Genomic DNA, 114,720 nt, shown 5'->3' with positions numbered 1-114,720 from the left:
CTTCCGCGGCGAGGAGGGCGCGTTCGACGCCGCCGTCCGCGGGATCGAACACTGTCTCGAGGTCGGCCTCAAGACCGGCCTGCGGTACACGATCACCGAAGCCAACGCACCCGATCTCGAGGGAGTCGTCGATCTCCTCGTCGAGAAGGGGCTCGACCGGTTCTGTTTCTACCACCTCGATTACGGCGGTCGGGGGGCCGAGATCGTCGATGCCGACCTCTCCCCGCAGGCAAAGCGCGAGGCGATCGAGCAGGTCGCCGACCTCACGCTCGCGTATCACGACCGCGGCGAGGAGATCGAGACCCTGCTGGTGGGCAACTACGCCGACGCCGCCTTCCTCGTGGAGTACGCCCGCGAGACCTTCGGCGAGGCGAAGGCCCGCGCGGTCTACGAACACCTCGAGCGAAACGGCGGCGACCCGACGGGCGAACGGATCGCGGACGTCGACTATCAGGGCAACGTCCATCCGACGCAGTTCTGGCAGGGGTACAGTCTCGGCAACGTCCGCGACCGGCCCTTCGGCGAGATCTGGGACGACGAGTTGAACCCGCTGCTCGAGGCGCTGCGGAACCGCGAGGAACACCTCCGCGGAAAGTGTGCGGACTGTCAGTATCAGTCGGTCTGTCGGGGCGGCTCGCGGCTGCGGGCGCTCGCCGAGACGGGCGATTTGTTCGCCCCCGACCCGCAGTGTTACCTCCACGAGGACGAAGTGCGCGGCGAGGGCGGTCCGGTCGTCGGCGGTGCCGCGGACTGACCCCAGTCTCGAAGCGCTCTCGGCCGAACAGCCAGGTAACGCCCGTTCTCGAGCGGCCGACTCCTCAGCGTCGGGAGTCGGCTCTTGCGGGACGCCGCCCCAGACGGTGACAGCAGTCGGTATCGCCGTGTTGGTGCGACTACCGCGCTCAGTCGCCGCCCACATGGACGCGCGTCACGTGCCCGCCACAGCCGCATCGATCGACGTACTCGAGTCGAACGTCGTCGAACGCCGCCTCGAGTTCGTCCCAGAGGTACGTCTCGGGATGGCCGTGATCGCCGTGGGTGACGAGGTTGACGTGGTAGCCGGCGACCGTCTGGGCGATCGCGTCTTTCGACTGTGCGACGATCAGGTCCCGATCCATCGCGTGTTCGGGTCCCTCGAGATTCGCGGACCACGACGCGTCGTGTTCGCGACGCGTGACGGATTCGACGCCGGAATCGTCGGTCATAGTCGACACTCGGGTCCCGACGAGCCTCAGCAGTAGGGCGAACGTGTTCGCCACGGTGGCCGTCGGCGTCGTCGCCGCAGCCACCGCCGACGGATCGCAAGCCGATCAACAGCAGAACAGAAACGGGTAGAGCAGCGCAACGCGGTCGTCGTCGGCGAGTTCCGTCTCGAACCCATCGAGGTGTTCGTTGAACCGACCGTTGACACAGACCCGCGCGTACGGCCGGGTCTGCTCGCCCTCCGGGTTCTTTCGCCACGTCCCGGGCAGGTCGTCGGGAACGGGTGCCCAGCCGCTGTGGGTCGCGTCCGCTTCGGTTTCGGCGATGAGCATGTCCGCGAGATCGTACTCCGCGAAGAAGGCCTCGAGGAAATCCCGAAGGCGGGTCCCCTCGAAGGTGAACTCGAGTTCGTGGCGGCCGAGTGCGGTTCGGGCGTGGCCGGTACAGCGGACGGTGACGGTCGTCTCGGTTTCCCGACCGGCCGTCGCGGCCGCGTGCTGGTCCGTAACGGTCGCGGTCGATCCCTCGTCGGCGGTGGTCGTCGCCTGGTCTGGTCCCATGGCTCACACGGCGATACGGTACGGACCGGCAAACGCTATCGTCCGAACGTGTTCGGGAGGAAGGGGACGGCCGTACGGGCCGTACCGCGAGACATGAACGGAATACCGGGCGGGTTACGGACCGACCAGCAGCCGCCGATGGTGATCCCGTTGCGGCATTTCCTGCTCGCGCTGGGCTTTCTCGCGGTCGGCATCGGTGGGGGGACCGTCCTGGCCGTCGCGACGCTGCCCGGTCTCGCCGGGCTAGCACGCCTCCACGTCCTGCTCGTGGGCTGGATCGCGGTGACGATCATGGGTGCGATGACCCAGTTCGTCCCCGTCTGGTCCGGCGTGTCGATCCACTCGCGGCGGTTGGCGGTCGGCCAACTGTGGCTCGTGACCGTCGGACTGCTCGGATTCGGCGCGGCGTTGCTCGCGGGCGCGTTCGCCTGGCTCCCGGTCGCCGGCGCGCTCATGCTGGCGGGTATCTGGATATTCGTCTATAACGTCGGGCGCACGATCATCCGTGCACGCCCGTTCGATTTCACGGAGCGCCACTTCGCACTCGCGCTCGCGTGCTTCGCCCTCGTCGCACCGCTCGGGGCGCTTCTCGCGACGGATTTCACCACGCCGGTGTTCGAGTCGGTCCCGGTGAACCGATTCGAAATCCACGGCTCTCACGCGACGCTGGCGCTGTTCGGCGCGCTGCTCGCGACGGTCGTCGGTGCGCTGTTCCAACTGACGAAGATGTTCACGCAGGCGGAGCCCGATCGGTGGGGCGACCGCCTGCTCGCCCTCGAGCAGTTGTGTTTCCCCGCCGGGCTCGCGGCACTCGTGGTCGGCCGCGGACTCACCATCGCCCCCATCGCTCGCGTCGGCGCGGTCGCGCTCCTCGTCGGACTCGCCGCGTTCGCGGTCGTCGTCGCCCAGTTGCTGGCCGGCGCGACGGTCGAGCGGTCCCCGATGCTCGCTCGCTACTGGCTCGTCGTGGCGGCATTGGTCGCGTGGATCGCCCTCGCCGCGCCGGCGTGGTGGACCGACCCCCTCGCGTACGAGTCGCTCTTCGGATATCCCGGGACCCGGACGCTTCTGCTGTTCGGCGTCTTCGGACTCGTCGTCATCGGGTCGCTGTACCATATCGTCCCCTTCATCATCTGGATCGAGCGCTACAGCGATCGCCTGGGCTTCGAACAGGTGCCGATGATCGACGACCTTTACGACGACCGCCTCGGGCGCGCGGATTTCTGGCTGCTGTTCGTCGGCTTTGCCGGCCTGTCGCTGGCACCGCTGGTCGACCTTCCCGCCGTCGTTCCCACCGCGAGCAGTCTCCTCGCGACGATCGGCGTCGGCGTGTTCATCGCGAACATGCTGCTGACAATCCATCGTCACGGGCCCGACGGCATCGCCGGCGTACTCGCAAGCACGTTCGAGTCGGGCGAGGACGACCCTGCAGCGGCCGGCGGAGAGCCCGACGTGGACGCGTCGCCAGATCGGTGACCGGGTGCGGTCGACCCCATCGGCGCGGATCGCGCGAATCTATTCCTCCGGCGACACGTCGACCGCCGGTTCGGACCGCTGTGATTCGATCGTCGAGACGACCAGTTCGCCGTACTCGGCGGCCGTCAGCTCGCCCGCGTTGTATGCCGCCGCGTGTTCCGTCTCGACCGTCGCCGATCCGTACGACGCGGGCGCGTCGTCGAGGATCGTCGCCCCCAGCGCGACGGTATCGTAGCCCGCGTTGACCAGCGCCGCGTAGCCGCCCGCAATCAGGGCGATATCGTGAGCGTTGCCCTCGTCGTACCGATCGGTGTTGACGTACTCGAGGGTCAGCACGTCCCGCTCGCGTGCGACCGACCCGACGGCCATGTCGAACTCCGCGAGCGTGGACGCGAGCCGGTCCGGAGTCGTGATGTCGGCAGCCGCCAGCGCCGGAATGCGCTCCTCGAAGATTGCGCGTCGTTCCGCGACGGGGAGGGGAGGGACGTACGCCGAGACCGGCCACTCCGTATTTGCGGGGAACTCCGTTCCCATCTCCTCGATACAGCCGGTGAGGGCGACGGTCACGGCGACTGCCCCCGCCCGAAGGAACCGCCGCCGTGTTGACCCCTCGCTTCCCTCTCCCGGCGCGTTCCGACCCATACCCTCGATACGCCGTCCCGCTGCAAATGAGTTCGTTCTGCAAACGCCGGCATCGGGATAAAGACGCGATTTCCCGTAGGCCGGACCAGCGGATGGCCCTCGAGCTGTACAACGTTGGACTGGTCGTCATCGGTGTGGCACTGTTCGGCGTCGCCGTCCTCCCGCGGTTCGTTGCGGACCGTGCGATCTCGCTGCCGATCTTCTTCGTCGCGTTCGGCATGCTCGCTTTCGGCCTGCCGATCGGACTGCCCGCGCCGGACCCGCTCGAGCAAGGGACGACGACGGAACACCTCGCAGAATTCGGCGTGATCGTCGCCCTGATGGGAGTCGGGTTGAAGATCGATCGGGTCCCCGGGCTGCGCGCGTGGGCGTCGACCTGGCGGTTGCTCGCGATCACGATGCCGCTGTCGATCGCCGGCGCGGCGCTGCTCGGCTGGTGGCTCGGCCTCGTGATTCCGACCGCGGTCCTGCTCGGTGCGTGCATCGCGCCGACCGATCCGGTGCTGGCATCGGAGGTCCAGGTCGGGGGACCGGGCATGGGCAGCGAAGCGGAAGGTCTCGAGGAGGCGGCCGGTGGTGAAGACGAGGTCAGATTCGCGCTCACCTCCGAGGCCGGACTGAACGACGGGCTCGCGTTCCCGTTTACGAACATGGCGATCGCGATCGCGCTCGTCGGCCTCGTGCCCGGCAACTGGGTCGGCGAGTGGCTCCTCGTCGACGTTGGCTACCGGATCGCCGTCGGCGTACTCGTCGGCGTCGTTCTCGGCTCCCTGACCGCGCGGCTCGTCTTCGCGACGGAGCCCGAGACCCCCGTCGCGGAGTCGGTCCAGGGACTCGAGGCGATCGCCGGCACCCTGTTCGTCTACGGGGCGACCGAACTCGCGGGCGGCTACGGCTTCATCGCAGTCTTCGTCGCCGCGCTGATGATCCGCCACTACGAGCGCTCCCACGACTACAACCGGTCGCTTCACGAGGTCAGCGAGTTCGCCGAACAGGTGATGATGGCGCTCGTCATGCTCTTCTTCGGCGGCGCGATCGCCGGGGGGCTCCTCGAACCGCTCACGTTCGAATGGATCGCGGCGGCAGTAGCGATCGTGTTCCTCGTTCGACCGCTCGCCGGGCTGGTCGGGTTCCTCGGGTTCGACCGCGACCCCGCCGAGCGGGCGACGGTCGCCGTCTTCGGCATCCGGGGGATCGGCTCGTTCTACTACCTCGCACACGGCCTCAACGAGGCAGCGTTCCCCGACGCCGACGTGCTGTGGGCCGTCGTCGGCGCGGTCGTGCTCATCTCGATCGTCGTCCACGGGATCGCCGCCACCCCCACGGTCCGCTGGCTCGAGGCGCGGGTGGAGTAGCGGGCGCTCATCCCGTCCAGTCGGCGCGCTCGAAGAAAACCGTCCAGCAGACGGCAGCGTAGAGGCCCGCACCGACAACCGAGAGCCAGCGGCCAGGCTCGACCAACGTTGGGACCGACCCGAGCAGGCCCGCGACCTCGAGCCCCAGGCCGGTGACGAGCGCCGCGACCGACGCACTCGCGGTTCGGTCGCCGATTCCGGGGGCGGACGCGACGGCTGGCGGATAGAAACGGTAGGTGACGCCGACGATCGTCAGGCCGAGGAAACCGCCGACGGCGAGCCGGTAATGGGCGTCGAACGCGGCTGCCGGTAGACCCGCACTGGGTGCGAACGCGAAGCAGAGACCCAGAACGGCGATCAGCGCGCCACAGCCGGCTGCCGCGAGGATGGCCCGGCCGCCGACGCGTCGGCGGTCGCTCTGCCGAGCCAGGTCGAGAACGGCGACGGCGAACCCGACGAGGGCGGTCGCCTGAAGCGCGGCACCGACGCGAAACAGCGTCCCGCCACGAAAGTCGGCCGCGAGCAGTGCGGGGCCGACGATACCGGCGGCGACGACGACCGAGACCAGCAACGGGTGCACTGAAGCGACCAGCAGCCGGGGTAACAGTCGGAAGCCGATCGCAAAGACGAGCAGCGCCACCGTGCCGGCGGCGAACAAGTGCGTGGTGGCCGGCCCGCTCGCCGGAAACACGGACGGCTCGAGACCGAGTGCGGCCGCTAGCGGCAGCGCCGAGCCGACGATCAGGTATGCGAGCACGAACGGAACGGCGACGTTCGCGACCCGGTCGGCGCGCCGACGGTGGGCATCGGTCTCGCCGGTGCCGGTCTCGCGGCCCGTCGGGTTGTCGCGGACGGTCCAGCACAGCGTCCCGACGAAGACGAGGCCGCCGACGAGCCAGCTCGCCGCGCTCGCGAGCGTCACGGTCGCAGAGCCGATTCCGATCCCGGTTGCGAACGCACCGATCGCGCCGAGCGAGGCGAACGGGAGGTGGATCGCCGGCGCGCGCGGTACCGCGAGTTCGCGCGCGAAGTACGACGGGACGAGCGTGTAGGCCTTGCCGAAGACCACGTGGAAGACGAAGCCGAAGACGCCGAGGGGGACGGTCGCCGCTCTCCCCGCGCCGACAGCGACGGCGACCTGCCACGCGACGAAGAAGCCGATACCGACCGCGACGAACGCGCGCGACCACCGTGTGACGGTTGCGGTCGCGTTCCCGGTCCCCATCGCGCGATCAGAACGGCGACTGAACGCTCGTCTCGTCGCCGTCTTCCCCCTTCGCTCCGGTCCCGGGGCCGCTACCGACCGGTTCGGTCGGGACCTCGCCGGACTCGAGATACTGCGCTTCGAGGGACTCGAGCGTCCCGTTGAGGGACTCGGACTGGTGGTGGGACGGACGGACGCGGACGCGGACGAGATCGTACTCGTGGCGATCACTCAGGCCGTTCCAGGCGCGAAACGAGCCCTTGACGAGCGCATCGGCTTGCGGACAGAACTCCGTCGTGGGGCTGAACTCAGCCCGGAGGACGGTCGGATCGTCGGCATCGACCGCGTACCGGTAGCCCGCTTCGGGATGTCGCCGGTCGAGGTTGAGCCGCGCCAGATTATAGCCGAAGGTGGCGTCGTAGACGCCCCGCTCCTCGAATAGATCTCGAGTCACGTCGTGGAAGGCGACGTGCTCCTCGCCTTCGAGGACGTCGTGGCCCTCGAGGAATGCCCCCGGATCGGGCACGTGGTCGGGCACGAACGATCCGGGCGCATCGAAGCTCCCCTCGCTGTCGCCCCCGTCCGTCGATCGCCCGCTCGAAAACGGATTCATCGTGGTCCGGGCTACGTCCCGAATCGTCCAGTAGCTCTTCCCGAACATGTCACCCCTCGTGCTGCCCTCGAGACAGTTTTCCCGAATTTCACGCCACCCCCGTCGGCAATCGGTGGTTGCGTAGTGACTGTCACTCCCTGAAGAGTTTTAGAATGTGTGAATGAAATAAGATTAGCAACTATTCTGCACCCAATTAGTGGGATATTAGACACATATATACATTCTTAACCAGACATGGCCACCAACCTCAAGTTAGGGCCAGAGGATTTATACCTGATCGAAGAAAGGCTCCGGTCAATGCTACTCTCAGTCGATCGATCGGACACGACAGACCGACAATCTCTCAGTTTCGACGTGGTCGCTGCTGTCGCCGAGCGCGAAGGCGTCGATCCCGTCGATCTCGAGCCCCCGGAATACGAAGCCCTCTACGATGTCGTCAATCCCGAAGCTCTGGACGCGCTCTTTGCGACGCGAGAGAACGGCCACGAGCGGCCGGTCGGCCGCATCGAATTCCCCTTCTGTGGTTATCGGGTCGTCGTCACGAGCGACGGCGATGTCGACGTATCCGATCCCGAAACGTCGCGGTAGCCGGCGAGCAGCTACTCCCGGTGCTCGATCCGTCGCCGCCATTCGGACGGCAGCGGCTGTGAACCGCCGTCGTCCGGCGCAGCGAGGACCTGAACGGTGCGCGCCGTCGCGGCACGCTCGCCGTTCGCGCGGATTTCGTACTCCATCGGCAGGCTCGAGTCGCCGAGTTCCGGCACGCGGAGCGCGACGGTGACGGCGTCGTCGGCCTCGATGGGGCGGGCATACTCGAGTTCGAGGCTCACGAGAACGGTGTTCGTCTCGGTCAACGAGACATCGAGCACGTCCCGAAAGTAGGCCTCGCGGGCCTGCTCGAGGTACGTCGCATAAGTTGCGTTGTTGACGTGGCCCATGAAATCGATGTCGCGGAGCCGGACGTCGATAGCGGTCTCGTAGCTGTAATCGTCCATGTACGAGTGGGTAGTGCGCTGGCTGCCGTATAGCTGCTTGCTCACCGCCGCCGTCACGCACGCGCGACGGTCGATCCTGCCGGCCGATCAGTCGCCGGCCGTCGCGGCCTCGAAGACGGTCTCGTGGAGGCGATCCGCGACGAGTTCCATCAGCGGCTTCATGTTGCGGGTGTCGGCCCGATTGTACTCGACGAGCGTCTCGAGGGCTCCCTCGTCACCGGCTTCGTACTCGTGCCAGAGGCGCACCGCGTCGCGTCCGCTGAGGTCGGGCTTGTCCCGATCGATTCCGACGTCCTTTTCGATCGCTTTCAGCCCGCCGTCCAGTCCCACCTTCTTGCAGGGGTACATGAGGTCGACGTGGGGCACGTCCACGTCGATATCGAAACACGTCTCGAGGAAGGGAACGTCGAAGCGCTGGCCGTTGAACGTGACCAACAGCGGCGCATCGGCGAGCTCCCGCTCGAGGCGGTCGCTCGTGAGATCACGGTCCTTGACGAAGGTCGTCGTCTCGCCGCTCCGATGGAGGCTGACGGTCGTCACCTCGTTCGTGGACGCGTCGAGCCCGGTCGTCTCGATGTCCAGAAAGCACGTCTCGTCGCTGACGTTCTCGTAACAGCGCCAGCGACTCGAGGCCGGCAGCGCCTCCGCGAAGACGGAGATATCACCGCGCTCGAGGTGGGTCCGTCCCTCGTCGATGAACGTCTCGATCCGATCAGCCAGTGTCGAGCCGACGACGCTGCCGTCGAACTCGTCCCAGTGGGTCACACCGTGTTCCCAGAGTCGTCGTTCGGTCGTCTCCCCGACCCCGCGAACGGGGATGAAACTGTTCTCGATTCGCACACCAGTTTGGAGGGCACGGGGTAGGTAAAAACGCTTGGATCGGTCGCCACGCCGTGGTCGACTCTCACCGTCGGCGACGAAAGCGGTGCTGACTACAACTCGAGCCAGTCGGTGGTCGTGTCCGCCTCCCGGAGATACCACTGCTGTTCGTCGATTCCGTTTCGGGATCGGACCGTCACGACCGCATCGAACAGCGGCTCGAGGAGGTTGACGGCGTCGTGGTCCGGACCCAGCGGTAGGTGATAGTGACCCATGCCACACGCTTGATCGACTCGCGAGGTCGTCAACTGCAGCAGGCGGAACACCGCTTCCGCGTCGTACTCCTGGAGCAGCGGGACGAGCGAATCGACGCAGACGCGAAGCGCCGACGGAGCGAGCCCGTCGGCGCTGTCGTCGAACTCGCCGATGGTCTCGACGATCTCGATCCCGAGCGTCCCCAGCGACGGCTGCCCGCTCCCGCCGTCCGATTCCGACATCGACTCGAGTTCCGACCGCGAATAATCGATCGTTCGGACCCGTTCGATCCCGGAATCGGAACCACGTTCGTGTGCGACGTGGTCGTCCGCATCCGTGACGAACAGGCGGTATCGAGCGTCTTCCCGTGCTGCACCGAGTAGTTGTTGGCAGACGGTCTCGTGTGGCTCCCTGGCCGTCCCAACGAGTAAGATGTTGCTCCCCTCCTGTTTGAGGGTTCCGAGCGTTCGTGCGAACGTCGCACAGTCCGGGACGGCGTCCCCTCGCTCGTCTTCCATTCCGTTCGATCAGTCAAACGGTATCGAGATAAAAATTGCGGCTGAGTTCCCCTCGGAAAAGGGTCTCACGTACGGCCATTACTATCGAATACTCCCGATCGGCCGGTTTTTTACACCGGCGGTCGTAGGGAGCGCATGGCCGATTCCGACGACGAACTCGCCGACGCGATTCGCGAACTCGCGCGAACGATCGACGCGCTCCGAGAGGAACTCGAGGGGCCGCGCTCGCGTCGCCGGCCCCCGCTGCGCCCGCCGACGCCGCGGGAACTCCTGCGATTCACCGACGAGGTCGCCCTTCCGGCCGCCCTGACCGTTCTCGAGACCAGCGTCCGCGCGCTCGAGGCGTTCCAGCGGAGCCTGAACGTCGTTCGAACCGGGCAAGAGGCGCGGGACCGAACGGAGGCGGCCACCGAAGCGACGAGCGAGCGCGCGAGCGAACTCCGTCGCACGACGCTCTCACAGCTCGATTCCGTGCTGTCGGAGCTCCAGCGAGCCGCTTCCGAAGGCGGTCTCCCCGCCGACGAGGAGGCCCGCGACCTCCTCGCTGAGGCTCGGGAACTCCGCGACGATGTCGACAGCCGGCTCCGGGACGCCGCCGAACGCGAGTCGCGATCCGGACCGACCGCCGCGGACTCCGATCGACCGGCGGCCGAACGCGGAGTGACGATCGATATCGAGGACGGCCCGCTGGCCGAAGACGGAGCGGACCGCGCCGACGACCCCGACCGCGACTCCGCCGTCGATGTCGACGCCGAACTCGAGACGCTGCGAGATCAGTACGCCGACGACGAGGACGGCGACTCGAATGCGGCTGCCTCGAGCGAGGGGGACGCCGACGGGTCGGATGGGGACGGCTCCGATGCCGACGCTGGGGCCGACGGCGCGGAAGACGGCAGCGGCGAACCCTGAATCCGCTGTGGCGGGCGCGTCGGCCGGCGGCCATCAGAGCGGCTCGAACCGGTAGCCGTCCCACGCCTGACTCTCCGGTTCTCGAATGCCCGCGCCGGGCTCGCGGAGTTCGTCGACGGAGACCGGCCGTACCTCGTCGCCCGTCTCGATGTCACCCGTGGTCAGTTGACCGATCGCGCGGACGGACTCGCCTTCCACATCGAACTCGACGATCGCGAGGTGGTTCGGTTCGCGGACGCCGGGTGGCGTCGCGGTGCTGGTCGTCCACGTCACGACCTCCGCGGTGTACTCGCTGAGATCGATCGTCTCGACCGGCTCCGCGCCATCAGGGCCGCGCGGGTGCCCAGGGTAGGTGACCGTCCCGTCGTCGTAGCGCGTCGCTTCCAGAGTCATTGTGCAGCCTCCATGATGGTCGTAATCACACAGTTGCCGAAGCCGCCGACGTTACAGCACAGGCCCGCGTCCGCGTCGACCTGTCGGGGACCGGCCTCGCCGACGAGTTGCTCGTAGATTTCGACGCCCTGGGCCACGCCGCTGGCTCCGAGCGGGTGGCCCTTCGATTTGAGCCCGCCCGAGGTATTGGTCGGCAACTCACCGGTGTCTCGCTCGGTGTCCCCGTCCGCGACGCGCTTCCAGGCCGCACCCTGCTCGGCGAAGCCCAGCCCCTCCATCTGCAGGAACTCGAGGATCGTGAACATGTCGTGGAGTTCGGCCACGTCGATATCCGCGGGTCCGAGTCCGCTCATCTCGTAGGCTCCCCGCCCGCTCTCGACGACGCCGTTCATTACGGTCGGTTCCTCGCGTTCGTGGACGACCTGCGTGTCCGTCGCCCCGTCGACGCCGGTGACGACGGCGTAGTCGTCAGTGTACTCCCGGGCGACGGATTCGGGACAGAACAGGAGTGCTGCCGAACCGTCCGTGATCGGACAGAAGTCGTACAGTCGGAGCGGATCGGCGACGATCGGCGACTCGAGGACCGTCTCGAGGTCGACTTCCTTCCGGAACTGGGCATGCGGGTTGTCGACGCCGTTCTTGTGATTCTTGACGGCNCGGATCGGCGACGATCGGCGACTCGAGGACCGTCTCGAGGTCGACTTCCTTCCGGAACTGGGCATGCGGGTTGTCGACGCCGTTCTTGTGATTCTTGACGGCAACCTTCCCGAGGCTCTCGCGGGGCGCGTCGAATCGCTCGAGATAGCGGCGTGCGGTGAGTCCGGCGAACGACGGGAGCGTGACGCCGGCGTTGTACTCGACCGGGTGCGTTACCGAGGCGATGATGTCGGTCGTCTCGGACGTCGATCGGTGTGTCATCTTCTCGCCGCCGACGAGCAAGGTCATGTCGCTGGCCCCGCTTTCGATCGACTGCCAGGCGGCGTAGATTCCCGCACCGCCGCTCGCGCTCGTCTGATCGACGCGCTTGGTGTACGCCGGGATGGCACCGATGTCGTGTACCAGCGCGTTCATCACGCCCGTCTGTCCTTCGAACTCGCCGCTGGTCATGTTCGAGACGTACAGATGCTCGACATCGTTCGCATCGACGCCCGCATCCTCGAGGCAGTCGATTCCGGCCTCCGCGAGGAGATCCGTGATCCATTCGCCCTCGCGTTGCCCGAACTGGGTCATGGCGGCTCCGATGATCGCAACACGTTCCATAGCTAGTGTACCTCTGGTGATGGCTGACCACGAACGGTGGTTTAAAATTAAGGGAGAACAGCATTCGACGAATTGAGGACACCGAACGGTGACGATAGTTCGATCCGAAGGTGCGTCTCAGTAATCGGCCTGAACCGCCCTCGACGACGGTCACGGGAAACGGGGCGCTGATCGGTTGGTGTCGGAGACCCGTTTCGCCCCATCCGCGGGCGCGCCTCGAGTGTCCCGTACTCGAGACGCGTAACTGTTTTCGCGCTTACACCGGTTCGAACCGGTAGCCGTCCCACGCCTGACTCCCCGGTTCTCGAATGCCCGCATCGGGCTCGCGGAGTTCATCGACGGAGACCGGCCGAACCTCGTCGCCCGTCTCGACATCGCCAGTGGTCAGTTGGCCGATGGCGCGGACCGACTCGCCTTCCACATCGAACTCGACGATCGCGAGATGGTTCGGCTCGCGGACGCCGGGTGGCGTCGCGGTGCTGGTCGTCCACGTCACGATCTCGGCAGTGTACTCGCTGAGATCGATCGTCTCGACCGGTTCCGTCCCGCCCGGGCCGTGTGGATGTCCGGGGTAGCTAATCGAGCCGTCGTCGTAGCGCGTCGCTTCCAGAGTCATTGTGCAGCCTCCATGATGGTCGTAATCACGCAGTTGCCGAAGCCGCCGACGTTACAGCATAGCCCCACATCCGCGTCGACCTGTCGGGGACCGGCCTCGCCGACGAGTTGCTCGTAGATTTCGACGCCCTGGGCCACGCCGCTGGCCCCGAGCGGGTGGCCCTTCGATTTGAGCCCGCCCGACGTGTTGATCGGGAGTTCGCCGTCACGTTCCGTGTGTCCCTCCTCGACGAGTGTCCAGGCTTCGCCCTGCTCGGCGAAGCCCAGTCCCTCCATCTGCAGGAACTCGAGGATCGTGAACATGTCGTGGAGTTCGGCCACGTCGATGTCCGCGGGTCCGTATCCGCTCATGTCGTAGGCTCCGTTGCCGCTCTCGACGACGCCGCCCATGACGGTCGGGTCCGCGCGCTCGTGGACGACGTGGGTATCGGTCGCCCCGTCGATGCCCGAGATCACGACGTAGTCGTCAGTATACTCCTTCGCAACTGACTCGGGACAGAGCATCAGCGCCGCGGAGCCGTCCGTGATCGGACAGAAGTCGTACAGTCGCAACGGATCGGCGACGATCGGCGACTCGAGGACCGTCTCGAGGTCGACTTCCTTCCGGAACTGGGCATGCGGGTTGTCGACGCCGTTCTTGTGATTCTTGACGGCNCGGATCGGCGACGATCGGCGACTCGAGGACCGTCTCGAGGTCGACTTCCTTCCGGAACTGGGCATGCGGGTTGTCGACGCCGTTCTTGTGATTCTTGACGGCGACCTTCCCGAGGCTCTCGCGGGGCGCGTCGAACCGCTCCAAGTAGTGGCGCGCCGTCAGGCCCGCGAAGGAGGGCAGCGTGACGCCGTGTTTGTACTCCACGGGATGGGTCAGCGACGCGATGACGTCGGTCGCTTCCCCGGTCGTCTTATGCGTCATCTTCTCGCCGCCGACGAGCATCGTCATGTCGCTGGCACCGCTGGCGACCGACTGCCAGGCGGCGTACATTCCCGCGCCGCCGCTCGAACTCGTCTGGTCGACGCGCTGGGTGTACGCCGGCATCGCGTCGAGGTCGTGAGCCAGCGCGTTCATCACGCCCGTTTGCCCTTCGAACTCGCCGCTTGCCATGTTCGAGACGTACAGGTGCTCGACGTCGTCGGCGTCGACGCCCGCATCCTCGAGACAGTCGCTGCCGGCCTCCGCGAGAAGGTCCTGAATCCACTCCCCGTCCCGTTGCCCGAACTGGGTCATGGAGGCTCCGATGATTGCAACACGTTCCATAACGTATCGGACTCGAGACATCGATTTATAAGTGCGGGTCACGGGTGCGGACGCCCTCGTCCTGAGGGCGGGCGTCCCGCCGACCGCGCTCGGAGAAAGAGCGTCGTCGCGGCGTCCGACCCCTACGAGGCCGATTCCGCCGCCGTCGTCCGCAACTCGCTCGCTCGCGAGCGCGCCTGCGAGATCACCGCGGGCCGAGCCTCGAAGGAGACGATCACGTCCTCGTCGCCGTAGGTCACGTCGTCGACGTTCGCGTTGTCGTGAAGCCACGAGACGACGCTCATCGTGTCCTCGGTCATCGGCAGCATGAGCCGCTCTTCCTCCCAGTCGGGCAGTTCGTGGTCGATCCGCTCGAGGAGGCCGTCGACGTTGAGCCCCTCCCTGGCGCTGACGGTGACCGGGTTCGGCGCGAGCGACGACAGGGCTTCGCGCTTGTCCGTGAGGTCCTCGTCGCTTACCTGATCGATCTTGTTCAACACGGTCACGATCGGGGCCTCGTTGCGCTCGTAGAGGGTGTCGTGGGACGTGACCAGCTTCTCGTGAATCTCGTCGACCGGCTCGCTGACGTCGACGACGAGCAAGACCAGGTCCGCCCGGTAGACCGAGTCCAGCGTCGACTTGAACGACTCGACCAGCCAGTGGGGCAGATCGCTGATGAACCCGACCGTGTCGGTCACCAGCACGTCCCGCCGGTCGATGGCCGCCCGTCGCGTCGTCGTCCCCAGCGTCGTGAACAGCTTGTCCTGGGACTCGGCCGTCGGGTCCAGGTCGGGATGGAGCTCCTCGTTTTCCTCGACCTCGAGATCGGTCGCGAGCTGACGCAACAGGGTCGACTTCCCCGCGTTGGTGTATCCCGCAAGCGCGACCAGATCGAACCCGGAGTCCCGACGGCGCTCCCGGCGCTGCTGTTCGGTCTGCTCGATCCGCTCGAGTTCGTCCTTGATCCGGCTGATCTGGGCTTTGATGTCCCGTTCGCGGCTCTCGTCGTACTCGCCAAGCCCCATGAAGCCGGGGTGTTCCTCCCGCTTTGCGAGGCTCGTCTTCGCCTCGGCACGGGGGAGTTCGTAGCGGAGCTCGGCCAGTTCGACCTGGAGCTGTGCCTTCCGCGTCTGGGCGCGCTGGCCGAAAATCTCGAGGATCAGCGTAAATCGATCGATGACCTCGACGCCTTCCGGCAGGAGCCGCCCGAGGTTGTACGTCTGATACGGGCCGAGCCGATTGTCGAAGACGACGGTCGTCGCGTCGGTCTCCGCGGCGAGCGCGGCCAGTTCCTCCGCTTTCCCCTCGCCGATCTGAAGGGCCGGATCGGCCCGTCGGGACTGCGTGACCTCGCCGACGACGGTATACCCCGCCGCCCGGGCTAGGTCGCGGATCTCGCTCGTGTCAGCCGTGCCGGAATCGACGCGTTTCGCGATGATCGTGTTCATGCGGGTGGCTTCGTGTCTGCCGGGCGTGGTCGGTCGTGCTCGCTCGAGCGCCGCAGCTCGTCGCTTGCGCGCCCCGCCGCTCGCCGACACCGGCCGTACAGTCGGTGCGGGCACTGCCGCGTGGACCCGGAGACGCTAACGATGCCGGTCGCACACCTCCGTTGGACGCACGTGAGTCATACTCGTCCGTACGCGGCGAACCGTCTTGAATCCCGCGCCCGTTGTGACCGTCCGCGCGTTCGCGTCGCGGCCGCCATCGATCGGGTCCCGTCCGGTCCGTCGAGCGGACCCGATCACAACAGTCATAGGAACCGACTCGAATTGAGGTGCATAATGCTCGATCTCGATCCGACGGCGCTTGGCCTCGAAATCGGGGGCGGCGCGGTCATCGGCGGCGTCATCGGGTTCGCCGCGAAGAAGATCGCGAAACTCCTCGCGATCATCGTCGGCGTGCAGTTGATGGCCTTTCGCTACCTCGAGTCCCAGGGGATCATCATCGTCGACTGGAATCGGCTCTCGGCCGGCCTCCTGAAAACGCAAGCGCGCGCCGGGGACGCTGCGAACAGCCACTGGGTTCAATCGCTGCTCTCGACGCTCTCGATCGGTGCGGGCTTTACCGGCGGCTTCCTGATCGGCTTCCGACGCGGCTAACGCGGTCCCGACCCGGAACCGGACGCGTCATCGACCAGGCATACACCGAGAGTACCTCGGGGACAAGCCCCGAGGTACGTCACCGCGTTCGGAGATCGTCTTTGTCCTTGACGATTTCCGTCTCCGCCTGTCCGCTGGTGTGTTCGTTGACGGTGTCGTAGAACTCGTTTTGCAGTCCGGCCGGGAACGTCAATACGCCGATCCACGAGCCGTCGTTTTGCCACTCCTCGCGCTCGAGATCGCCGAACTGGCGGATTTTCGCCTGCGCGCTACCCGCGTGATCCGCCGGCACCTGGACGGCGACGGTTACTTCTTCGAACCGGATCGGGATCACGGGCCGTAACGCGTCCAGCGCGTCGTCGACCTGCTCTTGGACCGGCTCCATTGGATCGACCGTGAAGCCGGCCTCTTCCAGGGCGTTCTCGATCCGTTCGGGCGGATGGGGCGCGTTGTCCATCTGGGGGTTGACCGCGTTGCGCGTGATCGTATCGATCAACTGCCTGCGCTTCTGTTCTTGCATCTCGCGGCGCTGATCGGCCGTGATCTGGATCTCCCCCTGCTTTATCACTTCGGGAATGATCTCGAGGGGCTCCGTGGTATCGAAGACCGTCTCGAGGTCCGACTCCGCGGGCCGGTCGCCGCGCGAGGCGTCCTCGAAGACGTCCTCGGCGGCGATCACGTCCTCCAACTCGCCGTCGAACTCGTCGCGTTTGATCGAAAGCGCCGCGTCCGGATCGACTAACACTTCGAAGCGCGCCCCGTGTGACTCGAGTCGCGCTGTCACTGCCTCGTCAAGCGAAATCATACCTGACGGTTCCGCCGCCAATGAAAAGAGTGTTTCCCGAACCGATCCGGCACTCGAGGTCGAAAACGCCTCGAGTCGCCGCGGATCGACGGGGCCGCCGATGCGACGTGACCGGCGCTTCGAGGGGTGTCGCGTTCGAGCGGGCCGCTTTCCAACGGGACGACGGAATACGGCGTCGAAAAACGAACTCGGCGTCTCGATTACTCGGCGGTGTCGTCGGCTTCGTCCTCGCCCTCACCCGTATCGAGGAGGTCGTTCTCCTCGAGATGGTCGGCGATCCGATCCTGGTCGAACTGCTCGAAGGACTCGGTTTCGACGTCGACGGTCGCCAGCCCCACTTCGTTGGGGAGCAAGGACCCGTCGTTGACCGACGCGAGCGCGTCGAGGGCGAGCTGAATGCCGCCGTCGAGGTCGGCCTCGTCGTCGTAGTGCTCCTCGAGGTAGGTCTGGAGTTCGCCGCGGTCGGAGCCGACGGCCAGCGCCTTCCACTCGTAGGGCGTCCCCGAGGGATCGGTCTCGAACAGGCGCGGCTCGCCGTTCTGGATGCCGCCGACGATCAGCGCGACGCCGAACGGTCGGGCACCGCCGACCTGCGTGTACTGCTGGATATGGTCGGTAACCTCTTTGGTCAGCGTCTCGACGCCGATGGGCTCGCCGTACCGAAGCTGGTTGACCTGCGTCTGGCGGCGCGCGAAGTCGATCAGCTGGCGAGCGTCGGCCACGTGACCCGCGCTGGCGATGCCGACGTGGTCGTCGGCCTTGTGGATCTTCTCGACGCTCGAGTCCTCGAGCAGCGGGGAGGGGACTCGTTTGTCGACGGCGAGGACGACGCCGTCGTTCGTTCGGACACCGATGCTCGCCGTGCCTCGTTTGACCGCCTCACGAGCGTATTCGACCTGATAGAGTCGGCCGTCGGGCGAGAAGATCGTGATGCCGCGGTCGTACGCCTGCTGTTGTTGTTGTCCCTGCATAGTATCACACTAAATGGTAATCGAGGTCTGTCGCGCCCACGAACGCCTCATCGAACCGTACGTCCCCGACGTCGTCCCGCAGGACGGCGGCTCGCTCTTCGTTCCCGAACACGACGTTTCTCTCTCCCGAATCTTGCCGGTCGCGTCCTAAATAGTTTTCTTCAGCGGCACGGATCGTGCCACTGATACCGCGGACCCGAACGCCGACGGGAGCGCCGTCGATCCCGTCGATACAGGCCAGTGCCGCTCGAGCGGACTCCGTCTCGCCGCGGCGGGCCTTGACAACTGCGTCCCCCGTTCCGTCGGCGAACTCGAACCTGACAACCGTCAGATCGGCGTCGGCGCTGCCCGGATCGCCGAGTAAGTTCTGACCCGCGTACCACAGCTCACGCTGGAACGACCGCCTGCCGATCCGCTCGTCGGGCCACGTCTCGAGTTCCACGGCGAGGTACCGCCAGCGCGGCCGGAGGTGTTTCGGGAGGTGTTTCATTCACCGACTACCGCGTCGCCCGCCGTCGAACTGCGCTCCGCGACCAGCACGCCGACCTGCTCGTGGACGCGCTCGACGGCCGTCAGCGAGAAGCCCGCATCGGTAAAGGCGTCGGCGAGCATCCCGACGGTCGCCGGATCGTCGACCTCAGGCGAGTAGAACGGCTCCTCGGGGTCGGGCTCGCCGAAGAACATCACGTCCCCCAGCACGAACGTCCGGGGCTCGAGGTCCCCGATGACCGCGATCGCCTCGCGTTTTTCCGCGTCCGAGAGATGGTGCATGGCGAAGTTCGAGGTGACCACGTCGACCGGCCCGTCGTACTCCGGCTCGCGGAAAGTTCCCCGGTCGAACTCGAGGTTCTCGAGCCCGTGGTCGTCGGCCTTCCGTTTCGCTTCCTCGAGCATCCCGTCGCTGATGTCCCGGCCGACGACCCGCTTCGCGTCGGGGGCCAGGGCGAGCGCGATCGCGCCGGTGCCGGTCGCCAGATCGAGGACGACGTCGTCGGCCCCGGGAGCGGCGTGCTCGATGACGAGATTCGCACAGGCGTGGTACTCCTCGGACTTCGAGTCGTCGTACTCGCCGGCCTGTTCGTCGAACCGCGCGGCGTGTTCCTCAAGACTCCTCTTCATACCTCCCCCGTTCGACCCCCGGCTCAATGAACGACTCGGAGTGGACGTGGCGATTGCGCTCGGCCAGCCGCCCCCACTCCGCGAGGCCGTCTTCGACGAACTCGCCGGAGAACCCGATCTCCTCGCCGAGCGCTTTGAGCTCGCGGGGCGTGCGCAACTCGAGGTGCGAGGTCGGATCGGCGCTGACGACGTAGGGCGCGTCGTAGTGGGCGACGATCTCCCGGAGTTTCCGCAGCGACTGCAGGATTCGGACGCGGCGGCCGCCGCTCTCTCGGAGGACTCCGCCGAGGTTGAACTCGATGCGAACGCCGTTCTCGACGGCGGCTTTCGCCAAGACGTGATTGATGTCGCCGTTGCCGGTCATCGGATGGGCGAGCACGTCCACTTTCGCCTGTTCGACGGCGAAGCGGTTCAGCGCCGTCGTCCCGCCGTGAATCCCGACGATCGTGTGTGATGTCCGGAAGTTCCCCACAGACCCGCTGGCCTGCTGTGGGTCGTCGGCCCGGATCTCGACGCCCTCGACGACATCGATCCCGTACTCGTCGCGGATTTCGTCGGGATCGTACTCCGCTCGAGCGTCGGCGTGATTGCGGACGACCACGCCCTCGAACCCGTAGTCGGCCGCCGTTTTCGCGACTCTGGCGACCGTGCTCTCTCCGTCGGGGTGGGCGTGGACGGCCTCGTACATACTCGAGTCCTCTCGCGGCGGCAACTTGGGGTTTGCGTCATGTGCTGTCCAATCGTATAGAGATCGCACACCACAAACTATTTTATATTAAATATGAGGTCAGATATTATTAATAAACCAACAATAAATAATATCGCAGAGCCAAGTATATGTCCCCATGATAGTATAATCACACCAGCTATGATTGCAAGAAGACCACCAATAAGATAGAACGATTTATTGAGGTTCTCTTTCTCGGACATTTCCCTAGATATATTGACCGATAGCAGTATGAATAAAACACCAACCACAGATATTGATATTTTATTGGCATCAATAATAAAGAGGAATGCCAAAAGAATCCCTAAAATTATACTACCTATTAGACCGCTATAATTGATCTCATCTCGAATCCTATCCATGGAATAATGTGGCACCAGCCCATATAAATACCTTTACGTTAAATATGAGGGGTTATTCAAACTGGCGATAGATATTTTCGAACGAATATAGCAAATATTACGATCGCAAGGACGATGACCAGCACTTCTCTGATGGATTCTAAGAGCATCACTTCTTGCGAGACGCTTTCTGAACCAGCCCGAATTTCGCTGCTTGTGAACCGAACTCCCCCTTGTATCAGACCCAATATGGAAAGGATACATTCTATCTCGGCAGTCCGTCGGCTTCTCGGCTTGCGGTTTCCAGTCGCTAGACACCGTCAACGAGCGGCGTGCAAAGTACCGCTGATCGAAGGATTTCCGGGACGCGACGTCGCCGCGCCCGCAGCCCAAAAGTGTTAGTTCAGGATGGACTGTGCGACGGTCGCGAGCTGACCGTTGTCGGCCTCGCTGAGGCGCTCGTCGCCGATCTTCAGGCGGAGCCGCGGTCGGCCGACGTCGATCGGGACCTTCTCGGTGTCGATCAGGCCCATATCCTCGAGCTTGGTCTTCGTCCGGGAGAAGGTCGCTTTGGAGGCGATGCCGACGTCCTCGCCCCACTTGCTGATGTCGTAGAGCAGCGCTTCGTTCTTGGCCGCCACGAGCAGGGAGATGGTGACCTCGTCGAGGCCATCGCCGTCGCCGCGAGCGGTCTCGAGGGAGTCGAGGATGGCGGTGAAGTCGGCCTCGGCCTCGGGGCTGATCTCGTCGGACAGCGTTTCGCGGACGGCCGTGATCGGCGGCGTACGGAGGTTGAAGTCGGTGGCGTCCTCCCAGCGGCCCGCGTAGGTGTCGTAGGTATCTTCGACGAAGCTCTCGTCGTCCGTGGTGAGCCCGCCGACGCGGTCGTCGGCGTGGACGAGGGCAACGACGCGGTCCTCGCTGACCAGCAGCGAGTTTTCGGGCGCTTCCGCGAGCGTTCGCAGCGACAGCGCGTCCTCGCTGATGAGGTCGGCGGCGTTCGAGGCGACGATGAAGTCGTCCATGACGTCTTTCAGGGTGCGTTCGTCGGCGAGCATGCGGACCGAGGGCAGGTCGCCGTCGAACGCAGTCGCGACGGAAATGAACTCTTCAATGGCATCCCGTGACGGGTTGACCATGTAGATAGTACCGCTCACGTCCTCGAGCACGGACCCGAGGATATCGTCAATTTGGTGATTAAGTAAATTCGAGGTCATGCCTATACAGAAGTAATCGAGAGCGTCGTACTTAATTTTGGTGGCCGTTTTCACGCCAGAACTTCTCTCTCGGGGCCTGTACCGGTAATTTTTGACCAATAATTCGTTAGTTCGCCGATGAAAACGCGATATCACTTCCAGGACCGGCGAGATGAAAACCTCCCAGTCGATCTGTGAGCGAGGCGCGGCCATCGACTCGAGACAAAGGCAATATTCTATCAAAGTTTACAATAACTATATAACGGAAACGTGGCATTACCATATCGTATGGGTGTTCGACACAATCGACTGTGGTGGGTCGTACAGACGGTAGTCGAGAGCGCGGCGAACGGGCGAGGGGCAGATCGGATGTCGCCGCGGTTCACGGCGCGGGCCAAGCGAGTCAGCACGTACGGCGGGCCGTAGTCGCTCACCGATCGAACCGCTTGCTCAGTTCTTTTGACCAGTAGATATCGCCGTCGTAGATTACCGACGCCTCCGTCTCCGCGAGCATCGTCGCCAGCTCCGGCTCCGTCAGCGTAAAGTTCGACTCGTTCCCGCAGAGATAGGCGTAGTCGTTGGTTTCGGTGTGTGGGTAGTAGTACGAGCCGGTCACCCGCGTCGAGTAGCAATCGAGCGACAGCGGGTACTGCCCGTCGTTTTCGCCCTCCCCGAGTTCCTCGAGTCGCGCGGTCGTCGGATTGCGGCTTTCCGCCTGGGTAAGCGAGTGGGTGCCGTCACCGACGACGGCGTAGTCTTTCCCCATCATGATCCGCCGCCGAGCGAGCACCATCGCGCGTTCGATGCTGAAGCCGTGAACCAGTAACTTTGCGAACGTCGATCCGACCTTGACGGCGTGGTCGTTCAACACCTTGGTGACGGTGACCGCGCCCGCGACGCTTCCCTTTTCGATCAGGTTCATGCCCTCGTAGAAGGACCCGCAGGCGTTCAGGAAGAACGTCTGTGCATTACAGCGGTCGAGACTCGAGGTCGCGAGGGTTCCGTCGGGGCAGCACAGTCCGCCGGTTTCGCAGTGGCCGATGTAGTGAACGAAGTCGTTGTCGTCCTCCAGGACGCGGGCGAGGGCGGCCGTCTCGAGGGACTCCGCGACGGTGAGATCGATCGTGAGCTCCTCGGAGCGCCGGCGATAGATTTCGGCGACATCGTCGTGCTCGCCGGCCATCTCCGGATCGTTGAGGACGACACAGATCGAGGTCGAATCGCTCGCCTGCTCGAGGAACTCCAATCGGTTGTGGTAGGCCGTGGGCGTCGATTTGAAAACGTCGATCGGAACGCCGTCCGCGAGCCATCCGTGCGTGCGGCCGCTTCGGAGTTCGGGTTTGACGATATCGACCGAGGCGACCTGGCCGGTGGTGGCCCGACCGCGTCCGGAGCCACTCGATCCGACCGTCGGCGTAGCTTCGATACCCGACACGAATTCGGCGGGGCCGCCCTCGCCCCGATAGAAGTCCTCGAGCGACCGCTCGACAAGTTCCTGCCCCTCGAGCTCCGAGGTTTGGGGCGTGTAAATCATGCTCAACCGGTCGAGCAGGAAGGGCAGCGTCTCGACGCTGTCGTAGGTCGGGGAAACGTACGTCGAGAGGTGCCACTCCGGCAGGCGATGCTTGATCGCCGCGTAGGGGACGTCGAGGTAGGTCGCCAACCGATCCTGGGGCGACGCATGATAGAGCACGCTGGCGTCGAGACCAAGGGCCGCGAGCAGACTGCTCTCGGAGAGGGTGGTCCCGTGGGGACCGGCGTTCCGGGCGAGGCAATCGAGGAAGAACGTCTTTCGAAGGAGTCGCTCGACATCGCGCTCGAGATCCGGCATCGGTGACAGTTCCTCCTCGCGGTCGTGATCGCGGAGTCGGAGCCGCGGCCGGTCGGAATCGGCTCCGGCACGAGAGCCCGGTCCATCGTCGGTCGTCCGGACGGTTGCCTGCAGGTAGTACGCCAGCGGCGCGGCCACGAACAGCGACTCGTAGTCCGGCGGGAGGATCAGTTCGATCCCGTGATCCGGCGTATCGGCTCGGATGCAGTCGGGGATTTCGAGGCGTTCGCCGCGTTCGATCAGCGATGGATGACCGCGGAGCGTGGGGTAGGATCGGTCCGGCCGGGTGGTCTTGTGCGAGGCGGCCATGTGCGTGATAGCCTCGGCGATCGCCGACGGGGAGTCCGGCACGGTGATCGTACCGGCGGGGAGTTCGTGGCGACAGCGAACGCCGAGGATGACGCGCGTTCGATCCGGAAAAGAGACGACGATCTCCTCGTAGCCGTCGGTCTTTTCGATCGTCGCTTCCCCGGCGAACTGGAGGTAGGCCTTGATCTCGGTATCGATGTCCACGATGTACTCGCCGGGCGACAGCGCGAGCGGCTCGCCGCCGGGATCGAGTTCGTGCTGTTCCTCGCACCCGAGGGAGAACGCGTAGACGACCGCGTGGGGAAACCGTAGCTCGTCCGTCGTCACGGCGACCGTCTCGTCGACCGGGCGCGAGACGTCGCTGTCGGAACTGCTGACGTCGAGGTCGTCACCAGTGACCGCTAGCTCGGCGTTATCCGCGTCGGTGACGTGGAGAGTGTCGCCATCTACCGCCCACTCGATCATTCGGTTGGCAGAATGTCACTGGGACAAGTTAGTTGTATCGGGGTTCGTGTAAGTGGCATATACAGCCGGTATTCGACCGCTCGGTTACAATATTGATAGGTAATAGCGGTCGGAACAGAACATTGACGAACTGACCCGTCTCGGACGGGGCGTTGTGTCCACCTGCGAGCGGTCGACGGCAGGCAAGCGGTTGGGTCAAGACCTCGTATAGTGGCTCCTCTTGCCGGGGAAAGGTACACTTATGCGGCCGCCAGACTGCATTTCGGATATGGACCACGATCAGGTTCGGGACGTCGATCCCGCCGTTGCCGACGCCCTCGAGGGCGAGGTAGACCGTCAGCGAGAGACGTTGCAGATGATCGCCAGCGAGAACCACGCCAGCGAGGCGGTCATCGACGCGCAGGGCAGTGCGCTGACGAACAAGTACGCCGAAGGCTATCCCGGCGAGCGCTACTACGGCGGTTGTGAGTACGCCGACGCGGTCGAGGAACTCGCGATCGAACGCGCGACGGAACTGTTCGGTGCCGATCACGTCAACGTCCAGCCCCACGCGGGCACGCAGGCAAATCAGGCAGTATACTTCGCGATGCTCGAGCCCGGCGACAAGATCCTGTCGCTGGATCTGAACCACGGCGGCCACCTCAGCCACGGCCATCCAGCGAACTTCACGGGCCAGCTCTACGAGGTCGAGCAGTACGAAGTCGATCCCGAAACGGGCTATATCGACTACGACGCCCTCGCCGACCACGCCGCCGAGTTCGACCCGGACATCATCGTCTCGGGCTACTCCGCGTACCCGCGCGAGATCGACTTCGAACGCATCCAGGCGGCAGCCGACGACGTCGACGCCTACCACCTCGCGGACATCGCCCACATCACGGGACTCGTCGCCGCGGGCGTCCACCCCTCGCCGGTCGGCATCGCCGACTTCGTCACCGGCTCGACCCACAAGACCATCCGCGCCGGTCGCGGCGGGATCGTCATGTGCGACGAGGAGTACGCCGACGACATCGACTCGGCGGTCTTCCCCGGCGGTCAGGGCGGCCCGCTGATGCACAACGTCGCCGGCAAGGCCGTCGGCTTCAAGGAAGCGCTTCAGCCCGCGTTCACCGAATACGCCGAGCAGACGGTCGCGAACGCGCAGGCGCTCGGCGACTCGCTCTCGGAGAACGGCTTCTCGCTGGTCTCGGACGGCACCGACAATCACCTCGTGCTCGTCGACCTGCGTGACAGCCACCCCGACACGTCCGGCAGCGACGCCGAAGAAGCCCTCGAGGAGGCCGGCATCGTCCTCAACGGGAACACGGTGCCCGGCGAGACGCGATCGCCGTTCAATCCGAGCGGGATCCGCGCCGGAACGCCGGCGCTGACCACGCGCGGCTTCGACGAGGACGACTGTCGGAAAGTCGGCGACCTGATCGCCCGCGTCGTCGACGCCCCCGAGGACGAAACCGTCATCGAGGACGTCCGCGCCGAGGTCGCGGCCCTCTGCGACGCCAACCCGCTCTACGAGTAGCCGACGACCGCGTCGCCGCGGCCGGTCCGACTGCGAACGCCACTCGCCGGTTTTTCCGCGCGTTCTTCCTGTAGGCTCGAGGCTGTCGAGATCCGCGACCGCGTTGTGCTAGACCTCGCGTCGCCGGCCGCCGTCCGTTTCGAGCGAGATCGCGTCGGACCGAATACCTTTTGTCACTTACTAATGTGGGTAGGTGGCATGAGTGATGGAACGGCGACGGCGATGTACCGCACCAGAACCGACGCGCTCACGACCGACGTCGGCGAGGGCCAGCCGGTCGTCTTCGCCCACGGGACGTTGATGGACCGGACGATGTTCGCGCCCCAGCTCGAGGCGCTGCGGGACGGGTACCGGGCGGTCGCCTACGACCTCCGGGCCCGGACCGACCGGTACGCTCCGGGCTACGGTCTCCGGGAGCTGGCCGACGACTGTGACGCACTGCTCGACGGGATCGGTGAGGACAGCGCCGTCATCGCCGGCATGTCGATGGGCGGGTTCATGGGGCTGCGTTTCGCCCTCGAGTATCCCGAGCGGGTCGATGGGCTGGTCTTGATCGATTCGATGGCAGCACCGCACACGGCCGAAGAACGGGCGGTCTACGGCGATCTCGTCGAGCCGCTGGACGGGTCTCACGAGGCGACCCCGCGCGAACTGGCCGACGGCGTGACGGGATATCTCTTCGGCGAGACGACCCGCGAGGAGAACCCCGAACTGGTCGAGACCTGGGTCAATCGCTGGGCGACGTATCCCGGCGCGGCGGTTTACCACGAGCTACACTCGTGGCTCGACCGGCCGGACGTGACCGACCGTCTCTCGGAGATCGATGTACCAGTCCTGATCGTCCACGGCGAAGAGGACCCCTCGATCGCCCCGTCCCGAGCGGAGCCGATGCTCGAGGAACTGCCCGACGCCGAGATGGAACTGATTCCGGAGGCGGGCCACACCGCGAACCTCGAGGGGGCCGAGGCGGCAAACGACGCGATCCGGTCGTTCCTCGACGAGCGGTTCTGATGTGAATATCCACGAACGTGTGCATTTGGGCCGCATATACCGACGTTGTGCGCACCGATCCGGGGATTAATGAGCCCCGCGGCCCCCCACTCAGGTAATGACCGAGATCATCGACGGCAACGCTGTCGCGAGCGAGCTTCGAGACGAGTTAACCGACGCGATCGAGACGCTCGCCGACGCGGGTTCGCGGCCGGGGCTGGCGACCGTGCTCATGGGCGACGACCCAGCGAGCCAGACTTACGTAAACATGAAACAGCGAGACTGCGAGGAGGTCGGCATCGAGAGCCACCACGTCGACGTCGACGGCGACGCGCCGCCGGAGGAGCTGTACGACGCCATCGCGGCTCTCAACGACGACGACGATGTTCACGGCTACATCGTCCAGGCTCCGGTTCCCGACCACGTCGACTACCGCGACGTGATCCGTCGCGTCGACCCGATCAAAGACGTCGACGGCTTCCACCCCGAAAACGTCGGCCGGCTGGTCGCCGGCGACGCCCGGTTCCGTCCCTGTACACCCCACGGCGTCCAGAAACTCCTCGAGGCGGCCGAGATCGACACCGAGGGCAAGGACGTGACCATCGTCGGCCGCTCGGACATCGTCGGCAAACCGCTCGCCAATCTCCTGATCCAGAAAGCCGAGGACGGCAACGCGACGGTGACGGTCTGTCACTCCCGCACGGACGACCTCGCCGCAAAGACCCGCAGCGCCGACATCGTCGTCGCGGCTGCCGGCGTCCCGGACCTCGTCGACGGGTCGATGCTCGCGGACGGGACGGTCGTCATCGACGTGGGCGTCAACCGGGTCGACGCCGACACGGACAAGGGGTACGAACTCGTCGGCGACGTCGAGTTCGAGAGCGCGAAGGAGAAAGCCAGCGCGATCACGCCCGTTCCCGGCGGCGTCGGCCCGATGACCCGCGCGATGTTGCTCTACAATACGGTCAAAGCGGCGAGCCTGCAGGAAGCGATCGACGTCGAACTCCCCTGATCCGGGCGGCGGGGTCGTCTCGAGGGACGCGTTTCGATCGCTCGATATCGGTCGAATTCGGTGCGCCTCGAGCGTCGCCGCCGTGAATCGGTGACGGGAGTTACTCGTCGAACCGGATCAAATCACGCTCCGCGAGCTGCATGAGGAAGTGCGAGAGCGTCTCGTCGACGGGCTCGACGCGGTCGCCGTCGTGTGCATCGGCGACGGCCGCGGCGATTTCGGCGACGGTGTGGTCGCCGTCGCAGTGTCGCCAGACGGTCGTGCCGACGGCGTCGAGTGTCAGTTCGCGCTCGCGGCTCGTTCCGAAGAGGTCGAACAGGAACTCGTCGAGCCGGTTCCGCGGGGGGCGGCTCCGAACGATGGTCACCCTCGAGTCGCCGTCGACGGTCGTCTCCCGCCAGTCGTCGGCGACTCGTTTCGGAACCGCGGTCGGCCCGTGAGCGCTCATGTGTCGACCGTCTCGGCGGAGTCGGCGTTCCAGAGCACGCTCGCGGTAAAGAGGCCAACGAGCGCGACGAGCGCCACGACGCCAAGGAGCGTCTGCGTCTCGCCGGCGAGTCCGAGTGGGTAGGGCGCTCCTTCCGCATTACCGCTGCCGGTGATATAGAGCGCGCCGATGACGATCCCCATGATCGCCTCGCCGGTGATCAGGCCGGCCGCGACGATCCGGCCCCTCGAGGTCGCGTGCTCGGCGAGCGTACCGTCCTCGTCGTCGCGCCGGGCGACGTAGCGGTCGATCCCGGCCCGGAGCAGGCCGCCGAGGAAGATCGGCGTCGAGAGCGTGATCGGGAGGTAGATTCCCACGGCGAACGGAAGGACGGGAACATCCATGAGGATCAGGACGAACGCGAAGACCGCGCCGATGAGGATCATCCCCCACTGGGCGGAGCCGGTGAGGACGCCCTCGGAGATCAGCGCCATCATCCCGGCCTGGGGCGCGGGGATGGGATCGGTGCCGATGCCGTAGGCCTGGTGGAAGAAGTATAGGATCCAGCCGGCGAACAGCGCCGAGACGGCGATCCCGATCACTTGGGCGATCTGCTGCTTTCGCGGGGTCGCGCCGAGCAGATAACCGGTCTTCAAGTCCTGGGAGGTGTCGCCGGCGACCGCGGCGGCGATGGCCACGACCGAGGCCGTCATCAGTACCACGACGGGGTCGGCGACGCCGGCCGAGCGCATCGCCAGCGCGGCGATCAGGACAGTCGCGACGGCCATCCCGGAGACGGGGTTCGAGGAACTGCCGACGACCCCGACGAGATACGCCGAGACGGCGACGAAAAGGAAGGCGGCGATGACGGCGATGAACCCGCCGAGCAATCCGACCTGCACCTGCGGGACGGCGACCAGTGCAAGCGCGATCAGAACCGCGCCGACCACGACGAGCTTCATCGGGAGGTCCCGCTGTGTACGCTTCCGGTCGCTCATCGCAGCCGATTCGGACCCGCGGATTTCCGTCGCGGCGGTGCCCAGCGCGTCGGCGATCGTTCCCCGCATCGAGAGAATCGCGTAGAACCCGCCGACGATCATTGCACCCGCGCCGACGTAGCGGATGTACTCGTCCCAGACCTTGTCGGCCTGTACCATCAGCGCCGCGTCGGCGGTCGACTCGGGAACGAAGCCGCCCGTGATGAGCAGCGGGATCAGCATCATCCAGGCGATCAGCCCGCCGCCGAAGACGTAGCCGGCGATCCGGGGTCCGATGATGTAGCCGACGCCGATCAACGCGGGCGTGAAGTCGCCGCCGATGGCGAACCCGTCCGTCTCGCCGGCCGAAAACGCCGTCTGGAGCGTCGTCCGGAATGCGGCCATCCCGTTTGCCAGCCACATGTAGATGAAACTCACGAGGAAGCCAAACGAGATGAGTTTCACGCCCTCGTCGCCGCGAGAGCCGGCCTCGAGAACGTCGGCACACGCGGTTCCCTCGGGATAGGGGAGTTCCTCGTGTTTGTCGACGATGAGATAGCGGCGCATGGGGATCATAAAGAGGACCCCGAGCAGGCCGCCGAGGATCGCTACCGACGCGGTGCCGACGATGTCGATGGACTCGTCGAGGAACGTAACGCCGGCGATGGTGAAGATCACGCCGGCCGCCAGCGCCTCGCCCGCGGAGGTCATCGTCTGGACGATGTTGTTCTCGAGGATCGAGCCGCCGATGCCGGCCCGTCGAAGGCCGTAGAAGAGGCCCATACTGATGACTGCGGCCGGGATGGACGCGCTGATCGTCATTCCCGAGCGCATGCCGAGGTACATGTTCGCGGTCAGCATCACGACGTTGAGTGCGAGGCCCATGCCGACCGCCTTGATCGTGAGTTCGGCGACGCTCTTTCCCGCGGGAACGTACGGGGACGGCCCGTCAGCCGTCGACTGTTCGGATGCTGTGCGACTGTCGCTCGCCTCCGGGTGGTTCTCCGATGGTTCGTGTTCCATAGTGGGTGGCCCGGCCACCCTGCGGACGTTCGGTGGGACGACCGATTCGAGACGGCCGTGCCGGTATCGAACCCGTCGCTAACCGAACCGATTCAGGGCGGTCCGTGCGTCGATTAGTCACTATTCAATCGAGAGTATAAGTGATGCAAGATTTACGACGACCGAGACGGGGGCACCGGTGCCGGCTCGAGGCGTCGGCTCAGCCTCCGAATCGGCCATCGGCGTCCCCGTCGGCGAACTCGAGGGCGTCCAGACGCTCCTGGGCCTGCGTGAACGCGAACTCGTCGCCGCGCAGGCCGTGTGCTAGCTCGCGGGTCGCCTCGACGAGCCGTTCGGCGGTCTCCGGTTCGATGTCGCCGTCGAGCATCCGGACGCGGGTGACGTGTTCGCCGAGCGTCTCGAGGGCGCTCCGTTCGTCGGCGGCGAGATCGCGGTCGGCGGCCCACGTTTTGATGTCGCGGCGGTACTCGCGGACGGCGGTCGCGTACGCGAGCCCGCGGGCCGCCTGCAACGAGCGCGGGACGTCCTCGACCGGCGGCCGCTCGCCCCGATCGGCGTCGCGAAGCAGCGAGAGGAAGTACAGCTCGTCGCGGTCCTCGAGGTGGATCTCGCGGGCGACGATGTCGCCGACGTGGAGGAGTTCGCCCGCGGCGAGGTAGGTATCGTCGAGGTCCCGAAGGGTGCCGGCGTTGACGAACCCGCGTCGGCGAACGTACTCGCGACAGCGGTCGCGCGCCCGCTCGGCGAGTTCGTCGGGGTCAGTCTCGTCGATCGCGTTCCGAACGGGGGTGAGATCGAATGCGACCTGCAGGTCGGTATGTTCGGTCCGTTCGTCGACGCCGACGCTTCGGAGACTCCCGCAGGCCGGACAGCCGACGCTGCCGGTCTCGTAGTACGACCACCGAGTCCCACACGCCTTGCATTCGCGCTCGCCCCGGATTTTCATGGGCGGGGATACGGTCGGAACGGCAAAAGTCCCACCGACCCGCCGCGACCGGGCAGCGAGGGCGCGTGCTCGGTTCGATGGGCCGGTCGAACCCATCGTGTCGTCCCTGTTTCATCACTTCCCGTGACACTTCGGCCCCGTTGATGGTACGCATACGAGGAGGATCATCGATCGGTGGGCATCGTTCAATAGGTCATTAACGGGCAGCACCTGCAGGCCACATCAAAACCAACCGGAACGTCCAACCCGAATATATGTCCCGGAGACTGAACCGGCGAACGTTCGTGACCGCAGCAGGAACAGCAAGCGCGCTCGCACTTGCCGGGTGTGCAGACAGCGGCCCCGGCGGCAACGAGACGGACGACGAGAACAACACGACCGACGATGAAAACGAGAGCGAGGACGGGGGAACCGGCGACGGGACGTATACGCTGACCGTCATGGTCGAGGACGCCGACGGAGCGGTCGAAGGCGCGACCGTCACTCTCGAGGAAGCGGGCATGGGCGGGTCATCGGACGACGAGATGGACAACGAGTCCGATAACGTCTCGGACAACGAGACGATGACCGACGACGGGACGGACAACGTGTCGGACGGCGAGATGGACAACGAGTCCGACAACGAGACCACGACCGACGGCGGCGAGGAGAGTTTCCCGATGGAGGACGAGACCGACGGGGACGGTGGGGTCGAATTCGAGGACCTCGAGGACGGTTCCTACACCGTCAGCGCCGAATACGAGGGCGACGAGACCGAATCGGATGTCGAAATCGACGGCGGCGACGAGGAGGTCACGCTGACGTTCGGCGACGGCGACACCGGCGGTAACGAGAGCAACGAGAGCGACGCCGAGAACAGTTCGTAACCGGTTCCGTCGGGCCCGACCAGGGCCGTGCCCCATCGGTTTCGATCGTCTCGCTCACAACTGACGGCGATTCCGTTTTCGACGCGAGAGTCGAGGTGATCGACGCTGCACGCCGAGCGCTTGCCATCTGAGAGCGGCCGCCCGTTTCGGATCGTTTCGTGATGGAAAGTGCGTCCTTCCGTCCTGAAACGACGCGGCGAACGCAGTGCGGAATCCGGCGACAACGACGGTCCGATGCCCGTTGTGTGGAGTTACCCGCATTATTCGTCCACGCGCGTGTGGCCGGGCAGCAGGTCGCCGTCCGCTCGAGTGCGAGCCCCGAACCGGGAAACGGCACGATGTCGGCTCGGCGTAGCGGCTTTTTTCCCCGTCCGCTCGGAAGTCACGGGTATGCGTGACGAAGACGAAATCCGCGAGCAGTACGAGTTCCTCAAAGACCACCTCGAGAGCGACGAGATGCGCCACGACGGCGTCGAGGAGATGTTTACCTACTACAAGCGCGCGATCGGCTGGGTGCTCGAGGAAGAACACATGTGACCACGGCGACGCGCGACGGGAGCGCCGTCCTGACCAGTGTCGTTACATTTAAGTACACTCGGCAGAACCTTTCTGGTGACGCTTCGCTTGGAGGGCCGAAGCGTCAGCGGGGACCAATTCAGGGCGGCAAGCGATCGCGTGACATTTTTCCGTCACGCGATCTGCTTTCCTGTTTCGATATCGAATCGACATAGCATCGGCGCTGTCCGTTATTCCGGACCGATACGAGCCCGTGGTGGCGCGGTCGTTACGTATAATTATCCCGGAACGTAACTCACGAACTGTAAACATGAACCGCGCATTATGTGTGGTTCCGCAGACGATTCGTCATGGGTGTTATGGATCGCCGATACTGAAAACGCGTCCTCTCGCTGGTAATAGCCCCCTTTCGATCGAAACAACCCGATAGCCTTATTAAAATTCGACAGTAAGTACGATTGGTACTTTCCCAATGTACGACCTGACAGGATTCCAGCGTGACTTGCTCTACGTCATCGCTGGCGAGGACGAGCCACACGGCCTGGCGATCAAGGAGGAACTCGAACAGTACTACGAAAAGGAGATCCACCACGGACGGCTCTATCCCAACCTCGATACGCTCGTCGACAAGGGCCTCATCGAAAAGGGCCGCCGGGATCGTCGAACGAACTTTTATACGCTCACTCGCCGCGGCCGCCGCGAACTCGAGGCGCGCCGTGAGTGGGAGAGCCAGTACGTCGACCTGTAGCGGGTCCCGGACCCCGGTCGCTTCCGCCGCTGGACGCCCAGGAGTCACGACTGTCGGTCCGCCGTTCCCGGCGGGTCGCTTATCCGTGGTCGTGGCGAACGTTCGGCAGTGAACGAGGTTGCGCTACAGGTCGCGGATGCGCCCCTCGAGGAGACGGTCGTTCGGATGGCCCTCGCGGGCGCGCTGGGGATGTTCCTCGGACTCGAGCGCGAGTGGTCACAGAAATCGGCCGGCATCCGGACGTTCTCGCTGATCAGTCTGCTCGGTGCGGTCTTTACCGTGCTCGTACGTGAGGGTGGGGTCGGCGAGAGTCTGCTCCCGTTGGGCGGCGTTTTAGTGATCGTCCAAGGAATCTTGCTCGCGGTCCAGGGACTCATGCAGGACGACCCCGCGGAGACGGGACTGTCGCTGACGACCTCCGTTTCGATGCTCGTCGCCTACGGCGTCGGTGTCCTGGTTGCCGCCGGATTCATCCTCGAAGGCGTCACCGTCGCCGTCCTCTCCTCGCTCCTGTTGGTGTTAAAACGGGAACTCCACGAGTTCGCCTGGGGACTCTCCCGCGAGGAGATGCGCTCGACCACGGAGTTCGCCATCCTCGCGTTCGTCATCTATCCGGTGCTTCCGGCCACCTACGAGCCCGAAATCGCGGGGCTTACCATCCCGCTCGAGCCACAGGTCATCTGGCTGATGGTCGTTGCCGTCGCGGGGATCGGGATCGTCAACTACGCGATCGTCTCCACCTACGGCGGTCGTGGTATCGCGATCACCGGCTTTTTCGGCGGACTCGCCTCTTCGACGGCCGTCGTCGGAACGATGCTCGATCACGTCAACCAGCGGCCCGACGCGTCCTCGTATGCCGTCGCGGCGATCCTGCTCGCGAACGCCGCCATGGCTGCCCGGAATCTGGCGATCGCGGTCGGCTTCACCGCGGGCGGGGAGACGGATATCCTCGTCGAGGCGATCGTCCCGCTCGGGACCGTCATCCTGCTCGCATTCGCCGTCGCTGCACTCACCGCCGACTGGACCGAATCCGGTCCGATGGATCTCGAGAGCCCGTTTTCGCTGAAGAACGCCCTCGCGTTCGGGGCCGTCTTCCTCGTCGTCCTCGTGTTCGGGTCGCTGGCCGAGACGTGGTTCGGGACGCTCGGCTTCTACGCGACCGCCGTCGCCAGCGGCTTCGTCTCGAGCGCCGGCGCAACCACTTCGGCGGTCGTCCTCTACCGGGGCGGCCAGCTCGGGCCCGCCGAGGCGACGATCGCCATCCTGCTCGCGACCGTCTCGAGCATCGTGGTCAAAGCACTGCTGGCTTCGACCTCGACGAACGACGGCTTCCGGAACCAGGTCGCGGCCTACAGCACCGTGCTGCTCGTGGGTGGGGCGCTCGCGTCCGCCCTGCTCGTCGTCTAGGGGCCGACTCGGTCGTCGTCCGGCCATCGTTCGGAATTCGAGAGCCGGCGTCGCCTACATGGCTTCGGCGTGCTAACATACCCTATGGACCGCGATACGGTCGAGCCCAGGGTCGACGACTTCCCCGGCCAGCGGGCCCGCGAGTGGGTCGACTACCACCACTGGTTCGCCGCCCCGAGTACGTACGTTTACGAGTTCGTCTGGGACGCCAGCCGCGAGGTGATCGGTCCCTTCTGTACCGACATCGACGGCAACGTCTTGCTCGATTTCACGAGCCACGGTGTCGCGCTGGGAGAACTTTTCGGCGGAACGGGGGCGGCTCTCCTCCACGTGGGGCGCGGGCGATCTCCTCGGTGCGATGCAAGGCGTCCTGACGATCGACGCGATCCACGAGGACGGCCTGCTCGCGAACGTCCGCGAGCGCGGCGCGCAGTTGCGACGGCGACTCGAGGACGCGATTGCCGACGGCGACGTGCCCGGTGCCGTCGAGGTCCGCGGCCGCGGACTGATGCTGGCCGTCGAGTTCGATACGAAAGAACGCCGCGATGCGGTCCTCGAGACGGCGTTCCGGCGGGGCCCCTGACGCTCGGCTGTGGCCACAAGACGCTGCGATTGCTGCCGCCGCTCGACGTGACCGAGCGGGAGATCAAGTTGGGGTCGCGCCTGTTGCTTGAGTCCGTCGCGGCTGTCGCGGACGGAGATCGGGCCGACTCGAACGAACGGGGACGGTGACTCGATCCGTCCACGGTGTCGAATACGGATCCCCTCGGAACGGGTTAGGTGTGGATGACGGTTCGATTCCAGCGACGATCCATCACTCCGCCGTCTCGAGGGTGGCAGCTTCCGTCTCGTCCGTGACGACCGTTCTGTCAGGGAGTTCGGGAGACGGTTCCCGACCCAGGGTGAGCAGTCGCTCGGTGAGTGTGAGTTCTTCGGCGACCGGACTCGATTTCTCGATTTCCTCGTACTCGATCGTGACGCCCTCGTCACCGGCTGCGATCCGGACCACACACAGCTGATAGGACGGGTAGAAGACCGGCGGCAACCGACCGGCGATGACGTCTCGCCGGTGGAGCCGCTTCAACCACGTCCCGGTGTTGACGAGCAGCCTGCCGTCGAGTTCGATCTCCGTCGGTCGGTGGGTGTGTCCGTAGCAAAAAACCGCCGTCTCCGGTCGCTCATCGAAGACTCGGCGGGCAGCGTCCTTGTACGGCTCTTCGGGGTCGACCGTGAGATCCGTTTCGACGACGCCGAAACGGTTGATCGTCTGCCTGAGATCGCGGAGGAAGACGAACAGCGGTATGCCGACGAGCAATAGCAGCCCGGCGATCGCCACGTTGACCACGAGGAGCAAGTGAACGGTCTCCCCGGCCAGGCCGAACTGAGCGAGGAACCGGTCCGACGTCTCGACCGGCAACCGCCAGACGCCGGCCAGATCGAGCCCCGCAAGAACCACGAGAAGAACACTGAGATTGAACAGAAACAGGAACGGGATCGTCGCGTACCGAAGAACGGGGTTCATTTCGCGATAGAAGTACTTCGAGACGAGCCACTTCGGCAGTCTCTCGGTGGGCGTTACCGCCTGGACGTCTTTCAACCAGTTGTATCGGCCCCGCTCGGACAGCTTCCCGGCCCGACTCGTCACGTGTGTGTTGTAGAAGTACCCCAGCGGTGTCGCGTGCGGATTGCCGAAGTCCTCGATCCGGTTGTTGGGGTCCTGCTGGTGGCCGTGTTCGAACCAGATCGTTCGGTCGCCGACCGGGCGGGTGAACGACTCCGCCTGAAGGAGGACGACGTTGTACTCGGCGAGCCGGTCGACGTACTCCTCGTGTGCGGCAAGTTCGTGGTCGTGGTTCCCCGGGAGCAGCGTGATCGGGACCGACTCGCCGGTCGCGCGGAGCTGTTCGAACAGCTCCGGATACGTTTCGACCAGCACGTCGAACTTCTCTACGCCCTCGAGTTCGGTGAACTCCCAGAGACCGAACGCGTCACCATTGATGATCAGCTCGGCGTTCTCGTCGGTCCGTTCCAACCGCTCGAGGAAGGCGAGCAACTCCGCCAGAAAGTCGACCTGTCCGAGTTGCTCGTCCCCGCCGATGTGGAGGTCACTGATCACGTAATAGACCGGATCGCGCGCGGGGTCGGGCATCGGTAGAGACGTCCTCGCCCATTACTAAAATGGTTCCAGCCCGACCACCGGTCTCAGCACGCCCACGCGAACGGCAGCTCGCTCCGTGACGGCCGAGCGATGCCGTACGAACAGTCTACGCGGTATTACTCGCCGCGAAGCTCGTTCATGTGATCGATCCGCTTCTGGACGAGGTCTGCCTTGCCGATGTCGTGGCGGATCCGCAGTCCTTCCTCGCCGGCGACCGCGAGCGCGTCCTCGGCGATTGCCTCGGCTTCGTCGATCGAGTCGGCGACGCCGACCAGCGCGAACGACCGCGAGGTGGTCGTGTAGATACTGTCGTCGCGTTCGTCCACGCTCGCGTAGTAGAGCAAGGCGTCGCCCGCGCTCTCCTCGTCGACCTGTACCTTCGCACCCGCCTCGGGGTCGGTCGGGTACCCCTCCGGCACCGCGTACTTGCAGACCGTCGCCTGCTCGGCGAACTCGAGTTCCGGTGGTGCGTCGCCGTCGCGAGCGGCGGTCAGAATCTCGAGGAAGTCGGTCTCCAGTACCGGCAGCGTGTTCATCGCCTCGGGATCGCCGAAGCGGGCGTTGAACTCGACGACGCGGGGGCCGGTCTCGGTCAGCATGAACTGGCCGTAGAGGATGCCGCGGTAGTCGTCGAGTGCGTCGACGGTGGCCTCGATGATCGAGACGGCGTCCTCGTAGTCCGACTCGGTCATGAACGGCAGGTCGTCGGTCGCGTCGGAGTAACTGCCCATGCCGCCCGTGTTCGGCCCCTCGTCGCCCTCGTAGGCGCGCTTGTGGTCCTGGACTGCCGGCGCGGTGCGGAACTCGCCGTTGGCGACGAACGCCTGAATCGTGAACTCCTCGCCGATCAGTCGCTCCTCTAAGACGATCCGGTCGTAGTCGGCGTCGCGGACGTACGCCTTCCCCTCCTCGGCGGTCACCTGATCGCCGATGACCTTCACGCCTTTCCCGCCGGTGAGGCCGGCGGGCTTGATCGCCAGATCGCCGTCGTAGTCGTCGATGAACGCGCAGGCCGCGTCCATGTCGTCGAACGTCTCGAAGTCCGGACAGCCCGGCACGTCGTTCTCCTGCATGAACCGCCGCTGGAAGGCCTTGTCCGTCTCGATCCGGGCGTCGGCCTCCTTCGGTCCGAACGGGTAGACCCCCGCTGCCTCGAGCGCGTCCGCGACGCCGGCCTCGAGCGGCGCTTCCGGACCGATGACGGCGATCGTCGCGTCGATCTCCGTGGCGTAGTCGACGACGGCGTCGGGGTCGGTCGTCTCGAGTGTCTCGAACCCGGCGGCGATCCGGGCGATACCGGGATTCCGATTGCCGGCACAGGCGTACAGGTCGGCCTCGCTGTCCTCGAGCGCACGGGCGATGGCGTGTTCGCGGCCACCGCCGCCGATCAGGAGCACGGTCTCTCGCATGGTCGATAGCGGAACGCACGAACCTGTAAGCGTTGCTCTTTCCTCGAGTCGAAAGTATACACGATCATGGCTACGCGACCGATCGCGTTCCGCTCGAATCGATAGAAAATATATGCCGCTTGGTTGTGATATCCCGTTCATGAACCGCCGCCCGTTCCTGCAGGCCCTCGCCACTGGTGGTACCCTCCTCTCGGCCGGCTGTACCGAGTCGCTTCCGCTCACTCGGTCGGGGTTGGAGACCGACGACGTGTTCGAAGAGTACTGGTACGAAGAGACGGATCTCCGCGTCCAGTTCCGCGATGACGTCGACGTAGAGCGGGCGATCCTCGTCGATTCCACGACCGACGAGGAATTCGATCGCGTCGAGGGACCGGGCGGAACCGTTCGCTTCCCCGTGATCTTCCCGAATCGGCTCGAGACGGTCTCCTCCAGTTACCCGGGACTTCGCGTCCGAGCCGAGACGCCGGACGGGACGGCGCACCTCTCCGTCTGGGAAGTGATCCACGGCGTGACGAGAGCCGTCGAACCGCTCCCGGACGGTCGCGCCAGGTTCACGCTCGAGAACCAGGGCGATGCGCCGCTTCTCGCGCGCTTCGTCGCGATCTACGGCGACGTTCCGAACCCGACGGTCGATCCGCAGGCCGACTCGTTCGACCCGTCGACGTTCGACCCAGGGCCGGGCGTTATCGGTATCGAGGAGAATCGACCGCTCTCACCGTCGAGAACCGATCTCGTCGTCCCGCCGGGCGAGACGAAACCGTTCGAAACGACCTACGCGCCGTTCGCGTTCCCCGACGGTGTCGACGCGGCCGACTGTGCCGGGGACGAGCGAACCGGCAAAATCGCCGTCGTTCCCGGTTCCGGCGGCAGCATGGCCTACGACTTTACGTATCGCCTCGAAGGCGAGCCGGTCAACCTCGAGGGACGAGCGGCGGCCTGTCCCGACTCCGTCGTCGACTCGAACTGACGCACACGCGGCTTCAGGTCCTGAAGCTGTGGGGGCTACCTTACGGCATCCGAAACGGAGTGTCACGTATGGGCGAGGATTGCGACGTCGAAACTATCAGGAGCGTTCTGGAAGACGCCGTCGCCCGGTCGATCCTCGTTCACGCTCACGGAGTTTGAGGGATGGCAACTGCGGGGCGCATCCTTGCCGTACCGCAGTCGAACGATCTCGTCAGGCGTAGAACAGCGGCGGTCGCCGATCGCCTCCGTACTCCTCGTCGGGGAGGTGGGACTCGAGCGCCCCCTCGTCCGCGTCGCCCAGCAACTGATCCAGCACGTCCACGGCCGCGTCGCGGTGTAGCGGCTGGTTGTCGTTCCCACACTGGTCGTCCATCACGCAGGCCGGACAGCCGTCGACGTTCCCGCAGTCGCAATCCGCGATGAGTTCTCGAGCGCGCTCGGCGACGGCCTCGTAGTTCTCGTAGATCGCCCGTGCGAAACCCAGTCCGCCCTCGATGCCGTCGTAGATGAAGCAGCCGCTGGCGGGGGGACGCTCGAGACCGCTCGCGATCTCCCGTACCGTGGCCTCGGCGGCGGCGATGTTTCGCGGCGCACCGTCGCCCCCACTGCCCGCGGTTCCGAACTGGGACCTCGCGTCCGCATCCGTGTCTGTCTCCTGATCGAGATGCGAGTCGATCGTCAGGGTCGCGAGCCCACCGAGGTCGCGCTTGTCGACCATCAACTCGAGGGGTGCAACGCCGATCGTCGCGTGCTCGGCGGCGTGGAGCCCGCCCGCGTAGCCCAGATGGGCCGTCCCCGCCAGCCCGTCCTCGAGTTCGGGCACCTCGAAGCTCCGGTATTTCTCTCTCAGCGCAGCCTCGACGCGCGAGGGTACCTCGAGCCAGCACAGTTGCGTCTCCATCTCGAGCGGCGGGTTCTCGGTTGGGATTCCCTGCTCCGTGCGCTTGCCGCCGTGAACCGCGACCTTGTCGTAGCTGCCGTGATAGACCAGCACCCGGCCGCGGCCGAAGTGCAGCGTGAACTCGCCGATGTCGCGGGACTCCTCCGAGACGGCGTCCAGCACCGTCACGTCTCCGATTATCTAGCTGACGTCTTCCGGATCGTGCGTTATTATAATCGTTCGGTCGCTACAGTACGGGTAATGCGACAGTATCTCGATCTCGTCGAGACGGTCCTCTCCGGGGGCACGCACAAGCCCAACCGGACCGGCGTCGACACGATTTCGTCGTTCAGCGAGCACTACGAGGTCGATTTGCGGGAGGGGTATCCCCTGCTCACGACCAAGGAGATGGACGGCTACCGCTGGAACTCGATGCTGCATGAAGTCTGCTGGTATCTCTCCGGCGCGGAACACATCCGCGACCTCCGCGAGGAAACGAAAATCTGGGACGCCTGGGCCGACGACGAAGGACGGCTCGACACCGCCTACGGTCGCTTCTGGCGGCGATTCCCGGTCCCCGAGGACGACGCCCGCCTCGAGGGCGAGTCCTGGCCCGACGAGACCCACCAGTGGGTCACCGAGGAGGGAGACGGTCGGAAGACGTTCGATCAACTGCAGTACGTCATCGACACGCTCTCCGACTCGCCGAACTCCCGGCGGCTGGTCGTCAACGCCTGGCATCCCGCCAACGCGGCCGTCTCGACGCTCCCGCCCTGTCACTACTCGTTCGTCTTCAACGTCCAGGGCGACCGGCTGAACTGCCATCTCACCCAGCGCTCGGGCGACACCGCACTCGGCATCCCGTTCAACATCGCGGCCTACGCGCTCCTGACGAAAGTGATCGCCCAGCAGACCGGCTTCGAACCCGGCACCTTCGCCCACACCGTCGTCGACACGCACGTCTACTGTGGCCGCAGCGAGCGCGGCAAGTGGTACGCCGACAACCTCGCGGCGCTCCAGTCGAGGCTGGCCGACGTCGACGACCGCGATGAGTACCGCGAGGTCCGCGAGTGGCTCGAGTCCGAAGCCCCGCCCGAAGCCGAGGGCGACGAGCGACTCGATCACGTCCCCGGCCTGCTCGAGCAACTATCGCGAGCGCCGCTCGCACGGCCCACACTCGAGGTTGCGGACGTCTCGATCGACGAACTATCACCAGAGGACGTCGAACTGCGAGGCTACGAGTCCCACGACGACCTCACGTTTTCGGTGGCCGAATGAGCGACACGCGGGACGCGACCCTGGCTTTCGAGACCGACCGCGAACTCGTCGGTATCGTCGCCGTCGCGGACAACGACGTCATTGGACGCGACGGCGACATGCCCTGGCACGTTCCGGCCGACCTCCAGCACTTCAAGGAGACGACGATGAACCACCCGGTCATCATGGGCCGGGTGACCTACGAGGGGATCCTCGAGACGCTGGGGGAGCCACTGCCCGGGCGGACGACCGTCGTGTTGACGAGTCGGGACCTCGAGACGCCCGACAATGCCGTGGTCGCGAACGGACTCGAGGAAGCCGTCGATCGGGCCGACACGGCCGCGCAGGAGCGCCACGGCGACGCCGATCGGATCTTCATCGCCGGCGGGGCGACCGTCTATGAGGGGTTTTTCCCCGTGCTCGATCGGCTGGTCGTGACCGAGGTCCACGACGAACCGGACGGCGACACGTTCTTCCCCGCCTGGGATCGGGGGTCGTGGAGGGAGGCGTCTCGAGACGAACACGACGGGTTCGCGTTCGTGGAGTACGTCCGCGAGCGGTAACCGGACCCGCTGGCCGCGACGACGGACTCGCGACGCGTTTCGGCGGCGGTGTGTCCACACTGCCGACCCACGCGTGCTCTTTCCGGGGACATAATGCGATGTTTCACGACCGGGCCCCTCGACCGCCGGCACATGCTCGCGCCTCGAGCGGCTCCTCGAAGGGTATGCCCCTCGTCGGCGGCGTACCAGGACGGGAAGGCACTCGATGTGGCCACTGAGAGAGTGAAACGATGGGCGCAAACCGTTGCTCGGGCGCGGAACCGGACCCGGGATTCGTCGCTCGTCTCGCGGCGTTCACGGTCGCTGAACTGTCCGGCGAAAGCACCTCTTGGTCCCCGAAACGGTCCGACCGAATCGTGACGGTGACTACAGGTGCTGACTCACCTGCCCCGTTCGAGGAGGGGAGACCGGCATCGATCCTGCTCTCGACACCGATGGGGCAGTCAGAGCGTCTTTGCCCGGTTTCTCACGGGACTTATCCAACTTCGATGAGACCTCTCTCGAGGGTCACGTTCCTGTCGGTGCCGCCGTCTTTCAGCACAGTCCGACATCGATAGCGACCGCTTCAATATTCCGGTGTTTGAGCCCCAAAAGGGGCTGTTTCTGGAGTATAGGCCACCATAGAATGTGAAACGATCGGGCTCCCTTTTCCGACACTCCGGTCTACGGTCATGTGCCCCGATCGAGGGGACAAGTGAGAGACATGACAGACGAAACCGATAGCGGACTATTCGACGACTCGCGGCGATCGTTCATGAAAAAGAGTGCCCTTACTGCGGGCGCAGTAGCGCTCGGAACCGCAGGTGCGGGGACTGCAGCAGCTCAAGACGGTGGCAGTGTCGTCGTCTTCGGAGACGACTACGAGCCCGGCGTCGACCTCACCGTTGTCTCGGCGCTGAACGACGGAACGAAAGACGAACTGTTCAGCGAGGCCGGTCTGGAAGACGAGTTCGACACGCCGGACGACTGGGATGTCTACATCATCAACTACGACGTTGGCGGCTCCGCCCCGTCGCTGGGATTCCTGATGTCGGAAGACGTCGACCTCAGCGCCGGTGATAGCGAGACGATGGGCGCGGACGGGCAGTTCCGCGATTCCGAACTGAGTCTGGTCGAGGCTACCCCCGGCGAGACCGGCGGCGGTGGCGATGGCGGTGGCGGCGGCGACAGCGAGACCGAATCGGATGAACCGATGGGAGACGGCGGCAACGAGAGCGGCGGCGGCAACTAGAGCGCGGTTTCCGTTTTCCCCGTTTTGATCGCCGTCGACAGCGAGCAAGTAGCGGTGTTCGGTGCCGGATCTCCTGTTGTTTTTAGCCGCGTCGGCCGTAGGTCCGTCCATGACCGATCCGACCCGGCGCAATCGGCTCGACGAGGAGGAGAGCCCGTATCTGCGCCAGCACGCGGACAACCCCGTCAACTGGCAGCCCTGGGACGAAACTGCTCTCGAGGCGGCCCGCGAGCGCAACGTACCGATTTTCCTCTCGATCGGCTACTCGGCGTGTCACTGGTGTCACGTTATGGCGGAGGAGAGCTTCGAGGACGAGGCGGTCGCAGAGGTGATAAACGAGAACTTCGTCCCGATCAAGGTCGACCGCGAGGAGCGTCCCGACATCGACAGCATCTACATGACCGTCTGTCAACTCGTGCGCGGACAGGGCGGGTGGCCGCTCTCGGCGTGGCTCACGCCCGAAGGCAAACCGTTCTTCATCGGGACCTACTTCCCTCGCGAGGGCCAGCGCGGTCAGCCTGGCTTCCGCGATCTCTGCCAGCGCATTAGCGACTCCTGGGAAAGCGAGGAGGACCGCGAGGAGATGGAGAACCGCGCCCAGCAGTGGACCGACGCCGCGAAAGACCAACTCGAGGAGACCCCGGATACCGCGGGAGTCGGTGCTGAGCCGCCCTCGAGCGACGTGCTCGAGACGGCCGCGGACATGGTGCTCCGCAGCGCCGACCGCCAATACGGTGGGTTCGGCTCCGGCCAGAAGTTCCCCCAGCCCTCGCGACTGCGCGTCCTCGCACGGGCCTACGACCGCACCGGTCGCGAGGAGTACCGCGAGGTCTTCGAGGAGACGCTGGACGCGATGGCCGCGGGCGGGCTCTACGATCACGTCGGGGGCGGGTTCCATCGGTACTGCGTCGATCGGGACTGGACGGTCCCCCACTTCGAGAAGATGCTGTACGACAACGCCGAGATCCCGCGGGCGTTCCTCTCGGGCTATCAACTGACGGGCGAAGACCGCTACGCCACCGTCGTCTCGGAAACGCTGGAGTTCGTCGATCGGGAACTGACCCACGACGAGGGCGGCTTCTTCAGCACTCTCGACGCCCAGAGCGAGTCGCCCGAAACTGGCGAGCGCGAGGAGGGGGCGTTCTACGTCTGGACGCCCGCGGAGGTCCACGAGGCACTCGACGACGAGACCGACGCCGCCCTCTTCTGTGCCCGGTTCGATATTTCGGAGTCGGGCAACTTCGAGGGACGGAACCAGCCCAACCGCGTGGCTACCGTGTCGGAACTCGCCGACCAGTTCGACCTCGCGGAACACGAAATCCTGAAGCGACTCGACTCGGCCCGCCAGACGCTGTTCGAGGCCCGCGAGGAGCGGCCGCGACCCAACCGTGACGAGAAGATCCTCGCGGGCTGGAACGGGCTGCTGATCTCGACCTACGCCGAGGCGGCGCTGGTACTCGGCGCGGACGACTACGCCGACACTGCCGTCGACGCACTCGAGTTCGTCCGCGATCGCCTCTGGGATGAGGACGACCAGCGGCTCTCGCGGCGCTATAAAGATGGAGACGTCAAAGTCGACGGCTATCTCGAGGATTACGCCTTCCTCGCCCGTGGCGCACTCGACTGCTACCAGGCGACCGGCGAGGTCGACCACCTCGCGTTCGCCCTCGAGTTGGCTCGCGTCATCGAGGCCGAGTTCTGGGACGCGGACCGCGGGACCCTCTACTTCACGCCCGAGAGCGGCGAGTCGCTGGTCACCCGGCCGCAGGAACTCGGCGACCAGTCGACCCCCTCGGCGACCGGGGTCGCGGTCGAAACCCTCCTCGCCCTCGACGAGTTCGCTGCGGAAGACTTCGAGGACATCGCCGCGACCGTCCTCGAGACCCACGCGAACGAACTCGAGTCGAACGCGCTCGAGCACGCGACGCTCTGTCTCGCCGCCGACCGACTCGCGGCCGGCGCGCTCGAAGTGACCGTCGCGGCCGACGACCTGCCGACCGCGTGGCGCGACCGCCTCGCCTCGCAGTACTACCCCGACCGGCTCTTTGCGCTGCGGCCGCCGACCGAGGACGGACTCGAAGCGTGGCTCGAGACGCTCGGCCTCGAGAACGCGCCGCCGATCTGGGCGGACCGGGAGGCCCGCGACGACGAACCGACACTGTACGTCTGTCGGGAACGGACCTGCTCGCCGCCGACTCACGACGTGGCCGACGCGCTCGAGTGGCTCGGCGAGAACACCGATGCCGGTGGCTCGAACGAGACGACGGCCGACGAGTCGGGCAGCCCGTTCTAGGGCCGGGACTCGAGGGCCGACGCGGATGGACGCGTAGAGAGCGATTCAAAAGACGATCCGTTCGAGGCTGACGCCGGCGGCGTTACGCGAGTTCGTCCTCGAGTCGCTCGGCCAGCCAGACGGCCGGTGGCACGTCCTCCTCCTCGACGAAGCGGACGAGTTCCTCGCCGTCGTCGGTTTCGACGACGATCGTCGGAATGTACTCGATGCCGTATTCCTCGACCCCCGGCCCTTGTTTGTCCTGATCGACGCTGACCTCCTCGATACGGTCGTCGGGGACCGCGGCGGCCTCGAGCGCCGCGCCGAAGTCGGGCAGGAGCGCGCGACAGTCCGTACACCAGTCGCCGCCCCAGACCGTGTACATCAGTTCGTCGCTATGGGCCGCGAGCGTGTCGACCGCGTCCTCGTAGCTGGCCGCATCCCACGTGGGGTTCGGCCGCATGGTCTCGAGACTCATGTGAACGGCTTGCGTCCGGGCGGGCTTAACGGCGATGCTTCGACGGCGGTCCGACTCGGTCCGCTTGCCGACCGCCGGGATTCGTGGCGGGGCGGCGATCACTCGAACGTCTGGAACTCGACGGTTCGTCCCTCGGGGTCGGACGCGAAGAACTGGTAAATATCGTACGTGTCGTTGAACCGTGGTTCGCCGTCCGCACGGGCCTCCAACTGCGCGTACAGTTCGTCGACACCGTCGCGGTCGTCGAAGACGAACGTGACGATCCCCTCGGTATCCGCCTCCGAGCCGGCGCAGAAGCCAACGCGGAACGAGCCCGCTTCGAGGATGGTACATCCCGGCTGCTCGAGCCAGATGTCGGCACCGAGATCGCGATAGAACTCGATCACGTCGTCGTGGTGTGCCGTCCGAAAGAACACGATACCGTCCATACCGGCTACCTGTGTCACAGTGACACAAATCGGCTGCGGTTGGCGGGCGGTCATCGCCGGCCGTGTCGGGCCGGGGCGCGAGCACCGACCGCCGTCACTCTCCGGCGGGTTCGACCGGTCGCGCCGATACACCGGCACGTCCTGCCTCTGTCCAGCATGGGTTTACGTCTGGAAACCGTATCGCGGGCCAATGAAAGGGAGCATCCTGGACACGATCGGCTCGCCGCTGGTCCAGGTCGACTCGCCAGCGGGTGCGACGGTCGCCGCGAAGATCGAATCGTTCAACCCTGGCGGCTCGGCGAAGGACCGGCCGGCCCGCGAGATGATTCGGGCCGCCGAGCGCGACGGGCTGATCGAACCCGGCGACTGGCTCGTCGAGCCGACGAGCGGCAACACCGGCATCGGACTCGCGCTCGTCGCGGCCGCCCGCGACTACGACCTGACGATCGTCATGCCGGCGGACAAGTCCACCGAACGCCAGCAGCTGCTGTCCGCTTACGGAGCCGACCTCGAACTCGTCGAGGGGGAGATGGCCGATGCCCGCGCTCGAGCCGAGGCACTCGAGGCCCAGGGCGCGGTCCAGCTCGGCCAGTTCGAGAACCCCGCGAACCCTAAGGCACACTATCAGACGACCGGCGAGGAGATCGTCGAACAGGTCGGCGACCGCGAGGTCGACGCCTTCGTCGCCGGCGTCGGAACCGGTGGCACGATCTCGGGCATCGGCCGCCGGCTCCGCGAGGAGTTCCCCGACGTCGAGATCGTCGCCGTCGAACCCGAGCGCAACGCCGTCCTCTCGACCGGCGAAGCCGGCAGCGACGAGTTCCAGGGGATGGGGCCCGGTTTCGTCAGCGACAACCTCGACCTCGATCTGCTCGATCGCGTCGAGACCGTGCCACTCGAGGACGCCGAAGACGAGTGTCGTCGTCTCGCTCGCGAGGAGGGTGTCCTCGTCGGTCAGTCGAGCGGTGCGACGAGTCTCGTCGCCCAGCGTGTCGCACGCGAGATCGCCGAGCCGGACCTCGACTGTCCGGAGGTCCCGACCGCGTTCGACGAGGGCCAGCGGCCGGCCTCGCCGGAGACCGACGGCGGACGGACGGCCGACGACTGCCCGCTCGTCGTCACCGTCTTCTGGGACAGCGGCGAACGGTATCTCTCGACCGGCCTCTTCGACTGACGCCTCGGCCTTGCGGCCGTCAGTGACGCACGGAAGCGCGGCCGAAAACGCACCCGCCGTAACGAAAACCTTTCTTTCAGCTAGCCGAATGCCTTTTACTTACGAGTGCGTATTGGGTAGTACTATGACAGCCCCCTCGAGACGCGCCCTGCTCTGTGGAACCGCATCCGTGATCGCGCTGTCCGCCGGTTGTCTCGGCGACGACACCGAGGACTCGCCGTCGAACGAGACCGAACCCGACGACGGCGATCCCGGAACGCCGTCGGGCGATGACGACGGCCCCGAGGACGGTGACGACGCCGACGGGAAAGCCACCGAGTTGGCCGGCTCCGACTCCCGAACGTACCGGTACTCGAAGCGGTCGACGTCGCCCCGGCTGAACATGCTCGGGGACGATGCAGCAGCCACCGACTGGCTCGCCGAGCACGATCGAACCGGCGACTCCCTCGAGACGTTCGTCGACGAGACCGATTTCGAGACATCGGTCCTCGTGTCACTCGAGGCCGGCGCTCCAAACCCCTGCCACGAACTGGCGCTCGAGTCGATCGCTGCCGAGGACGAGCAGGTCGTCCTCGATGGGGCAGTCCGCGAGACGAGCGACGACGACGAGGCCTGTATCACTCAAGAGACGACCGTCGGACGCCTCGTTCGGGCGACGTTCGATGGACAGCGCCTGACGAACGTCTCGGTGACCATCGTGGACCGGAACGGCGAGTCGCACCAGGTGTCAGTGTCGCACGATACCGCGTCCGAGAGCGCGGGTGCCGAGTCGTCGAATAGCTCGACCGAGACAGCCGACGACGAGTAGGGTCGCACGTCACCGAGACAGTCGTCGGGATGTCCGTCGAGACCGGCCTCGAAGCCGACTTACGAGTATTCGGCTTCGGTCACCCGGACGACGAGGGTGTCCTCGACGTCCCGGAGATCGTACTCGGGGACATCGCCGTCGACCCGGCGTACGTACAGCGGTTCGACGAGTCTGTGTGTCGGCTCTGCGACGCCCGCCCGCTCGGCCTCGCCCGGGTCGCCCTCGGTCCCTGTCTCGGGGCCGACGGACGCCTTCGCGCCGCCATCGGCGTCCGCCCTCGAGTCGCCGGTCCCGGTAGCGTCGTCGGCAGCCGGCTCCGAACCCGCGCCCACTCGCTCGAGGCCGTAAACCTTGCAGAATTCGGCGGTGGCCGCGGGCTCGAGGTCGCCATTCCGGAGCTGCGTGGCCAGCGACCGCGAGAGCCAGTCCTCGTCGCTGATGCTGGGGTCCTGAACGAGCGCCTCGTCGACGAACCTGGTGAGATACCAGTTCAGGTCGTTCAGCAGCGAGACGGCAGCACCGATACTGACCGTCCGGACGGCCAGCGAGTTCTCGACGGGGCGCTCCAGGTCGTAGGTCGACAGCGCCTCGCGAGCCGTTTCGCGCGAGAGGAGTTCGTACTGGAGGTTGGTCCCGGCCTCGCCGATGAGACAGACGCGGGTCACTATCATGTGGTGGGAGCGACGGCGTAATGTTGGTTTCGGCTTGTAAACGGGGCCATCGCGACCACCGCTCGCTGCGGAGCGACGGGCTCCCTGACCGCGACGGTGATCGACGTCCTCTTCGATCCTATCCCGGCAGTGGCTCGTCGGGCTGTCTCCGAGCGGAGGACACGGCGTGTCGCGGACCGGTTCAGGGGTCGACCAGTTCCGCAGCCGCCGCCGCGTCTTCGGCGCGCTCGAGCAGGTCGTCTGGCTCGGCGTCCAGCAGCGGTTTCAGTCGGGCATTGGTCTCGACCTGGTCGGGAGTGACGCGGTTGCAGCCGGCGTCGATCGTCGAGTCGGTGAAGGTGCCGATCTCGCGGGCCTGGGCGACGATGTACTGTTTGTCGCTGGTCAACAGCGGGCGGTGGATCGGAAGGCGGGTCGCACGGCTTGTGACGCCGAGATTGCGGATCGTCTGGCTCGACTTCTGGCCGGCCGCCTCGCCGGTGACGATGCCGTCCGCGTCGATGCGTTCGGCCAGCGTCTCGGCGGCGCGGTAGAAGAATCGCCGCAGGGAGAGCATACGACCCTGTTCCATCTCCTCGACCAGCAGAGCCATCGTTTCGCCGCCCGGAACCCGATAGACCTGCATGTCGAAGTTCGGCGCGTACGCAGAGAGGATGCGCACCGTTTCCATCGCGCGGGCCTCGTGGTCGATCCCGCCGTAATCCCCGAGGGCGACGTACGCCGGGACGACCGGACTCCCGCGTTTCATCATTTCGTAGGCTGCGACCGGCGAGTCGATCCCGCCGCTGACCAGCGCGATGACCGGCTCCTGGGAACCAAGCGGGAGCCCGCCCGGCCCGTCGACCTGCTCGAGGTAGACGAACGCGACGTCGGCGCGTACCTCGATGCCGAACGTGAGATCGGGATCGTCGAGGTCGACCGCGGGCTCGAACTCGTCGTCGACGGCCTCCCAGATCGCGTTCCCGGCGTCGCGAGCCAGATCCTCGCTGTCGTAGGGCAGACTCTTGTCCGCCCGGCGGGCGTCGACCGCGAACGTCCCGCCGTCGTAGTGTTCGCGGGCCGTTTCCGCGACCGCCTCGAGAATGCGCGCCTGCTCCGTGCTGACCGTCAGGGCGGGGCTGGCGGAGACGACGCCGAAGGCGTCCGTTGCGGCAGCAGTCGCCGCTTCGACGGCGTCCTCGGTCGTGTGGATCAGCGGCCGGTTCCACCGGCGCTCGACCTCGCCCGGAACCGACCGATCCGCCAGCAAGGCCTCTATGTTCTCCGCGAGGAGGTCCTCCATGTACCGCTTGACAGTATTGCTCTTTGTGTTGAGGTCCCCGTGGCGGATGAGGACGGTGTCGGCTCCCGGTGGGTGCATGGACTGTGATAGATGGTTGGGGCTATAAGGGCATTACGAGGACGGGATTCGGCCGAGGAGCCGCCAGCAACTCAGACGATGGAGTCGTCGACCGTCGGACTCAGGTGGCCGGTGTAGGAGTAGATACCGGCGACCAGAACGGTCCCGGCCAACAGCGGGATGAGCGCGCTGAGCGCGTACAGCACGTCGTACCCGACCGCGGTAGCGAAGGGGAGCGATACCAGCGGCCCGAGACCGCCGCCGACGTCGCCGAAGATGTTGTTCGTTCCCATCGCCCTGCCCATCCGATCCTCGGGCGTGAGGTCGGCGAGGAGGGCCGTCAGCGGGCCGCCGACGCCGCCCTGTCCTGCCCCGATAAAGGCACACGCGAGGACGACGGCTCCGAACGAAGGGGCGACCGTGAGCACGGCGAACCCGGCACAACTGATCGTCAGAAAACCGATCAGGACGGGCACACGGGCACCGACGACATCGCTGAGTTTGCCGCCGACAATAGTAAAGGCCGCACCCGAGAGCGCGGAGACCGCCATCAGCAGCCCCGAGGTTCCCTGTTCCCCGTAGTCGATGCCGTGGCCCGCGACCGCGAGCGACAGCGTCAGCGACTCGGCCTCGAGATAGAGGACGAGCGTCGAGAAGAGGACGCCGATGTACGCGAAATAGAGCCCGAAGTTGACCAGGCCGACGGTGAGTGCGGGGAGCGTCGTCTCGAGGTCCCAGGGGCTGATCGACGACCCGGCGGCCTCGACGTGGGTTTCCGGAACGATGAAGAAGGCGATGACGCTCGCGAGGGCGGCGAAGGAGGCCGCGAGAACGAACGCCGTCGCGTTGCTGTAGGCCTCGCTGACGAGCCCGCCGAGAACCATGCCGGCGGGGAAGCCGAACGTGATCCCGGCTCGGACGATGCCCATGCTCGTCCCGCGCGAACTGGCGTCGCTGATGTCGGCGGTGATCGTGTAGGCCGTCGCGAACACGAGCGCGCTACCGACGCCCCAGCAGACCCGCGCGAGGACGAACCAGAACTCGGGCACCGACGACGTGATCGCGACGACGTAGCCCGCGGTCGCGGCCCCCTCGATCGCCAGCCCCGCGACGAACGGTTTCCGGGTGCCGATCCGGTCGACGAGCGCGCCGGCCGGCCCGTTGGCGACCAGCCGCGTCCAGCGGTTGGCCGAGAGGATGACGCCGACCATGAACGCCGAGATGCCGAGCACCTCGCCGAGGTTCGGGAGGATCGGGAAGACGACGCCGCCACCGAAGCCGACGAAGAAGGTACTCGCGACGACGGCGTAGACGATGCGGTTCGAACTGGCAGATATCCGTGACATCGGTGATCGTTCTCGAGTACTGTTTCGAAACGGCGATCGCGACGGCAAGAAATGTGTCGGTACATAAATACACGACCGAATCCGACAGTTCTGTCGCCGCTCGAGTTATCACTCAAAACCGTGGCTCACGTTGGATCGCTGCTCGGCAGTCCGAGCACGAGCGATGAGTGAGATCGGGTGACCTGTATCCCCGTACAATAGAGCACGTACGCAGAACTGAAGAAGAGAAGCAGCCCGAAAAGAAGGAAAAGCGTATGGATCGTTCCTCCCGCGCTCAGACCGCTGCCGACAGTGAATACGAATCCGATGCATAGTCCGAAAGCGCCGAGAATGGTTTTGAATACCACTGCAAAACGGGTTCCATTGCCCTGTGGTGGTTCGTCTCCGCCGGTTGACTCTGCTGAATCCCTCCAGTGATACGTATTACTACAGCGATGAAAGATTTTGCCGAGAAGGGGGTGTGTTAATAGGCGGCCAACAACTACGTTCTCAGAACGTCGAGAGGTCGCCCTCGATCACGCTACGCGTGATTTCGGTCACGTTCGCGAGTTCCCGATCGACGATCGCGGCGGCGTCGTCCTCGACATCCGACACCGCGACGCCCTCGTCGGTGACGACCTGCACGTCGGCGACGTGGGGCTGGTCGATCGGCCGGCCGATCTGTGACAGGAGCCGCACGCGCAGGTCGCGGATGCCGTCGACCTCGCTGACGACCTCTTCGGCGATCTCCGTCGAGAGCAGGTTGTAAATCTTCCCGATGTGATTGACCGGGTTCTTGCCGCTGGTCGCCTCCATCGACATCGAACGGTTGGGCGTGATGAGTCCGTTCGCGCGGTTCCCGCGGCCGACGGAGCCGTCGTCGCCCTGCTCGGCGGACGTTCCGGTGACCGTGAGATAGATCGACCCCTCGTCGTAGTCGTCGGCCGTGTTGACGTGCACGTCGACATCGCGGTCGGTGTGTGCGCGCGCAACGTCGTCGACGAAGTCCCGGACGGACTCGACGGCCTCGGCGTAGTCGTCGAGATCGGCGACGTACTCGTCGACCATCGCCGCCGCGACGGTGACATCGATCTCGTCGCCCTCGCGCTTGCCCATGATCTTCACGTCCGGGCCGAGTTCGGGGTTCTCGTCGGCGTACTCCCCGTTCAGTCGTCGCTCGGCCTCGAGAACGATCCGTTCGGTTTCGGTCAGCGGCGCGTGGCCGACGCCGAAACTCGTATCGTTGGCCATCGGGACGCTCACTTCGTCCTCCCCGAAGACTTCCTGCAGGTCGCCGCTCCCCTCCCCGAGTTTGACGTCGACCACGACGTCCTCGCCGACGGTCAGTTGGGGGATGTTCTCCTCGAGGTACTCCCGTGCCGCCCGCAGGGCGATGGTTTCGGCGGGGATCGTCTGGCCTTCGTAGTGTTTGGTCGCGCGGCCGACGATCAGCAGATAGATCGGGTCGACGACCTCGCCGCCGCCGAAGGCGGGCGCTGCCTCGCCGGCGACGAGTTGCGTCTCGTCGGTGTTGAAGTGTAGTACTTCACCGACGCGATCCAAGTACTCGCGTGCGAGCGCCCCCGCGACGCTCTCGGCAATGCCATCACAGATAGAGTCGGGATGTCCGATCCCCTTTCGTTCGACGATTTCGACCTCCTGATCCTCGACCGCTTGCCGATCGATAGACTCGATCCGGATATTCCGCTCGCTCATTGGCGGCTCTAAACGGAGCGAGGTGGTATAACTTGCGAAAACAGACACGAGATGGAAAATGCTTATCGGTTATGTATCTGTCGGCGAACGGCCGATAGCAACTGAAACGATTTACATACTGATCGCAACACCGTCCTGCGATCAGGTGTGCATTGACGTTCAGTTGCTACTCTATTCGGCCCCCAGCAGCAAGCCGAGATAGGACGTCCGAAGCTGGTCGTCTGGCTCCAGTTCGAGCCGCTCGAGTACGTCGTAGGCACCGTCACGAGCCGCCTCGAGATCGGATTCGTCCACGACGTCGGTTTCGACTTCGACGTACTCGCCGACGTCGTCGACCGAATCGAGGGTGACGGTGTACCCCTCGAGCGCGAACCGTTCGCGCTCCTTGCGGACCGTCGCGGCGGCCTCGAAGCCGAGGTTCGTCAGGATCGCGTCGGCCGTCTCGCGATCGCCGACGGCGGTCTCGAGTTCCTCGCGGGTCTTGGACTCGTCGTCGACGAGCGGACCCTTGTAGGTAATACGGGTGTCCGCGGACCCGCTGTCCGGCCTGTCTCTTATACACATCTCNGTAATAGGTGTCGACCTGCACGACGCTCCCGCGAGACTGCGCCTCGATGGCCGCGAGGCGGTCGCGGACGGCAGCGAGATCGGCGGGGACCTTCACTTCGACCTCGTACATGCCCGGGGGGACGGCCGGCGGTCGTAAGTATCGGTCGCTCTCGTTCGAAAACGTCGTACTTAAATGTCGACGGCGGGACGTACAACGTATGACTGAGGATCAAGAGGCCGAGCTCGAGGAGCAGGCCGATGACGTCGACGAAGCAGGAGCCGAAGAAGACGCCGACGGACTGCAGGAAGGCGACTTCGTCGAACTGGAGTACACCGCGTACACGACCGAGGACGAACAGCTGGTCGATACGACCGACCCCGAAGTCGCCGAGGAGGAAGGCGTCGACGAGCAGGGCCAGGAGTTCAAGCCGCGAACGATCGTCGTCGGAGAGGGCCACATCTTCGAGGCCGTCGAGAACGACATCGTCGGCTCCGAGCCCGGCGACTCCGGGACCGTGATCGTCCCCGCCGAGGACGCCTTCGGCGAGTACGACCCGGACGACGTCCAGACCGTCAGCGCCGAAAAAATCGACGAGGACGACCGCTACCCCGGTGCGAACGTCCAGATCGACGGCCAGCAGGGCTACATCAGTACCATCATCGGCGGGCGCGCCCGCGTCGACTTCAACCACCCGCTGGCGGGTGACGATGTCGAGTACGAGTACACGATCGCCGACGAGGTCGACGACCGCGAGCAGCAGGCCGCCGGCCTCTTCGAGATGTACCTCGGGATGGAGCCCGAACTCTGGATCGAGACGGACGAAGTCGAGGAAGAGGTCCCCGTCGAGCCCGACGACGACGAGGACGAAGACGCCGAGCCCGAGTTCGAGACCGAAACCGTCGAGAAGGAGACGCTCTATCTGGAGGCCACGCCCCAGATGACGATGAACCAGCAGTGGATGATGGGCAAACAGCAGATCGGCCAGGACATCATCGAGAAGGTCGGCGTCGACCGCGTCATCGTCCAGGAAGTCATCGACGGCATGGGTGGCATGGGCATGGGCGGTATGATGGGTGGCATGGGCGGTATGGGCGGCGGCGACATCGAGGAGGCTCTCGAGGACGCCGACGTCGATGCCGACGAGATCGTCGACGAACTCGAAGGCGCAGAGGAGTAACACGCCGCAGTCGCCGGCCGGTTCGGCTCGGAGACGACCACGAGCGTGCGTTCGCGACTTTTTCCCACCCCACTCGTGAGGCTAGCCGATGATGGGCAGTTCGATAGGCGACGCTCCGGGGCCGGGGTCACCCACTGAGACCGGCGAGTTCAAACAGCGACGCCGCCTCGACGGTCACCGAACGGACCGCTGCGATCACGCCGTTTCACGCCCGAACAGGAGGGCCGACGGAAGCGACTGGTTCCGTCCGGCGGCGTCGAGTAGTCCCACTCACGCGATGTCGCGGCTCGTGTCGATCGCGACCTCCTCCGTCAACTCGAGTTTGATCGCGTCGGTCGGTTGGCTGCCGCCGCGGAACTTGGGGATCGTCAGGTGGTTCTCGAGTTCGGTGCCGGCGATCTCGGTTCGGAGATCGAAGACGGCGTCGGCGGCGTGGTAGGTCCGGGACCGGTTTTCGGGTTCGTCGTCGGCTTTCAGGCAGTGGAGGACGGCGATGCTCCCCGTCTCGAGCATCTTGGTTTTGAGTTCGTTGAGGAAGGTGACGTACGCGTCGGTCTCACACCGCTCTAAAACGTCCATCGTGTCGATGATGAGGTTGGCCCCGTCGGGAAGGGCTCCGATGAGCCGGGTCGCCTCCTCGAGCGGCGTGTCGCTGGTGACGTGTCTGACCGTCGGGCTTCCGACCGAGGACGGCGAGGCCTCGATGGCGTGGCGGACGGCGTCGTCGGAGCGTTCCGTCGAGAGGTAGAGCGTCCCGCGGGCGGCGGTGAGTTCGTAGAGAAGGAACTCGGATTGGCTGGCCGGGTCGGCCGTGTAGGCGACGATACACCCCGGCGGGAGCCCGCCGTCGAGCTTTCGATCGAGGACGTCGATTCCAGTGTCAAGCCGGCCGACCATACAGTTGTTTCCAATTGCTGCAGTGTCTGTATAACTCTTTGCCTTAAGTTTTGCTCCCTGACATCGGCGCTGACGGCGCGCTCGGGCACCGCGAGTCATCGCATCGAATGGAGAGATTCAAGGGGCACGCCACAGCCTACACGAACGAATGCGTCACGATCACCTCATCACGAGCAAACAACTCTCGCGGGGGGACATCGAGACCGTCCTCGACTACGCGGCCGAGATCGACGCCGATCCGTCGGCGGTCGCCGACCGCCACGCCGACACCCTGCTCGGCCTGCTCTTCTTCGAACCGAGTACGCGGACGAAGATGAGCTTCGAGACCGCGATGAAACGACTCGGCGGCGATGTCGTCGACATGGGCTCGGTCGACTCCTCGAGCGTGAAGAAAGGAGAAACGCTCGCCGATACCGTCCGGGTCATCGAGGGGTACACCGACGGACTCGTCCTGCGCCATCCCAAACAGGGCGCGGCGACGATGGCCAGCGAGTTCGTCGACGTGCCGCTGGTGAACGCGGGGGACGGTGCCGGCCACCACCCTACCCAGACGATGCTCGATCTCTACACGATCCGGGAGAACGCCGGCCTCGACGACCTGACCATCGGTATCATGGGCGACCTGAAGTACGGCCGGACCGTCCACTCACTGGCCTACGCGCTGACGAATTTCGACGCCCAACAGCACTTCATCAGTCCGGAGAGCCTCCAGTTGCCCCGCGAGGTCGTCTACGATCTCCACCAGCAACAGGACGGCACGGGGATCAAGGAACACGACTCGCTCGAGGGGGTGCTGCCCTCGCTCGACGTGCTCTACGTCACGCGGATCCAGCGCGAGCGATTCCCCGACGAAAACGAGTACCAGAAGGTCGCCGGCGAGTACCAGATCGACGCCGAGACGCTCGCGGCCGCGAGCGACGAGTTGACCGTAATGCATCCGCTGCCCCGCGTCGACGAAATCGCGCCCGAGATCGACGAGACGCACCACGCGGCGTACTTCGAACAGGCGCACAACGGCGTCCCGGTCCGGATGGCGCTGCTTGATCTCCTGTTGAGCGACGACACGCGTATCGGCGGTGATAGCAATGAGTGACGATCACGATCACCACGACGGGAACGACGACCACGAACTGCGGGTGAGCAAGATCCGCGACGGCACCGTCATCGATCACGTCCACGGCGGGCAGGCGCTGAACGTCCTCGCAATCTTGGGTATCGACGGCACCGAGGGTGAGGAGGTCTCCGTCGGGATGAACGTCCCCTCGGATCGGCTCGCGCGCAAGGACATCGTCAAGGTCGAAGGTCGGGAACTGAGCCAGGACGAGGTCGACGTCCTCTCGCTGATCGCGCCCGACGCGACGATCAACATCGTCCGCGACTACGACGTCGTCGAGAAACACCGCGTCGAACGCCCCGATATCGTCGAGGGCGTCCTCTCGTGTCCTAACGCCGGCTGTATCACGACCGGCGACGAGCCCGTCACCTCGCGGTTCTCGGTGCTCGAGGACGGCGTCCGGTGTTCGTACTGCGGGACGATCGTTCGCGACGAGATCGCGTCGCTGATCGATACCTGATCCGGGGGGTCGCGGCCGACGGGTTCGATTCTCTCGCCGAGACGAGTATCCAGAATACATAAGTATTTGCCGGCCGTTTTTCCCGACGTACATGTCACGTACCGCCAAGATTGCGCTCGCCCTGTTCGTCATCGCCGTCCTCTACAAGGTCGCGTTTAGCGGCTCGTCGGACGTCGAAGTCGACTACGAACCGACCGAAGAATAGCACCGATTCCGAACGGCTTACGGGGACGGCGGCGTACACTGAGCTATGTACGGCGTCGTCACCCGGAACGCCGAAGAAGTACGGTGGCCGGAGTTCGACCGCGGCTTCTACGAAGTCAAGGACGTGACCGGCCGGTCCGCCGAGCCGATCGCCGACGGGGTAAACATGGTCTCGTGTTTCGGCGACAACGCTGCCGCCGACGCCGACCCGTCGCTGGTGCCCGTCGACGACATGGGTCGGCCGGCCGACCGCGAACGGTCCTATTTCGACTGGGCGTATATCTGTCCCTCCCGCGAGGACTACCGGCAGGGCCTGTTCGAGGTCATCGACGACTGCGTCGCGGAAAACGAGGACGTCCGCCTCGACGACATCGGCTTTCCCCGCGCGGAGTACTGCCGGTGTGGCGTCTGCGAGCAGGCCTTCGACGCCAGCGAGTACGACGACCGCATGGCGTGGCGGGCGAGCGTCATCACCGATTTCGTCGCCGCGGCCGCCGACCGGATTCCCGGGACGGTCTACATGACGCTCTACCCCGACCCGTACCCCGGCCACCTCTACGAGCGCGCCGGCATCGATCTCGCAGCGATCGCCGACCACGTCGACGAGTTCGTCGTCCCGTTGTACGATACGGCGTACGGTACGACCTACTGGCTCGAGACGATCGCGAAGGGGTTCGAGAGTGCGCTCGAGACGCCGTTTAATATCGAATTGTACGCCGTAAACGTCGATGTGGATAACCTGATCCACGCGCTCGAGGTCGCCGAGGAGTACGCCGAGGGCGTCTTCTTCGGCTACGAGGCGAGTAACGGGCGCGCGGCACTGCGCCGAATGCAGGCCGACCAGCGCGACGGCGTGACACACGGCGACCCGGGGACGGAATCGGACCCCTGACCGGGGCGAGCCGCTTACGATCGGTCCGACGCTCGCTCGAGCCGATCGTAAGCGGTTATTACACGCCCGTGGCCGGTCGTATCACGGATTACTCTGGGACGATGCGATGGGATCGTCAGCCCGGTTTTTCGATCCGGCGTCTGTCGGTTACGAGTGATTGGGCCGGCCGAGCGACTGCAACCGACGACGCCCTTTATTTGCGTCTCGGTCGCCTGCAGTCGTGACCGAGGATCGGCGCTCATCGTGGATCCTCAGGTGATGACTATGAGAGAGCAACAAAGCCAGCAGTCGACGGACACGAACGCCGAACGGATGGCGGAGTCGACGATGAACCAGAGCCAGCAGGCCATGGAACAGCTCTTGGACCTCCAGCGAAACGCGGCTCGGATGACGCTGAGCGCGCTCGAGTGGCAGGAGACCGCCCAGCAACAGGGCCTCGAGATGACGAAATCGATGCTCGAGAGCGTGCCGGGGCCGCAGTTTACCGAGTCGATGATGCAGAGCTATCTGCAGGGTATGGAGGCCGTCATGCCGGAGATGGAGCAGGTGATGGAACAGGGGATGCAGGCCGCCGCTCAGCCACAGATGGAACAGATGGAGCAGATGGGGACTCGGATGCAGGGGATGGGGTCGCCGAGCGGGATGGCAGGGCAGGAGGGTCGCCAACAGGGACCGCAATCACAGCCGCAGACTCGAATGCAGCCACAGCCACAAGGCGGGCAACGGTACCCACAGCCGCAAACGGAACAGGGGCCGAGCGGCCGTCCGCAGCCTCAACAGTCACAGCAGTTCCCACAGACGGGTGAGTGGGTTACGCCACAGGAATACGGCGGCGAGTCGACCGGCACCGCCGCCCCGCAGCAACAGCCGCAGCAACAGCCGATGGCGGCTGCACCCACACGCTCGAGCGATGTCGGGACCGGACAGTTCGGCGGCCAGTCACAGGGTGGCGAACCCGACCGGCCACAGCGGGGAGCCGAAGAGGGGCGGGGCACCGGACAGGGCCAGTTCGAGGGGGAACGACAGCCCCAGCCACAGGAGTCACAGCCGCGACCGGGGGCACAACAGGGCTCCGGACAGCCCGGGGGGCAGCCCCGCAGCGGTGCCCGGACACAGCGCGGGGGCGAGCACGAGCGCCAACAGTCGCCCCCGGGACGGACCGACCAGGGCCGTTTACGGGACCAGTATTCACAGCGAATCGACACTGACCGGCCCGAGAGAGGGGAACGAGGTCGCCAACGGCGCGGCGGCCGATCGGCCGCGCGCGAGCGACCCGGCCAGGAGCCGGCAGCGGATACCGACCGCGATCGGGACCGCGATGAAACGACCCGATCCCGCGAGCGGCGGGCGAGAGAGGAGACCGACGTGACGTCGGAGCAACCCCGGCGGCGGACCGAAGAGAACAGCGGGAACGAAACGCGAGGCTCGAATCAGCAGTGAGTCACGGGGTCGACGCTTCCCGGTACCCAGTCGCCGCTCGAGGAGCGTGACACCGGCGTGTACGGCGAGGTCACTCGGATCGATAGTGTCGAACCGAAAACGGAAACGGAGCAGGGTCTCGATCGCCGGTTCGAGGGGGCGGGAGGAACGAGTTACCGGGTGTCGTGGCCGCTCGCGCCGTCGTCATCGTCGTCGCCGATGAGCTGATCGTCGTCATCGTCGCGGATCACGCCCTCGTCGTCCCGGCCGCTGATATCGGCTTCGTCCCGATCGATGCCGCGGTCCTCGGTGCCGGTGTCAGCCCCGGTCCCGCGCCCCATCTCACCGCCACCGGTGGCTCCCGTATTGCGGCCGGAGGGGTCGGTCTCGAGATGGATTTCGTCGTCGGTCACGCGACTGACTGCCTCCGTCTGGAGCGGATAGGTACGCTCGCCGCTATCGCTCCAGCCGAGTGTCGCCTTGATCGAGTCCGTGATTCCGGGGTCCGGTTCGACGTGGGCCGTCCCGTGTTCGATGTCGACGACCATCCCGACTTCGTCACCGTTGGCGTTGACGACGCGTTTGCCGATGTCGTCGTCGGTAAACTGTGCGGACATTGCACGTCGGTTGACGGTCGATTCGCGCAAGGTCGTGGTGCTTGCGGGTGCTTGCGGCCGGCTACGTGTGTGAGTGACCGAGACCGACGCGCGGCGTTACTCGAACGCCGGGTCGCGCCCCGCCAGGAAGGCGGCGACGCCCTCCTCGTGGGCGTCGGACGTCCGGGCCTGGGCCTGGAGCAGGTTCTCGTAATCCAGGGCTTCGTCCCAGGAGCGGCCCAGGTTCTCGTGCATGGCCTGTTTCATCATCCCGATCGTGGCCGTGGGACCGTCGGCGAGTCGCTCGACGGTCTCGGCGACGCGGTCGTCGAGCTCCGCCGCAGGGATCGCCTCGTTGACCAGGTCGAGGTCGGCCGCGCGCTCGGCGTCGAAGAACTCGCCGGTGAACGCGAGTCGTTTCGCGGCTCGCAGCCCGACGATGTGGGGGAGCATGACGGTCCCGCCGGTGTCGGGCACTAGACCGACTCTGACGAACGCGCAGGAAAACGTCGCGTCGGCGGCGGCGTAGGCGATGTCGGCGAGTGCGACGAGCGAGAGCCCCGCACCGATGGCGTCGCCGTTTACCTTCGCGACGATCGGCACCCGACACTCGAGCATCGCCTCGACGACGCGGCCGAAGGTCTCGGTGACATTTTCGTAGGCGTCCTGTGAGCTATCGGGGGTCTCCGACAGCATCTCGAGGTCGCCGCCGGCGCTGAATGCCTCGCCCGCGCCCGTGAGGACGATCGCGTCGTGTGCCTCGGGGGTCGCGTCCGCGATCGCATCGGCCAGTTCGGCGGCCGTCTCCCCGGTGAGCGCGTTGAGCGCGTCCGGTCGATCGAACGTGAGTCGCAACACGCCATCGTCGTCAGTGATTCGCATGCCACACACATCGGCCCCCCGGATAGTAACTGTGGGCGGTTCGCTGGCGGGCCGCCGTGCAGCATCGCTCGCGGGGCGTAGTAGGCGTGGCGCTCGAGCGGCGACCCACGAACGGCGAGACCGTTCGGGCTCGCTCGAGCGGGACACAAGCATCGAGTCGGCCGTCCGGCGGGACGAGGGGGACGGAGCGGAGTCAGTTCGAGGGGATCGGCGGGGCGGCGGTGTCCTCTTCGGTCACGTTGAGTTCGGCGGTAACCAGCGCGCGGTAGGCGCGGCGCAGCCGTTCGGAAAGCGCCTGATGGGAGATATCCAGTTCCTCGGAGAGTTCCTGCATCGAGACTTCGCGAGGGATCTCGAAGTAGCCGTGGTCGATCGCCGCGACCAGCGTCTCGTACTGGCGGGCCGTCAGGCCACACTGGGAGTGACTCTCCTCGGCGAGATCGAACAGGCGGACGATCGTCGGCGTGACGTCGTTATCGTCGAGCCGATCGTACAGCGAACTGACGCTCTCGCGGTCGACCACGCGGACGCTGAGCAGCCATGTGCCGTTCGACGCTGAGGCGCTCAGCACCGTGCCGTTCTCCTCGAGCGTGAGCTCGAACGGGTCGACGGTGTCGGGTTTGAACTCGATGTCGTAGAGCCAACGGTCCTCGTCGCTGCTGATCAGGGAGTAGGTGCCGATCGCCGAGGCCTCGTCGAGGGCCGATTCGATCTCCGCCTGGGAGGGGCCCGACAGCCAGAGTCCGTGGCCGCTCGAGGCGATCACCCGTTCCATTTCGCACGTGAGCGAAGGGACGGCCTCGAACAGTTCGCCGGTACCGGTTCCGTCGGCCGGAATCTCGATGTCTGCGATGGATGTCATGAGTCTCACCCGTTGATTGAACCACCATGTCCATAATCCCACTTCCAAACCACTTAGAGACGGTTAGAGCGAATTACACGCGTTCTGATCGGTTCGAACGCGAGTGTGCGACAGCGTCGCGAACGCGGCAGTTCAGCGGCGACGGGGGGTCCCGACCAGCAACTGGACGGCGACGACGACGATCACGGCGACGGCGAGCAGGGCGAGCGCGATCGGCACGATCGCGTCGATCCCGCGGGCGATAAACGAGACGCGAATCTGGGTCGGCATGGTACGTGGAGTGTACGCGACCATCATCGTCGCGCCGAACTCGCCGAGCGCCCGGACGAACGTCAGCACGATCCCGGCGGCGATGGCGTTGCGCGCCAGCGGGAGCGAGACCAGCCACACCGTCCGAAGGCGGCCGTATCCCATCGTCCGCGCGGCCTCCTCGAGTCGGGGATCGACGCCGTCGAAGCCCGCGCGGGCGGTGACGACGAGAAACGGGGCGGCGACGAACGTTTGGGCGAGGACGACGCCGGCGCGGCTACCGGTCAACGGCAGTCCGACGGCTGCGGCGGCTGCACCGATCGGCGTGTATCGACCGACGACGGTCAGGAGCATCACGCCGCCGACGATCGGGGGGACGACCAGCGGGAGCAAAACGAGCGCTTCGACCAGCCGCTTGCCGCGAAAGGACGCCCGCGAGAGGACGTACGCCAGCGGTACGCCGAGGACGGTCGCGATGGCCGTCGAGATCGGTGCCGTCAGCAGCGAGGTCCCGATCGCGTCCCGAACCGCCGGGTCCGCGAGCCCAGCACCGACAGCGACGTCTCGCATGCGGAGCAGAAAGACCGCGAACGGGACGACGAAGTAAGCGAGCAACAGCGCACCGAGCAACGCCGGGACGGCGAGCCCGCTTGGCAGCCACTCGCGGCCCGCGCGATATCGGGGGTCCGCATCGGCTCCTGCCGCGTCCCCGTTTCGCTCCGGTGTATCGGTTCGGGTACGGTCCGTGTGACTCATGGCCCGATCGCCTCCGGGGGAGCCCCGTGAAACCGGGGCAACGAATCGTCGACGCGCAGACCGTGCTCGGTCAGTAGCGTACCGTTCTCGAGCAGAAAGGAGACGAACTCGCGGCCCGCAGCCGGAGCGTCGGCGTCGGAGCACACCGTCGCGTTGTAGACGACCGGCGTCCCCTCGACCGTGTGGCCGCCGTCGGTGGTGTAACTCGCCCGCGCGTATCGGTCAGCGAACGCGGCATCGCCGAAGTTGTAGGCATCGTCCAGCCGCCGGACGGCGACATCGCGCACGGCCGCCATGTTGCTGTAGGCGACCGCACACGCCCGATCGCCGTTCTCGAGGCCGGCGAGCAGTTGGGGTTCGTCGGCGACACGGGCGACTTTGTCGGCCATCGCGTCGCGAAAGCCCTCGAGCTCGTGTGCGCGTTCGGCGAGTTCGAACAGGAGGAGCGCCCGGTAGCCCAGCGGGTCGAGGTCCGGGTCGCTGATCGCGATCGCGCCCTCGTCGGCGGTCGCGAAGACCTCGTACCACGGCTCGCCGGCCGCGAGCCGCGAACCGAGGGCGGTCTCGGGCGCGTAGGCGATCACGACTTCGTTGGCCGCGAACTCGGCGTCCCAGTCGGCGTGGTCGGGATAGAGGCGCTCCCGCAGGAGTTCGACGTCGGCACCGATCACCACGTCCGGATGCTTCGTCCCGTCTTCGACCAGCCGCAGCACGGCGTTGGTCCCGTAGTACTCGCCCTCGTACCGCAGACCGGACGCGGACTCGAACGCCGGGCCGATGCCGTTCTCGAAGGCGGCGGCCAGACTGCCGGCGGCGAGCACCCGAACGCCGTCAGTGCTGCCGAGACAGCCCGCGACCCCGACCAGCCCCGCCGCGAGTCCGCCCGTCGCGGCGAGGACGCGCCGGCGACTCCGCGGGCCGGACTCGACGCGGCCGTCGCGACTGTGCATACGTACCATTGGAGGAAGCGCACAAATACAACTGGTTTCGGTTCCTATATCGTGAGAATACAACCGGGAGTAGTTACTCCCGACGGACATTGCCGTCTCCGTCCGTCGCTCCGCCAGCGTCACCTCCGGCCAGTCGGTCGGTTCAGTCGTCCGGATCGTCGCCCGGCCGGTCATCGGTCACTCCCTCGAGTCCGTCGAGCGAGCGGATCGTTTCGACGAGGTCCTCGATCGAGTCTTCGCCGCGCCCGACGATCGGGCCGCCGACGGCGGCCGGCTCTCGACTCCCGACGAGGATCGTCGGCAGCGGCGACTCGGCGAACCCTTCGACCAGGACGGTGTCGTACCCGCGTCGGGCGAGGCGCTCGAGCGTACTCGCGAGCGCCCGTTCTTCCGGATCGTCGGACTCGAGGAGCCCGTCACCGGCGGGTTCGGGCGGGTCCCGCTTGCCCCGCGTCGTGATATCGAAGGTCAACGCCGGCGTGATACCGACGACGGTTTCGGCACCCGCGGTCCGGTGGCGGTGGGTGTCGCTGCCCGGTGTATCGATCTCGATGTCGTGGTGGATCGACTTGACGGTCGCGACGCGGCCATCGGTTGCCAGCCGCTCCACCAGTTCCTCGACGAGCGACGTTTTGCCGGCGTCGCTCGGTCCCGCCAGACAGACGGCACGCAGCCTCGCGTCCTGACTCATACGTGTCCATCGTCGGTTCGTGGGGAAGACCCGTTCGGATGGCGCGTCGCGGCGTGCCGACCGTGGCATCCCGCGTCGCCGCTCCCGGTCGACTCACGGCCCGGCTACCGTGTGACGGCCAGCACCCACTCGTCTGGGGCCCGTCTGCGGACCTCGTACTCTTCGAAGGCGGCACCGGGCGGTCCTTCGCGACCGACCGCCCCGACGAGCTCCGCGGCGAGCGGGGAGGGATCGTGGTCGTTGAGCAGGTAGAACGTCTCGCCGGGCTCGGTCGCGCGGAACTCCTCGGTGGCCTGCTCGTGGCGGATCGGTTTCGGCAGCCCGCGCAGATCGAGCGCGTGGTCGGGCACCGAGAGGTCGCCGACCGCCGCGAGTCGCTCGCGAACGGCGTCGGCCAACTCGAGCGCTGCCGGCGGGACGTCGTCGCCGAAGTCTCGGACCCGTTCGTCGAACGGAAGGTCACACAGCACCGGCTGGTCGAGTGCGGCCTCGACGTCGGTGTCCGGGAAGAGATCGTGTTCGCGGCCGCACTCGCAGGTGAATCCGCGCATGTTGACGACCGTTCCCAGTAGCGGGACGCCGTTTTCCTCGAACAGCGTGGCGCTGCGGGACGTGTCCCCGACGCTCGTAGGATGCGGCGTACTGACCAGTACCGCCCCGTCGATCGGGAGCGACTGCAGCGCCGTCAGGACGATGTCGCCGGTCCCCGGCGGCAGGTCGACGACTAGCGTGTCCAGATCGCCCCAGGCGGTGTCCTCGAACAGTTCGCTGACGGCTTCGTGGGCCATCGCACCCCGCCAGGCCAGCGGCTCGTCGTTCGCGATCAGGCCGACGCTCATCGCGGTGAGGTCGCCGGCAGCGATCGGCTCGGCGTCGCCCGCTTCGGTGGCCGACACCGGCCCCTCGAGATCCAGCAGTTCCGGCACGTTCGGTCCGTAGAGGTCGGCGTCGAAGATGCCGACATCGTGGTCGGGATCGGCGGCCAGCGCGCGGGCGAGTTGGGTCGAAACCGTCGTCTTGCCGACGCCGCCTTTGGCGCTGGCGACGGCGATCACGGTATCGACACCGGTCGGCCCGTCGATCGCGTCGGCCGCACCCGCGTCGGGCGTCTCGCCCTCGATCGTCGCCCGCTCGACGCCGGGCGTCGAAAGCGCCCGTCGGCGGAGCGCCTCGGTGACGTCCTCCGCCGTCGGGTCGTCGAGCCCGGTGAGATCCGCGCCGATCCGCACGACCCGCTCGTCGACCGAGACGTCGGTCACCAGCCCGGACTCGAGCACGTCGCTTCCCAGATCGGGGTCCGCGACGGCGCGCAGGCCGTCCCGAACGCGCACCGCGAGGTCGTCAGTCGGTACGTCGTCCGGAACGATGTCGTGTTTTGCCATGTTACCAGGCCTCGAACGATTCGGCGTCGTCGTCGGGTTCGCGCTCGGTCATCAGGGTCCCGCCGTAGGGCCGGAACTCGAGGTCGTACGCGTTGGCGACGGCGTCTAACGCGTCCTCTCGCGCGGCGATCGTCGCGGTATCGAACTCGAAGGCCTCGACGGCGGCGACCAGTTCGTCGTCGCTGACTCGGCCCTCGGCGTAGCCCGCCGCGATCCCGTCGCGGAGGATATCCGCGTTGCGACGCAGCCGCTTTGCCTCCTCGAACCGCTCGCGCAGGTCGTCGTCGAGCCCGCCCCGATCGAGGGGAATCTCCTCGAGCAGCGCGGTCGCTTGCTCGTCGAACCCGTCGGCGATCGTCAGCAGTTCGACGACCTGCTTCCGCGCCGAGAGTGACCGCCAGGCGTCGCGGGCGTCGTCGTCGACGACGGCGTCGATGGATTCGGTCCACTCCGTCGAGCGCTCGACGTCCTCGAACGCCTGCGCGACGAACGCGCCCACGTGGTCGTCGGGGATCGTCACGCCCAGCGACTCCTCCGGGCTCGAGCCTGCAGCGCTGTGTTCGGTCGTACAGTCCGCAGCCGACTCGTCGTGGTCGTGATCCGCGTGCGATTCGTCCCGCGCCTGCGATCCGTCGGCCGTCGGTGTGCTGTCGAGTTCGTAGGTCATCGTCGATCACGCTGTCCCTGTGTGAGTCCGTCGATCGAGCCGGCCGGCCCCCGATTCGGCCCGGGGCCCTGCCGTTGCCGTTGCCGTTCCCGTTGCGATCCCGGTCCGCCTCCGGGCGCAGCGTCGCCGTCCAGTCCGGCGTCGATCTGCTCGGGATCGACGCCGCGAGCCGTCGCGAGCGCCCGCTTTGCCGACCGTCGCACGTCGTCGCTGCGGTCGTTCAGGCCGTGGCGCTCGAGGACCGCCTCGGCGCGGTCGGTGCCGAGATCGCCGAGGCTGGTCGCGGCCTTCGCCCGGACGAACGCCTCCGGATCGCGGGCCAGGACGGCCGCGAGGATTCGGACCGCCGCTTCGACCTCGTCAGCGTACTCGCGGAGGTAGTCGGCCGCGTACTCCCGGACGCCGGAGTGTGGGTCGTTCTTGATCCGTTCGATCAACAGCTCCTGTGAGGCCGCCCCGGTCTTCGAGAGGGCGATGACGGCGTTGCGCCGCACCCAGCCGCTGTCGTCCTCAAGGGCCCCGCGAAGCGGCTCCTCGTTCCCGGGTTCGGCCCGCGATTGCGCGACGACGGCCTCCGCGCGGACCCACTCGTGGTCGTCGGCCAGCGCCGCCCGGATCGCCTCGGCGGCCACGTCCGAGTCGGAGACGCTCGCGGCGAGTCCGAGCGCTTCGACGGTGAACTGTCTCACGTCCGCCGCCTCGTCCTCGAGCGTTCGCTCGGCGAGCCCCGCGATCGTCGCCGGTTCCAGCCCACCCTCGTCGGCCAGGTCGACCAGCCCGAGCGCCCCGCGCCGTCGGTCGCGTTCGCGATCGGACTCGAGTCGCGATCGGAGCGATGCCTCGCCGTCGTCGGGTGCCCGGCCGCGGGCACTTCGGTTCGCGTAGTCGGTCATTCTCGGAGCCTCCAGTAGCTGACGAGCCACGCCGCGATCGTCGCGATCGCGAGGAGGGCTGGCCAGTTCGTCGCGGCCCCGACCAGCCAGAGCGCCGAGTCGGTGACACCGGCCACGGCACCGCCGTCGGTACCGTCCGTTTCGTTGCCGCTACCGTCGTCGGAATCGGCCGCACTGAGCGTCCCGTCGTCGGTATCCAGGGTGAGGAACTGGTACGACAGCGACTTCTCGCCGTTGACTTCGTCGGCGTCGCCGTCCCAGATCGCGTACGTGAGGTACATCTGTTCGCCGTCCGTGAACGCGGCGTCGTACTGGCCGCTGGCCTCGTGCTCGCGCTGGAACACGACCGCCCAGCCGTCGTCGGTCCGCTCGCCGTTCGCCGCGACGGGCTGGGTTTCCGCGTTGGTCAGCGAGCCGTAGCCGGTGGCATAGTAGTTCTGTGCGTATCGGTTGTAGCTCGACTTCGAGAGCGGGTTGCCGGCCGCCTGCCCCGGCTTCGTCTCGTTGTCCGGATGCGGGTACGAGTACATGTCGCCGCCCGGATCGGACTCCGAGTGCTGCCAGCTCGAGCGCCAGTACCAGATGTTGACCGGGTCGCCGCTGGCACCCATGGCGACCGGCGGCTGGCTCCCGCTACGGAGCATGATCGCCGCAGCGTCGCTGTAGGCCTTTGGCTCGTTGATCTCCGTGTCCGCGGTCGGGTCCTCCCATTCCATGCGGAAGGCGACGTGCGTGTCATTGGTCACCGCCTGAACCGTCACCTCGTCGACGCTCCCGCCACCGTACGGCAGCGCCATCTGTTGTGGGTCAAGCGACACCGTCTCGGTCGGCGCGTCGTCCCACGCCGCGGCGTCCGGCTCCGCGGGCACCTTGTCGACGGAGCGCAGCGGCTGCGGGCCGACCGTGAGGACGGCGACCACCGCGACCTGGAGCACCATCATCAGACACAGCACGATCACTGCCAGTTTCGTCGCGCCACGCGCCGCGTTGCGGTCGATCGAAACCGACCCGATCTCGATGGACTGTGAACTCACGGGGCTTCACCTCCGTTCGCGGCGTCCGCCGAGACGGTCGGATCGGGATGTTGCCCGTTGTCGTAGCTCACCAGCGCCTCGACGAGGTTCGCCGCGGCGACGTACGCGTCCTCGTCCGTCGCCCGGCGCAGGTCGTGGGCGAACGCCGGCACGAACTCGACGAGATGTTCCGCGAGCACCGTCGCCTCGGCCTGGCCGACGCGCTCGGCGGCGACCGACTCGCCGGAGTCGAGCGCGACGGCCCGCTGGCCGGCGAGCACCTGCGCCAACTCGAGTTCGGCGGCGACGTGATCCTGGCGCTCGGCGAAATCGTCGCTGGGCTCGAGGCCGAACTCCTCCATCAGCCCGACGACGGTCGCGATCCGGCGTTGCTCGCTGCTGATCTCGTCGCGGGTCGTGTAGTGGGCCTCGTAGGGGATCACGGGGTACGTGCCGTCGTCGCTCGGGAGGCCGAACAGGCGGTTGTATGCCGACTCGAGGTCCTCGACGGGGGTCTCGGCGAGCGCCTCGAGCAGTGCAGTCGCCTCCTCGGCGACGGTGAGTCGCTCGGCGGCGCGCTCGATTCCCTCGCGGGCCTCGGGGTCGAGCAGTTCGCGGACGGTCTCGTCGGTCGGGTAGGTGAACACCGCGGCGGCGGCACAGTACAGCGTGGCCCGCGCGGCGTGGTACTCGGACTCTGGTGTGGCGTTCGGTGTCATTGGTCTGTTAGGGCTGATTGGTCCACATCTCGCCCTCGCGGACCTCCATCTCTTCCTCGAAGGGCATGTCGACGACCTTGTTCCCCTTGCGGTCCCACCCCTTCACGCGGTGTTCTTTGACGGTGTAGGTCTCGATGAGACGGGTGGTCGCGCCGAACAGTTGGAGGATACCGAGCGTGTGGTGGCTCGGGTTCCGGACGCGGTCCTGGACGATCTTGATCGATTCCTCGAACGTGTCGCCGGGCCAGTCGTTGCGCTTCTCGTCGGTGTTCGGCGTGAACATCTGGGTGAGGAACTCCGGTGGTACGTGGTAGGGGGGCATGTAGAACACCTGCGGCCGGGTGCCGAACTGCGGGTACAGCGGGAGCGCGATCTTCTCGTCGCTCTTCGCGAGGTAGTTGACCGGGCTCCGGCCGGCCGCCGCGGACGCGTTTCCGCCGGGATGGCCGGCGTCGGGGCCGCGATTGATGTTGCCGTGCAGACGCGTTTTCCCGATACAGGAGGACACACACCGCGGAACGTTGCCCTCCTCGATGCGCGGGAAGCAGCCGACCGGCTTCTCCGAGACGCCCGTTTCGGGGTTGTACATCGGCTTGTGGTACGGGCACGACTTCACGCACTTGCGGTAGCCCCGACACCGCTCCTGGTCGAGCAGGACGATCCCGTCCTCCTCGCGCTTGTAAATCGCCTTCCGCGGGCACGCGGCCAGACAGGCGGGGTTCTTGCAGTGGTTGCAGAGCCGCGGCAGGTAGAACTGCCACATGTCGTGGTACTCGTCGTTCTCGAGGTCGCTCTCGACGACGTCCCCGGTGGGATACTCGCCGTGGACCTGATCGTCGCCCAGCGCGGGATACTCCCACTCTTCCTTCTGAGCGACGTAGCCTTTGACCCGTTCGCCCTCCTCGGCGGCCTCGAAGATCGTCTCGTCTTGCTCCAGGTCGTCGAGCAGCCGCATATCCCACCCCATCGGATAGCCGCCGTAGGGCTCGGTCTCGACGTTCATCCACCACATGTACTCCTCGCCCTCGCCGCTCGTCCAGGTGGACTTACAGGCGAACGAACAGGTGTTACAGTTGATACACCGGTTGATGTTGATGATCATCCCCCAGTGCCAGTCGCGTTCCTCTTCCTGGTGCTCGTAGGGGTAGCTGTGCTCGCGTCCGAGTTGTGGGTTGTACGTTTCCGGCATCAGCTGTCACCTCCCTGCAACGAACCGCCGATGTAGTCCTGCACCAACTCGTCCTTCCGCGCGTCGCCCGGCCACCAGTCGGCCTCCTCGTACTTCTCGACTTCCACGAGGTCGTCCCGGTTCGTGCCGGTCGGTGCCCAGACGGTCTCTTCGTAGCCGTGCTCGAGTTCGGCCCCCTGCCAGACGATGTCGTCCTCGACGTGCTCGGAGATGTTCGGATCGCCGAAGACGGACTTGTGGACGAGGTCGTCGGTCTCCTGGGCCGGATCGAGCCAGATGTTCGTCGTCACGTTGTACCCCTTGACGCCGTCCCCTTGCTCCTCGTCGTCGGGGAACTGCTGGGGCCACCAGCCGTGCCAGAGGGTCAGTTGACCCATGTCGCCGGCCGAGCGCGGCCGCTGGCGTTCACTGACCATCACACGGACGACGAGGTCCCCACGCTTGCCGGTGATCCGGACGTAATCGCCGTTTTCGACGTCGATGTTCGCGGCGTCTTCGGGATGCATCTCGACGAACGCCTCGCCGAGCGGCGGCATCTCCTCCGTCTCGCCCTCGCCCTGCGGGAACGAGAAATCGTCGACCAGCCGCTCGGTCCCCTCGGGATCGGCGTTGGTCGAACCGAAATCCCGCGACGACCAGATCAGGTTCCAGTCGGTCATCCCCCACGATGAGTGGGTCCGATACTTGGGGTGAGGAGTGTTGTAGTAGAACTGGTACTCCTCGTCGTGATACAGCGGGTTCTCCTCGTCTTTCGCCTCGTCCCACTTCTTGTTCACACCGTAGGGCGTCCCCTCGGGGCTCTCGATGTGGTCCAGATCGTCTCGACCGAGCTCGAGGAACCGATCCTCCTCCTTGTGGAACTCCATGCGGCCGGTCTTGGTGTAGAACGGCCGGTCCTCGTTGATCTGGGAGTAGAAGGGGATCCGCGGGTACGTCTTCAGTTGGAGCCGCTCGGGGCCGTCCTCGATGTCCTCGACGTCGATGTCGCGGGTCGTCATCCCCGCGTCCAGCGTCTCCTGGATGTAGTCGCGGACGTCCTTGTCGTCGTCGAGGAACTTGTCGAAGTACGCTCGGTAGGAGTCGACGTTGCGCTCCTCGGGCGGAATCTTCTCGTCTAACTTTTCGGCGACGAGCGCGATGGCCTCGCCGTCCTGCTTCGTATCGTAGAGCGAATCCATGACCCCGTGGTCCATGTGGATGAACGGGTTCTCCGGCCCGACCGTGATGTCGGGGTACTCACACTCGAGCCAGGAGGGGACCGGGAGCACGATGTCCGCGTGGCGCGCGGAGTAGGTCATGTGCATGTCCGAGACGATCGAGAGTTCGTTGCTCGTGTCGGGGNGAGCCAGGAGGGGACCGGGAGCACGATGTCCGCGTGGCGCGCGGAGTAGGTCATGTGCATGTCCGAGACGATCGAGAGTTCGTTGCTCGTGTCGGGGTGTTTGACGAAGTTCTCGATGACGTGCTCCTGATGTTTGGTCTGATTCAGGAGATTGCAGTTCATCGTCCACAGGATCGTCGGCTTCGACATCGTGTACGACTCGGCGTTCGTCGGCATCACCGGCTCCTCGGCGTCGCCCTGTGGCACGAGGTCGAGTTCGCGGTCGAAGTCCCCGCGAATCTCGTGGGCGTCCAGCTGCTCGCCGCCGAAGAACGCGAACGCGTAGCCGGGATACATCCCGTGGGCCGCGTTGCCGTCGGGGTTGACGTAGGAGGGGTAGCCGTCCAGCAGTTCGATCTTGTACTGGCCGGAGTAGTTGTAGTAGCCGGCCCCCCGCTCGCCGATGTTGCCCAGCATCGACTGGACGAAGAAGATCGTCCGCTGGAGCGAGTCGTTCGAGTGGAACCAGTGGTTGATCCCCTCGCCGGTGAACCACTGGGCCTTCTCTGCGTCGGCGAACTCCCGGGCGGTTTTCCGAAGCGCGTCGGCCGGAATCGTCGTGATGTCTTCGACCGTCTCCGGATCGTAGTTCGCCATGATGTTCGACCGCTGCCGGACGAAATCGGTGTGGACGCCGACCGACTCGCCGTTTGCCAGCTCGAGTTCGGTGTCGACCTCGAGCCGGGGTGTCACGGGCGTCTCGTCGCCGACTTCTTCGCGAGTGACGGGGACGGGGTTGCCGTTCTCGTCGAGGGCGACGAAGTCGCCCCAGTCGTTCTCCTCGTGGCGCTGCTCGCTGTCTTCGGCGGGCGGCTCGTGATCCGCGAAGACCTCGTGGGCGCGGAGGTACTTCCCGTCGTCCTGCCGGATCAACAGCGGTAGGGTCGTGAACTTCCGCATGAACTCCTCGTCGTACAGGTCCTCGTCGATGATGACGTGAGCCACGCCCAGGGCGAACGCGGGGTCGCTGCCCGGGCGGACGGGGAGCCAGCGGTCGCACTTCTGGACGGTCGGCGAGTAGTCGGGGTAGACGCCGACCATCTTGCCGCCGCGCTCGCGGGTCTCCTGGAGGAAGTGGTTGTCCGCGAGCTTGTTGTGGATCAGGTTCTTCCCCTGAATGATGGTGTAATCGGCGGCTCGCCACGCCGATGCGTCGGCATCGCTGGTCTGATAGCCCGTCGTGATGACGTGGCCCGGCGGCAGGTCGGCGTACCAGTCGTATTCCGTCCACTCGCAACCGCCGAAGACCGACGCGAGCCGCCGGCCGGCCCCGTGGCGGGTGATCAGCCCGTCGGCCTTGATCGCGTTGAAGATGTGGAACCGTTTCTCGTCTTCCAGACTCGCCATCTTCTCGGCGATCAGGTCGATCGCCTCGTCCCAGGAGACGCGCTCGAACTCGTCCTCGCCGCGGCCCTCGGGGTTGGGGTCGTCGGGGCTCCACCCCTTGCGAACCATGGGATACTTGATCCGACTGGGCTCGAACGTCCGGCGGTGAAGCGTCAGCCCCTTCATGCAACCGCGCGGGTTCCAGTGGCGGCTGACGCCCGCTTCCTCGTAGCCGCCGGGGCTCCCCGGGCCGGGGCTCCCCTCCTCTTCGTGGTAGATCTGCTCGGCCCTGATCGGCACGCCGTTTTTCATGTAGAAGTTCAGCGCACACGACTGCGTACAGTTGGGGTGACAGACCGTCCAGTCGACCCTGTCGTACGAGTAGATGTCGTGGTAAACCTCTTCCCAGTCCCGGTTCGGATAGGACTTGAGGGGATTGTCGACCTGCGTGATGGTGTCGACGGATTGCGTCGCTCCCCACGCGGACCCGAGCAGGGCACCGACTGTCCCCGTCCCGGCGGCCGCCAGGAAATCGCGTCGCGAGAGACTCATCGCCGACCACCTCGTGTGGCGGAGCGTTTCAGTAGCATACACGGTGACCTTGTCCCTCTCATCTTTAACCGGTCCCCGGCTGTTCCCACGCTCTGAGGACGCTACCGCCGAAATCCGGCTAATGGCGGGTTTTCAAATGGGGGGCGGAGCACGCCGATCGCCGGCCGTACCCACCCTCACCCGCCGCTCGAGGACGGAGACACGGGCAACGGACGGCGAAACCGACGGCTGCCGGGGCGGACGACACGCGATCGGAGACCGCCGCGTGGCCGGATACCAACGGACGCAGTCACTCCGACCGCTCGCGATCGCCGTCGAGGTCGAACAGCCGGTGGGTGGCGTCGATGACTGCATCGTCGCCGTCGCGCGCGGCCGTCCGGAGGCGTTCGGTCGGCGTGCCGAGGAGCGAGCCGGTCAGCGCGCTGGCGAAGTCCGCCAGGACGATCTCGGGATCGGCCCCGTTTTCGAGTCGGGTACGGGCCTGTTCGAGTTCGCTCTCGCGGATCGCGGCCGCCGCCCGGTGGAGTTCGCGGAGCGTGTCCTCGGCGCGGTTCTCGCGTTCCCGGTCGACGAAGGCCGCGACCGCGTCGGTGACTGCATCCTCGACAGCCGGGACCGCCGCCCGCCGATCCGCCACGGCCGCCTCGATCCGACGCTGGATCACGTCGAGGGCCACGACCGGTACGGCCGATCGCCGAACGGCCTCGGCGACATCGGGCGGGCTCGCCAGGTCCACGACCGGCGTCTCCGGCCCGACTCGCCGCATCGCCTCGGTGGTCACCACCGGGTCCGGCGCGCCCGTCGCCGTCACGATCGCGTCGGCGTCGGCGAGCGCCCGTTCGAGGGCCTCGAGCGGCCAGTCCCGACCATCGTCAGTCGGCAGCTCCGGGGCGGCCGAGCGGTTGACGGCGTCGACGCGGCAGTCCCAGCGGTGGCCGGCGGCGTTCGCCACCTCGGTCGCCATTTCGCCGGCACCGACGACGACGAGGCGATCGAGGACGTCGCCCTCGTCGGCGATGGCCTCGCAGGTCGCGCTCCCGTAGCCGACCGTTCCCTCGGCGATGCCGGTTTCGTCGCGACAGCGCCGTCCCACCGAGACGGCAGCGTCCGCGGCCCGGGTCACCACCCCGCCGGCGAGGTCCGCGTCGAGCGCCGTCTCGAACGCTCGACGGACCTGTCCGAGGACGTGCGCCTCGCCGATGACGGCGCTCTCGAGGCCGCAGGCGACGCGAAACAGGTGGTCGACGACTGCGAGTCCGGTCTCGGTCCGCGCGCCGTCGGGATCGCCCAGCGCCTCGCGTGCGGCATCGAGCCCCGCGTCCCGGTCCGCCGGCGTGCGCGTGCTGAGATACGCCTCGACGCGGTTGCACGTCGAGAGCACGACCGCCTCGGTAACGCGGTCGTGGGCCGCGATCCGCCGGGCGGCGGCGACGGGGTCGTCCGGAGCGACCGCGCCCAGTTCCTCGGTCGATCGGGTCTCGTGGTCGAGCCGATAACACGCGAGTCGGCGGACGCTCTTCGGCACCGCCGCGACCGGCGACGGCCCGGGCTCGGGTCTCGCATCCGGTGGCGCTGCGTCGGGTACGTGCATCGGCCTACTCGAGTGCTGCGGTCGCGTCGACCGGTGGCGCGTGGTCGGTTGGCAGTTCGTCGGTGCTGTACTCGGCCTCGGTGAGGTAACACCGGGGGTCTTCAGCCCAGAGGTCGTCGTGGACCGCCGCGGCGCGGGCCCGGGAGTTCCCGCCACAGACCTCCTTCCAGGGACAGCGACCGCATTTCCCCTTCAGGTGATCGGTCGGTTCGGCCAGTTCGTCCCAGAGGTCGCTGTCAGCGAGGATCTCGTCGAGGCGGCGATCGCGGACGTTCCCGAGCGTGTACTGCGAGAGGAACATGCTCGGGTGGACATCGCCGCGGTGGTCGACATTGACGACCTTGGGACCGGCGTCGCCGTTCTTGACGACGCGACCGGGGCCGTCGTCGAACAGGAGTTTTCGCGCCCGATCCGCGTGGGCCGGCATGTCCTCCCGAATGCGGTGGTAGAGGTAGACCGCGTCCGCGTAGTTGCCGGCGGTCAGGAGCTGCATGTCGGGATAGGTTTCGGCGAGCGTTTTGGTGCGCTCGTAGAGGGAGTCGACGACCGCCCGCGTCCGCTCGACGGAGAGGTCGGCGTCGGTGATGTCCCCGCCGCGACCGGAGTAGATCAGGTGGAAGACGTTCACCCGATCGATCCCCTCCTCGACGGCGAGGTCGATCACATCGGGGACGTCGTCGACGGTCCCCTCGGTCATCGTACACCGAATGCCGGTCCCCATCCCGGCGTCGCGGGCGTTGCGGAGCCCGTTGCGGGCCCGTTCGAAGGCCCCATCGACGCCGCGGAACTCGTCGTTGGTCGCCCCGACGCCGTCCAGCGAGACGCCGACGTACTGCATCCCCGCGTCGGCGACCGCTTGCGCGCGCTCCTCGGTGAGGAACGTACCGTTGCTCGAGGCGATCGGCCGGATTCCCCGCGCGGACGCGTGCCGAGTGAGTTCGGCGATGTCGTCGCGGAAGAACGGCTCGCCCCCGCTGAACACGAGCACCGGGACGTTCACCGCGGCCAGCGAGTCGATGAACGCCTTGGCCTCGGCCGTCGACAGCTCCTCGCTGTCGCGCTCATCGCAGGCCCCGAAGTAGCAGTGTTTGCACCGCAGGTTGCAGGCGGGAGTCGTGTTCCAGACGACCAGCGGGACGAGCGCGTCGCTCGCGCGGCGGTTCTCGTATCGGATCTGTTCCGGTCGGTTGTCGAGGCCTCTGATGAGTCGCGTGAGATCGATCATTGGTCCACCTCCGGGCGGAAGATACCGCTCGGTTTCTCGCCGAGTCCGTCGATTCGGCGGTCGACGGCAACGTCCGCCGGGCGACCGTCGGCGAGCGGTCGCGCGTCCAGTACCGCGATGTCAGTCCGCGTCATGTTCCCGACGTAACACTCCTCCCCGTCGGGGCCGAAGACGAGATGGAGCGGTTCCCCGCCGACCTCGACGCGGCCGGCGACCGCGAGGTCGGCCAGGTCCAGGATCGTCACGAACGGCTCCTCGTAGGAGTCGACGATCGCGTAGCGGCCGTCCGGCGTCGTCGCGGCGAAACCGGTCGTCGTCCCGACATCGAGCAGCCGTTCGGTCGGCGAGTCGTCGCCGGCCGCGACCGCCTCGAGGTCGACGACGGCGACGCGGTCGTCCTCGCGGGCCGGAAACAAACCATACCGGTAGTCGGGGCCGTCGGCGACGGCGAACCCGTGGGGGTTCGTCCCTGTCTCGGCGGTACAGCGAACCCGCTCGGCGGCGGGGTCGACGAACGCAGCCGACGCCCCGCCGGCGTGGTTGGCGACCACCAGCCCCTCCGCGAGGACGTACAGGTCGTGTGGCTCCGGCCCGACCGGAATCTCGGCCGCGAGGTCGAGGCCGGGATCGGCACCGAGGACGGCGATCTCGTTTTCGGTCTTCTGGCCCACGTAAAGCCGCTCGTCCGGGCCGATTCGCATGCCGGAACTCCGCGAGAGCGGGCGCGTTCCCGCGGGCTCGAGTCGGCCATCCTCGCCGATCACGAACGCGAGGACGCCCGGCTCCGACGACGCGGGCAGGTCGACTGCGGTCCCGACGAACAGCACGTCGCCGCCCGGGCCGAGCGCGCTCCCGACGGGCATCGTCCCGAGCCGGTCGATGCGCTGGACGGTCTCGAGCGCCTCGAGATCGACCACTTCGAGGTGGGCGCTGGCGATGTACAACAGGTACGCGACCGGTTCGTCGGGGTGGAACACTGCCGTGTGCGGGTATCGGCCCTCCCCGAACTCCGCGACGACCTCGCCCGCGGCGAGATCGACCGCGCTGAAGTGGCTGCTCGCGGCGTTTTTCACGATCGTCGGCGCGCCGGACGAGCGGTCGCTCGCAACGGTGTCGGTCTCAGTCTCTGATGTCATGTGTCTCTCCCTCTATCGGTACGAAAACAGCCCGCAGGGGCGGCTCCCTCGGGTACGTCGATGCTCGTTACGATCGGATCGGGTTCGTCGGCTCGAACGTCGTCGACGTCGATGACGGTGACCGCGTCGGCGTCGACGCTGGGGACGTAACAGACCCCGCCGTCCGCGCTGAACCGTGGATGACGCGGCGTCGCTCCGGTCTCGACCCGTTCGAGGACATCCAGACTCGAGGGGTCGAGGAACGTGACCCGGTCGTCGTCGTACGCGTCGACGGCGAGGACGGCACCGTCCGGGGTAACGTCGGGAAAGGCCGTCGGCGTTCCCAGCGAGACACGGTCGGCGACCGCCCCCTCGCCGTCCCCGCGTCGGACCGCCCCGAGATCGATGACCGTGAGGCCATCACCCGCCGTGTCGCCGACGACCCAGCGGTCGCTGCCCGGCACGGCGGTCCCGCCCCTCGGGTTCGGGGCGGGGACCGTCCCGAGGACCGTCGCCGCGCGCGTATCGACGACGGTCACGCTGTCCCCGTCGGCGTTGTTCACGCCAAGCAGTCCTCGGCTCGATTCGGAGGCCAAGTCCTGCGGACCGGCACCGACCGCGAACCGATCCAGGACGTTGAACGGGGGCGTTCCATCGATCCGGAGCAACTCATCGTCGTCTCGCAGCGCGACCCACACGTCGTTGCCGGCGTCGACGGCGAGGCCGGCGGCCTTCCCGACGGGGCGTTGCGCGATCAACTCGACCCGCTCGCCGGCCGTCCGAAAGACGGCCAGTCCCGGGCGGTCGTTGCCCGGGAGATCGCCGTAGGTACTGATGAACAGGTACCGCCCCGTTCGGCTCAGCACCGCTCCCACGGGCGCGGTCCCGACCTCATCGACGCGACCCGCGACGGACAGCGTCCAGAGGTCGACGATCTCGAGCGCGTTCGACGCCATGTACGGGACGTACGCCCAGCGGCCGCCGGGACGGACGGCGAGTGCGTGGGGCTGGCGACCGTCGCCGATCCGACCGAGCGGTTCGTGGGCGGCCGCGTCGATCACCGTCAGCCCCGTACCGCGGAGGTGCTTGACGAGTGCGAGCGGTCCCGGTCCTCGTCGCGCCGGTGTCGTCGTCATCGCGTCGGAATGTCTCTCGGGCATGGGCCTGTGGGAGCGATCGACCGCGATCAGTGCCCCTCCGCGCGGACGCCGAGGAACTTGCCGGTCGGTGCGAGCAGGTCTTCGATCTGGGTGAGCAACTCGCCCGTGTTCGGATCGAACACGAGGATCGATTCGTTCTCGCCCTTCCAGACGCTGATATAGACCTTCTCGCCGTCGCGGCTGAACTCGGGGTGGATCGCCGCCGCGGCTCCCCACTGGCTACAGTCGATCTCCTGGTCCACCTCGAGAGTATCGGGATCGATGGTGTAGACGTAGGCGTCGTCCTCGGTGTCGGTGAGGATGATGTCGGCCCAGACGTAGTCGCTGTGCTCGTGTTTCCGGATGAACAGCCCGGAGCCCCTGACATCGATCATTGTCTCCGCCTCCCAGGTCTCCGTGTTCCAGACGCCAACGCTCGACGAACCGGCGTGGGTGGTGAAGGCGAGATCCTCGTCGGGGTACAGCGCGCCCGGACCGGGGTGGGGGACCCCGTTCATCGGGATCGCGGCGACGTGGCTCCGCTCCTGCGTGTCGATGATGTCCATCTGGTTGTCCGTCTGAGAGGCGATCATGAAGTAGCGGCCGTCCGCCGTGAAGAAGCCGTCGTGGAGGGTCCGGCCGCACTCGATGGTCGCCACGACCGGGAAGTCCTCTTGGGTATAATCGATGAGCCACACCTCTCCCCCCTCTTTCAGGCCCGCGAGGAATAGCCCCTCCTCGGGGACGTCGTACAGCGAGCAGACGCGACTCCCCAGGCTCTCGCCGTCCGGATTGACGGTGTGGGTCGGAATCCGCTTGATCGGCTCCATCGTCTCGGCGTCGCAGATGACCAGATGGTTCGGGTTGTAGAACCCGCCGATCACGTAGTTGCCGTCCCGGGAAACGGCGATGTCCCGGGCGTCCGTCCCGGCGTCGGCGACGGCGACCCGTTCGAAGTCGAACAGGTCGATTTTGTACATCTCACCCTGCCGGGATTGCGTGTACACGTACGCGCCCTCCCGAGTCTGCTCGGGCAGTTCCGGATGGAAGTCGTGGACGTGGATCGCCTTCCCCACGTTCTCGACGCGCTCCATGAGCCGATCGTTGACCGTATCGATCATCGCGACCGAGGCGTTGTTGCGCTCGGTGACGACCATGATGTCCCGCAGGTCGAGGTCGTGTTGGGGCTCTTGGACCAGTTCGCGTTCCTCTTTGAGGATCTCGTGGCGCTCCTTCAGCGTCCCCATATCGGTGAAGTCCACCTCGTCGACGGACTCGCCCTCCGGGACGACGTACAGTTGGCCGTTCATCTGTGCGTGGCCGTCCCCGCAGTAGGCGCTACACTCGAAATCGAACGTCCCCTCCTCGTCGGTGACGAACGTGACCGAATCGATGGGGCCGTCGTCCGTGTTCTCGGGGAGTTCGATGGGGCCGATGTCGTACGGGTCCTCGAGGTAGAACGTATGCATCGTGAACTCCTCGTTCTTCTCGAAGGTCGACTGTGTGAACTCGATCGTGAGTTCCGTGTTCGGCGGGACCCGGATCTCCTGTGGCTGGAACTCGTACTGCTTGGCGGTCAACTGCACTGTTTCGCTCCGTTCGGCCTCCGGCGTTTCCTCGTCGGGCGACTCCTCGTCGTCCGTCGACTCCGGCCCGTCGTCATCATCGTCGCCGGCACAGCCCGCCAGTGCTGCCGACGCCGCCACGACGCCACTGGTCTTGATGAACGTCCGACGGCCCGGACTGGGCAACCCCATCTCGAAGCTGAGTTCGTCGTTGAACTCCAGGCGCTCCGCGATCTCCCGCGACGCGCTCAAGTGGCGCTTGATTCGCTCCTCCTGCTCCGCAATCGACTCGGCCGGTGACTCCGATCGTGACATTGTGGGCACCTCTCCAATCGACCCTCTGGAGCACGCACCTATAACCGGACCACAACGTTTCGAGTTCGTGAGAGATCACGGGAAGATGTTCGTCGCGGGGTTTTTCCGTTCCGCGAACACCTACTCCGGGTGGAAAAATTCGCCCTCTCAGCCCTCAAAAGTCGGTCTCAGATCAGCCACACGCAGCTGCGGTTCCCAGCGCATAGGAGTCGTCGGTACCGTCTTCTATAACTCACCCGATAGTTGGACCCATGTCGCCTGATCACTCGGACTCGAAACTGCGAGGCGATCGGATGACGACCGATTTCTTCGAGGACGTGCTGGCGGAGTATCTCGAGGCCGACCGCATCGACGCGGGCGTCGTCAGACTCCGACTCGATGACGGACGCACCCGCCGGTTCGTCATCGGCGACGAGACCGAGTCGATGGCTCCCTACGAGTACGTCCGTCGCGAACTTGCCGAGGTCAAATCCCTAATCGACGGAAACGAGGACCGCTTCGACCAGCCGGTCGAGTTCTCGGTTCCCGTCCGCGACGCCGAGCGGGTCATTACGGAGGCCGAAGACGAGGGGGCGGTCACGACCTGGATCAAGCCGGAGGGGGTCGGCCTCCTGCTCGAGCACCTTCACGCGATGGCCGACGAAACGGATGTGGACCCGCCCGCGGAGACGAACACGACGGAGTGAGACCGACGGCGAGGCCGGGCGCGATTGTGAGCTCCGCCCAGAAATGCTCGCTTTGCTGTGCCTTTCTGGTCCGGTTCAAATCGCCGTCGCCGCTTCGCTCTGTACGAAACCGGTCGTCGAAAAAGCGGGCCGGGCGCGATTTGAACACGCGACCCCCTCCGGCGCTTTCAGCGCCTACGGGAAGGAGGATTACCGAGGTGACGCACTTGGTGTGCTGAGCGCGAGGCCCACTAATGACAACCGATCTCAAGCCAATAGACCCGCAGGAAGCGAAGGAGTGGTATCTCGAAAATCGACGCGGCGAACTGGCTGACGCTACCTATCGAGCGCACAAGTATCGACTCTCCCCGTTCGTTGAATGGTGCGACACCGAGGGAGAGGTGACCAATATGAACGACCTTAGCGGGCGGCACTTCCACCAGTACAAGAAGTGGCGACGAGCGAAAGGCGACTGCAACAAGGTCACGATGGCGACCCAACTGAGTACGCTCAAGGTCTTCATCGACTTCTGTGAGGGCATTGACGCCGTCCAACCCGGCCTGTCGGATTACATCGACCCGCCGACAATGAAGAACAAAGAGGACGTGAATGACGACTACATCGACACAGACACCGGGCAGGCTATCATCGAGTATCAGCGGAACTTCAACTACTCTCAACGCGAACACGTCATCTTCGAGTTACTGTGGCATACCGGGATGCGGAATGGTGCACTCCGGGCTATCGACCTCGATGACTACGATAAGGGAGAACGCACGCTCGAAATCCATCATCGTCCGGAGGAGGAAACTCCGCTAAAGAACGGAAAAGAGGGCGAACGTGTTGTCTCTCTCAAGCCAAAAGTCAACCAGATAGTGCAGGACTACATCGCGCATCACAGATTCGCCAAAACCGATGAGTTTGGACGCGAGCCGCTACTGACGACGCGACAGGGACGTATCTCGAAAACATCTATCCGAAGCAACTGCTACCGCGCTACCCGTCCGTGCAAGTACGGGCTTGACTGTCCACACGACCGAGAATCCAAGGAGTGCGACGCGGCAAATTCCTATCACGCGGCGTCTAAGTGTCCCTCCTCTCACGCCTCACACTCTCTGCGGAAGGGAGCAATCACGCACGCACGACGGAGCGAAATCCCGATTGAAGCCGTATCCGAACGGATGGACGTGAGCGCGGATGTGCTGAAGAAGCATTACGACAAACGCACGAAGAAACAGGAGATGAAGAACCGGCGAGGTTACTTCGACAACATCTAACTCGACGGTTGGAGGGCATCGACGGGGCTACTCGACTCCCCCGTTAATGACCAGCGGGACAAATTCGGCAAAGAAGGAGTCAGAGGGACGTTCTTTTATATAGGCGGTGACTGTAGTTATGCTACTACCTCGTTGCCTTACCGTGGTTCTCGCAACATAACTTAGTGGAGTGTGTTGTGTGGAACGGGAACCGCAGAGGTAACGGACACATTGAGGGCCGTGCTCTGCTAACCGACCGAGAGCGCGAACTCATAGAGGGTGGAGACACCGTCGATGAAAACCTCCGCTACCAAACAATCTCCCGAGTCTGGCGGAAAATTGAGGATGAACTGACGACCGACGTAGCGGTACTGCGAGAGAACTATCCTGGCCTCTACGCGGGACTCTGCGAGGTGGTGTGTGAATCAGAAGGCACCAGCACATCGAGTAGAGGAGAAGGAATAGACGACCCGATGCAGTAACCTCACCAGTTAGAACATCACCGAGCGCACGCGAGCGCGTATTAGGTAACTCCGCCTGCGAAATTTCCGGCTGAGAGTCAGGATTGCCTGGTTTCATTTTCTCTGGACTTCGAAGATCTCGAATCCACGTTGTACTGTGATTATCGCAACAGAACTTAGTGAGGGTCCATCTTAGAGATAACAGACTCTTTGAGGCAAGTGGAGAAACAACCGACTCGATGAACGGAAACAGGAAAGGTGGACTCACTCCATCGAGCGAGAAGAAGAAACAACTACCTCAATGGATTGAACAACGGAATGAATTTGTTATTTATCAACACCCACACTTTCTTTTTGTTCTCTTTCTGATTGTCGTTCCTGTATTTGGTCTTTCAAACTCTGAGTTCCGTCTTGCGATGATTGACCAGAGGATTCTGCGGATGATGAGTTAGACATAGTAAGTATCCCACCAATAATAGCGACAAAGATACCAGCTCCAATCATCCCTCCCTTGCCCGTGTTTGGTGTTTCATAGGATGATTGCACACAGTCTTGCCCATATCCTGTTGGGCTATCGTAACAGGTGGTTGATGTTTGTGTTGACGTTGAGGGGGCGGCAACTCCAAGTAGAAGAATACCTACTCCGATAAATACCAATACCGCACCAATAATCGACTTCATATTATTATTAGCGGCATGAGGAAGACGAAAAACATAATCAGTACCATGACAAGAATCAAGATCCCCTTTCCGCCCGCCTGATCAGCTTCATTCCTAACTTCTTTACTATTTTCACTAACATTGTTCTCATCCAAAACCTCAATAATTACATCAATATCTTTACCCTTTATGTCATTTATTGACTTGATAACCCGTGAGATGTATTTCTCTGGATCAGCTCCGATGTTTGCGCTTACTTCCTTTTCTCCAGTCACAGATACCATTGTCTCAGTCTCACTTGCCTGGTTTTCTGGAACCTCTATTATAACCTTTTCACCGTAACTGGAGGTGATAAGTCCTAAGCTTGCCCCTGTTTTACCAGTAATGCGAATACCATCGTCAAAGTATGTATCAATGTCTGAACAGTCCTCGAATGCGGCCTTCACAACTGTCTTCGCGTCCTCACGCGGGTGAGGGATTGTTACGGCAGTCATCCCAATATCCAACACATTAAGAATACTTATTACTTTCGCTCTTATGGCGGAGATTGTTGATACATCTTCCCGTCGTCGGCTCGAGTCAATACCTGTCCGCCAGAGCCACTGAGATGCAACTTCGTGATCTATCGCACTCGCCGCAGAATCGCAGGACAGCTCCGTATCAACAATGTGCTACACAAGAGCGTATTACTTTTCACTGACCGAACCGATTTCTGCCAGAGAGTAAGAATATAATTATGCTCTGTGATGAGGGCTTTATATTGGACGAGTTTCTCCCGTTTTAGTACTGCTGAATTTGATAATACATACAGAAGCAAGCGCTATTACCCCACCGAAAAGTGAGAGGTAAACACCAATCCCCGGATAGACCTGACCTACAAACATATTACCAGAAGTTTCAGGGAAGACTGGGTTAACGATATAGAATAACGAAACAAAAATTGCTATGGAAGCAACAGCGGAACCAATAATTTCTGAAACGCTGTTCCTGAGTGTATATACTCCAAGAATTATTGACAGAGATAGAACAGCAAACCCACCAACTGTAGTTAACCCTCTTGTAGTCCCTCTAACCCCCGTAGAAACAGCTACTCCCCATGGTAGTAAAGTGCCAATGGCTACCACTAATATACTGGCGCTGAATAACTTCTGAACCAGATTCTTAACTTGCATCTGCCTGAGTATTTGTGATGTAGTTATACGGATAACAATTCTGATTTTAAAATATATGTATTTCCTGAACAATGGTATCTACTGTCACCACTCCATATCAACTGACCTAACTTCCCCCACCAAGTAAGGTTAATTACTTGCTTGGACAGCCACTATTCCTGTTGTTGGTAAACCTGAATCAGAGAGCATGGAGTCTTTCGAACGTCCCTATCATACCACCTGCACTGTTTTACAAAAGATAACTTATCTATCGCATCGTATAGCGGTCGCCTCAGACGCCTGTGGCTTGGTCATCTATGGAAACATCCTTTAAATACGATCTCCCGATCCTCTGAAATACCCGTTCGCCGTACAGCGGTTTCGCACCATAACTTAGTGGTGGTGTAGGTGGTGTAGGGAGGAGAAGGGTGGACAGTCTACAGAGAGGCCAATCCCACTCCATGAATGGAACAGCTCATTGAGGGAATGTAAGTCAAACTGCGTTTCAGTCTGAGTAATGCGGTTATCCGTAAGAATTGAATGGGTGATAGGATACAGTATGCATGTGAGTGCTATGCAGGTTTCGCAGGCACGTCCACATCGTCGTACTCCGGGAAGTTAGGATCTTCAGCAATCTCCTTGAGGAAGCGCCATGTAACACCGGGCTTGAATGTGGAGCCAAACTGCTCCCTGAACCACTCCCATGTTGGTTCCCATCCGTATTGGAGATGGCGGCACGCAACTTGGATTTTCTCGTCGTGTGAGAGCGTGTGTATGTCTCCTTGCTCTGCTGTTTGCTGGAAGGATTCTGCTTCTGTCTGTGGATTCTCTCGTGCGGGCCAGATCGTCCGTGGTTCCTCGCCGGGAGTCGCCGACCTCAATGCAGTCGTCCCCTTCGAGTCGGACACCGTGGAACCAGACGCCCCAACATCGTAACCCTGCTCGGAGAGATAGTCGAGGGCAGTATCTCGCCCACCCTTATCGCTTGTTAGCGCATGGCCGACCTCGATGGCTTCCCACGAGGAGACGCTGAAAATTCGGGAACTCCCGCTTTTGCCGCCGATGATGACGACCTTCTCCCCGGATGCGTGGTCCCACTTCCGGTAGTCCTTCTTCGACAACTGGAGTGGCGCGTGTACGTCCTGCTTCGTGAACCCCCCATTGCACCCAACCGCCCCGTAGAAGTACGCTGGCACCATCGTCGCGCCGCCACGCTTGTCCTCTCGGGCGAATACCCCTCTTTTCACGCGAAGCGCCGCGACACTTCGAGGATTCCCGGACGCGTGGGCATACGGAGAGAACTCCTGCGTATTGTACATCGACCACTCCGGAACGTCAGTCGGGTCGGCGGGATATGCCACCTGCTCGATGAGGGGAGTCTTGATTTCACTCACCGGCTCATCGCGCGTGAACTCCAAGAGCGTCTTCTCGGGGTCAAGAACTCGAAACAGATTCTGTGGGGTGTCCACGTCAGGGCCGCTTGTCTCGACTGTCAGACCGTCCTGCCCAAACACACCCCACAGTACATCCGCGTACGTTGCGGGCGTACTTGGGGTCGCTCCGTTTGCCTCACGGAAGATACGAGTTCTGTCCCATGTCGGTTCGATTTCGACCTTCGGGATGCTGGACTTCGCGTGTTCGACGCCGGGAAGTCGGAATAGACGTTTCCGTGAGTACAGCCCCAAATCGAGGTCTGCCCCGGCCTCCTCGCAGTATGACTCAGCCAATTCCTTCAGCCACTCCCGGTCATCTTCACCGGACACGAACCGAGGAACGTGAACGTGAATCGACCGATTTCCCGAGAAATACAACATACACGTGTTGAACGGGACTTCGAGGAAGTCCTCGACGAACTCGCGGAACCACGAAAGAAGCGTATCCGGGCCAACCTCGTGGTATGCATCAGACTCGATGTGAATGGGGTAAAGGACGCGGTCATCGGCCTCGCAATCGTCTTGGATCTCGGTCGCTATCGAGGTCGTCCCCGCTACCTCGTAGCCTCTCTCGAACTCGTCTTGCCGTTCGTACTGCGCTCTCGGGACTTTGTAGATGGGGCTGGCGGTCGCGGCGTTATCGGGAATCGGCTCGTAAACCGTCTGGAGTTTCGGCGTCCGATGCGGCCCGTCAGGAAAGCCGTACTGCACGCACGGGAGATCATTGCTGTTCGACGTTGTCGCTGTACTACTCGCTGATGGAGACGGAGATGTATCTGTACTCATAGGTCGAAGGATGGAGAAGGCTCTCGGTGGAACGTCAACACTTGCGCTCTATGCGAGGAACCGTGGAACTGATCACGATACCCGCGACTGCTCAAGGTAGCCTCCGGCGAAAACCCTTCACTTAAACAAACGGGAGCCAGTGACAAAAAGATACCGAAACCCATGGACAACGCCGAGGTTCTTGCAAGAGAATTAAAAAATTCAGGCTGGTTTTGGACGGTCTAACCCGGGGAGTCACGTCCAAAGATGGGTTGAAGCCGTGTTCGCTACTCCATTCCGAACTCCTCGCGGCGAAGTTCCCGCTTCTCGCCTACTCCCGGTGTAGTGGTGCATCCTCAGCCCGCTGATATTGTGAACCAACGACTCGATGAGGTAGAACACAGCAAGAGGTACTGAATCAACTATCGGCTATTGGAAAACCGCTGGATAGCGCGGACGCGCATCAGATTCGAAACGAACTCACGTCGAAATGGTGGGGGTTTCCGAACCTTCTAATGGACAGGAACACTATGAACTAACAGTTCAGCCGCTAATAGTCTGACTTGGTATCCGTCCTTCGGAAAGCGGGCCGGGCGCGATTTGAACACGCGACCGTCTGATTAAGAGTCAGACGCTCTGCCGGACTGAGCTACCGGCCCTGTACCTCCGACTTTCCCTCGGTCGTTCAAATACGTTTCCCTTGGCAGCCGCCGTGACAGTAATCCACGCGGGACGGGCATCGCCCTCGAGTCGTGGGGCCGCCGCTCTCATCGTATCGGAGCCTTCGGGAGCGTTAAGTGCGACCGGTCCGACCACTCGGGCAATGAGCACGGGGGTTACGATTTCGTCAATTTCTGACTACGCTATCTTAGGCTGTGGAAGCGTGGGATATGCGGTTGCAGAGGAACTCGTCGAACAGGGTAAAGACGTCTCCATCATCGACCGCGACGACAGCCGCGTCGAATCGCTTCGGGATCAGGATCTGGACGCCAAGACGGCCGACATTCGCGACGCCGAGATCGCCGATCTGGTGGCCGACCGCGATGTCGTCCTCATTCTCGCCTCGAACGTCGAATCGAACAAACGCGCCGTCGGACACATCCGCGAGAGCGGTGCCGACCAGTTCATCGTCGCCCGCGCGAGCGATCCCGTCTCCGGCGACGAACTCTCGGAGCTCGGTGCCGACATCGTCATCAACCCTTCCTCCGTCATCGCCGAATCCGCACTGCGAGCCCTCGAGTCGGGCGAACTCGAGTACAACGCCGGCAAACTCGCCGATCTGGTCGAGGAGACGGCGACGCGGCTGGCGATCATCACCCAGGATAGCCCCGATCCGGACTCGATCGCCAGCGCGGCGGCACTGCAGGCGATCGCGACACACCTCGGCGTCGAATCCGACATCATCTATCTCGGCGACGTCGGCCACCAGGAGAACCGGGCGTTCGTCAACCTGCTCGGCATCGATCTCGTCCAGTGGGACGAGGTCGAGGACCACTCCGTCTACGATACCGTTGCCCTGGTCGATCACGCGACCTCGGGCGAGATGGAACTCCCGGTCGACATCGTGATCGATCATCACGAAACGGAGACCGAGGAGGGGGTCGAACCCGAGTTCGTCGACATTCGTCCGAACATGTCCTCGACGTCGACGATCATGACGAAGTACATTCAGGAATTCGACATGAACGTCTCCGAGGAGGTCGCGACCGCCTTGCTCTACGGCATCCGCGCGGAGACCCTGGATTTCAAACGCGACACGACTCCCGCCGACCTGACCGCCGCCGCCTATCTCTACCCCTTCGCCAACCACGATACTCTCGAGCAGGTCGAATCGCCGTCGATGTCCCCCGAAACCCTCGACGTGCTCGCGGAGGCGATTACGAATCGGGACGTCCAGGGGAGCCATCTCGTCTCCAACGCCGGCTTCGTCCGCGACCGTGAGGCGCTGACCCAGGCCGCAAGCCACCTCCTGAACCTCGAGGGCGTCACCACGACCGCGGTGTTCGGAATCGCCGACGAGACGATCTTCCTCGCCGGCAGGTCGAAGGACATTCGCATCAATATCGGGAAAGTGCTGGCCGACGCCTACGGCGAGATCGGCGAGACGGCCGGCCACTCGACCCAGGCCAGCGCGGAGATCCCGCTGGGTATTTTCACCGGGATCGAGATTTCGGAGGATACGCGGGACACGTTGCTCGAACTGACCGAAGAGGCGGTCAAGCGGACGTTGTTCGACGCGATGGGCGTCGAGGGAAGCAGCAGCGAAAGCTCGAACGGGAGCTAAATCACGAATTCGGGGCCGCAATCAGGCCAGCAGTTCGTCCTCTTCCTCGTCGGGATCGCGGACGCGCTCGACCACGTCGTTGATGAGAATGACGTCGCCGACGGCGCGGACCCAGCGGTAGGGCACGATGATACCCTGTCCGCTGCGGGCTTCCTCCGCGAACAGTTCGCCGTTCAACTTCGCCAGCGCCAGGCCGGTGACGGCTTCGCCGTCGACGTTCAGTCGAAGGTCCTCGACTTCGCCGACGAAGACGCCGTTGTTCGAGTACACCTCGCGGCCGACGAGAGACGTGATTTCTTGGGGAATGTCGTCCATAACTGGCCTCATGCGTGGCGGACTCTTAACTTTTGGTCAGACACGACAGTCAGCGGCGCGAAAACGACGCGGCCGACTCGCCCGAGGGGCGGCCCGGACCGGGTCGCGTCCCGGCTCGGGACGCGAGCCCTACTCGAGAATCGAGTCGACGGCCGCGTGATCGGACAGCAGCCGTTCCATCCGGTCGACGGTCTCGGCGTCCCGTGTGCGTCCGCTGCGAACGATATCCTCGGCGCGCTCGACAGTCGTGAGCGTGTCCGTCTGGACCGACAGAATCGGCACGTCTTTCTCGCTGGCTTGCCCGAGGATCGCTCCCGACGGCCGGTGGCCGCCGGTGAGGATGAGACAGCGAATGCCGGGGGCCTCGAGCGCGGCAGTGTGGATCTCGGCACGGTCGCCGCCGGTGATGACGGCGGCGTCTTTCGTCCGCCGGAAGTGCCGGAGGGCGCTGTCGGGCCCCATCGCGCCGACGGTAAACCGTTCGACGTAGTTGTCCTGTCCATCGTCGACGAGCGTCGAGGCACCGAGTTCGTCGGCGAGTTCGGCGACCGTCACGCCGGACAGCTCCCGCTCGCTCGGGAGCACGCCGTAGACCGGGATGTCCCGGCCCTCGAGGAACGGGACGATGTCCGTCTCGAGGCTGTCGTAGACCGCGTCGGGAACGTCGTTGAAGACGACACCGGCGAGGCGGTCGCCGAACGTCTCGGCGGCGGCGACGATGTCGTCGATGTCCGATGGCATCTCGTAGGGCGCGACCAGCAGGACGCGCGCGTCCAACAGATTCGCGATGTCGGCGTCGGCGAGGTCGACGATCCCGCCAATGTCGTACCGGCCGCCGCCCTCGACGAACAGCCGGTCGTGATCCGCCGCGAGCGTCTCGAACGCCTCGCGGACCCGGTCGCGGAGTTCGGCCGGGTCCTCGCGGCCGCGGATCGCCTGCTCGACGAACGTCGGCGAGTAGACCACCGGCTCGAGGTCGTGCATTTCGGCGTCGAGGTCGAGCAGTTCCCGAGCGAGCAGCGGGTCTTCGTCCAGGGTCTTCCCGACGTTGCTCTGCAGTCGGGTGCCTTTCGGTTTCATGTAGCCGACGCGCTCGCCGTCGGCGACCGCGAGGCGGGCGAGCGCCAGCGTAATGGCCGTCTTGCCGGTGCTCTCCTCGAGCGAGCTAACGAGCAGCGTCTCGGAGTCACCGCTGGCGGCGACGGGATCGCTGTCGGCGGTGTCGGTACTGGGTTCGGCGTCCGTGGAGTCGGGTTCTGAGTCGGTGTCGGTCATGGTTCCTCCGTGTCGAGTTCGTCCGGATCGACGGTGAGTCGCAAGTCGATCGCCTGTACGCCATCGGGGCCCGCCACGAGCGGGTTGATATCGAGTTCGAGGATCGACGGGAAGTCAGTCACCAGCTGTGAGAGTCGCTGGATCGTTTCGACGACGCCGTCGACATCCGCGGGTTCGCGGCCGCGAGCGCCGCGCAACAGCGGGGCGGCCTGGATCTCGTCGACCATCTCGCGAGCCGTTCCCTCGTCGACCGGGGCCACGCGAACCGAGGTGTCCTCGAGTATTTCGACGAAGATGCCGCCGAGGCCGAACAGCAAGAGCGGGCCGAACTGCGGGTCGCGGTTCATCCCGACGATGGTCTCGGTCGACGCCTCGAGGTCGAGCAGTTCCTGTACCTGGACGCCAGTGATCGTCGCGTCGGGCTGGTAGTTGCGCGCTCGAGCGACGATATCCTCGTAGGCGTCGTAGACGTCGGCCGCGGCCACGCCGACTTTGACGCCGCCGATGTCCGACTTGTGGGTGATGTCGGGACTGACGATCTTCATGACGACATCGCCGTCGATGCTCTCGGCGACCTCGCGCGCGCGGTCGGGATCGTCGACGATCTCCCCCTGTGGGGTCGGGATGCCGTAGGCCTCGAGCAGGTCCATCGATTCGACCCCGAGTCGGTTGTCGTTCCGTCGTCGCGCGCGCTCGAGCACCTCGCGAGCGCGCTCGCGGTCGACATCGAACGTCCGTGGGTCGGCGACCGTCCGCTCGCTGCTGTCCCGGTACCGGGCGAGCGCGTCGAGCCCCGAGACGGCCCGCGAGGGATCGAAGTAGTTCGGAATGCCGGACTCCCGGAGCGTCGTCTCCGCGTCGCGAGCGCGTTTCCCGCCCATCAGGCAGGTGACGACCGGCGTATCGTGCGCCTCGACGTTCTCGATCACCGTCTCGGCGAGGTCGTCGTAGGGCAGCACCGCGGTCGGGGCGGCGACGACGACCGCGCTGCCGACGTTCGGGTCTTCGAGCGCGATCTCGAGGGCCTCGCCGAAGCGCTCGATGTCGGCGTCGCCGATCGCGTCGATCGGGTTGTAGACGTTGGCCTCGTCGGGCATCGCCGCGGCGAGTCGGTCGATCGTCTCGTCGGCGAAACTGGCCATCTCGAGGGTCGAATCGCCGACGGCGTCGGTCGTGAGCACGCCGGGACCGCCGGCGTTGGTCACGACGGCGACGCCGTCCGACTCGGGTTCCGGCAGACCGGCCAACGCCCGCGCGTAGTCGAACAATTCCTGCACCGAGCGGGCGCGAAGCACGCCGGCCTGCTCAAGTCCCGCCTCGTACGCCCGTTCGCTGCCGGCGATCGCGCCGGTGTGTGAGGACGCGGCCTGGGCACCGGCGTCCGTACGGCCGGACTTGACGAGGACGATCGGCGTCTCCGCCGTCACCTCGCGAGCGGCCTCGATGAACCCCTGTCCGTCGTCGATGTCCTCGAGGTAGCCGATGATGACATCGGTCTCGGGGTCGTCGCCCCACTCCCGGACGAAGTCCGTCTCGTCGAGGACCGTCTTGTTGCCGAGCGAGACCACGTCCTGAAAGCCGATCCCCTGTTCGTTGGCCCAGTCCAGTACGGCGGTGATGAACGCGCCGGATTGGCTCATAAAGGAGATCGAACCCGAACGGGCGTCCTCGGGGCCGAACGTGGCGTTCATGCCCGTCGGCGTCGACATGATCCCGAGGCTGTTCGGGCCGACGACGTTGAGGTCGTTTTCGGTGGCGATCTCGCGCAGTTGCCGTTCGCGCTCGGCACCGTCCCCGCCCGTCTCGGCAAAGCCGGCGGTGATGACGACGATGTCGTCGGTGCCCGCCGCGGCGAGTTCGCGGATCGAGTCGAGTACGATATCGGGCGGTACGACGACCACCGCCAGATCGATCGGCGGCGCGTGCTGCACATCCTCGTAACACTCGAGCCCGAGCACCTCGTCGCGCGAGGGGTTGATCGGGACGACCTCGCCGTCGAACCCCGCCTGGAGGTTTTCGAGGATCGCCCGTCCGACTGCGCCCTCGCGGTCGGTCGCACCGACCACGGCGACGGTCTCGGGATCGAAGAGTGTGGATAACCGTCCCATCGGGCTGTAGTTGATCGAGTAGGCTGTTAAGGATGTACCATGTTCCCGCCGTCGGGGAAACCGAATCGGGGTTCACGTGACCGTCGACGGTTCCGGCCGGGATCGGGTGCCGGAAAGCATGGCTCGGGGTCGAGCCGTCGCTGTCGTCGCGTACTGGCACGAACGGCAACCGGACGGTGGCGTTCGATGTATCGCCTGCGTCGACGGTTACGAACCGAAACCCGGACGTGTCGGGGCTCAGTGCGCCGATATCGGTGCCGTCGACCGACTCGAGGCGAGGATCGCGAGCAGGTAACAGGCAATGGCGACGACGACGATCGAGCCGCCGGTGGGCAGCCCCTGGGAGATCGAGACCACGAAGCCGCCGATAACCGACACCTGCCCGAAGAGAATCGACAGCGAGAGCGTCTCTCGGAAGCTGTGGGCGACCTGCGTGGCCGCGGCGACGGGGACGACGAGCATCGCGGCGACGAGGATGACGCCGAGGATCTGCATCGCGCCGACGACGACGATCGCCGTCATCACGATCAGCAGCGTGTTGTACCAGGTGACGTTGAGCCGCGCGACGCGGGCGGCCTGCTCGTCGAACGTGATGAAAAGCAACTGTTTGTACGTCGCGACGATGACGCCGACGACGAGGACGCTGATGACGGCCATCAGCCGTGCCCCCGATGGAGTGACGACCGAGATGTTCCCGAAGAGGTAGCCCTCGACGTTGAACCCGCTCATCCCGCGGCCGTAGCTGATGATGAGCGTCCCGACGGCGAAGCTCCCGGTCAGCATGATCGCGATCGGGACGTCGCCGTAGGTGTTGGTCCGCTCGGCCAGCCACTGGACGCCAAGGGCACCGAGGATTCCCACGACGAGCGCGACGAGCATGAGCGATCCTTCCCAGCCGGTCGTCGCGCTCACGAGGAGACCGACGGCGACCCCGGCGAAGGCCGTATGCGCCAGCGTCTCGCCGATCAGGGCCATCTCGCGGTGGACGAGATAGGTGCCGACCAGCGGCGCGACGACTCCGATCAGGATTCCGGTCGCGATCGATCGCCACATGAACGGATGGGAGAAGACGTTCGTCCCGAGGAGGGAGTCGAGCAATCGACCCGCGATCCGAGCCTGATCGTAGAGGCCGCCAACGAGGGGGTACGATCGCAGTGCATCGACGGTCAGCAGGCCGATCATCGCGACCGCGAGGATCGCGGTCAGTCCGAGCCCGATCTGCTCGAATCGGCGGCGGAGAGGTCCGGTCCGTCCCATTAGTGGTGGTGATGAAGGACCTGGCCCGTCGCACCGTAGGCCTCGGTCAGGGCGTCGCTTTCGACGAACGATTCGGTGTCACCGTGGTGGTAAAGCTCCGTGTTGATGCAGGCGATCCGATTTGCGCGATCCGTGACGACGCCGATGTCGTGTTCGATCAGAATGATCGTCATCCCCGACGCGTTGAGCGACTCGAGCAACTGGTAGAACGCGTCGCGGGATTCGGCGTCGACGCCGACGGTCGGCTCGTCCAACGCCAGCAGGTCCGCTTCGGAGGCCAGCGCGCGTGCGATGTAGGCCCGCTGGCGTTGGCCGCCGGAGAGTTGGTTGACCTGTCGGTCGGCCAGGTCGGCGATGCCGACCGTCTCGAGCGCGTCGTCGACGGTCGCGCGGTCCGCGTCGGTCAGTCGCCCGTGGCCCGCGTGCGCGAACCGGCCCATGGTGACGGCCTCGCGGACGGTGACCGGCATCGAGCCGCCGCGGCTGGTCGCCTGTTGGGAGACATAGCCGATCCGCTCGCCGTCGTCGAACGCGGCGACCGGTTCGCCGAAGAGTTCGATCGAGCCGCTGTCGGGACTGTGCAGGCCGAGCATGAGATGCAGGAGGGTCGTCTTCCCCGACCCGTTGGGTCCGACCAGCCCCAAAAAGTCACCCTCCTCGACCGTCAGCGAGACGTCTTTGACGGCCGGCTGCTCGGCGTAGGCAAACGTCACGTTCTCGAGGTTGACGACGGTCACTGTGCTCCTAGTGCCTCTCTGAACGCGGGGAGGTTTATTTCTTCCATCTGGGTCCGGTAGCCCCAGCCCTGCTCGTGCCACTTCGCGAGGGTACCCGAGAGATGGGTCAGCGGCATCGCGTCGGTGGCGTTGCTCCCCTCGAGGATGGTATCGACGAGCGGCGGATACTGGCTGTTGGGTGCCTCGAAGGGATCGTAAAGGATCGTCTCGATCCCGTCCGAATCGACCAGATCGATCGTCTCGGAGATTTCCTCGGCGGACGGGTTCTCCTGGGGCGAGACCCCGACGGGCGTGTGAAGCTCGAACCCGTATCGCTCCTGAAGGTAGGTAAAGGAGTCGTGGCCGGCGAAGACGGCGGTCCGTCGATCCGCCGTCTCGAACAGTTCGCGAAGCGTTCGGTCGAGGGACTCGAGGCCCGACGTGTACTCGTCGGCGTTGGTCTCGTAGGTCTCGGCGGCGTCCGGGTCCGCCTCTGCGAGTCCATCGGCGATGGTGGTGACGATGTCCTGTGCGAGGACCGGATCGAGCCAGGCGTGGGGATCGATCGACGACCGGTCGTGGTCGTGTCCATCGTGAGCATCGGCTCCGTGGTGATGCCCATCGTGATCGTCGTGCTCATGGTGATGTCCGTCGTCATGGTCGCCGTGGCCGTCGGGATGAGCGCCGACATCGACCTCGTGATCCCAGCCGAGGAGTCGGTCGTCCAGCCCGTCGAGCCCGTCGATCACGGTGACCGTGTCGTAGTCGGCCTCGAGCGTCGCCGCGATATCCTGCGCCCACGAGAACTCGGGCGTATCGAAGTAGACGAACACACCGGAGTCCGCGATGTCTCGCGTGAGGTCGCCGCTGGGTGACCAGCCGTGTCCGGCCTGGCCCGTTCCGATCGGATTCCGGAAGTCGACCGCGTCGCCGCTCACTCGGTCGGCCCAATCCCACAGGGTGAAGAAGGCGGCGTAGCCGCTATCGAACGCCGCAGTCACGTTGCCGACGTCGTCGAGGCAGCCGGCGAGTGCTCCAGTCGCAACTGCGCCGGTCCCCCCTTTCACCAGCGCACGTCGTGTCAGCTTCATACAGGTGAGTCGTCCCAGCGGAGTATAAGGGTTATTATCTCGTTAGTGGATATTATTAATTCTGGGCGCTGGATGGCCTCTCTGTTAATAACATGTCGTGCTATAGCGAGCCGAGTTATTACCGCACTCGAGAGAACGGGAGGCGAGTCGACCCAACGGGAGCGGGAGCGTGTTCCCGACGCGAGTGCACGCGTGCCGCGGCCGACCTGCGATGGATGCCACCACGTGCGACGTGGACTCCCATCGAAGAGGCCGGGACGCTACCGTCCCGCGGAGGGCGTCTCGATCGTCTGCTACCGGCCGCGTGAGCGATTCGTCGACCTGCTCGTCGACCCGCTACCTGATTGCAGTCGATAGTATGGTTTTACTGTTGTCCTCGCGAATGTGGCAATATGACATACCGAAAGGTCAACTACGAGGAGGTCGAGCAGGTCTCGAGCGCGATGCATGTTCTCAGCGATCCCCTCGAGACCGAGCAGGTGGGGGTAACGGTCGCCCGCTGCGATCCCGGCTGGAACAGCAAGCCCCACGACCACACGGACAACGACCACGAGGAGGTCTACGTTCTCATCGAGGGGACGGCGACGGTCGTCGTTGACGACGAACCGGTCGCGATGGAGACCGGCGACGCGCTGTGGATTCCGCCCGAATCGACGCGCCAGATCCGCAACGGCGACCGCGAGAGTGCGTTCGTGCTCGTGAGCGCGCCGAGTATCGCGGACGAGGACGGCGACGAGGAGTGGTCGCTGTCCGGCTTCGCCGGCTAGTCGAGTCGTCGACGGGCCGATTTCGGGCCACGGGACCGACCGACTGCGTGACGACTTAGTAGTCACACGGTGTCGTCAGTGTGGGTGACTCCCGATTTACTCGAAACACCACGCAGCGATCTCGCTGGTCGTCGCCGGCGTGCTGGTGGTCCTGCTCCCGCCGGTTTCCGTGCTTGGCCACTCGATCCCGTCTGCGGCGGTCGTCGCCTACGGCACCGCCGTCGGCGTCTGCATCGATTTCGATCACGTCCTCATCGCCCGGTTCAAGACCGGGCGCTGGGACGCCGTACGGTTCTGTCTCTCGAACCCGCGTGCAGCGGTCACCGATCAGTCGGAAATTTTCGAACCCGGCGATGTGGGCGTCCTCTCGCGACTGTTGAGCCACGTGGTGATCGCCGGCGTCGTCGTTCCGGCGACCGCCGCCGTCAGTCTCCCCCTCGCGATCGTGACCGGCGTCGTCCTCTATACCCACCTGCTGACCGATCTCGTCTGGGACATCCACCTGCTCGAGGCGCACGCGGATCGGGCGGTTTCGACGGACGACCTCGTCCGCAGGCTCCGATAATGGGAGCGCGCCGCGAAAGCGCGGGTTCGGGTTGCACTATTCGCCCCCGACTATTTCCACCGCCGGTCCGTCTTGCGAGTATGGAACTGCTCGACGATAGCATCGTCCCGGAACACGCACGCGACATCAAGGCAGAGGCCCGCGAGTTCGCACAGGACCATATCAAACCCAACGCCCAGGAGTACTTCCAGTCGGGGGACTATCCCGAGGAGATCCTCGAGGCGGGTCGCGAAGCGAACCTCGTCGCACAGGATATCCCCGAAGAATGGGGCGGTCGGGGGCTCGATCTGGCCCAACTGCTCGCGATGACGGAGGAGTTCTACCGGGCCGACGCGGGGATCGCACTGACGCTGCAGTTGGCGAGTTTCGGCTGTGAGATCACCTACGAGCACGGCTCCGAGGAGCAGTGCGAACGATACGTTCGACCCGTTGCGGAGGGTGAGCAACGGTCCGGTCTGGCGGTCTCGGAGCCGGAGACGGGCAGCGACCTCGCGGGGATGCAGACCACGGCCGAGAGAGACGGCGACGAGTACGTCATCAACGGCGAAAAATACTGGATCGGCAACGGCGTCGAAGCGGACTGGATAACGCTCTACGCGCGCACCGGCGACGACGAGGACAACCGCTACGGCAACCACTCGATGTTCATCGTCCCGACGGATACGGACGGCTACGAGGCCGAACACATCCCCGAGAAGATGGCGATGCGCGCCTCGAAACAGGCACACATCGAGTTCGACGACTGCCGGATTCCCGCGGCGAACCTGATCGGGTCGGAGGGTGACGGCTTCATGCTGCTCGCGGACTTCTTCAACCACGGCCGCGTCGCCGTCGCCGGCCACGGCATCGGTATCGCGGCGGCCGCCATCGAAGAAGCCTGGGAGTTCACTCACGATCGCGAGGAGTTCGGCCGGACGATCAGCGACTTCCAGTCCGTCCAACACGGCCTCGCGGACATGTTGGTCGAGTTCGAGAGCGCCCGGACCCTCGTCTGGCGCGCCCGCGAGAAGGTCGCCGAGGCGGACAACGCGGGCTACTGGGCTGCGATGGCGAAGACGAAGGCGACCGAGACGGCCGTCGACGTCGCGGAGCAGGGGATGCAGTTCCACGGCGGCCGATCGGTCCTCGACGAGCGACGGATCGCCCGCGTCTACCGCGACGCACGAATCCCCGTCATCTACGAGGGTGCAAACGAGATTCAGCGCAACCTGATCTACGGCCAGGCTCCCTGAGCGAGCGCGAGCGGCGGCCCGTCGCCTGTTCTCCCATCGGACGTCCGCCCCGTGAACCGACCGGGGCCGAGCCCCGAGCCGTCCGGCGATAGACCGATCAGCCGAAAGAACGATCCCGTTCGGGGTCATGTCCCTCGTCAAACACGCTATCGTCGCGCTAGAGATGTTTCACGCCATCTTTCCACCGATATGAGTCGGTCACGCGTACTCTGTGTCAGTGCCGATCGCTCGACGCGGGCGTCGCTTACGCTGTCGCTGACGGACGCACCCGTCGATGTCATCATCGCACAGCGATTCGTCGACGCGATCGACCGGCTCAATCACGAGTCGATCGACGCAGTCGTCATCGATGCGAGAACGATCGCAAACACCGCCGCGCTCGTCGATGCCGTCGAGTCGGGGACGCCGACGTTCGTCTACCAGGAGACGGATGGCGATACCGGCGCCGTGCTGGCACGGGTCACCACTCCGGCAGCCGACGACGAGTCGGCGACGCGCCTCTCGAACACGATCACCGAACACATCGCAGCAGGGACGGATGCCGAACTGCCGACCGAACCCGAGGGCGACGCCGGCGGGAGCGCCACGGCCGACGGGACCGTCGCCGCGGAGCGGGACCTCCCCGACGACCTCGAGCGACTCGTGAGTCGCGTCCGGAGTCGGTTGGTCGACGCCACATCGTTGCTGACCGTCGAACGCGTGCTCCGCGAGGAACTGACGGACGGCGATCGATTCGCGTTCGTCTGGCTCGGGGAGTACGACCGCCGCGAACGGGCGATCATTCCGTGGCTGTCCGATCCCGACGCCACCGAGTGGCCGCTCCAGCAAACGTTCGATATCGGCACCGGCGACCACCCGCTGCTCGAACGCGTGATCCGAACCCGAACCCTTCGGACCCACCAGTACGACGCGGACACCAGCGGTGCGGTCCCCTTCGACGATCGTGCGTTCGAGCGGGGTGTTCGGTCGGTCGCAGCCATCCCACTCGCCGCAAACGGCGACCTATACGGCGTCGCCGTCATCTACGCGACGGAACGACTCTCCGAACACGAACGGGACGCGGTTCGGGCGATCGCCGAGGCCGCGTCCCACGTCCTCGAGACGATCGCCGTCCGGGGGCGGCTCGAGCAACGGGAACGAACGCTCAACCGGTACGAGCGACTCGTCGAGACGGCCGGCGACGGAATGTACGTGCTCGACGACGCGGGCCACCTCATGACCGTCAACGACGCGCTCGTCGAGATGACCGGATTCAGTCGTGAAGGGCTACTCGGCGAGCACGTCTCGATTCTGTTCGATCCCGAGGATATCGAGGCCGGCAAGACGATCATCCGTTCGCTCCTCGCAAGCGGCGAGAGCACCGACACGCTCGAGTTGAGCGTGGAGACGAAAGCCGGAGCAACGATCCCCTGTGAGGTCCAGATTGCCGTTCTGGTTCCCGACGGCGAGTTCCGTGGCTCGGTCGGCGTGCTTCGCGATGTCACCGAGCGGAAACGGCAGGAACGGAAGCTTCGCGAACGTAACGAGCGACTCGATGCCTTTGCACGGATCGTCAGCCACGACCTCCGGAACCCGCTCGGCGTCGCACAGGGCTATCTGGACCTGTTCGAGGAAACCGGCGACTCCGGATACGCCGCGAAGACTCGCAACGGACTCGACCGGATGGAGTCGATCATCGATGACGTCCTGGCCATCGCCCGCGAGGGGGAGTGGGCCGCTGACACCGAACCCGTCGACCTCGAGTCGGTCGCTCGCGAGGCGTGGGGTCACGTCTCGACCGCCGAAGCGACGCTGTCGGTCACGGAAACGATGACGCTCTCGGCCGACCGGTCGAGACTCTTGCGACTTCTCGAGAACTGTTTCCGGAACAGTATCGAACACGGCGAGACGACCGAAACCGTTCGCATCGGTCCCCTCGAGAACGACGAGCGGCCGGACGCGGCGCGGGGGTTCGTTATCGAGGATGACGGTGAGGGACTCCCCGCGAAACTCCGGGACGAACTCTTCGATCCGTCGGCATCCACGTCGACGGAAGGGTTAGGGATCGGCCTCTGGATCGTCAGAGAAGTCGCTACCGGGCACGGGTGGTCGGTCGTCGCGACGGAGAGCGAGAGCGGAGGAGCACGCCTCGAGTTCGAACTCGACGCTCAGTTCTCGGACTGAAGGTCCTGAAACGCGCCGACGAAGTCGTCGTGGGTGGACATGTCCGAGACCGTCTCGTCGACTCGCTGCTCGAGCGCTTCGACCTGGTCACAGAGGTCCTGATACTCCGTGTTGTCCGCGAGTTCGCGGTCGGCTTTCTCGGACTCCAGTAACGCCTTCTTCGAGACGAGGGCGTAGTACTCCTGAATGTCGGCTTCGTAGTCCGATCGATCGGCCACATCCGCGACCATCTCGACGAGTTCGTCCTTCGAGACCGGTTTGACGAGGTAGTCGTCGAAGCCCATCTCGATGATATCGAAGTCGGGGTCGACCGCCGTCACCATGACGACCCGCGAATCGTATCCCTGCCCGCGGATTTGCTCGAGTACTTCGTCACCGGAGAGTCCCGGCATCCGCCGGTCTAACAGGACGACCTCGACGGAATCGGCCATCTTCTCGAGTGCCTCCTCGCCGTCGTATGCCGTCTCGATGGCCCACTCGCCCTGCAGCCACGCGGCGAACAGGTCCGCAAGTCGGGCTTCGTCGTCGACGACGAGCACCTCGGGCCCGTCATTCATTGGGTTCCCCCTCCGTTCTCTTCATCGATTACAGCCACGCGTCACCAATGGTACCTCTGGGTGATAAATCTCGCGACCAACCATCAGATTTTGTTGGTGGAGATGATATATAGTCGACACGGACGCGAGATCGTTCGGCAAGCGGCGTCGCGTTCACTTCGAACGCTGACATATCGTCGGAGCGGCGGCCGGTTGCCGACGGCCGGACGGGGGTACCAACGCGACGAACTCGGTCGGACGGTTCGGACCGACCCCGCCGTTCAGTCGCGATCGGTCGGCATCGCTTATTTGCCTTCGAACTCCGGCTCCTCGTCGCCCATGAAGGCCGTAATACCCTCCATCAGGTCGTCGGTCGCCATCAGGTGCCCGAAGGCGGACGCCTCGTACTCGAGGCCGGCCGCCGTGTCGTCGCGGCCGGCGAGCATCGCGCGCTTGGTGAATCGCTGGGCGATCGGCGGGCCGCCGGCGAGTTCGGTCGCCATCTCGAGCGCGCGGTCCTCGAGTTCGTCGTTGCCGACGCGTTCGTTGACGAAGCCGTAGTCGGCCATCGTTTCGGCGTCGTAGCGCTCCGCGGTGAGGATGATCTCCTTGGCTCGCCCCTCGCCGACGATGTGCTTGAGCCGCTGGGTGCCGCCCCAGCCGGGAATGAGTCCGAGATCGAGTTCGGGCTGGCCGAACTCGGACCGGTCACTCGCCACGCGCAGGTCGGCACACGTTGCGAGTTCCATCCCGCCGCCGAGACAGAAGCCGTCGATGCCGGCGACGACGGGCATATCGCAGGCCTCGAGTTCGCCGAACGTCGACTGCCCCAGCCGCGAGAGTTCCTGTCCCTCGATCGGATCGGCACCGTCGCCGGCCATGCTCTGGACATCCGCTCCCGCCGAGAAGGCCTTCTCACCCTCGCCGGTGACGAGGAGCGCTCGAACCTCGTCATCGGCCTCGAGGTGCTCGATCGCCGTCGACAGTTCCTCGAGGAGGTCGTCGCTGATGGTGTTCATCCGGTGGGGTCGGTCGAGGACGACGTGGCCGACCATGTCACCGGGGTACTCGACGCGGATCGTCTCGAAGTCCATCGCGTCCGCGTCCTCCTCGTCGTCGTAGAACCCGCCCGCCTCGGCCCGGTCCGCGAGGTACGACGCGGGCGCGTACCGCTCGTGGCCGGTCTCCTCGTAGGCCTCAGTGAGCGTTTCGTGGAGCGCCTCGAGACCGTAGTCGTCGACCATTTTGACGGGCCCGTCGGGGAAGCCGGCCCCGAGCTTGACGGCCTCGTCGATCGACTCCGGCGGGGCGACGTCGCCGCCGATCAGCTTCGCGGCCTCGTTCGCCATCGTCGCGAGGAGCCGTTCCGTGACGAACTCCGACTGTTGGTCGGTCGGGATATCGACGCCGTCGCCGTCCTCGTAATCGTAGAAGCCCTTGCCCGTCTTCTTGCCGAACTCCTCGTTTTCGACTTTCTCCGCGAGCAGCGGGGCCGGCTCGTAGGCCTCGCCCAGCACCTCGTTCATGTACTCGAGGACGTGGTAGCTGACGTCGTTGCCGACCTGGTCGCCGAGTTCGAAGCTCCCCATCGGCAGGCCCATGTCGTACTTCGTCGTCGAGTCGACCTCGGCGATGGTCGCCTCGTCCTCGCTGACGAGCCACGCAGCCTCGTTCATCAGGGGAACGAGAATGCGGTTGACGATGAACCCGGGCGAGTCCTTGTGGACCCGCACCGGCGTCTTACCGAGGTCCTCGGCGAGCTCCGCCGTCAGATCGAGCGTTTCTGCGGCGCTCTCGGCACCCGCAATCACTTCCACGAGCGGCATCCGGACCGGTGGGTTGAAGAAGTGCATCCCGCAGAACTGCTCGGGACGGTCGGTGAATTCCGCGAGATCGGTGATCGAGAGGCTCGAGGTGTTCGTCGCGAAGATGGCGTGCTCCGGCGCGGCCTCCTCGAGTTCGGTGTACACGTCACGTTTGATCTCCATCTGTTCGGGGACCGCTTCGATGACGAAATCGGTGTCGGCGACGGCCTCCTCCATGTCGACCAGCGGCGTCACCCGCTCTTTGGCGGCGTCGGCCTCCTCGTCGGTGAGCTGGTCGTTCTCGGCGAGCTTGTTCAGCGACCACTCGATCTGTTCGTAGCCGTTCTGAACGAACTCGTCTTTGATATCCCGCATGTTCACGTCGTAACCCGCCATCGCGGCGACCTCGGCGATACCGTGACCCATGTTGCCCGCACCCAGAACTGTGATGGTGTTGATGTCCTCGATGTCCATGGTCAAAAATCCTATTCGAACCCGTTTCAACGTTTCCCTCTCACAGAGTAGAAACGATAATTCGGTTTACTACCGGTTACAAAGCTCTTTATCGTTTGCATCGTAACGATTGTCCATGGAATTCGGACTCAGCGAAGAACAGGAACAGATCCGCGATGAGGTCCGCCGGTTCGCCGAAAACGAGATCGTTCCGAACGCCGAGGAGTACGACACCGAGGAGAAGTTCCCCCACGAGATCGTCGACAAGGCCGCCGAAATGGGGCTGGTCGGCTCCTCGATCCCGATCGAGTACGGCGGTGCCGGCTACTCCACCCTCGAGTCGGCCATCATCGCCGAGGAACTGTTCTCCCACGACCCCGGGATCGCGCTCTCGATTATGGCCTGTTCGTTCGGGACCGAAGCCATCCGCGAGTTCGGGACCGAAGACCAGAAAGAGCGGTTCCTCGAGCCGGTCGCGACGGGCGAGAAGATCTCCGGCGCTGCGATCTCGGAACCCGATACCGGCTCGGACGTCTCGTCGGTCTCGACCCGCGCCGAGAAGGACGGCGACGAGTGGGTGATCAACGGCAACAAGATGTGGATCACCAACGGCACCGTCGGCGACTTCTTCGTCGTCTTCTGTAAGACCGACCCCGACGCGGACGGCCGCTACGACGGCTTCAGCCAGATCATCGTCGAGGCCGACCGCGACGGCGTCAGTTCGGACAAGATCACGGGCAAACTCGGCATCCGCGCCTCCGACACCGCCGAACTCATCTTCGACAACGTCCGCGTGCCCGAGGAGAACCTCGTCGGCGACCGGGACGCCGCGTTCCTCCAGCAGATGCATTTCTTCGACGCCACCCGAACCGGCGTCGCCGCACAGGGGCTCGGGATCGCCAAGGGGGCGCTCGAGGCGGCGCTCGACTACGCCGAGGACCGCGAGCAGTTCGGGCAGTCCATCTCCGAGTTCCAGGCCATCCAGCACAAGCTCTCTGAGATGGCCACCGAGACGGAGGCCGCGCGGAACCTGACCTACAAGGCCGCCTGGAACGTCGACCAGGGCAACGACATCACCAAGCTGGCATCGATGGCCAAGGAGTACGCCTCGCGGATCGCCGTCGAGGTGTCCAACGAAGCCGTCCAGATCCACGGCGGCTCCGGCTACGTCAACGACTTCCCCGTCGAGCGCTTCTACCGTGACTCGAAGATCACCCAGATCTACGAGGGCACCACCGAGATCCAGAAGAACGTCATCGCGCGGGAACTGCTAAACGACTAATTCCGGAGGTGCTACTCGAGATGGGCACTGTCTAGTTTAGCACCTCCGCTGGCGTCTGTCCGTTGAGTGAGTGGTGCGGTCGCTGTGTGTTGTAGTAGTGTACAAATTGTTCAAGCCATTCTCTGACGCTCGCCCGACTTCCCACCCACGAATTATGGAAGCGGTCGGTCCGCATTTTGAGCGTGTGAAACCACTTTTCCATGTGGTTTCGATCGACATAGTCGAGGAGACCGCTCAATCCCAATCGAGAGAGGGCAGTCAGATAGCCAGCACCATCGACGAGAAACTCAGCGTCGGAGAGATCGTGTTTCTCGGTGAGTCCATGCAGAAACGCAGCAGCTGGATCGGTGCCTCGCCGCCCAAAGAGCGCGACATCGAGAATGAGTTTCGTGTCAAGGTCTATTGCAGCGCACATCCAAGATCGATCGCCGTTAATCCTGACAACAGTTTTATCTACCGCGACCCGCGACGGCTTCGCCGTCCTCAGAACGCGAAGCGTTCTGATGGGCCGCACGAGAACTGTGTTCTCGTGGACGTCGGCGGGTCTGGCACACTGTCAGCTAGCCGATGCACCCAGTGCCAGATTGCTTGATGAGAGCGTTCAATGCCGAGTGAGCGAAGAATCGCTTGTGTCTCTCGGAGCGAACAACCAGCCGCGTGGAACTGGACGGCGAACGCCCTGACGGGCGTCGCCGTCCGCTCACGCTCCCAACATTCATCAAATTCCGCCGCGTAGCTCTCGCTGAGCAGGTCTGCGAGCATTGATCCAAACTAACTCTACGACCTGCTCGTTCCTCAAACTGTGCTAACTAGACGGTGCCCCGAGATGGGTAATGTATTCATTCAATGGCGAGGAAAAATATTGCAAGAATAATAGTTATAATTGTCAATAGAAGACCAAAAATATAATATATATTCTCAAAATTTGGATTTGATATGAATAAAAGTAGAATAAATATTGAACTGATAGCAATGATCTTCAGTGCTTGAGGATCGGGATTATACATCGTATGGAAATATTCCCTGATCTGGTTTAGCATGATTCACAATACTGTAAGATAGGTAATAAAACCTTGTGTGTGGTTAAAATACGGACTTTTGAATGGGTAGCATAGCCTCACTGTGGGTCAATACCTGGAACACCAATAACATTAGGGAGGAAGAAGACAATTTCAACGCCTTCTCCCTCCGCATTGTTGTCAAGTATCTGCCACCCTGTAGCTAGAAGGACGGCAGCACATTCGCTAATTACGAAGGCAGGTGCATTTACTGGTCCACCAGTGAGGATTGCAGCGATTTGAGCGGCACCCGCCCCAGCAAGCATTGCATCAATAACATCATTAGTAAGACAATGATCTATTTTGATAGTGTGCTTTACTCCATTTAATTGAGCAGAATTAGAGTAACTATTCTCACCAGGGCAGTCATCAGAAGTTGTGAATTGCGATTGCTGCTCGGATTGTACTACAACTTGACCGTCCTCGATCGTAAAACTAGCCTCACCAGTTTGTTTAGCCTTGTTCATCCCCTCAACCGCTTTCTTGATGTACTTCTCGTCTTTATCGCCCTGGTACTCCATGTATCCATCTTCATTAATTACGTAACCTTCACTGCCAGATGTTATCGTTTGAGCGCTTCCAACACCTGTTGCAAACAATGAGGCCACACTCAAGCCCCCAACACCGGTTGCTGCTTTTAGAATTTTTCTACGTCCACATCCATCATCGAATTCGTTGCTTTTCATCTGCGATTATATCTATATTAGATATGTATAAATAACTTATGTATATTCCCATATATAAAGAGAGAAGGCAATTCTTCACTCACTCGGTGCTGAACTCTCTCATCAAGTGTCGTCGCGAACGTCGAACTAATTCGCCCAGTCAGGCGATCACGATCGCCACCGATAGCGCGACGAAGACCACGTGCGCGAAGACGTGTTCGAACATCGCGGCCCCGGGTCTGACGATGGAAGCGAGCGGGAAACCCTTTGTCGCAGCGGTCCCTACCGTCGGTATGCGAGAGTTCGTCTTCGCCCTCGAGTACGAACCCGGCTGTAACAGGGTGGCGGACGCGCTCGCCGACCATCCCGACGCCAGAATCCGGTCGCTATCGCTGCACGCCACCGACGAGCGCCTCTGGCGGGTCGACCACGTGACCGGCACGGCGGCGGCCCTCGCGGATATCGAGGAGGCCTTTCTCAACAGCGACTACTACGCCGACTGTCTGGCGACCGACGACTGCGGCGCGACCCAGGCCACGCAAGTCCTCGACCGCACCGACGACACGCTCGTCCTCTACTCCGACTGGGAGCGCACCCCGACCTGTGCATCCGTCCCGCACATCGCCCGCGATCACCTCGGCGACGGCGTGCTGTTCGAGACGCGGCACGAGGGCCGCCACTACACGTGGCGGGTCGTCCACTCCGGCGAGGGCGACGCGGCGGGGTTCTTCGACGCTCTCGAGGCGGCGATCGGCGACAGCGCCCGGATGGAGATGCTCCGAACGGCCGACGCCGCCGCGTCGACGGGCGAACCGAACGACGGGGCGAACGGCCTCGCCCCCGAACAGGAGGCCGCGCTTCGGGGCGCGGTCGAACACGGGTACTACGAGTCGCCTCGAGAGATCGATGTCGGCGACCTCGCCGCCCATCTGGACGTGCCCCGGTCGACGCTCACCTACCGGCTCCGCCGGGCCGAGGAACGGTTGGCCAAACGGTACGTCGCGGACGACGGATTTGCCGACGGGACGTCGACGCCGCTCTAGCGGTGCCGCAGCGTCTTGGAATATTCCAACCAAAGCTTATCGAACTGACGCCCGTACCTCGACGTAATGAGTACTGAAGCGGACGCGACGAGGGAATCGGACGGTGGCGGCCAACGACGGGAGTTGACCGCCCGGCTCGCCGTCCCCGAGATGGACTGTCCGTCCTGTGCGGGGAAGGTCGACAAGAGCCTGGGACGAGTCGACGGAGTCGTCGACGCCGACCTCAATCCGACAACCGGGACGGCCACGGTCACGTACGACCCCGATCGAGCCGCCGAGGCCGACGTGGTCGAGGCGATCGAGGGTGCCGGCTACGAGGTCACCGGGGGAATGGACGGCGGTGACGGGGCGACCGAGTCGGACTCGAGCGCCGGCGGCGTCAACGTCGCGCCGCCCTCGGAGGTCTGGACGAGTCCCCGCGCGAAGAAGACGTGGCTCGGCGCGGTCTTCGTCGCCCTCGGGCTGAGCTTCGAGTTCGTCCTGACGGGCGGGAACGCCGCGGTAGCGAGCGTTCTCGAGTACCCGCTTCACGTCGCGGACCTGCTCTTCCTCGGGGCGGTCGCCGTTAGCGGCGTTCCCGTCGTTCGGAGCGGCTACTACTCCGCGACGAACCGGAGCCTCGACATCGACCTTCTGATGGGAACGGCGATCATCGCCGCGACCGGCATCGGCTACTTCGTCGAGGCCGCGACGCTGGCCGTCCTCTTCAGCATCGCCGAACTGCTCGAGGACTACGCGATGGACAGGGCCCGAGACTCGTTGCGCGAACTGCTGGAACTCTCGCCGGACGAGGCCACGGTCGTTCGCGACACCGGGTCGTCGGAGACGCCCCGAGCAGACGGCGAAGCCGTCGACGGCGCGGAGGTGACCGTCGACGCGGACGACGTGGCGGTCGGCGAGACCGTCGTCGTCCGGCCCGGCGACAAGATCCCGCTCGATGGCACGGTCCGCGAGGGCGGAAGCGCGGTCGACGAATCGCCGATTACCGGCGAGAGCGTCCCCGTTGACAAGTCCGAGGGCGACGAGGTGTACGCCGGTTCGATCACTGAGGATGGCTATCTCGAGGTCGAGGTGACCTCGACGGCGGGCGACTCGACGCTTTCGCGGATCATCGAGATGGTCCAGGGCGCACAAGCGAAGCAGACCGAGACCGAGCAGTTCGTCGACCGGTTCGCGGGGCACTACACGCCCGTCGTGGTCGTGCTGGCGATCCTGACCGCCGCCGTGCCGCCGCTGGTGATCGGCGATCCGGTCACCGCGGGCGTCGCCGGCTACGAGATCGCGTTCGCCGGCGACTGGGGGACGTGGTTCGTTCGCGGACTCACGTTGCTGGTGATCGCCTGTCCCTGTGCGTTCGTCATCTCGACGCCCGTGTCGGTGGTCTCAGGGGTCACGAGCGCCGCGAAGAACGGCGTCCTGATCAAAGGCGGCAACTACCTCGAGGCGATGGGCGAGGTCGATGTCGTCGCCGTCGACAAGACCGGGACGCTCACGAAAGGTGAGCTGGCCGTCACCGATGTCGTCCCGGTCGGCGACACCGACGAAGCGACGCTGCTGCGCCGCGCTGCCGGACTGGAGCGACGCAGCGAGCACCCCATCGCAGACGCGATCCTCGCCCGCGCCGACGAGGCGGGCGTCGGCGATCTCCCCGAACCGACGGGATTCGAGAGCCTGACTGGCAGAGGAATCCGCGGGGAGATCGACGTCTCCGGCGAAGCCGGAGGCTCGGCGGACGCGTCCGACGGTAGCGAGACCTACTACGTAGGCAAGCCCGCGCTGTTCGAAGAGTTAGGCTTCGATCTGTCGCGGGCCCATGCGGCCGCTGACGGCTCGTCGGACCCGCGGACTGACGGTGGCGTCGCCCCCGAGGGTGCGGTCGAGGCCGTCGAGGCGACGTTCGACGAGGGAACGCTCGCCGCGCTCGAGCGGGAGGGCAAAACGGTCGTCCTCGTCGGAACGGAGACGGCGTTGCTGGGCGCGATCGCGATCGCCGACGAGGTCCGACCCGCCTCGCGATGGGCGGTCGAGCGGCTCCACGCCCTCGGCGTCGAGCACGTCGTGATGCTGACCGGGGACAACGAAGGGACGGCGCGGGCGATCGCCGAACAGGTCGGCGTCGACGAGTACCGCGCCGAACTCCTGCCCGACGAGAAGGTCGCGGCCGTCGAGGAACTGCAGGCGGCGTCCGGCGAGGTGGCGATGGTCGGCGACGGCATCAACGATGCGCCCGCGCTCGCGACCGCCGAGGTCGGCATCGCGATGGGCGCGGCCGGCACCGATACCGCCCTCGAGACGGCGGACATCGCACTGATGGGCGACGATATCGGGAAGTTACCGTATCTGTACGACCTGTCTCACACGGCCAACGGCGTCATCCGGCAGAACGTCTGGGCGAGCCTGGCCGTGAAGGCCCTGCTCGCGATCGGCGTGCCGCTGGGACTGGTGAGCGTCGCGCTGGCTGTCGTGGTCGGTGACATGGGGATGAGTCTCGGCGTCACCGGCAACGCGATGCGCCTCGCGAGCGTCGATCCCGAGCGGCCCGCGGATGCCGCGAGGGACGATCGGTAACGCCGCATCGTCCGTCCGCCGGTCCGGAGTGAGGGGTGGCAGGCCCTCGAGATGCCCGGCGACACGATTGCCGTGGCTCGCGTCTCCGTGGACGGACGAGCCGATCGGGCGCGTCGAGTGTCGCTGACGGGCCGTCGCAGTTGGGTGATCGGTACGCGAGTCGACTTTCTCCGCAACGCTTGGCGACGATCGAAACACGAAAGTCGGCTCCAGAGTCGTTGAGGCGCGCGTTCTGCATCGTTCGGGACGATGCCTAAATCCGGCCGGCGGGTACGTTCACTCGATGACAAAAACACCAGCGAACGGTAACGGGACGACGGGCGACGAGCGCCGACCGACGAGCCACGACCCGTCGACCGCGGGCATCGAGAACCGCATCGAGACCGAGGGTGACCCCGGGTCCGGCGGTGGCCTCCCGTACGAGACGGTGACGACGCCCGTGCTCGTCGTCGGGGCGGGTGCGGCGGGCGCTCGCGTCGCGATCGAACTCGCCGAATCGGGGATCGATCCGCTCGTAATCGGCAAACGCGATCACGGCGATGCACACACGACGTGGGCGGCCGGTGGCATCAACGCCGCGCTGGGCTCGCTCGATCCCGAGGACGACTGGACGATCCACGCGGCGGACACGTTCACCGAGGGCCATCACCTGAACGACCCCGAAGCGGTCGAGTTGACGACCCGAGAGATGCCCGACCGCATCCGCGAACTCGAGGCGTGGGGGATGCCGTTCGACCGGACCGCGGACGGCGACATCAACCAGCGGTACTTCGGCGCGCAGTCCTACCGGCGGACCTGTTTCGTCGGCGACCGGACCGGCGAGGCCATGCTCGAGACGCTCATCGAGCGCGCGCAGGCCCTCGACATACCCTACCGCGAGAATGTGCTGATCACGCGCTTGCTTTCGGACGGGGAGCGCGTCGACGGTGCCGTCGGCTTCGATATGGAGTCCGGGGAGGGACTGCTCGTCCGAACGAATCACGTCGTCCTCGCGGCGGGTGGGTTCTCGGCGCTCTATCACCGCCACTCCTCGCGGGACGACGAGAACAACGGCGACGGGCAGGCGCTGGCGCTCGAGGCGGGGGCACGGCTGGTCGACCTCGAGTTCGTCCAGTTCCACCCGACCGGGATGGTCGGCGACCGCTACGGTGAGGAGTGGGACGGCCGACTGGTCACGGAGGCGGTCCGCGGCGAAGGCGGGCGACTGTACAACGCGGAGGGCGAGCGGTTCATGGAGCGATACTCGCCCGATCAGATGGAACTCGACGCCCGCGACGTCGTCGCACGCGCCATCGCACAGGAGGTCCGCGAGGGACGAGGCACTGACGACGGTGGCGTCTTCCTCGATATCTCCCACCGGGACGCCGCGTACATTCGCGAGCGGCTGCCGTCGATGGTCGAGCGCTTCGAGTCGCTGGGCGTCGACATCACCGCGGAACCGATGACGGTCGCCCCGACGGCCCATTACACGATGGGCGGCGTCGACATCGACTTCCGGACCGGTGAAACCGGCGTCGACGGGCTCTACGCCGTCGGTGAGACGGTCGCGGGCGTCCACGGCGCGAACCGCCTCGGCGGGAACTCGCTCGCCGAGACCGTCGCGATCGGCAAGCTCGTCGGCGACCACGTCGCGAGCGCGGTGACCGACGGCGACGCTGACCCCACCGTGACCGACGGCCAGCGAGCGCTCGCCGAACGTGAATTCGGCGCGCTCCGAGCGCTCGCCGATTCGGACGGGAGCGTCGCGCCGACGGCCCTTCTCGCGGAACTCGGCGACTTGCTGTGGGACCACGCCGGCATCCTCCGCGACGAGGCAGGGCTCCGCGAGGGGCTCGCGACGCTCGCGGACCTGCGGACGCGAACGGCCGACCTCCGCGTCGACGGCGACCTCACCTCGAAGTCCGTCGAGTACGCTGTCGACCTCTCGGCGAGCCTCACCGTCGCCGAAGCGATGCTCCAAGCGGCGCTCGAGCGATCCGAATCCCGCGGCGCTCATTATCGGACGGACGCCCCCGAGACGGACGCCGACTGGCGGGCCAATCTGGTCATCGCCGCCGGCACGGACGGCCTCTCGATCGGTCGGCGCGGCGTCGGCGAACCCAGCCCGGCCGTCCGAGAGGCGCTCGCGGAGGGGTACGAACTCGACTACCACCACCTCGAGTGAGCCGTCGGTTCGACCGCCCGTCCAACCGAGACGCATATGCGTTCGCGGCTCCCTACTCCCGTATCCACACCACCGTATGAACGAAGCGGCACACGCCGTCCTTCGCGACGATCCCGTGATGGCGGCGCTCGTCGATCGGCACGATCCCTACGTCGAACCGGACTGGAACGAGTACGAACGGCTCTGTATCTCGATCATCAACCAACAGCTCTCGACGGCGAGCGCGGCGGCGGTTCGAGAGCGCGTCTTCGACTTGCTCGAGGGGGACGTAACCCCGGCAACCGTCCTGGCTGCGGACGAGGCGGCGCTCCGCGATGCGGGCCTCTCCCGAAGCAAGGTCGAGTACATCCGAAACGCCGCGCGGGCGTTTCAGGAAACCGACTACACGCGGGCGGGGCTGGCCTCCTACGCCAACGACGAGGTCATCGACCTGTTGACCGAGATCAAGGGGGTCGGCGCGTGGACTGCACGCATGTACCTCCTATTCGTCCTCGAGCGGCCCGATGTGCTTCCCCTCGGCGATCTCGCCGTTCGGCGCGGAATCGAGGAGTTGTACGCCGACGGCGACGAGTTGACCCGGGCGGAGATGCGCGAGATCGCCGAGCCGTGGCGGCCGTATCGAAGCGCCGCGACGCGATACATCTGGGCCGAGTACGAGTCCGATTGAGCCGAGCGGGAACGCGTCTCGTTCACTACGCGAGATGTGGCCCGACCCCCGCAAGCGGTAAGCACGTGCTACGCGCGAGTCGAGCGATGAAACGGTTGCCAGCGGAGACGGCAATAGCGGATTACGACCCGGCCCGTGCCGGCCGCCAGTGGGGGGTCGAGAAACGAGACACTGACCCGACGGGACGGCCCTGGTGACTCAAGTGCGGGTCGGTCACATGGCCTAGCGAGATGGCAGACGATACACCCCCGTCCGAGACACCGGCGCAGCGACGACTGACGACCGATCCCGAGCGCATCAGGGAGTGGGCCGAGGCCCGCGACGCCGTCCCGGTCAGGGTCCGGGACAGCGAGGGGCACGGCCACTCCTTCGCTCGCCGCGACGAGATGGGCGAGCGCCACGAGGAGGCCACCTGGGACGAGTTCACGGAGCGGTTCGAAGACGACGACCTCGTATTCGTCTACCACGAAGAGGAGCCGGCCGGAGAGGGGATGGGCTTCTTCGAAATCGTCGAGCGCGACCGGGCGTTCGAACGCGCCGACCTCGGCCGGGACGAACTCGAGGATTCGCTGCGACGCGGCGAAACGGTGACGACGGAGATCGTCGAGACGCAGGTCGTCGAGACCGAGGTCGTCGAGCGGGACACGATCGAGAGCGAGGTGATCGACACGGAACTGGTCGAACGCGAGGTCGTCGACTCCGAACGCCTGTCCCGCGACATCGTCGACACCGAGTTCGTCGGCGACGACACCATCGAGGTAGCCGTCGACGAGACGCGCCTCGATACGATCGAGGAGATCGAACGCTACATCGTCGAGAGCCGCATCGTCGATATCGACATCGAACAGGATCAGGAGATGGAACGCGATGTCGTCGAAACGGATATCCAACTCGAGAGCGTCCAGCGGTCGATCCTCGAGAGCGATGTCCTCCGGTCCAGCGTGGCAGCCGACGACGTCCTCGAGCGGGAGGTCATCCAGAGCCAGCGGACGGAAGGCGACGCCGTCCGAAGCGAACTCATCGAGCGGCGGACCGTCGAGGAGGAACTCGACGAGCGGCGGCGGCTGGTTTACGTGTTCGAGGAGTCGGAACTGCTCGAGTCCGAGGTCGTCGGCAGCGAGGTGCTCGACGGGGAGATCATCGATATCGAGGAGTACGACAGGCTGGAGGCCGGCGAGATGGAAACCGGAGCCATGGGCGACGAGTCGACGGCGAGTCCCGAGACCGAGGCCGGCGTGGGGTCGACGAACGAACCGGCGGACGCGTCGCCGATCGAACTGTCACACCACGAGCAGGGGAAAGACGTCGTCGACGAGTCGGGTCAGCAGATCGGCATGGTCGCCGCGGTCGAGGGCCAGACCGCGTACGTCGATCCGGAGCCCGGACTGACGGATCGGCTCAAAGCACGTCTGGACTGGGGCGGCCACGGTGACGAGGACTATCCGGTCGACTCCTCGCAGATACTGGAGATCACGGACGACGCAATCGTCGTTCGGAGCGAGTAAGGCGGGACACCGGTCGGAG

General features: G+C 65.0%; 101 protein-coding genes, 1 tRNA gene and 7 pseudogenes (1 of these 109 cut by a window edge). 39 read left to right on the top strand and 70 right to left on the bottom strand.

What is annotated here, in order from left to right; translation table 11 throughout:
* On the top strand, positions 1-754 hold the 3' portion of the coding sequence (locus tag C487_RS15160) for a TIGR04347 family pseudo-SAM/SPASM protein (protein ID WP_006186689.1). It extends 461 nt beyond the left edge of the window; only the last 754 of its 1,215 coding nucleotides appear in the window; the start codon falls outside the window, past its left edge; the stop codon is at positions 752-754.
* A 148-nt stretch (positions 755-902) separates the two neighbouring features.
* On the opposite strand, the gene C487_RS15155 is transcribed toward C487_RS15160, so the two are convergent.
* Both C487_RS15155 and C487_RS15150 read right to left on the bottom strand, forming a co-directional pair.
* A complete protein-coding gene (locus C487_RS15155) occupies positions 903-1,205 on the bottom strand; it encodes a CGCGG family putative rSAM-modified RiPP protein (protein WP_049908191.1) in 303 nt (100 codons plus the stop codon).
* A gap of 105 nt (positions 1,206-1,310) precedes the next feature.
* On the bottom strand, positions 1,311-1,763 hold the full coding sequence (locus C487_RS15150) for a ubiquitin family protein (RefSeq protein WP_006186687.1): 453 nt from the start codon (positions 1,761-1,763) through the stop codon (positions 1,311-1,313).
* 93 nt (positions 1,764-1,856) lie between these two features.
* Here C487_RS15150 and C487_RS15145 point away from each other — a divergent pair, with 93 nt between their 5' ends.
* Entirely contained in the window at positions 1,857-3,239 is a 1,383-nt protein-coding gene (locus C487_RS15145) for a hypothetical protein (RefSeq protein WP_241431096.1), read from the top strand.
* A gap of 39 nt (positions 3,240-3,278) precedes the next feature.
* On the opposite strand, the gene C487_RS15140 is transcribed toward C487_RS15145, so the two are convergent.
* Positions 3,279-3,881 carry a hypothetical protein gene (locus C487_RS15140; RefSeq protein ID WP_006186685.1) on the bottom strand — a complete coding sequence of 201 codons (603 nt, stop codon included), beginning with the start codon at positions 3,879-3,881 and terminating at the stop codon, positions 3,279-3,281.
* A 92-nt stretch (positions 3,882-3,973) separates the two neighbouring features.
* On the opposite strand from C487_RS15140, the gene C487_RS15135 reads away from it, so the two are divergent.
* On the top strand, positions 3,974-5,236 hold the full coding sequence (locus C487_RS15135) for a cation:proton antiporter (RefSeq protein WP_006186684.1): 1,263 nt from the start codon (positions 3,974-3,976) through the stop codon (positions 5,234-5,236).
* A gap of 7 nt (positions 5,237-5,243) precedes the next feature.
* Here C487_RS15135 and C487_RS15130 read toward each other — a convergent pair whose 3' ends face one another.
* Together C487_RS15130 and C487_RS15125 are read right to left on the bottom strand one after the other, a co-directional pair.
* Positions 5,244-6,461, bottom strand: a complete 1,218-nt coding sequence (locus C487_RS15130) for a hypothetical protein (RefSeq protein WP_006186683.1) — start codon at positions 6,459-6,461, stop codon at positions 5,244-5,246.
* Positions 6,462-6,468: 7 nt separating this feature from the next.
* Positions 6,469-7,101, bottom strand: a complete 633-nt coding sequence (locus C487_RS15125; RefSeq protein ID WP_006186682.1) for a hypothetical protein — start codon at positions 7,099-7,101, stop codon at positions 6,469-6,471.
* A gap of 249 nt (positions 7,102-7,350) precedes the next feature.
* On the opposite strand from C487_RS15125, the gene C487_RS15120 reads away from it, so the two are divergent.
* Positions 7,351-7,641: a HalOD1 output domain-containing protein gene (locus C487_RS15120; RefSeq protein ID WP_006186681.1), complete on the top strand. Its 291-nt coding sequence runs from the start codon at positions 7,351-7,353 to the stop codon at positions 7,639-7,641.
* An 11-nt stretch (positions 7,642-7,652) separates the two neighbouring features.
* On the opposite strand, the gene C487_RS15115 is transcribed toward C487_RS15120, so the two are convergent.
* The 3 genes from C487_RS15115 to C487_RS15105 form a co-directional block, all read right to left on the bottom strand.
* A complete protein-coding gene (locus C487_RS15115; protein WP_006186680.1) occupies positions 7,653-8,048 on the bottom strand; it encodes an acyl-CoA thioesterase in 396 nt (131 codons plus the stop codon).
* An 87-nt stretch (positions 8,049-8,135) separates the two neighbouring features.
* Positions 8,136-8,888, bottom strand: coding sequence for a ribonuclease H-like domain-containing protein (locus C487_RS15110; RefSeq protein ID WP_006186679.1), 753 nt, complete (start codon positions 8,886-8,888; stop codon positions 8,136-8,138).
* A gap of 92 nt (positions 8,889-8,980) precedes the next feature.
* A complete protein-coding gene (locus C487_RS15105) occupies positions 8,981-9,640 on the bottom strand; it encodes a DUF7504 family protein (RefSeq protein ID WP_006186678.1) in 660 nt (219 codons plus the stop codon).
* Between the two features lie 135 nt (positions 9,641-9,775).
* Between C487_RS15105 and C487_RS15100 the strand changes: the two genes are divergently transcribed.
* Positions 9,776-10,549: a DUF7547 family protein gene (locus C487_RS15100; protein ID WP_006186677.1), complete on the top strand. Its 774-nt coding sequence runs from the start codon at positions 9,776-9,778 to the stop codon at positions 10,547-10,549.
* 33 nt (positions 10,550-10,582) lie between these two features.
* Here the strand turns inward: C487_RS15100 and C487_RS15095 are convergent, their stop codons facing one another.
* The 7 genes and pseudogenes from C487_RS15095 to hflX form a co-directional block, all read right to left on the bottom strand.
* Complete coding sequence (locus tag C487_RS15095) at positions 10,583-10,942, bottom strand: PhlB family protein (RefSeq protein ID WP_006186676.1); 360 nt, start codon at positions 10,940-10,942, stop codon at positions 10,583-10,585.
* On the bottom strand, positions 10,939-11,664 hold the full coding sequence (locus tag C487_RS22070) for a thiolase family protein (RefSeq protein WP_394295588.1): 726 nt from the start codon (positions 11,662-11,664) through the stop codon (positions 10,939-10,941). Before C487_RS22070 ends, C487_RS15095 begins: the two co-directional genes overlap by 4 nt.
* A pseudogene (locus tag C487_RS22065) lies at positions 11,612-12,202 on the bottom strand (thiolase family protein); the annotation flags it as partial. The pseudogene C487_RS22065 and the gene C487_RS22070, both read right to left, overlap by 53 nt.
* A gap of 256 nt (positions 12,203-12,458) precedes the next feature.
* Positions 12,459-12,818, bottom strand: coding sequence for a PhlB family protein (locus C487_RS15085; RefSeq protein WP_006186675.1), 360 nt, complete (start codon positions 12,816-12,818; stop codon positions 12,459-12,461).
* Entirely contained in the window at positions 12,815-13,537 is a 723-nt protein-coding gene (locus C487_RS22060) for a thiolase family protein (protein WP_394295587.1), read from the bottom strand. Before C487_RS22060 ends, C487_RS15085 begins: the two co-directional genes overlap by 4 nt.
* A pseudogene (locus tag C487_RS22055) lies at positions 13,485-14,075 on the bottom strand (thiolase family protein); the annotation flags it as partial. The pseudogene C487_RS22055 and the gene C487_RS22060, both read right to left, overlap by 53 nt.
* A 122-nt stretch (positions 14,076-14,197) precedes the next feature.
* Positions 14,198-15,502 carry a GTPase HflX gene (hflX, locus tag C487_RS15075; RefSeq protein WP_006186674.1) on the bottom strand — a complete coding sequence of 435 codons (1,305 nt, stop codon included), beginning with the start codon at positions 15,500-15,502 and terminating at the stop codon, positions 14,198-14,200.
* Positions 15,503-15,835: 333 nt separating this feature from the next.
* On the opposite strand from hflX, the gene C487_RS15070 reads away from it, so the two are divergent.
* Positions 15,836-16,153, top strand: a complete 318-nt coding sequence (locus C487_RS15070; RefSeq protein ID WP_006186673.1) for an FUN14 domain-containing protein — start codon at positions 15,836-15,838, stop codon at positions 16,151-16,153.
* 79 nt (positions 16,154-16,232) lie between these two features.
* On the opposite strand, the gene C487_RS15065 is transcribed toward C487_RS15070, so the two are convergent.
* From C487_RS15065 to C487_RS15035, 8 genes are all read right to left on the bottom strand, one after another.
* On the bottom strand, positions 16,233-16,958 hold the full coding sequence (locus tag C487_RS15065) for a ribosome assembly factor SBDS (RefSeq protein WP_006186672.1): 726 nt from the start codon (positions 16,956-16,958) through the stop codon (positions 16,233-16,235).
* A gap of 200 nt (positions 16,959-17,158) precedes the next feature.
* Complete coding sequence (gene psmA, locus C487_RS15060) at positions 17,159-17,929, bottom strand: archaeal proteasome endopeptidase complex subunit alpha (RefSeq protein ID WP_006186671.1); 771 nt, start codon at positions 17,927-17,929, stop codon at positions 17,159-17,161.
* 4 nt (positions 17,930-17,933) lie between these two features.
* Positions 17,934-18,419, bottom strand: coding sequence for an Rpp14/Pop5 family protein (locus C487_RS15055; protein ID WP_006186670.1), 486 nt, complete (start codon positions 18,417-18,419; stop codon positions 17,934-17,936).
* A complete protein-coding gene (locus C487_RS15050; protein WP_006186669.1) occupies positions 18,416-19,048 on the bottom strand; it encodes a class I SAM-dependent methyltransferase in 633 nt (210 codons plus the stop codon). Before C487_RS15050 ends, C487_RS15055 begins: the two co-directional genes overlap by 4 nt.
* Positions 19,032-19,736, bottom strand: a complete 705-nt coding sequence (locus C487_RS15045; protein WP_006186668.1) for an RNase P subunit p30 family protein — start codon at positions 19,734-19,736, stop codon at positions 19,032-19,034. Before C487_RS15045 ends, C487_RS15050 begins: the two co-directional genes overlap by 17 nt.
* Positions 19,737-19,813: 77 nt before the next feature.
* On the bottom strand, positions 19,814-20,137 hold the full coding sequence (locus C487_RS20430) for a hypothetical protein (RefSeq protein WP_152422521.1): 324 nt from the start codon (positions 20,135-20,137) through the stop codon (positions 19,814-19,816).
* Between the two features lie 377 nt (positions 20,138-20,514).
* Positions 20,515-21,333: a transcriptional regulator TbsP gene (gene tbsP / locus C487_RS15040; RefSeq protein ID WP_006186667.1), complete on the bottom strand. Its 819-nt coding sequence runs from the start codon at positions 21,331-21,333 to the stop codon at positions 20,515-20,517.
* A 409-nt stretch (positions 21,334-21,742) separates the two neighbouring features.
* Positions 21,743-23,917, bottom strand: a complete 2,175-nt coding sequence (locus C487_RS15035) for a hypothetical protein (protein WP_006186666.1) — start codon at positions 23,915-23,917, stop codon at positions 21,743-21,745.
* A 268-nt stretch (positions 23,918-24,185) separates the two neighbouring features.
* On the opposite strand from C487_RS15035, the gene glyA reads away from it, so the two are divergent.
* The 3 genes from glyA to C487_RS15020 all read left to right on the top strand — a co-directional run bounded on the left by glyA (position 24,186) and on the right by C487_RS15020 (position 27,435).
* Positions 24,186-25,433, top strand: coding sequence for a serine hydroxymethyltransferase (gene glyA, locus C487_RS15030; RefSeq protein WP_006186665.1), 1,248 nt, complete (start codon positions 24,186-24,188; stop codon positions 25,431-25,433).
* 198 nt (positions 25,434-25,631) lie between these two features.
* Positions 25,632-26,444 carry an alpha/beta fold hydrolase gene (locus C487_RS15025; RefSeq protein WP_006186664.1) on the top strand — a complete coding sequence of 271 codons (813 nt, stop codon included), beginning with the start codon at positions 25,632-25,634 and terminating at the stop codon, positions 26,442-26,444.
* Positions 26,445-26,541: 97 nt separating this feature from the next.
* Entirely contained in the window at positions 26,542-27,435 is an 894-nt protein-coding gene (locus tag C487_RS15020) for a bifunctional methylenetetrahydrofolate dehydrogenase/methenyltetrahydrofolate cyclohydrolase (protein ID WP_006186663.1), read from the top strand.
* A 100-nt stretch (positions 27,436-27,535) separates the two neighbouring features.
* Here C487_RS15020 and C487_RS15015 read toward each other — a convergent pair whose 3' ends face one another.
* From C487_RS15015 to C487_RS15005, 3 genes are all read right to left on the bottom strand, one after another.
* The gene (locus C487_RS15015; protein WP_006186662.1) at positions 27,536-27,883 is read right to left on the bottom strand and encodes a PqqD family peptide modification chaperone; all 348 of its coding nucleotides are present in this window, start codon (positions 27,881-27,883) and stop codon (positions 27,536-27,538) included.
* A complete protein-coding gene (locus tag C487_RS15010; protein WP_006186661.1) occupies positions 27,880-29,862 on the bottom strand; it encodes an OPT family oligopeptide transporter in 1,983 nt (660 codons plus the stop codon). Before C487_RS15010 ends, C487_RS15015 begins: the two co-directional genes overlap by 4 nt.
* A 199-nt stretch (positions 29,863-30,061) precedes the next feature.
* Positions 30,062-30,808: a DUF7117 family protein gene (locus C487_RS15005; protein ID WP_006186660.1), complete on the bottom strand. Its 747-nt coding sequence runs from the start codon at positions 30,806-30,808 to the stop codon at positions 30,062-30,064.
* A 254-nt stretch (positions 30,809-31,062) separates the two neighbouring features.
* Between C487_RS15005 and C487_RS15000 the strand changes: the two genes are divergently transcribed.
* From C487_RS15000 to C487_RS19750, 5 genes and pseudogenes are all read left to right on the top strand, one after another.
* Entirely contained in the window at positions 31,063-31,674 is a 612-nt protein-coding gene (locus C487_RS15000; RefSeq protein ID WP_006186659.1) for a hypothetical protein, read from the top strand.
* A gap of 390 nt (positions 31,675-32,064) precedes the next feature.
* The gene (locus tag C487_RS21095) at positions 32,065-32,211 is read left to right on the top strand and encodes a hypothetical protein (protein WP_006186658.1); all 147 of its coding nucleotides are present in this window, start codon (positions 32,065-32,067) and stop codon (positions 32,209-32,211) included.
* Positions 32,212-32,662: 451 nt separating this feature from the next.
* Positions 32,663-32,938, top strand: coding sequence for a PadR family transcriptional regulator (locus tag C487_RS14995; RefSeq protein WP_006186657.1), 276 nt, complete (start codon positions 32,663-32,665; stop codon positions 32,936-32,938).
* A 108-nt stretch (positions 32,939-33,046) separates the two neighbouring features.
* A complete protein-coding gene (locus tag C487_RS14990) occupies positions 33,047-34,345 on the top strand; it encodes an MgtC/SapB family protein (RefSeq protein WP_006186656.1) in 1,299 nt (432 codons plus the stop codon).
* A gap of 274 nt (positions 34,346-34,619) precedes the next feature.
* Positions 34,620-35,077: pseudogene (locus C487_RS19750) on the top strand (aminotransferase class III-fold pyridoxal phosphate-dependent enzyme); the annotation flags it as partial.
* An 82-nt stretch (positions 35,078-35,159) separates the two neighbouring features.
* On the opposite strand, the gene C487_RS14980 reads toward C487_RS19750, so the two are convergent.
* On the bottom strand, positions 35,160-36,494 hold the full coding sequence (locus C487_RS14980; RefSeq protein ID WP_006186654.1) for a metallophosphoesterase: 1,335 nt from the start codon (positions 36,492-36,494) through the stop codon (positions 35,160-35,162).
* Between the two features lie 125 nt (positions 36,495-36,619).
* On the bottom strand, positions 36,620-37,912 hold the full coding sequence (gene purD / locus C487_RS14975; protein ID WP_006186653.1) for a phosphoribosylamine--glycine ligase: 1,293 nt from the start codon (positions 37,910-37,912) through the stop codon (positions 36,620-36,622).
* Between the two features lie 139 nt (positions 37,913-38,051).
* Here purD and C487_RS14970 point away from each other — a divergent pair, with 139 nt between their 5' ends.
* Positions 38,052-38,879 carry a hypothetical protein gene (locus C487_RS14970; protein WP_049908190.1) on the top strand — a complete coding sequence of 276 codons (828 nt, stop codon included), beginning with the start codon at positions 38,052-38,054 and terminating at the stop codon, positions 38,877-38,879.
* Between the two features lie 210 nt (positions 38,880-39,089).
* Here C487_RS14970 and C487_RS14965 read toward each other — a convergent pair.
* Positions 39,090-39,950 (bottom strand): annotated as a pseudogene (locus C487_RS14965) (Zn-binding domain-containing protein); the annotation flags it as partial.
* A gap of 69 nt (positions 39,951-40,019) precedes the next feature.
* On the opposite strand from C487_RS14965, the gene thyA reads away from it, so the two are divergent.
* The 4 genes from thyA to C487_RS14945 all read left to right on the top strand — a co-directional run bounded on the left by thyA (position 40,020) and on the right by C487_RS14945 (position 45,102).
* Positions 40,020-41,036, top strand: coding sequence for a thymidylate synthase (thyA, locus tag C487_RS14960; RefSeq protein WP_006186649.1), 1,017 nt, complete (start codon positions 40,020-40,022; stop codon positions 41,034-41,036).
* A complete protein-coding gene (locus tag C487_RS14955) occupies positions 41,033-41,578 on the top strand; it encodes a dihydrofolate reductase (protein ID WP_006186648.1) in 546 nt (181 codons plus the stop codon). Before thyA ends, C487_RS14955 begins: the two co-directional genes overlap by 4 nt.
* A 703-nt stretch (positions 41,579-42,281) precedes the next feature.
* A complete protein-coding gene (locus C487_RS14950; RefSeq protein WP_006186647.1) occupies positions 42,282-42,809 on the top strand; it encodes a twin-arginine translocation signal domain-containing protein in 528 nt (175 codons plus the stop codon).
* Positions 42,810-42,918: 109 nt separating this feature from the next.
* Positions 42,919-45,102 carry a thioredoxin domain-containing protein gene (locus C487_RS14945; protein WP_006186646.1) on the top strand — a complete coding sequence of 728 codons (2,184 nt, stop codon included), beginning with the start codon at positions 42,919-42,921 and terminating at the stop codon, positions 45,100-45,102.
* Positions 45,103-45,184: 82 nt separating this feature from the next.
* On the opposite strand, the gene C487_RS14940 is transcribed toward C487_RS14945, so the two are convergent.
* On the bottom strand, positions 45,185-45,559 hold the full coding sequence (locus C487_RS14940; RefSeq protein WP_049908188.1) for a TlpA family protein disulfide reductase: 375 nt from the start codon (positions 45,557-45,559) through the stop codon (positions 45,185-45,187).
* A gap of 98 nt (positions 45,560-45,657) precedes the next feature.
* Positions 45,658-45,987 carry a VOC family protein gene (locus C487_RS14935; protein WP_006186644.1) on the bottom strand — a complete coding sequence of 110 codons (330 nt, stop codon included), beginning with the start codon at positions 45,985-45,987 and terminating at the stop codon, positions 45,658-45,660.
* Between the two features lie 190 nt (positions 45,988-46,177).
* Here C487_RS14935 and C487_RS14930 point away from each other — a divergent pair, with 190 nt between their 5' ends.
* Positions 46,178-47,161 carry a PLP-dependent cysteine synthase family protein gene (locus tag C487_RS14930; protein ID WP_006186643.1) on the top strand — a complete coding sequence of 328 codons (984 nt, stop codon included), beginning with the start codon at positions 46,178-46,180 and terminating at the stop codon, positions 47,159-47,161.
* A gap of 124 nt (positions 47,162-47,285) precedes the next feature.
* On the top strand, positions 47,286-47,969 hold the full coding sequence (locus tag C487_RS14925) for a hypothetical protein (protein WP_006186642.1): 684 nt from the start codon (positions 47,286-47,288) through the stop codon (positions 47,967-47,969).
* 59 nt (positions 47,970-48,028) lie between these two features.
* Here C487_RS14925 and C487_RS14920 read toward each other — a convergent pair whose 3' ends face one another.
* The 5 genes and pseudogenes from C487_RS14920 to cyaB all read right to left on the bottom strand — a co-directional run bounded on the left by C487_RS14920 (position 48,029) and on the right by cyaB (position 53,699).
* Positions 48,029-48,634, bottom strand: a complete 606-nt coding sequence (locus C487_RS14920; protein ID WP_049908186.1) for a DUF5804 family protein — start codon at positions 48,632-48,634, stop codon at positions 48,029-48,031.
* Positions 48,635-48,821: 187 nt separating this feature from the next.
* Entirely contained in the window at positions 48,822-50,000 is a 1,179-nt protein-coding gene (locus tag C487_RS14915) for a tRNA sulfurtransferase (RefSeq protein ID WP_049908178.1), read from the bottom strand.
* 71 nt (positions 50,001-50,071) lie between these two features.
* Positions 50,072-51,325: an MFS transporter gene (locus C487_RS14910; protein ID WP_006186639.1), complete on the bottom strand. Its 1,254-nt coding sequence runs from the start codon at positions 51,323-51,325 to the stop codon at positions 50,072-50,074.
* Between the two features lie 489 nt (positions 51,326-51,814).
* Positions 51,815-53,020 (bottom strand): methionine adenosyltransferase, encoded by a 1,206-nt coding sequence (locus tag C487_RS14905; protein ID WP_006186638.1) that lies wholly within the window; start codon positions 53,018-53,020, stop codon positions 51,815-51,817.
* Between the two features lie 171 nt (positions 53,021-53,191).
* Positions 53,192-53,699 (bottom strand): annotated as a pseudogene (cyaB, locus tag C487_RS14900) (class IV adenylate cyclase).
* An 88-nt stretch (positions 53,700-53,787) separates the two neighbouring features.
* Here cyaB and C487_RS14895 point away from each other — a divergent pair.
* Entirely contained in the window at positions 53,788-54,747 is a 960-nt protein-coding gene (locus C487_RS14895) for an FKBP-type peptidyl-prolyl cis-trans isomerase (RefSeq protein ID WP_049908177.1), read from the top strand.
* Positions 54,748-55,017: 270 nt separating this feature from the next.
* Here the strand turns inward: C487_RS14895 and C487_RS14890 are convergent, their stop codons facing one another.
* On the bottom strand, positions 55,018-55,644 hold the full coding sequence (locus C487_RS14890) for an RAD55 family ATPase (RefSeq protein ID WP_006186635.1): 627 nt from the start codon (positions 55,642-55,644) through the stop codon (positions 55,018-55,020).
* A 148-nt stretch (positions 55,645-55,792) separates the two neighbouring features.
* On the opposite strand from C487_RS14890, the gene pyrB reads away from it, so the two are divergent.
* The 4 genes from pyrB to C487_RS20680 all read left to right on the top strand — a co-directional run bounded on the left by pyrB (position 55,793) and on the right by C487_RS20680 (position 59,754).
* Positions 55,793-56,737, top strand: a complete 945-nt coding sequence (gene pyrB / locus C487_RS14885) for an aspartate carbamoyltransferase (protein WP_006186634.1) — start codon at positions 55,793-55,795, stop codon at positions 56,735-56,737.
* Positions 56,730-57,218: an aspartate carbamoyltransferase regulatory subunit gene (gene pyrI, locus C487_RS14880; protein WP_006186633.1), complete on the top strand. Its 489-nt coding sequence runs from the start codon at positions 56,730-56,732 to the stop codon at positions 57,216-57,218. The genes pyrB and pyrI overlap by 8 nt, the downstream gene beginning before the upstream one ends.
* A 250-nt stretch (positions 57,219-57,468) precedes the next feature.
* The gene (locus C487_RS14875) at positions 57,469-58,314 is read left to right on the top strand and encodes a hypothetical protein (RefSeq protein WP_006186631.1); all 846 of its coding nucleotides are present in this window, start codon (positions 57,469-57,471) and stop codon (positions 58,312-58,314) included.
* A gap of 258 nt (positions 58,315-58,572) precedes the next feature.
* The gene (locus C487_RS20680) at positions 58,573-59,754 is read left to right on the top strand and encodes a hypothetical protein (RefSeq protein WP_049908176.1); all 1,182 of its coding nucleotides are present in this window, start codon (positions 58,573-58,575) and stop codon (positions 59,752-59,754) included.
* Between the two features lie 152 nt (positions 59,755-59,906).
* On the opposite strand, the gene C487_RS14865 is transcribed toward C487_RS20680, so the two are convergent.
* From C487_RS14865 to C487_RS14780, 18 genes and pseudogenes are all read right to left on the bottom strand, one after another.
* Positions 59,907-60,350 (bottom strand): hypothetical protein, encoded by a 444-nt coding sequence (locus tag C487_RS14865; protein WP_006186629.1) that lies wholly within the window; start codon positions 60,348-60,350, stop codon positions 59,907-59,909.
* Positions 60,351-60,446: 96 nt separating this feature from the next.
* A complete protein-coding gene (locus C487_RS14860; protein WP_006186628.1) occupies positions 60,447-61,211 on the bottom strand; it encodes an enoyl-CoA hydratase/isomerase family protein in 765 nt (254 codons plus the stop codon).
* Positions 61,212-61,404: 193 nt separating this feature from the next.
* Positions 61,405-62,073 carry a helix-turn-helix domain-containing protein gene (locus tag C487_RS14855; protein ID WP_006186627.1) on the bottom strand — a complete coding sequence of 223 codons (669 nt, stop codon included), beginning with the start codon at positions 62,071-62,073 and terminating at the stop codon, positions 61,405-61,407.
* A gap of 132 nt (positions 62,074-62,205) precedes the next feature.
* Entirely contained in the window at positions 62,206-63,078 is an 873-nt protein-coding gene (locus C487_RS14850; RefSeq protein ID WP_006186626.1) for an ABC transporter permease, read from the bottom strand.
* Entirely contained in the window at positions 63,075-64,028 is a 954-nt protein-coding gene (locus C487_RS14845) for an extracellular solute-binding protein (RefSeq protein WP_049908184.1), read from the bottom strand. Before C487_RS14845 ends, C487_RS14850 begins: the two co-directional genes overlap by 4 nt.
* A gap of 142 nt (positions 64,029-64,170) precedes the next feature.
* Positions 64,171-64,719 carry a molybdopterin-guanine dinucleotide biosynthesis protein B gene (locus C487_RS14840; protein WP_006186624.1) on the bottom strand — a complete coding sequence of 183 codons (549 nt, stop codon included), beginning with the start codon at positions 64,717-64,719 and terminating at the stop codon, positions 64,171-64,173.
* A 104-nt stretch (positions 64,720-64,823) separates the two neighbouring features.
* Entirely contained in the window at positions 64,824-66,101 is a 1,278-nt protein-coding gene (locus tag C487_RS14835) for a P-loop NTPase (protein ID WP_006186623.1), read from the bottom strand.
* 1 nt (position 66,102) lies between these two features.
* A complete protein-coding gene (locus C487_RS14830) occupies positions 66,103-66,768 on the bottom strand; it encodes a hypothetical protein (RefSeq protein ID WP_006186622.1) in 666 nt (221 codons plus the stop codon).
* Positions 66,765-67,661 (bottom strand): HEAT repeat domain-containing protein, encoded by an 897-nt coding sequence (locus C487_RS14825; protein ID WP_006186621.1) that lies wholly within the window; start codon positions 67,659-67,661, stop codon positions 66,765-66,767. The genes C487_RS14830 and C487_RS14825 overlap by 4 nt, the downstream gene beginning before the upstream one ends.
* Positions 67,658-68,695, bottom strand: coding sequence for an ethylbenzene dehydrogenase-related protein (locus tag C487_RS14820; protein ID WP_006186620.1), 1,038 nt, complete (start codon positions 68,693-68,695; stop codon positions 67,658-67,660). The genes C487_RS14825 and C487_RS14820 overlap by 4 nt, the downstream gene beginning before the upstream one ends.
* Entirely contained in the window at positions 68,692-69,393 is a 702-nt protein-coding gene (locus C487_RS14815; protein ID WP_006186619.1) for a TorD/DmsD family molecular chaperone, read from the bottom strand. Before C487_RS14815 ends, C487_RS14820 begins: the two co-directional genes overlap by 4 nt.
* A 7-nt stretch (positions 69,394-69,400) precedes the next feature.
* Positions 69,401-70,582: a 4Fe-4S dicluster domain-containing protein gene (locus C487_RS14810; protein ID WP_006186618.1), complete on the bottom strand. Its 1,182-nt coding sequence runs from the start codon at positions 70,580-70,582 to the stop codon at positions 69,401-69,403.
* Positions 70,582-73,841 (bottom strand): annotated as a pseudogene (locus C487_RS21915) (molybdopterin-containing oxidoreductase family protein). The gene C487_RS14810 and the pseudogene C487_RS21915 overlap by 1 nt, the downstream one beginning before the upstream one ends.
* 289 nt (positions 73,842-74,130) lie before the next feature.
* Positions 74,131-75,432, bottom strand: coding sequence for a glutamyl-tRNA reductase (hemA, locus tag C487_RS14800; protein ID WP_006186617.1), 1,302 nt, complete (start codon positions 75,430-75,432; stop codon positions 74,131-74,133).
* Between the two features lie 4 nt (positions 75,433-75,436).
* Complete coding sequence (locus tag C487_RS14795; protein WP_006186616.1) at positions 75,437-76,657, bottom strand: radical SAM/SPASM domain-containing protein; 1,221 nt, start codon at positions 76,655-76,657, stop codon at positions 75,437-75,439.
* A complete protein-coding gene (locus C487_RS14790) occupies positions 76,654-77,793 on the bottom strand; it encodes a YncE family protein (RefSeq protein ID WP_006186615.1) in 1,140 nt (379 codons plus the stop codon). The genes C487_RS14795 and C487_RS14790 overlap by 4 nt, the downstream gene beginning before the upstream one ends.
* Positions 77,790-78,932 (bottom strand): beta-propeller fold lactonase family protein, encoded by a 1,143-nt coding sequence (locus C487_RS14785; protein WP_006186614.1) that lies wholly within the window; start codon positions 78,930-78,932, stop codon positions 77,790-77,792. The genes C487_RS14790 and C487_RS14785 overlap by 4 nt, the downstream gene beginning before the upstream one ends.
* A gap of 26 nt (positions 78,933-78,958) precedes the next feature.
* Positions 78,959-80,791 carry a cytochrome D1 domain-containing protein gene (locus C487_RS14780; protein ID WP_006186613.1) on the bottom strand — a complete coding sequence of 611 codons (1,833 nt, stop codon included), beginning with the start codon at positions 80,789-80,791 and terminating at the stop codon, positions 78,959-78,961.
* A 251-nt stretch (positions 80,792-81,042) separates the two neighbouring features.
* On the opposite strand from C487_RS14780, the gene C487_RS14775 reads away from it, so the two are divergent.
* Together C487_RS14775 and C487_RS14770 are read left to right on the top strand one after the other, a co-directional pair.
* Positions 81,043-81,477 carry a hypothetical protein gene (locus C487_RS14775; RefSeq protein ID WP_006186612.1) on the top strand — a complete coding sequence of 145 codons (435 nt, stop codon included), beginning with the start codon at positions 81,043-81,045 and terminating at the stop codon, positions 81,475-81,477.
* Between the two features lie 233 nt (positions 81,478-81,710).
* Positions 81,711-82,733, top strand: coding sequence for a tyrosine-type recombinase/integrase (locus tag C487_RS14770; RefSeq protein ID WP_006186611.1), 1,023 nt, complete (start codon positions 81,711-81,713; stop codon positions 82,731-82,733).
* A 767-nt stretch (positions 82,734-83,500) separates the two neighbouring features.
* Here C487_RS14770 and C487_RS20405 read toward each other — a convergent pair.
* The 5 genes from C487_RS20405 to C487_RS14755 form a co-directional block, all read right to left on the bottom strand.
* Complete coding sequence (locus C487_RS20405) at positions 83,501-83,854, bottom strand: hypothetical protein (protein WP_152422517.1); 354 nt, start codon at positions 83,852-83,854, stop codon at positions 83,501-83,503.
* Positions 83,851-84,327 (bottom strand): hypothetical protein, encoded by a 477-nt coding sequence (locus tag C487_RS14765; protein WP_049908175.1) that lies wholly within the window; start codon positions 84,325-84,327, stop codon positions 83,851-83,853. Before C487_RS14765 ends, C487_RS20405 begins: the two co-directional genes overlap by 4 nt.
* 261 nt (positions 84,328-84,588) lie before the next feature.
* Positions 84,589-85,005 carry a hypothetical protein gene (locus C487_RS20400; RefSeq protein ID WP_152422516.1) on the bottom strand — a complete coding sequence of 139 codons (417 nt, stop codon included), beginning with the start codon at positions 85,003-85,005 and terminating at the stop codon, positions 84,589-84,591.
* A gap of 551 nt (positions 85,006-85,556) precedes the next feature.
* A complete protein-coding gene (locus tag C487_RS14760; RefSeq protein ID WP_006186609.1) occupies positions 85,557-87,128 on the bottom strand; it encodes a hypothetical protein in 1,572 nt (523 codons plus the stop codon).
* Positions 87,129-87,767: 639 nt separating this feature from the next.
* A tRNA-Lys gene (locus C487_RS14755) sits at positions 87,768-87,841 on the bottom strand.
* 164 nt (positions 87,842-88,005) lie between these two features.
* On the opposite strand from C487_RS14755, the gene C487_RS14750 reads away from it, so the two are divergent.
* Complete coding sequence (locus tag C487_RS14750) at positions 88,006-89,466, top strand: DHH family phosphoesterase (protein ID WP_006186608.1); 1,461 nt, start codon at positions 88,006-88,008, stop codon at positions 89,464-89,466.
* A 21-nt stretch (positions 89,467-89,487) separates the two neighbouring features.
* On the opposite strand, the gene C487_RS14745 is transcribed toward C487_RS14750, so the two are convergent.
* The 6 genes from C487_RS14745 to C487_RS14720 form a co-directional block, all read right to left on the bottom strand.
* Positions 89,488-89,781: a PRC-barrel domain-containing protein gene (locus C487_RS14745; RefSeq protein ID WP_006186607.1), complete on the bottom strand. Its 294-nt coding sequence runs from the start codon at positions 89,779-89,781 to the stop codon at positions 89,488-89,490.
* A gap of 129 nt (positions 89,782-89,910) precedes the next feature.
* Positions 89,911-91,056: a phosphotransacetylase family protein gene (locus C487_RS14740; RefSeq protein ID WP_006186606.1), complete on the bottom strand. Its 1,146-nt coding sequence runs from the start codon at positions 91,054-91,056 to the stop codon at positions 89,911-89,913.
* Positions 91,053-93,164, bottom strand: coding sequence for an acetate--CoA ligase family protein (locus C487_RS14735; protein ID WP_006186605.1), 2,112 nt, complete (start codon positions 93,162-93,164; stop codon positions 91,053-91,055). Before C487_RS14735 ends, C487_RS14740 begins: the two co-directional genes overlap by 4 nt.
* A 237-nt stretch (positions 93,165-93,401) precedes the next feature.
* Positions 93,402-94,421, bottom strand: a complete 1,020-nt coding sequence (locus C487_RS14730; protein WP_006186604.1) for a metal ABC transporter permease — start codon at positions 94,419-94,421, stop codon at positions 93,402-93,404.
* Positions 94,421-95,158, bottom strand: a complete 738-nt coding sequence (locus C487_RS14725) for a metal ABC transporter ATP-binding protein (RefSeq protein WP_006186603.1) — start codon at positions 95,156-95,158, stop codon at positions 94,421-94,423. Before C487_RS14725 ends, C487_RS14730 begins: the two co-directional genes overlap by 1 nt.
* The gene (locus C487_RS14720; protein WP_006186602.1) at positions 95,155-96,228 is read right to left on the bottom strand and encodes a metal ABC transporter substrate-binding protein; all 1,074 of its coding nucleotides are present in this window, start codon (positions 96,226-96,228) and stop codon (positions 95,155-95,157) included. Before C487_RS14720 ends, C487_RS14725 begins: the two co-directional genes overlap by 4 nt.
* A gap of 392 nt (positions 96,229-96,620) precedes the next feature.
* Here C487_RS14720 and C487_RS14715 point away from each other — a divergent pair, with 392 nt between their 5' ends.
* The 4 genes from C487_RS14715 (at position 96,621) to C487_RS14700 (ending at position 100,955) form a co-directional block, all read left to right on the top strand.
* Positions 96,621-96,995: a cupin domain-containing protein gene (locus C487_RS14715; RefSeq protein ID WP_006186601.1), complete on the top strand. Its 375-nt coding sequence runs from the start codon at positions 96,621-96,623 to the stop codon at positions 96,993-96,995.
* Between the two features lie 139 nt (positions 96,996-97,134).
* Positions 97,135-97,560: a hypothetical protein gene (locus tag C487_RS14710; protein WP_006186600.1), complete on the top strand. Its 426-nt coding sequence runs from the start codon at positions 97,135-97,137 to the stop codon at positions 97,558-97,560.
* 80 nt (positions 97,561-97,640) lie between these two features.
* The gene (locus C487_RS14705) at positions 97,641-98,792 is read left to right on the top strand and encodes an acyl-CoA dehydrogenase family protein (RefSeq protein WP_006186599.1); all 1,152 of its coding nucleotides are present in this window, start codon (positions 97,641-97,643) and stop codon (positions 98,790-98,792) included.
* Between the two features lie 189 nt (positions 98,793-98,981).
* The gene (locus C487_RS14700; RefSeq protein WP_006186598.1) at positions 98,982-100,955 is read left to right on the top strand and encodes a PAS domain S-box protein; all 1,974 of its coding nucleotides are present in this window, start codon (positions 98,982-98,984) and stop codon (positions 100,953-100,955) included.
* On the opposite strand, the gene C487_RS14695 is transcribed toward C487_RS14700, so the two are convergent.
* Both C487_RS14695 and C487_RS14690 read right to left on the bottom strand, forming a co-directional pair.
* Positions 100,940-101,512, bottom strand: coding sequence for a HalX domain-containing protein (locus C487_RS14695; RefSeq protein ID WP_006186597.1), 573 nt, complete (start codon positions 101,510-101,512; stop codon positions 100,940-100,942). The two genes, C487_RS14700 and C487_RS14695, sit on opposite strands and share 16 nt — an antisense overlap.
* A gap of 284 nt (positions 101,513-101,796) precedes the next feature.
* The gene (locus C487_RS14690) at positions 101,797-103,770 is read right to left on the bottom strand and encodes a 3-hydroxyacyl-CoA dehydrogenase/enoyl-CoA hydratase family protein (RefSeq protein WP_006186596.1); all 1,974 of its coding nucleotides are present in this window, start codon (positions 103,768-103,770) and stop codon (positions 101,797-101,799) included.
* A gap of 115 nt (positions 103,771-103,885) precedes the next feature.
* On the opposite strand from C487_RS14690, the gene C487_RS14685 reads away from it, so the two are divergent.
* Positions 103,886-105,031, top strand: coding sequence for an acyl-CoA dehydrogenase family protein (locus tag C487_RS14685; RefSeq protein WP_006186595.1), 1,146 nt, complete (start codon positions 103,886-103,888; stop codon positions 105,029-105,031).
* 31 nt (positions 105,032-105,062) lie between these two features.
* Here the strand turns inward: C487_RS14685 and C487_RS19740 are convergent.
* Both C487_RS19740 and C487_RS20395 read right to left on the bottom strand, forming a co-directional pair.
* A pseudogene (locus C487_RS19740) lies at positions 105,063-105,793 on the bottom strand (IS6 family transposase).
* A gap of 355 nt (positions 105,794-106,148) precedes the next feature.
* Positions 106,149-106,775, bottom strand: coding sequence for a hypothetical protein (locus tag C487_RS20395; RefSeq protein WP_138654173.1), 627 nt, complete (start codon positions 106,773-106,775; stop codon positions 106,149-106,151).
* 272 nt (positions 106,776-107,047) lie between these two features.
* Between C487_RS20395 and C487_RS14675 the strand changes: the two genes are divergently transcribed.
* From C487_RS14675 to C487_RS14655, 5 genes are all read left to right on the top strand, one after another.
* Positions 107,048-107,797, top strand: coding sequence for a helix-turn-helix domain-containing protein (locus C487_RS14675; RefSeq protein WP_006186592.1), 750 nt, complete (start codon positions 107,048-107,050; stop codon positions 107,795-107,797).
* Positions 107,798-107,863: 66 nt separating this feature from the next.
* Entirely contained in the window at positions 107,864-110,365 is a 2,502-nt protein-coding gene (locus C487_RS14670; protein WP_006186591.1) for a heavy metal translocating P-type ATPase, read from the top strand.
* A 283-nt stretch (positions 110,366-110,648) separates the two neighbouring features.
* On the top strand, positions 110,649-112,529 hold the full coding sequence (locus C487_RS14665; protein ID WP_006186590.1) for an L-aspartate oxidase: 1,881 nt from the start codon (positions 110,649-110,651) through the stop codon (positions 112,527-112,529).
* Between the two features lie 76 nt (positions 112,530-112,605).
* Positions 112,606-113,196, top strand: coding sequence for a DNA-3-methyladenine glycosylase family protein (locus tag C487_RS14660; protein ID WP_006186589.1), 591 nt, complete (start codon positions 112,606-112,608; stop codon positions 113,194-113,196).
* Between the two features lie 230 nt (positions 113,197-113,426).
* Positions 113,427-114,701 (top strand): hypothetical protein, encoded by a 1,275-nt coding sequence (locus C487_RS14655; protein ID WP_006186588.1) that lies wholly within the window; start codon positions 113,427-113,429, stop codon positions 114,699-114,701.
* Positions 114,702-114,720: the final 19 nt, after the last annotated feature.

It is taken from the genome of Natrinema pallidum DSM 3751 (assembly GCF_000337615.1).
Lineage (GTDB): Archaea > Halobacteriota > Halobacteria > Halobacteriales > Natrialbaceae > Natrinema > Natrinema pallidum.
Note: the sequence above shows the minus strand (reverse complement) of the source record. Positions and strands in the feature narration are given on the sequence as shown.

What these genes read in the sequence shown, in the direction of transcription:
- C487_RS14660 (WP_006186589.1), top strand. Translation starts at nt 112,606, where the DNA reads ATGAACGAAGCGGCACACGCCGTCCTTCGCGACGATCCCGTGATGGCG.
- pyrB (WP_006186634.1), top strand. Translation starts at nt 55,793, where the DNA reads ATGCGTCACGATCACCTCATCACGAGCAAACAACTCTCGCGGGGGGAC.
- C487_RS14765 (WP_049908175.1), bottom strand. Translation starts at nt 84,327, where the DNA reads ATGACTGCCGTAACAATCCCTCACCCGCGTGAGGACGCGAAGACAGTT.
- C487_RS15000 (WP_006186659.1), top strand. Translation starts at nt 31,063, where the DNA reads ATGTCCCGGAGACTGAACCGGCGAACGTTCGTGACCGCAGCAGGAACA.
- C487_RS14835 (WP_006186623.1), bottom strand. Translation starts at nt 66,101, where the DNA reads ATGGCAAAACACGACATCGTTCCGGACGACGTACCGACTGACGACCTC.
- C487_RS14695 (WP_006186597.1), bottom strand. Translation starts at nt 101,512, where the DNA reads ATGAATGACGGGCCCGAGGTGCTCGTCGTCGACGACGAAGCCCGACTT.
- C487_RS15115 (WP_006186680.1), bottom strand. Translation starts at nt 8,048, where the DNA reads ATGGACGATTACAGCTACGAGACCGCTATCGACGTCCGGCTCCGCGAC.
- C487_RS14930 (WP_006186643.1), top strand. Translation starts at nt 46,178, where the DNA reads ATGAAAGGGAGCATCCTGGACACGATCGGCTCGCCGCTGGTCCAGGTC.
- C487_RS15145 (WP_241431096.1), top strand. Translation starts at nt 1,857, where the DNA reads ATGAACGGAATACCGGGCGGGTTACGGACCGACCAGCAGCCGCCGATG.
- C487_RS14670 (WP_006186591.1), top strand. Translation starts at nt 107,864, where the DNA reads ATGAGTACTGAAGCGGACGCGACGAGGGAATCGGACGGTGGCGGCCAA.
- psmA (WP_006186671.1), bottom strand. Translation starts at nt 17,929, where the DNA reads ATGCAGGGACAACAACAACAGCAGGCGTACGACCGCGGCATCACGATC.
- C487_RS14745 (WP_006186607.1), bottom strand. Translation starts at nt 89,781, where the DNA reads ATGGACGACATTCCCCAAGAAATCACGTCTCTCGTCGGCCGCGAGGTG.
- C487_RS14715 (WP_006186601.1), top strand. Translation starts at nt 96,621, where the DNA reads ATGACATACCGAAAGGTCAACTACGAGGAGGTCGAGCAGGTCTCGAGC.
- C487_RS15020 (WP_006186663.1), top strand. Translation starts at nt 26,542, where the DNA reads ATGACCGAGATCATCGACGGCAACGCTGTCGCGAGCGAGCTTCGAGAC.
- hemA (WP_006186617.1), bottom strand. Translation starts at nt 75,432, where the DNA reads ATGCACGTACCCGACGCAGCGCCACCGGATGCGAGACCCGAGCCCGGG.
- C487_RS14780 (WP_006186613.1), bottom strand. Translation starts at nt 80,791, where the DNA reads ATGTCACGATCGGAGTCACCGGCCGAGTCGATTGCGGAGCAGGAGGAG.
- C487_RS15085 (WP_006186675.1), bottom strand. Translation starts at nt 12,818, where the DNA reads ATGACTCTGGAAGCGACGCGCTACGACGACGGCTCGATTAGCTACCCC.
- C487_RS14730 (WP_006186604.1), bottom strand. Translation starts at nt 94,421, where the DNA reads ATGGGACGGACCGGACCTCTCCGCCGCCGATTCGAGCAGATCGGGCTC.
- C487_RS14825 (WP_006186621.1), bottom strand. Translation starts at nt 67,661, where the DNA reads ATGACCGACTACGCGAACCGAAGTGCCCGCGGCCGGGCACCCGACGAC.
- C487_RS15005 (WP_006186660.1), bottom strand. Translation starts at nt 30,808, where the DNA reads ATGAAAATCCGGGGCGAGCGCGAATGCAAGGCGTGTGGGACTCGGTGG.
- C487_RS15095 (WP_006186676.1), bottom strand. Translation starts at nt 10,942, where the DNA reads ATGACTCTGGAAGCGACGCGCTACGACGACGGGACGGTCACCTACCCT.
- C487_RS14905 (WP_006186638.1), bottom strand. Translation starts at nt 53,020, where the DNA reads ATGAGCGAGCGGAATATCCGGATCGAGTCTATCGATCGGCAAGCGGTC.
- thyA (WP_006186649.1), top strand. Translation starts at nt 40,020, where the DNA reads ATGCGACAGTATCTCGATCTCGTCGAGACGGTCCTCTCCGGGGGCACG.
- C487_RS14665 (WP_006186590.1), top strand. Translation starts at nt 110,649, where the DNA reads ATGACAAAAACACCAGCGAACGGTAACGGGACGACGGGCGACGAGCGC.
- C487_RS14840 (WP_006186624.1), bottom strand. Translation starts at nt 64,719, where the DNA reads ATGAGTCAGGACGCGAGGCTGCGTGCCGTCTGTCTGGCGGGACCGAGC.
- C487_RS15100 (WP_006186677.1), top strand. Translation starts at nt 9,776, where the DNA reads ATGGCCGATTCCGACGACGAACTCGCCGACGCGATTCGCGAACTCGCG.
- C487_RS20395 (WP_138654173.1), bottom strand. Translation starts at nt 106,775, where the DNA reads ATGAAAAGCAACGAATTCGATGATGGATGTGGACGTAGAAAAATTCTA.
- C487_RS14855 (WP_006186627.1), bottom strand. Translation starts at nt 62,073, where the DNA reads ATGACATCCATCGCAGACATCGAGATTCCGGCCGACGGAACCGGTACC.
- C487_RS14945 (WP_006186646.1), top strand. Translation starts at nt 42,919, where the DNA reads ATGACCGATCCGACCCGGCGCAATCGGCTCGACGAGGAGGAGAGCCCG.
- glyA (WP_006186665.1), top strand. Translation starts at nt 24,186, where the DNA reads ATGGACCACGATCAGGTTCGGGACGTCGATCCCGCCGTTGCCGACGCC.
- C487_RS14895 (WP_049908177.1), top strand. Translation starts at nt 53,788, where the DNA reads ATGACTGAGGATCAAGAGGCCGAGCTCGAGGAGCAGGCCGATGACGTC.
- C487_RS14955 (WP_006186648.1), top strand. Translation starts at nt 41,033, where the DNA reads ATGAGCGACACGCGGGACGCGACCCTGGCTTTCGAGACCGACCGCGAA.
- hflX (WP_006186674.1), bottom strand. Translation starts at nt 15,502, where the DNA reads ATGAACACGATCATCGCGAAACGCGTCGATTCCGGCACGGCTGACACG.
- C487_RS15125 (WP_006186682.1), bottom strand. Translation starts at nt 7,101, where the DNA reads ATGTTCGGGAAGAGCTACTGGACGATTCGGGACGTAGCCCGGACCACG.
- C487_RS14700 (WP_006186598.1), top strand. Translation starts at nt 98,982, where the DNA reads ATGAGTCGGTCACGCGTACTCTGTGTCAGTGCCGATCGCTCGACGCGG.
- C487_RS15010 (WP_006186661.1), bottom strand. Translation starts at nt 29,862, where the DNA reads ATGGAACACGAACCATCGGAGAACCACCCGGAGGCGAGCGACAGTCGC.
- C487_RS14890 (WP_006186635.1), bottom strand. Translation starts at nt 55,644, where the DNA reads ATGGTCGGCCGGCTTGACACTGGAATCGACGTCCTCGATCGAAAGCTC.
- C487_RS14910 (WP_006186639.1), bottom strand. Translation starts at nt 51,325, where the DNA reads ATGTCACGGATATCTGCCAGTTCGAACCGCATCGTCTACGCCGTCGTC.
- C487_RS14775 (WP_006186612.1), top strand. Translation starts at nt 81,043, where the DNA reads ATGTCGCCTGATCACTCGGACTCGAAACTGCGAGGCGATCGGATGACG.
- C487_RS14995 (WP_006186657.1), top strand. Translation starts at nt 32,663, where the DNA reads ATGTACGACCTGACAGGATTCCAGCGTGACTTGCTCTACGTCATCGCT.
- C487_RS14815 (WP_006186619.1), bottom strand. Translation starts at nt 69,393, where the DNA reads ATGACACCGAACGCCACACCAGAGTCCGAGTACCACGCCGCGCGGGCC.
- C487_RS14810 (WP_006186618.1), bottom strand. Translation starts at nt 70,582, where the DNA reads ATGCCGGAAACGTACAACCCACAACTCGGACGCGAGCACAGCTACCCC.
- C487_RS15150 (WP_006186687.1), bottom strand. Translation starts at nt 1,763, where the DNA reads ATGGGACCAGACCAGGCGACGACCACCGCCGACGAGGGATCGACCGCG.
- C487_RS15120 (WP_006186681.1), top strand. Translation starts at nt 7,351, where the DNA reads ATGCTACTCTCAGTCGATCGATCGGACACGACAGACCGACAATCTCTC.
- C487_RS15135 (WP_006186684.1), top strand. Translation starts at nt 3,974, where the DNA reads ATGGCCCTCGAGCTGTACAACGTTGGACTGGTCGTCATCGGTGTGGCA.
- C487_RS14690 (WP_006186596.1), bottom strand. Translation starts at nt 103,770, where the DNA reads ATGGACATCGAGGACATCAACACCATCACAGTTCTGGGTGCGGGCAAC.
- C487_RS14685 (WP_006186595.1), top strand. Translation starts at nt 103,886, where the DNA reads ATGGAATTCGGACTCAGCGAAGAACAGGAACAGATCCGCGATGAGGTC.
- C487_RS14980 (WP_006186654.1), bottom strand. Translation starts at nt 36,494, where the DNA reads ATGCCCGACCCCGCGCGCGATCCGGTCTATTACGTGATCAGTGACCTC.
- C487_RS15070 (WP_006186673.1), top strand. Translation starts at nt 15,836, where the DNA reads ATGCTCGATCTCGATCCGACGGCGCTTGGCCTCGAAATCGGGGGCGGC.
- C487_RS15155 (WP_049908191.1), bottom strand. Translation starts at nt 1,205, where the DNA reads ATGACCGACGATTCCGGCGTCGAATCCGTCACGCGTCGCGAACACGAC.
- purD (WP_006186653.1), bottom strand. Translation starts at nt 37,912, where the DNA reads ATGCGAGAGACCGTGCTCCTGATCGGCGGCGGTGGCCGCGAACACGCC.
- C487_RS21095 (WP_006186658.1), top strand. Translation starts at nt 32,065, where the DNA reads ATGCGTGACGAAGACGAAATCCGCGAGCAGTACGAGTTCCTCAAAGAC.
- C487_RS15050 (WP_006186669.1), bottom strand. Translation starts at nt 19,048, where the DNA reads ATGAAGAGGAGTCTTGAGGAACACGCCGCGCGGTTCGACGAACAGGCC.
- C487_RS14915 (WP_049908178.1), bottom strand. Translation starts at nt 50,000, where the DNA reads ATGCACCCACCGGGAGCCGACACCGTCCTCATCCGCCACGGGGACCTC.
- C487_RS20680 (WP_049908176.1), top strand. Translation starts at nt 58,573, where the DNA reads ATGACTATGAGAGAGCAACAAAGCCAGCAGTCGACGGACACGAACGCC.
- C487_RS20405 (WP_152422517.1), bottom strand. Translation starts at nt 83,854, where the DNA reads ATGAAGTCGATTATTGGTGCGGTATTGGTATTTATCGGAGTAGGTATT.
- C487_RS20430 (WP_152422521.1), bottom strand. Translation starts at nt 20,137, where the DNA reads ATGGATAGGATTCGAGATGAGATCAATTATAGCGGTCTAATAGGTAGT.
- C487_RS15025 (WP_006186664.1), top strand. Translation starts at nt 25,632, where the DNA reads ATGAGTGATGGAACGGCGACGGCGATGTACCGCACCAGAACCGACGCG.
- C487_RS15130 (WP_006186683.1), bottom strand. Translation starts at nt 6,461, where the DNA reads ATGGGGACCGGGAACGCGACCGCAACCGTCACACGGTGGTCGCGCGCG.
- C487_RS20400 (WP_152422516.1), bottom strand. Translation starts at nt 85,005, where the DNA reads ATGCAAGTTAAGAATCTGGTTCAGAAGTTATTCAGCGCCAGTATATTA.
- C487_RS14785 (WP_006186614.1), bottom strand. Translation starts at nt 78,932, where the DNA reads ATGCCCGAGAGACATTCCGACGCGATGACGACGACACCGGCGCGACGA.
- pyrI (WP_006186633.1), top strand. Translation starts at nt 56,730, where the DNA reads ATGAGTGACGATCACGATCACCACGACGGGAACGACGACCACGAACTG.
- C487_RS14770 (WP_006186611.1), top strand. Translation starts at nt 81,711, where the DNA reads ATGACAACCGATCTCAAGCCAATAGACCCGCAGGAAGCGAAGGAGTGG.
- C487_RS15045 (WP_006186668.1), bottom strand. Translation starts at nt 19,736, where the DNA reads ATGTACGAGGCCGTCCACGCCCACCCCGACGGAGAGAGCACGGTCGCC.
- C487_RS14850 (WP_006186626.1), bottom strand. Translation starts at nt 63,078, where the DNA reads ATGAGTCACACGGACCGTACCCGAACCGATACACCGGAGCGAAACGGG.
- C487_RS14795 (WP_006186616.1), bottom strand. Translation starts at nt 76,657, where the DNA reads ATGATCGATCTCACGCGACTCATCAGAGGCCTCGACAACCGACCGGAA.
- C487_RS15035 (WP_006186666.1), bottom strand. Translation starts at nt 23,917, where the DNA reads ATGATCGAGTGGGCGGTAGATGGCGACACTCTCCACGTCACCGACGCG.
- C487_RS14845 (WP_049908184.1), bottom strand. Translation starts at nt 64,028, where the DNA reads ATGCACAGTCGCGACGGCCGCGTCGAGTCCGGCCCGCGGAGTCGCCGG.
- C487_RS14790 (WP_006186615.1), bottom strand. Translation starts at nt 77,793, where the DNA reads ATGACATCAGAGACTGAGACCGACACCGTTGCGAGCGACCGCTCGTCC.
- C487_RS14735 (WP_006186605.1), bottom strand. Translation starts at nt 93,164, where the DNA reads ATGGGACGGTTATCCACACTCTTCGATCCCGAGACCGTCGCCGTGGTC.
- C487_RS14750 (WP_006186608.1), top strand. Translation starts at nt 88,006, where the DNA reads ATGAGCACGGGGGTTACGATTTCGTCAATTTCTGACTACGCTATCTTA.
- C487_RS14970 (WP_049908190.1), top strand. Translation starts at nt 38,052, where the DNA reads ATGAACCGCCGCCCGTTCCTGCAGGCCCTCGCCACTGGTGGTACCCTC.
- C487_RS14655 (WP_006186588.1), top strand. Translation starts at nt 113,427, where the DNA reads ATGGCAGACGATACACCCCCGTCCGAGACACCGGCGCAGCGACGACTG.
- C487_RS14720 (WP_006186602.1), bottom strand. Translation starts at nt 96,228, where the DNA reads ATGAAGCTGACACGACGTGCGCTGGTGAAAGGGGGGACCGGCGCAGTT.
- C487_RS15140 (WP_006186685.1), bottom strand. Translation starts at nt 3,881, where the DNA reads ATGGGTCGGAACGCGCCGGGAGAGGGAAGCGAGGGGTCAACACGGCGG.
- C487_RS14705 (WP_006186599.1), top strand. Translation starts at nt 97,641, where the DNA reads ATGGAACTGCTCGACGATAGCATCGTCCCGGAACACGCACGCGACATC.
- C487_RS14935 (WP_006186644.1), bottom strand. Translation starts at nt 45,987, where the DNA reads ATGGACGGTATCGTGTTCTTTCGGACGGCACACCACGACGACGTGATC.
- C487_RS14865 (WP_006186629.1), bottom strand. Translation starts at nt 60,350, where the DNA reads ATGTCCGCACAGTTTACCGACGACGACATCGGCAAACGCGTCGTCAAC.
- C487_RS14940 (WP_049908188.1), bottom strand. Translation starts at nt 45,559, where the DNA reads ATGAGTCTCGAGACCATGCGGCCGAACCCCACGTGGGATGCGGCCAGC.
- C487_RS14950 (WP_006186647.1), top strand. Translation starts at nt 42,282, where the DNA reads ATGACAGACGAAACCGATAGCGGACTATTCGACGACTCGCGGCGATCG.
- C487_RS15015 (WP_006186662.1), bottom strand. Translation starts at nt 27,883, where the DNA reads ATGAGCGCTCACGGGCCGACCGCGGTTCCGAAACGAGTCGCCGACGAC.
- C487_RS15105 (WP_006186678.1), bottom strand. Translation starts at nt 9,640, where the DNA reads ATGGAAGACGAGCGAGGGGACGCCGTCCCGGACTGTGCGACGTTCGCA.
- C487_RS15055 (WP_006186670.1), bottom strand. Translation starts at nt 18,419, where the DNA reads ATGAAACACCTCCCGAAACACCTCCGGCCGCGCTGGCGGTACCTCGCC.
- C487_RS14860 (WP_006186628.1), bottom strand. Translation starts at nt 61,211, where the DNA reads ATGCGAATCACTGACGACGATGGCGTGTTGCGACTCACGTTCGATCGA.
- C487_RS14830 (WP_006186622.1), bottom strand. Translation starts at nt 66,768, where the DNA reads ATGACCTACGAACTCGACAGCACACCGACGGCCGACGGATCGCAGGCG.
- C487_RS14875 (WP_006186631.1), top strand. Translation starts at nt 57,469, where the DNA reads ATGTACGGCGTCGTCACCCGGAACGCCGAAGAAGTACGGTGGCCGGAG.
- C487_RS14740 (WP_006186606.1), bottom strand. Translation starts at nt 91,056, where the DNA reads ATGACCGACACCGACTCAGAACCCGACTCCACGGACGCCGAACCCAGT.
- C487_RS15065 (WP_006186672.1), bottom strand. Translation starts at nt 16,958, where the DNA reads ATGATTTCGCTTGACGAGGCAGTGACAGCGCGACTCGAGTCACACGGG.
- tbsP (WP_006186667.1), bottom strand. Translation starts at nt 21,333, where the DNA reads ATGACCTCGAATTTACTTAATCACCAAATTGACGATATCCTCGGGTCC.
- C487_RS14925 (WP_006186642.1), top strand. Translation starts at nt 47,286, where the DNA reads ATGACAGCCCCCTCGAGACGCGCCCTGCTCTGTGGAACCGCATCCGTG.
- C487_RS14675 (WP_006186592.1), top strand. Translation starts at nt 107,048, where the DNA reads ATGCGAGAGTTCGTCTTCGCCCTCGAGTACGAACCCGGCTGTAACAGG.